General features: G+C 65.4%; 85 protein-coding genes, 1 tRNA gene, 1 other RNA gene and 3 pseudogenes (1 of these 90 only partly in view). 39 read left to right on the forward strand and 51 right to left on the reverse strand.

The window, feature by feature from the left end; all coding sequences use genetic code 11:
• Window positions 1–854: the 3' portion of an apolipoprotein N-acyltransferase gene (lnt, locus tag E3N86_RS14520; RefSeq protein WP_134512214.1), read on the forward strand. 691 nt of this gene lie to the left of the window's left edge; the window shows 854 of its 1,545 coding nt (coding positions 692–1,545); the start codon falls outside the window, past its left edge; the stop codon is at window positions 852–854.
• A 35-nt stretch (window positions 855–889) separates the two neighbouring features.
• Here the strand turns inward: lnt and E3N86_RS14525 are convergent, their stop codons facing one another.
• The 4 genes from E3N86_RS14525 to E3N86_RS14540 all read right to left on the reverse strand — a co-directional run bounded on the left by E3N86_RS14525 (window position 890) and on the right by E3N86_RS14540 (window position 3,546).
• Window positions 890–1,255 (reverse strand): RNA polymerase-binding protein RbpA, encoded by a 366-nt coding sequence (locus E3N86_RS14525; RefSeq protein ID WP_104102069.1) that lies wholly within the window; start codon window positions 1,253–1,255, stop codon window positions 890–892.
• Between the two features lie 90 nt (window positions 1,256–1,345).
• Window positions 1,346–2,089, reverse strand: a complete 744-nt coding sequence (locus E3N86_RS14530; RefSeq protein ID WP_134512215.1) for a glycerophosphodiester phosphodiesterase family protein — start codon at window positions 2,087–2,089, stop codon at window positions 1,346–1,348.
• A 6-nt stretch (window positions 2,090–2,095) separates the two neighbouring features.
• Window positions 2,096–3,055 carry an SPFH domain-containing protein gene (locus E3N86_RS14535; protein ID WP_369827983.1) on the reverse strand — a complete coding sequence of 320 codons (960 nt, stop codon included), beginning with the start codon at window positions 3,053–3,055 and terminating at the stop codon, window positions 2,096–2,098.
• 20 nt (window positions 3,056–3,075) lie between these two features.
• On the reverse strand, window positions 3,076–3,546 hold the full coding sequence (locus E3N86_RS14540; RefSeq protein WP_174843026.1) for an NfeD family protein: 471 nt from the start codon (window positions 3,544–3,546) through the stop codon (window positions 3,076–3,078).
• Between the two features lie 116 nt (window positions 3,547–3,662).
• On the opposite strand from E3N86_RS14540, the gene E3N86_RS14545 reads away from it, so the two are divergent.
• Window positions 3,663–4,454 carry an SDR family oxidoreductase gene (locus E3N86_RS14545; RefSeq protein WP_233191461.1) on the forward strand — a complete coding sequence of 264 codons (792 nt, stop codon included), beginning with the start codon at window positions 3,663–3,665 and terminating at the stop codon, window positions 4,452–4,454.
• Between the two features lie 71 nt (window positions 4,455–4,525).
• On the opposite strand, the gene E3N86_RS14550 is transcribed toward E3N86_RS14545, so the two are convergent.
• Entirely contained in the window at window positions 4,526–5,050 is a 525-nt protein-coding gene (locus tag E3N86_RS14550; protein WP_166785105.1) for an HdeD family acid-resistance protein, read from the reverse strand.
• Between the two features lie 450 nt (window positions 5,051–5,500).
• Here E3N86_RS14550 and E3N86_RS14555 point away from each other — a divergent pair, with 450 nt between their 5' ends.
• The 3 genes from E3N86_RS14555 to E3N86_RS14565 all read left to right on the forward strand — a co-directional run bounded on the left by E3N86_RS14555 (window position 5,501) and on the right by E3N86_RS14565 (window position 8,461).
• The gene (locus tag E3N86_RS14555) at window positions 5,501–6,613 is read left to right on the forward strand and encodes a site-specific integrase (protein WP_134512216.1); all 1,113 of its coding nucleotides are present in this window, start codon (window positions 5,501–5,503) and stop codon (window positions 6,611–6,613) included.
• Complete coding sequence (locus E3N86_RS14560) at window positions 6,610–6,954, forward strand: helix-turn-helix transcriptional regulator (RefSeq protein ID WP_134373780.1); 345 nt, start codon at window positions 6,610–6,612, stop codon at window positions 6,952–6,954. Before E3N86_RS14555 ends, E3N86_RS14560 begins: the two co-directional genes overlap by 4 nt.
• A gap of 79 nt (window positions 6,955–7,033) precedes the next feature.
• Window positions 7,034–8,461, forward strand: coding sequence for a site-specific recombinase (locus E3N86_RS14565; protein ID WP_241986172.1), 1,428 nt, complete (start codon window positions 7,034–7,036; stop codon window positions 8,459–8,461).
• Window positions 8,462–9,426: 965 nt separating this feature from the next.
• Here E3N86_RS14565 and E3N86_RS14570 read toward each other — a convergent pair.
• From E3N86_RS14570 to dhaK, 4 genes are read right to left on the reverse strand one after another with little or no spacing between them, the layout of a single operon-like run.
• Window positions 9,427–9,720: a hypothetical protein gene (locus E3N86_RS14570; RefSeq protein WP_166785106.1), complete on the reverse strand. Its 294-nt coding sequence runs from the start codon at window positions 9,718–9,720 to the stop codon at window positions 9,427–9,429.
• Window positions 9,721–9,772: 52 nt separating this feature from the next.
• Complete coding sequence (gene dhaM, locus E3N86_RS14575) at window positions 9,773–10,459, reverse strand: dihydroxyacetone kinase phosphoryl donor subunit DhaM (protein WP_134512218.1); 687 nt, start codon at window positions 10,457–10,459, stop codon at window positions 9,773–9,775.
• A 1-nt stretch (window position 10,460) separates the two neighbouring features.
• Window positions 10,461–11,099 (reverse strand): dihydroxyacetone kinase subunit DhaL, encoded by a 639-nt coding sequence (dhaL, locus tag E3N86_RS14580; protein ID WP_104102053.1) that lies wholly within the window; start codon window positions 11,097–11,099, stop codon window positions 10,461–10,463.
• 19 nt (window positions 11,100–11,118) lie between these two features.
• Window positions 11,119–12,120 carry a dihydroxyacetone kinase subunit DhaK gene (gene dhaK / locus E3N86_RS14585; RefSeq protein ID WP_134342893.1) on the reverse strand — a complete coding sequence of 334 codons (1,002 nt, stop codon included), beginning with the start codon at window positions 12,118–12,120 and terminating at the stop codon, window positions 11,119–11,121.
• A 224-nt stretch (window positions 12,121–12,344) separates the two neighbouring features.
• On the opposite strand from dhaK, the gene E3N86_RS14590 reads away from it, so the two are divergent.
• A complete protein-coding gene (locus E3N86_RS14590; protein WP_104102049.1) occupies window positions 12,345–13,109 on the forward strand; it encodes an MIP/aquaporin family protein in 765 nt (254 codons plus the stop codon).
• Window positions 13,110–13,232: 123 nt separating this feature from the next.
• Window positions 13,233–14,674: pseudogene (locus E3N86_RS17675) on the forward strand (FGGY family carbohydrate kinase); the annotation flags it as partial.
• A gap of 32 nt (window positions 14,675–14,706) precedes the next feature.
• Here E3N86_RS17675 and trpD read toward each other — a convergent pair.
• The gene (gene trpD / locus E3N86_RS14600) at window positions 14,707–15,759 is read right to left on the reverse strand and encodes an anthranilate phosphoribosyltransferase (protein ID WP_134373782.1); all 1,053 of its coding nucleotides are present in this window, start codon (window positions 15,757–15,759) and stop codon (window positions 14,707–14,709) included.
• A gap of 204 nt (window positions 15,760–15,963) precedes the next feature.
• Between trpD and E3N86_RS14605 the strand changes: the two genes are divergently transcribed.
• The 5 genes from E3N86_RS14605 to E3N86_RS14625 are packed head-to-tail and all read left to right on the forward strand — an operon-like array spanning window position 15,964 to window position 20,974.
• The gene (locus tag E3N86_RS14605) at window positions 15,964–16,533 is read left to right on the forward strand and encodes a heme-copper oxidase subunit III (RefSeq protein ID WP_338145475.1); all 570 of its coding nucleotides are present in this window, start codon (window positions 15,964–15,966) and stop codon (window positions 16,531–16,533) included.
• 22 nt (window positions 16,534–16,555) lie between these two features.
• On the forward strand, window positions 16,556–17,368 hold the full coding sequence (locus E3N86_RS14610) for a cytochrome c (RefSeq protein ID WP_134342895.1): 813 nt from the start codon (window positions 16,556–16,558) through the stop codon (window positions 17,366–17,368).
• Window positions 17,369–17,423: 55 nt separating this feature from the next.
• Complete coding sequence (locus E3N86_RS14615; RefSeq protein ID WP_134373786.1) at window positions 17,424–18,497, forward strand: ubiquinol-cytochrome c reductase iron-sulfur subunit; 1,074 nt, start codon at window positions 17,424–17,426, stop codon at window positions 18,495–18,497.
• Window positions 18,494–20,113 (forward strand): ubiquinol-cytochrome c reductase cytochrome b subunit, encoded by a 1,620-nt coding sequence (locus E3N86_RS14620; RefSeq protein WP_174720218.1) that lies wholly within the window; start codon window positions 18,494–18,496, stop codon window positions 20,111–20,113. The genes E3N86_RS14615 and E3N86_RS14620 overlap by 4 nt, the downstream gene beginning before the upstream one ends.
• A 30-nt stretch (window positions 20,114–20,143) precedes the next feature.
• Window positions 20,144–20,974 (forward strand): methyltransferase domain-containing protein, encoded by an 831-nt coding sequence (locus E3N86_RS14625; RefSeq protein ID WP_134373788.1) that lies wholly within the window; start codon window positions 20,144–20,146, stop codon window positions 20,972–20,974.
• A gap of 280 nt (window positions 20,975–21,254) precedes the next feature.
• On the opposite strand, the gene E3N86_RS14630 is transcribed toward E3N86_RS14625, so the two are convergent.
• The 5 genes from E3N86_RS14630 to E3N86_RS14650 all read right to left on the reverse strand — a co-directional run bounded on the left by E3N86_RS14630 (window position 21,255) and on the right by E3N86_RS14650 (window position 26,405).
• Window positions 21,255–21,677 carry a cytochrome c oxidase subunit 4 gene (locus E3N86_RS14630; RefSeq protein ID WP_104102028.1) on the reverse strand — a complete coding sequence of 141 codons (423 nt, stop codon included), beginning with the start codon at window positions 21,675–21,677 and terminating at the stop codon, window positions 21,255–21,257.
• A complete protein-coding gene (gene ctaD / locus E3N86_RS14635) occupies window positions 21,678–23,420 on the reverse strand; it encodes a cytochrome c oxidase subunit I (protein WP_134373790.1) in 1,743 nt (580 codons plus the stop codon).
• Between the two features lie 3 nt (window positions 23,421–23,423).
• Window positions 23,424–24,311 carry a cytochrome c oxidase subunit II gene (gene coxB, locus E3N86_RS14640; RefSeq protein ID WP_104171124.1) on the reverse strand — a complete coding sequence of 296 codons (888 nt, stop codon included), beginning with the start codon at window positions 24,309–24,311 and terminating at the stop codon, window positions 23,424–23,426.
• 178 nt (window positions 24,312–24,489) lie between these two features.
• Window positions 24,490–24,846 (reverse strand): iron-sulfur cluster assembly accessory protein, encoded by a 357-nt coding sequence (locus tag E3N86_RS14645; protein ID WP_104102019.1) that lies wholly within the window; start codon window positions 24,844–24,846, stop codon window positions 24,490–24,492.
• Window positions 24,847–24,983: 137 nt separating this feature from the next.
• On the reverse strand, window positions 24,984–26,405 hold the full coding sequence (locus tag E3N86_RS14650) for a dipeptidase (protein WP_134512219.1): 1,422 nt from the start codon (window positions 26,403–26,405) through the stop codon (window positions 24,984–24,986).
• Window positions 26,406–26,478: 73 nt separating this feature from the next.
• Between E3N86_RS14650 and E3N86_RS14655 the strand changes: the two genes are divergently transcribed.
• On the forward strand, window positions 26,479–27,039 hold the full coding sequence (locus E3N86_RS14655) for a DUF3043 domain-containing protein (protein ID WP_104102013.1): 561 nt from the start codon (window positions 26,479–26,481) through the stop codon (window positions 27,037–27,039).
• A gap of 20 nt (window positions 27,040–27,059) precedes the next feature.
• Here E3N86_RS14655 and E3N86_RS14660 read toward each other — a convergent pair whose 3' ends face one another.
• The gene (locus tag E3N86_RS14660; RefSeq protein WP_198412920.1) at window positions 27,060–28,205 is read right to left on the reverse strand and encodes an alkaline phosphatase family protein; all 1,146 of its coding nucleotides are present in this window, start codon (window positions 28,203–28,205) and stop codon (window positions 27,060–27,062) included.
• Between the two features lie 91 nt (window positions 28,206–28,296).
• On the opposite strand from E3N86_RS14660, the gene E3N86_RS14665 reads away from it, so the two are divergent.
• Window positions 28,297–30,780 carry a DNA topoisomerase (ATP-hydrolyzing) subunit A gene (locus E3N86_RS14665; RefSeq protein WP_134373794.1) on the forward strand — a complete coding sequence of 828 codons (2,484 nt, stop codon included), beginning with the start codon at window positions 28,297–28,299 and terminating at the stop codon, window positions 30,778–30,780.
• Between the two features lie 54 nt (window positions 30,781–30,834).
• Window positions 30,835–31,533, forward strand: coding sequence for an SDR family oxidoreductase (locus E3N86_RS14670; protein ID WP_134373796.1), 699 nt, complete (start codon window positions 30,835–30,837; stop codon window positions 31,531–31,533).
• Window positions 31,534–31,551: 18 nt separating this feature from the next.
• On the opposite strand, the gene E3N86_RS14675 is transcribed toward E3N86_RS14670, so the two are convergent.
• Window positions 31,552–33,633 (reverse strand): type IIA DNA topoisomerase subunit B, encoded by a 2,082-nt coding sequence (locus tag E3N86_RS14675; protein ID WP_134373798.1) that lies wholly within the window; start codon window positions 33,631–33,633, stop codon window positions 31,552–31,554.
• 172 nt (window positions 33,634–33,805) lie between these two features.
• Between E3N86_RS14675 and E3N86_RS14680 the strand changes: the two genes are divergently transcribed.
• Window positions 33,806–34,042: a hypothetical protein gene (locus E3N86_RS14680; protein ID WP_134373800.1), complete on the forward strand. Its 237-nt coding sequence runs from the start codon at window positions 33,806–33,808 to the stop codon at window positions 34,040–34,042.
• Window positions 34,043–34,097: 55 nt separating this feature from the next.
• Here E3N86_RS14680 and E3N86_RS14685 read toward each other — a convergent pair whose 3' ends face one another.
• The 5 genes from E3N86_RS14685 to E3N86_RS14705 all read right to left on the reverse strand — a co-directional run bounded on the left by E3N86_RS14685 (window position 34,098) and on the right by E3N86_RS14705 (window position 39,951).
• The gene (locus E3N86_RS14685) at window positions 34,098–34,826 is read right to left on the reverse strand and encodes a type 1 glutamine amidotransferase (protein ID WP_134512220.1); all 729 of its coding nucleotides are present in this window, start codon (window positions 34,824–34,826) and stop codon (window positions 34,098–34,100) included.
• Window positions 34,823–36,046: a MurT ligase domain-containing protein gene (locus E3N86_RS14690; protein ID WP_134373804.1), complete on the reverse strand. Its 1,224-nt coding sequence runs from the start codon at window positions 36,044–36,046 to the stop codon at window positions 34,823–34,825. The genes E3N86_RS14685 and E3N86_RS14690 overlap by 4 nt, the downstream gene beginning before the upstream one ends.
• A gap of 53 nt (window positions 36,047–36,099) precedes the next feature.
• A complete protein-coding gene (locus E3N86_RS14695; protein WP_134373806.1) occupies window positions 36,100–37,407 on the reverse strand; it encodes an RNA polymerase sigma factor in 1,308 nt (435 codons plus the stop codon).
• Between the two features lie 231 nt (window positions 37,408–37,638).
• A complete protein-coding gene (locus E3N86_RS14700; RefSeq protein WP_104101987.1) occupies window positions 37,639–38,973 on the reverse strand; it encodes a nitrate/nitrite transporter in 1,335 nt (444 codons plus the stop codon).
• 54 nt (window positions 38,974–39,027) lie between these two features.
• On the reverse strand, window positions 39,028–39,951 hold the full coding sequence (locus E3N86_RS14705; protein ID WP_134373808.1) for a proteasome assembly chaperone family protein: 924 nt from the start codon (window positions 39,949–39,951) through the stop codon (window positions 39,028–39,030).
• 96 nt (window positions 39,952–40,047) lie between these two features.
• On the opposite strand from E3N86_RS14705, the gene E3N86_RS14710 reads away from it, so the two are divergent.
• The 3 genes from E3N86_RS14710 (at window position 40,048) to E3N86_RS14720 (ending at window position 44,557) form a co-directional block, all read left to right on the forward strand.
• Window positions 40,048–41,535 carry a leucyl aminopeptidase gene (locus E3N86_RS14710; RefSeq protein ID WP_134373810.1) on the forward strand — a complete coding sequence of 496 codons (1,488 nt, stop codon included), beginning with the start codon at window positions 40,048–40,050 and terminating at the stop codon, window positions 41,533–41,535.
• 99 nt (window positions 41,536–41,634) lie between these two features.
• Window positions 41,635–43,005 (forward strand): dihydrolipoyl dehydrogenase, encoded by a 1,371-nt coding sequence (gene lpdA, locus E3N86_RS14715; protein WP_134373812.1) that lies wholly within the window; start codon window positions 41,635–41,637, stop codon window positions 43,003–43,005.
• 70 nt (window positions 43,006–43,075) lie between these two features.
• Window positions 43,076–44,557, forward strand: a complete 1,482-nt coding sequence (locus E3N86_RS14720) for a 2-oxo acid dehydrogenase subunit E2 (protein ID WP_134512221.1) — start codon at window positions 43,076–43,078, stop codon at window positions 44,555–44,557.
• A gap of 29 nt (window positions 44,558–44,586) precedes the next feature.
• On the opposite strand, the gene E3N86_RS14725 is transcribed toward E3N86_RS14720, so the two are convergent.
• Window positions 44,587–46,044, reverse strand: coding sequence for a protein kinase (locus tag E3N86_RS14725; RefSeq protein ID WP_166785108.1), 1,458 nt, complete (start codon window positions 46,042–46,044; stop codon window positions 44,587–44,589).
• 226 nt (window positions 46,045–46,270) lie between these two features.
• Here E3N86_RS14725 and lipB point away from each other — a divergent pair, with 226 nt between their 5' ends.
• Genes lipB through E3N86_RS14740 form a run of 3 tightly spaced genes read left to right on the forward strand, consistent with a single transcriptional unit; the run spans window position 46,271 to window position 48,651 of the window.
• Window positions 46,271–46,906 carry a lipoyl(octanoyl) transferase LipB gene (lipB, locus tag E3N86_RS14730; protein WP_134371948.1) on the forward strand — a complete coding sequence of 212 codons (636 nt, stop codon included), beginning with the start codon at window positions 46,271–46,273 and terminating at the stop codon, window positions 46,904–46,906.
• Window positions 46,903–47,892, forward strand: coding sequence for a lipoyl synthase (gene lipA / locus E3N86_RS14735; RefSeq protein ID WP_104101966.1), 990 nt, complete (start codon window positions 46,903–46,905; stop codon window positions 47,890–47,892). Before lipB ends, lipA begins: the two co-directional genes overlap by 4 nt.
• A gap of 48 nt (window positions 47,893–47,940) precedes the next feature.
• Window positions 47,941–48,651 (forward strand): DUF4191 domain-containing protein, encoded by a 711-nt coding sequence (locus E3N86_RS14740; RefSeq protein WP_104101963.1) that lies wholly within the window; start codon window positions 47,941–47,943, stop codon window positions 48,649–48,651.
• 22 nt (window positions 48,652–48,673) lie between these two features.
• Here the strand turns inward: E3N86_RS14740 and E3N86_RS14745 are convergent, their stop codons facing one another.
• Window positions 48,674–49,114, reverse strand: a complete 441-nt coding sequence (locus E3N86_RS14745) for an RDD family protein (RefSeq protein ID WP_134342906.1) — start codon at window positions 49,112–49,114, stop codon at window positions 48,674–48,676.
• Window positions 49,115–49,258: 144 nt separating this feature from the next.
• On the opposite strand from E3N86_RS14745, the gene glnA reads away from it, so the two are divergent.
• On the forward strand, window positions 49,259–50,683 hold the full coding sequence (glnA, locus tag E3N86_RS14750) for a type I glutamate--ammonia ligase (RefSeq protein WP_104101957.1): 1,425 nt from the start codon (window positions 49,259–49,261) through the stop codon (window positions 50,681–50,683).
• A gap of 81 nt (window positions 50,684–50,764) precedes the next feature.
• Here glnA and E3N86_RS14755 read toward each other — a convergent pair whose 3' ends face one another.
• Window positions 50,765–53,800: a bifunctional [glutamine synthetase] adenylyltransferase/[glutamine synthetase]-adenylyl-L-tyrosine phosphorylase gene (locus E3N86_RS14755; protein WP_134512223.1), complete on the reverse strand. Its 3,036-nt coding sequence runs from the start codon at window positions 53,798–53,800 to the stop codon at window positions 50,765–50,767.
• Between the two features lie 19 nt (window positions 53,801–53,819).
• Window positions 53,820–55,157 carry a glutamine synthetase family protein gene (locus E3N86_RS14760; RefSeq protein WP_104101951.1) on the reverse strand — a complete coding sequence of 446 codons (1,338 nt, stop codon included), beginning with the start codon at window positions 55,155–55,157 and terminating at the stop codon, window positions 53,820–53,822.
• 101 nt (window positions 55,158–55,258) lie between these two features.
• Here E3N86_RS14760 and panB point away from each other — a divergent pair, with 101 nt between their 5' ends.
• Window positions 55,259–56,131 carry a 3-methyl-2-oxobutanoate hydroxymethyltransferase gene (gene panB / locus E3N86_RS14765; protein WP_104171103.1) on the forward strand — a complete coding sequence of 291 codons (873 nt, stop codon included), beginning with the start codon at window positions 55,259–55,261 and terminating at the stop codon, window positions 56,129–56,131.
• Window positions 56,132–56,149: 18 nt separating this feature from the next.
• Here the strand turns inward: panB and E3N86_RS14770 are convergent, their stop codons facing one another.
• The gene (locus tag E3N86_RS14770; RefSeq protein ID WP_104101945.1) at window positions 56,150–56,338 is read right to left on the reverse strand and encodes an SPOR domain-containing protein; all 189 of its coding nucleotides are present in this window, start codon (window positions 56,336–56,338) and stop codon (window positions 56,150–56,152) included.
• 12 nt (window positions 56,339–56,350) lie between these two features.
• Here E3N86_RS14770 and map point away from each other — a divergent pair, with 12 nt between their 5' ends.
• A complete protein-coding gene (gene map, locus E3N86_RS14775) occupies window positions 56,351–57,217 on the forward strand; it encodes a type I methionyl aminopeptidase (protein ID WP_134342908.1) in 867 nt (288 codons plus the stop codon).
• 19 nt (window positions 57,218–57,236) lie between these two features.
• Window positions 57,237–58,001, forward strand: coding sequence for a polyphosphate--glucose phosphotransferase (ppgK, locus tag E3N86_RS14780; protein WP_134371940.1), 765 nt, complete (start codon window positions 57,237–57,239; stop codon window positions 57,999–58,001).
• A 51-nt stretch (window positions 58,002–58,052) separates the two neighbouring features.
• Here the strand turns inward: ppgK and rnpB are convergent.
• From rnpB to E3N86_RS14815, 7 genes are all read right to left on the reverse strand, one after another.
• An RNA gene (rnpB, locus tag E3N86_RS14785) (RNase P RNA component class A) lies at window positions 58,053–58,429 on the reverse strand.
• A 44-nt stretch (window positions 58,430–58,473) separates the two neighbouring features.
• The gene (locus E3N86_RS14790; protein ID WP_134371938.1) at window positions 58,474–59,211 is read right to left on the reverse strand and encodes a zinc ribbon domain-containing protein; all 738 of its coding nucleotides are present in this window, start codon (window positions 59,209–59,211) and stop codon (window positions 58,474–58,476) included.
• Between the two features lie 68 nt (window positions 59,212–59,279).
• Complete coding sequence (locus E3N86_RS14795) at window positions 59,280–60,101, reverse strand: Nif3-like dinuclear metal center hexameric protein (RefSeq protein ID WP_134342909.1); 822 nt, start codon at window positions 60,099–60,101, stop codon at window positions 59,280–59,282.
• A gap of 4 nt (window positions 60,102–60,105) precedes the next feature.
• Window positions 60,106–60,627, reverse strand: coding sequence for a DMT family transporter (locus E3N86_RS17680; RefSeq protein WP_134371936.1), 522 nt, complete (start codon window positions 60,625–60,627; stop codon window positions 60,106–60,108).
• Window positions 60,621–61,124, reverse strand: a complete 504-nt coding sequence (locus E3N86_RS14805) for a DUF427 domain-containing protein (protein WP_104101929.1) — start codon at window positions 61,122–61,124, stop codon at window positions 60,621–60,623. The genes E3N86_RS17680 and E3N86_RS14805 overlap by 7 nt, the downstream gene beginning before the upstream one ends.
• Window positions 61,121–61,804 carry a response regulator transcription factor gene (locus E3N86_RS14810; protein WP_134512224.1) on the reverse strand — a complete coding sequence of 228 codons (684 nt, stop codon included), beginning with the start codon at window positions 61,802–61,804 and terminating at the stop codon, window positions 61,121–61,123. The genes E3N86_RS14805 and E3N86_RS14810 overlap by 4 nt, the downstream gene beginning before the upstream one ends.
• A complete protein-coding gene (locus E3N86_RS14815) occupies window positions 61,801–63,036 on the reverse strand; it encodes a sensor histidine kinase (RefSeq protein WP_134342912.1) in 1,236 nt (411 codons plus the stop codon). Before E3N86_RS14815 ends, E3N86_RS14810 begins: the two co-directional genes overlap by 4 nt.
• Before the next feature lie 141 nt (window positions 63,037–63,177).
• Here E3N86_RS14815 and E3N86_RS14820 point away from each other — a divergent pair, with 141 nt between their 5' ends.
• The gene (locus E3N86_RS14820; RefSeq protein WP_134371932.1) at window positions 63,178–64,092 is read left to right on the forward strand and encodes a universal stress protein; all 915 of its coding nucleotides are present in this window, start codon (window positions 63,178–63,180) and stop codon (window positions 64,090–64,092) included.
• Window positions 64,089–64,799, forward strand: a complete 711-nt coding sequence (locus E3N86_RS14825; RefSeq protein ID WP_134371930.1) for a universal stress protein — start codon at window positions 64,089–64,091, stop codon at window positions 64,797–64,799. Before E3N86_RS14820 ends, E3N86_RS14825 begins: the two co-directional genes overlap by 4 nt.
• Window positions 64,800–64,842: 43 nt before the next feature.
• Here E3N86_RS14825 and E3N86_RS14830 read toward each other — a convergent pair whose 3' ends face one another.
• The 9 genes from E3N86_RS14830 to E3N86_RS14865 all read right to left on the reverse strand — a co-directional run bounded on the left by E3N86_RS14830 (window position 64,843) and on the right by E3N86_RS14865 (window position 69,491).
• Entirely contained in the window at window positions 64,843–65,721 is an 879-nt protein-coding gene (locus E3N86_RS14830) for a universal stress protein (RefSeq protein ID WP_134512225.1), read from the reverse strand.
• A 103-nt stretch (window positions 65,722–65,824) separates the two neighbouring features.
• Window positions 65,825–66,163, reverse strand: coding sequence for a hypothetical protein (locus E3N86_RS14835; RefSeq protein ID WP_134371926.1), 339 nt, complete (start codon window positions 66,161–66,163; stop codon window positions 65,825–65,827).
• 79 nt (window positions 66,164–66,242) lie between these two features.
• Window positions 66,243–66,419 carry an ANTAR domain-containing protein gene (locus E3N86_RS17545; RefSeq protein ID WP_370295539.1) on the reverse strand — a complete coding sequence of 59 codons (177 nt, stop codon included), beginning with the start codon at window positions 66,417–66,419 and terminating at the stop codon, window positions 66,243–66,245.
• Complete coding sequence (locus E3N86_RS17550) at window positions 66,420–66,680, reverse strand: GAF domain-containing protein (protein ID WP_241980543.1); 261 nt, start codon at window positions 66,678–66,680, stop codon at window positions 66,420–66,422.
• Window positions 66,681–67,088: 408 nt separating this feature from the next.
• Complete coding sequence (locus tag E3N86_RS14845) at window positions 67,089–67,403, reverse strand: hypothetical protein (RefSeq protein WP_134512226.1); 315 nt, start codon at window positions 67,401–67,403, stop codon at window positions 67,089–67,091.
• Window positions 67,404–67,616: 213 nt separating this feature from the next.
• A complete protein-coding gene (gene mtnN, locus E3N86_RS14850; protein WP_104101904.1) occupies window positions 67,617–68,342 on the reverse strand; it encodes a 5'-methylthioadenosine/S-adenosylhomocysteine nucleosidase in 726 nt (241 codons plus the stop codon).
• Window positions 68,339–68,791: an S-ribosylhomocysteine lyase gene (locus E3N86_RS14855; RefSeq protein WP_104171090.1), complete on the reverse strand. Its 453-nt coding sequence runs from the start codon at window positions 68,789–68,791 to the stop codon at window positions 68,339–68,341. Before E3N86_RS14855 ends, mtnN begins: the two co-directional genes overlap by 4 nt.
• Before the next feature lie 88 nt (window positions 68,792–68,879).
• Window positions 68,880–68,952 (reverse strand) — tRNA-Val (locus tag E3N86_RS14860).
• Window positions 68,953–69,023: 71 nt separating this feature from the next.
• Window positions 69,024–69,491, reverse strand: coding sequence for a peroxiredoxin (locus E3N86_RS14865; RefSeq protein WP_134371922.1), 468 nt, complete (start codon window positions 69,489–69,491; stop codon window positions 69,024–69,026).
• A gap of 256 nt (window positions 69,492–69,747) precedes the next feature.
• On the opposite strand from E3N86_RS14865, the gene aceE reads away from it, so the two are divergent.
• The 6 genes from aceE (at window position 69,748) to E3N86_RS14895 (ending at window position 77,376) form a co-directional block, all read left to right on the forward strand.
• Entirely contained in the window at window positions 69,748–72,474 is a 2,727-nt protein-coding gene (gene aceE, locus E3N86_RS14870) for a pyruvate dehydrogenase (acetyl-transferring), homodimeric type (protein WP_134512227.1), read from the forward strand.
• 8 nt (window positions 72,475–72,482) lie between these two features.
• Entirely contained in the window at window positions 72,483–73,688 is a 1,206-nt protein-coding gene (locus E3N86_RS14875) for a CdaR family transcriptional regulator (protein ID WP_134371918.1), read from the forward strand.
• A gap of 105 nt (window positions 73,689–73,793) precedes the next feature.
• Window positions 73,794–74,720, forward strand: coding sequence for an ACP S-malonyltransferase (locus E3N86_RS14880; protein ID WP_104101893.1), 927 nt, complete (start codon window positions 73,794–73,796; stop codon window positions 74,718–74,720).
• A gap of 12 nt (window positions 74,721–74,732) precedes the next feature.
• On the forward strand, window positions 74,733–75,737 hold the full coding sequence (locus tag E3N86_RS14885) for a beta-ketoacyl-ACP synthase III (protein ID WP_104101891.1): 1,005 nt from the start codon (window positions 74,733–74,735) through the stop codon (window positions 75,735–75,737).
• A 64-nt stretch (window positions 75,738–75,801) separates the two neighbouring features.
• The gene (locus tag E3N86_RS14890; protein ID WP_104171086.1) at window positions 75,802–76,050 is read left to right on the forward strand and encodes an acyl carrier protein; all 249 of its coding nucleotides are present in this window, start codon (window positions 75,802–75,804) and stop codon (window positions 76,048–76,050) included.
• Window positions 76,051–76,140: 90 nt separating this feature from the next.
• A complete protein-coding gene (locus E3N86_RS14895) occupies window positions 76,141–77,376 on the forward strand; it encodes a beta-ketoacyl synthase (RefSeq protein ID WP_104101886.1) in 1,236 nt (411 codons plus the stop codon).
• Window positions 77,377–77,469: 93 nt separating this feature from the next.
• On the opposite strand, the gene E3N86_RS14900 is transcribed toward E3N86_RS14895, so the two are convergent.
• On the reverse strand, window positions 77,470–77,991 hold the full coding sequence (locus tag E3N86_RS14900) for a DUF3145 domain-containing protein (RefSeq protein ID WP_104101883.1): 522 nt from the start codon (window positions 77,989–77,991) through the stop codon (window positions 77,470–77,472).
• A gap of 231 nt (window positions 77,992–78,222) precedes the next feature.
• On the opposite strand from E3N86_RS14900, the gene E3N86_RS14905 reads away from it, so the two are divergent.
• Window positions 78,223–78,807: a PadR family transcriptional regulator gene (locus E3N86_RS14905; protein ID WP_134371916.1), complete on the forward strand. Its 585-nt coding sequence runs from the start codon at window positions 78,223–78,225 to the stop codon at window positions 78,805–78,807.
• Window positions 78,808–78,858: 51 nt separating this feature from the next.
• On the opposite strand, the gene E3N86_RS14910 is transcribed toward E3N86_RS14905, so the two are convergent.
• Both E3N86_RS14910 and E3N86_RS14915 read right to left on the reverse strand, forming a co-directional pair.
• A complete protein-coding gene (locus E3N86_RS14910; RefSeq protein WP_241986174.1) occupies window positions 78,859–80,643 on the reverse strand; it encodes a bifunctional 3'-5' exonuclease/DNA polymerase in 1,785 nt (594 codons plus the stop codon).
• Between the two features lie 58 nt (window positions 80,644–80,701).
• Entirely contained in the window at window positions 80,702–81,391 is a 690-nt protein-coding gene (locus tag E3N86_RS14915) for a phosphoribosyltransferase (RefSeq protein WP_134371914.1), read from the reverse strand.
• Window positions 81,392–81,620: 229 nt separating this feature from the next.
• On the opposite strand from E3N86_RS14915, the gene E3N86_RS14920 reads away from it, so the two are divergent.
• Window positions 81,621–82,286, forward strand: a complete 666-nt coding sequence (locus tag E3N86_RS14920) for a hypothetical protein (protein ID WP_134512229.1) — start codon at window positions 81,621–81,623, stop codon at window positions 82,284–82,286.
• A 44-nt stretch (window positions 82,287–82,330) separates the two neighbouring features.
• Window positions 82,331–82,528, forward strand: a complete 198-nt coding sequence (locus E3N86_RS14925; RefSeq protein WP_134371910.1) for a hypothetical protein — start codon at window positions 82,331–82,333, stop codon at window positions 82,526–82,528.
• A gap of 359 nt (window positions 82,529–82,887) precedes the next feature.
• On the opposite strand, the gene E3N86_RS14930 is transcribed toward E3N86_RS14925, so the two are convergent.
• Window positions 82,888–83,775, reverse strand: coding sequence for a hypothetical protein (locus tag E3N86_RS14930; RefSeq protein ID WP_134371908.1), 888 nt, complete (start codon window positions 83,773–83,775; stop codon window positions 82,888–82,890).
• Window positions 83,776–84,619: 844 nt separating this feature from the next.
• A complete protein-coding gene (locus tag E3N86_RS14935) occupies window positions 84,620–85,021 on the reverse strand; it encodes a VOC family protein (RefSeq protein WP_134371906.1) in 402 nt (133 codons plus the stop codon).
• Between the two features lie 426 nt (window positions 85,022–85,447).
• Between E3N86_RS14935 and E3N86_RS14940 the strand changes: the two genes are divergently transcribed.
• A complete protein-coding gene (locus tag E3N86_RS14940) occupies window positions 85,448–85,831 on the forward strand; it encodes a nitroreductase family deazaflavin-dependent oxidoreductase (RefSeq protein ID WP_198412921.1) in 384 nt (127 codons plus the stop codon).
• A gap of 50 nt (window positions 85,832–85,881) precedes the next feature.
• Here E3N86_RS14940 and E3N86_RS14945 read toward each other — a convergent pair whose 3' ends face one another.
• Complete coding sequence (locus tag E3N86_RS14945) at window positions 85,882–86,076, reverse strand: three-helix bundle dimerization domain-containing protein (protein WP_134343049.1); 195 nt, start codon at window positions 86,074–86,076, stop codon at window positions 85,882–85,884.
• Between the two features lie 499 nt (window positions 86,077–86,575).
• On the opposite strand from E3N86_RS14945, the gene E3N86_RS14950 reads away from it, so the two are divergent.
• Window positions 86,576–87,004: a hypothetical protein gene (locus E3N86_RS14950; RefSeq protein WP_134371904.1), complete on the forward strand. Its 429-nt coding sequence runs from the start codon at window positions 86,576–86,578 to the stop codon at window positions 87,002–87,004.
• Window positions 87,005–87,251: 247 nt separating this feature from the next.
• On the opposite strand, the pseudogene E3N86_RS14955 reads toward E3N86_RS14950, so the two are convergent.
• Together E3N86_RS14955 and E3N86_RS14960 are read right to left on the reverse strand one after the other, a co-directional pair.
• A pseudogene (locus E3N86_RS14955) lies at window positions 87,252–87,569 on the reverse strand (hypothetical protein); the annotation flags it as partial.
• Between the two features lie 156 nt (window positions 87,570–87,725).
• Window positions 87,726–88,495: pseudogene (locus tag E3N86_RS14960) on the reverse strand (amino acid transporter); the annotation flags it as partial.

Genomic DNA, 88,495 nt, shown 5'->3' on the forward strand with positions numbered 1-88,495 from the left:
AGGGTGCATCGGATGCCGGTCTGTTCGCGCGCTACTCACCGGGGCAGATCCTGGCGGACCACACTTCGGCGACCTTGGCCGTCATCGACGAGGAGGTCGACTTCGTCGTGTGGCCGGAGAACGCCAGCGACATAGACCCACTTCGTTCAGCGGATGCCGCCAAGAACCTGGACTTCCTCAGCCACCGGATGGGCGTCCCGATCATCGCGGGAGCGATAACGCAGCGGAACAACAAGATCTACAACAGTTCTCTGCTGTGGCAGGAGGGGGAGGGCGCCGTCGACATCTACGACAAGGTGCATCCGGTGCCCTTCGCGGAGTACATGCCGGACCGTGCGTTCTGGCGGCCATTTGCTCCCGAGCTGATCGACCTGGTCGCGCGCGACTACGCCATCGGCACCCGGGACAACGTTTTCGACATCAACGGGATCGTGGCGGGGCTCGCCATCTGCTTCGATATCGCCGACGACCAGCTCGTTCAGGAAATGGTCGACGACAAAGCCGAGATCATCCTTGCCCAGACGAACAACGCCGACTTCGGCCGCACCGACGAGAGCGTGCAGCAGTTGGCCATCGCGCGACTCCGAGCCATCGAAGCCGGGCGCACAGTCGTGAATATCTCCACCGTGGGCACCAGCGCCATCATCACGCCGGATGGTGCCACGCTCGACAGTCTGCCGACCTGGCTGCCCGGAGCGATGGTGCAGTCAGTTCCCCTGAGCGACACGGTCACCCCGGCGATGGCTGCGGGACGGGTAATCGAGTGGCTGGTGTGCGGCCTCGGCCTTGCCGGGTTTGTACTGTGCTCTCGTAACACGCTGCGCGCCCGACGAAATCGGGCGCATAGCGTGTGATCCTGATCAGTTCAGGCGGCGCGAAAAAGGGCCGATCAGGCGCCGATCTTCTGCTGTCCGCGACGCTCCCGCAGGAACGTCAGCCGTTCCTCAAGGAGTTCCTCGAGCTCGGCGCGGGTGCGTCGCTCCAGGAGCATGTCCCAATGCGTACGCGGTACTTTCTCGTCGGAATGGTCCACTATCACCGGTTTGGAGTCAACCAACCGGGTTGCTGTCTGTGAACAGAAGCGACATTCCCATTCGTCAGGAGCTTCCGCCTCTGCCGAGAAGATCATGACCGTCTCCCGTGCGCACGTCGCACACAGATACGTGTGACTAACTCGTGGTGAAAAGGTTACGCCCTCTTCGCTCTGAAGGCTTTGTGCGCCTAACCTCATGCCACGCAAACTGCGATCCGCCATCGTGTGGTCTCCTCTCGCGATACAACTTCTAGGTATAAACCATCAAGCTGGACGTTATCTTTCCGTTATGTGACTTCTCGGAGCGAACTCTCAGGCTCGCGCCGCGATGATCGCCACGGCCAGGTCGCACCGGTCGGTGACGATCCCATCGACACCGAGGTCCAGGAGCCGGATCATGGACTCCGCATCGTTGATGGTCCAGACATGCACCTCCACCGCGGCCGCGTGCATGCCGCGAATGAAGCGGGGAGTGAGGATGCGAAGGAAACGAACCGACTCCGGCACCTGCACGGCGGCAAAGCTCCTCAGGGAGTGCCGAACCGGAGCGGCAAGGCCCAGTTCGGCGGCCAAAATGGCGCGCATCAAGACCGACGCGGATGCCGATGTGGCCACCCCGGGGAGCAGCGCAGCCGTGCGGCGACGGCGGTTCTCGGAGAAAGAGGTGATCAGCACCCGGTCGATGGCGCCGGCGTCCCGGACCGCCGCGGCCGTGGCCTCGACGGCGGCCAATGATTTGACGTCGATGTTGAACCGGGCCTCCGGGAAGACGTCAAGTCCCTCGCGAAGGGACGCGAAGGATTGCCCCTGACCGAGTCCGACCCGGCGCAGCTCACCCATGGTGAGCTGATCGAGGCGAATGCGGGTTCCGGCCACATCGTGTTCAGCGTCGTGGCTGAGCACGGCGATTCCGTCGTCCGTGGCGTGGACATCCGTCTCGATGTGGGTCGCGCCGACCGCGAGCGCGTGCCGGAACGCCAGCAGGGTGTTCTCCGGTGCATTAAGGGAGAGGCCGCGATGGGCGAAAACGCGCGGCCCGACCCCCTCGAGGTACATCGCCGCCTACGCCTCCGGGACGGCGGGGGACCGGCCGGCCGGCCCGGCCTGCGCGGTCTGCGCGGTCTGCGCGGGGGCGGCCGAGCCGCCGACGGCATGGCCGAACGCCGCCCCGATGCCGTTCATCGCGGCGGTGAGTTCGCTGGGCACGATCCACAACTTGTTCGCACTGCCCTCCGCGAGCTTGGGGAGGGTCAGAAGGTACTGATAGGCCAGGAGCTTCGGATCCGGGTCACCGTCGTGGATCGCCCTGAATACCGTGGTGATGGCCTCCGCCTCACCCTGGGCGCGCAGAACGGCTGCCTTCGCGTCACCCTCCGCCGACAGGATGGCGGCCTGCCGAGCTCCCTCGGCCGTCAGAATCGCCGACTGCTTCGTGCCCTCGGCGGTCAGGATGACCGCGCGGCGGTCACGCTCGGCGCGCATCTGCTTCTCCATCGAATCCTGGATGGACAGGGGCGGGTCGATCGCCTTCAGCTCCACCCGTCCGACTCGGATACCCCACTTGCCGGTCGCCTCGTCCAGCACGATCCGTAGTTGCCCGTTGATATTGTCGCGGCTGGTCAGCGCCTCTTCAAGGTTGAGGCCACCGACCACATTGCGCAGGGTCGTCGTCGTGAGCTGCTCGACCGCGCCCAGGTAATTCGCGATTTCGTAGGTGGCGGCACGTGCATCCGTGACCTGAAAATAGACCACGGTGTCAATGGACACCACGAGATTGTCCTCCGTGATCACCGGCTGCGGGGGGAAGGAAACGACCTGTTCGCGCATGTCCAGCAAGGGTCGCACCCGGTCGATGAAGGGAACCAGGATGTTCAGGCCCGGCTCGAGCGTCTTGTGATACTTGCCCAGACGCTCGACGACGCCGGCGTTGGCCTGCGGGATGATCTTGATGGCCCGGACTAGAACGACGACGACGAACACCCCGAGTACCAAGAGGAGGGCGGCAATGAAGATTTGCCCAATGAATTCACCGGTGGAGAGCACTATGTGATGTTCCTTTCCGAGGGATGAACGACGGCGGTGGAGCCTTCGATCGCGGTCACGCGAACAATCTCACCGGGTTCGGCGGATTGCGTGTCGGTGTCGGGGGAGAGGCGGGCTGACCAGGTTTCGCCGTTGGCCAGTTTGACCATTCCACCCGAGGGGCGAACGGTGGACAGTACTTGTGCGGTCATGCCGAGCAGTGCGGCGACATTGCTCGGTGTGTGATCGGCACCCTTCCTCATCAGCCGCAGGAGAACCGGGCGTATGAGCAGGATGAGGAGCACGGATACCACGGCGGCCGTGACGATCTGGAGCCACCACACGGCTCCCAGCAGGTTCGCCCCCAGGCCGGCCAGGCTTCCGACAGCAATCATCAGAAAGGTGAACTCGAGAGACAGCAGCTCGATGATCACACAGACGAGGATGAAGACGAGCCACACGATCCACAAGTAGTCGGTCAGGTCAGCCATCAATTTTGGAGCCTCTCACGTGACGTTTCCCTCTCGAAGCTATCACCTGCTCGTTGGCCGGAGTCGAGACTGGCCGAGGCTGAGTCCCGCCGCTCATGTTGGTAGGGTTGGGCGTTGTGACTACTGCACCCAAAAATCCCCTCGACGCCGGCTCTCTCATCGGCAAACGCGCCCTGGTCACGGGGTCGTCCCGTGGTGTCGGAGCGGCCACCGTCGGCCTCCTCGCCGAGGCGGGCGCCAGCGTCGCGATCAACTTCCGTAACAAGGAGGCACGGGCGATCAAGGTCGCCGATGCGATCCGCGCCGCAGGTGGCACGGCAATCACGGTCGGCGCAGATCTGACGGATGCTGCATCCGTCGAGTCCATGTTCGAAACCATCCGTGCGGAGTTCGGCGGCCTCGACATCCTCGTCATGAACGCCTCCGGTGGCATGGAAAGCGGCATGGCCGAGGATTACGCCATGCAGCTGAACCGGGACGCCCAGGTCAACCTGCTGCACGCGGCACGGCCCTTGCTCGCTCCGGGTGCCCGCGTGGTGTTCGTCACCAGCCACCAAGCCCACTTCGTCGAGACCACGACCACCATGGCCGAATACGAGCCGGTCGCCCGGAGCAAGCGCGCCGGTGAGGACGCACTGCGCGCCCTCATCCCCGAGTTCGCCGAGGCCGGCATCGGTTTCGTCGTTGTCTCCGGCGACATCATTGAGGGCACGGTCACCGCCGTCCTGCTCGAGCGAGCCAGCCCGGGCACCATGACCGCGCGTAAGGATGCCGCCGGCCGGCTGTACAACGTCAGCGAATTTGGCGCCGAGGTTGCGTTGGCGGCCGTCGAGGCCGTGCCGGAGAACAACACCAGGTACGTCGGGGACATCGCGGACTACGTCGGCGAAGCCGCCAGTCGAAACTGACGTCGCGGGCAGCACGTGCAGTGCGGCCTGGCGAATGCCGTGCGGCCGCGCCGAGCGGCCGCGCCGAGCGGCTACGCCGTATCGAGTGTCGCCGACCGGCCCCGGCCGAACATGAAGGCCTGCGCCATTTGGATGATCCCGGACAGAACGAGGAACACTCCGCCGATCGTGACCAGAATGGTGACCGACTCGACGGGGGAGAAGAGCACCACGACGCCGGTCACGACGGCGATGGCGCCGAAGACCGCACCGAACCACCTGCTGGAGTCCGGAGCCGTCTCGACCAATCCGGCCACACCTTCCACGATCCAGGAGATCCCGATGAGCATCCCGAGCACTGCCAGGGTGTCCGAAGGGTTTCTGATTGCCACGATACCGCCGACGATCAGCAGCACGCCGAGCAGGATGTTCACAACCCGGCTACTGCCGGACGCACCCTGTGTGAATAATCCTCGGCCTACGTGAACGATGCCGCTGATCAAAAAGTACAGGCCGAAGAGGATCTTGAGGGAGCCGACGGTGGCGTCCGGCCAGGACAGGATCAGGACGCCGACGACCAGGGCCAGCAGGCCGGTGCCAGCGATGGCCAGGCGCACACCGGTGATTTGTGACGTGCTGAGCGCTCTCTAATCCAACGACAGATCGAAGGCCGTAACGGTAGTGGGCATTTCAGCTGCCTCTCGGATTCTGGGAACGTGCCGTGTCGCACAAAGTAGTCGAGTCCGGCCAGCACGTCCAGACCTCTTCACTGGTTGACCGATAATGCACATTATGTCAGCGCGTAATGGACCTATTGCAGGAATTGCAGAATAGGACTCCCCTGGTATTTATCCGCCGGAGCGCTGGTCGCGTCAGGGACTTCTGCTGTTTCTCTGAGATGTGGGGCGCTATATCTGCACTGGTCAAGGTCTGAGCGCTCTGATTCAACGTGGGGAATTTCGCGGCACATATCCTCTCGGGATCCCCGTATTTCCGCGGTTTAACGTCGCGTGCTTTGCATGTTTTGCTTTTAAAGAGCATAATTTGCAGACAGGTTGAGGGGGCTTATGAGCGTTGCATTGGGCCGAGTAACCCATCTGCCTCTGCGCCCCGAGGCGACCAGCCCGGATGCGGTTTTCACCGAGATGGTCGACAGCTGGCGCCGCCAACAGCTCTCCCGCAATTTCCGGCACGAGACCATTTCTGGCCGCGAACGAACGATCCGTCGGTTCGCGGACTTCACCGGGCACTTCCCGTGGGAATGGACGTTCGCGGACGTCGAGGACTACTTCGCTTACACGCGCTCGGTATCAAACCTGTCCCAGGCCACCGTCCGGGCGTATCAAACCAACCTCAAACTGTTTTGCGACTTCCTCACCGATCCGGCCTACGACTGGAGCGAAGTCTGCGGACGTTCCTTTGGCCGGCCCGTCACTCAGATCATCACCGACTTCAACCGGGCCACCCACACGCAACAGAATGAACAGCGGGCAACGAAACGCCTGTTTTCGCGTCGTGAGCTGCAGGACTTCTTCGATCTCGCCGACGTCGAGGTCGAGCGTGTCATCAACTCGGGACGCAAGGGCGCCATCGCCGCCTACCGCGATGCCATCGCGTTCAAGACCGCCTACGCCTGGGGACTTCGCGCCAACGAGGTGACCCACCTGCAGCTGGTCGATTTCTCCCGCAACCCGCACTCGCCCCAGTTCGGCGACTTCGGTGTCCTCCACGTCCGTTACGGGAAGGTCCAGAAAGGGTATGCGCCCAAGCGCCGCTCCGTTCTCACCGTGTTCGAGTGGTCGCCTGAGGCCGTTCACCGGTGGATCCGCACCGGACTGCCTCACCTTGCCGCTCAACCGACCGACCTGTTCCCCACCAGCCAGGGCCTCGTCGTGCCGAAGTCGAATCTACGGCGACGCTTCCGCGCCTACGTCAACGAGCTGGGCTTCCCGGCCGGCCTGGACATGCATTCCCTTCGCCGGTCCTACGTCACCCACCTGTTCGAGTTCTATGGCTTCGAGCACACGTTCGTCCAACAACAAGTTGGCCACCTCCATGCGTCGACCACATCCATTTACACGGCAGTCTCCAGCGACTACCAAACCCGGGCGTTGAACCGCGTCCTCGAGCGCACGATCAACGCGACCACCAACAGCACCCCGTGGGAGGAAAAATCATGAAACGAGAAATCGAGTACCGCTGGCGCGCACGCGAGCTCATGGCGCGCCACGGCATGAAGAACAGCCGAGAACTCGTCGCCCCGCTCCGAGAACGCGGCATCACGCTCTCGGGGTCGCAGATCTATCGACTCGTCGCCCAGGATCCCGAGCGGATCTCCTTCAAAGTCCTGACCGCTCTCTGCGACATCTTCAACGTTGAGGCGAACGAGCTCGTCACCTTCACCGCAGCGAACGCCAAGAGCCAACGCCAAGAACGAACAATCGCCTCCGGCGAGAACATCGTCAACTTCGCCGACGCATACAAACCCGTCCGCGCCCGCATCCTCGACGATGACGACTGAGCACCGCACCCGCGGACGCCCCCGAACCCCAGGCACCCTGCACTGCGACCGCTGCGGTGGTCTGGTCGCGAAGATTCGAGTGCACTGGCCCGACGGCGCCATTTGCGGGATCTGCTTCACCACAGCCACACACACCCGCGGCCCTTGCGCTACCTGCGGCGACACACGCCTGCTCCCTGGCAAAGACGCGGACGGATCGAACACCTGCCGTGACTGCGCCGGCATCACCACACTCCTGCACTGCGACACCTGCGGCGATGAAGCCGAACGATTTCGTAACGGCAACTGCATCCGCTGCGTCCTCCGCGCCGACCTCACCGCAACCCTCCAACCCAACACTCCCCCGGACCTCCGGCTCAAACGCCTCGTCGCTGTCTTCGCCAATGCCGAGCGACCCGAGAGCATCTATACCTGGAAACGCGGCATCGGCGCCAGTGCCCTCCTCACCCGACTGGGCACCAGGGAACTGGCCATCAGCCACGAGGCCTTCGACGCCCTACCCGCATCCAACGCCGTCGAACACCTTCGCGAAACACTCACCCATCACGGCATGCTGCCGCCCCGGGACCGCCAACTGGCGGCGTTCGAACGCTGGCTCGAGAAGAGAATCGTGTCTCTTGCTGACCATCGCGAGATCCAAGGACCGATCGAACGCTTCGGCCGGTGGCATCACTTGAAACGACTCCGGGCGAAGTCGTTGCCCGGCACGAACATGAACTTCGCCGTCCGGTCAGCGAAGCAGGAAATCACCGAGTCAGGACGATTCCTCGCCTGGCTCCTATCCGAGCACGACACCACCTACACCGATATCCGTCAATCGCACCTCGACGACTACCTCGCCTCCGGACCATCCACTCGCCATGCCATCAACACCTTCATCGCCTCGCTCGTCACATCACACGAGATCGCGAAAGTCCGGGTCCCCCGTCGTGAAGCACAATCGACCCCGATCCTGACGCAGGCAGCCAGAATCGACCACATCCGCGCCTGCCTCACCACCGGAGAAATGCCCGCCGCAGACCGCGTCGCCGCACTTATCCTGCTGCTTTACGCACACCCGGTCGGAAAGATCGCAGCCCTGAAAACCAGCGCCCTCGAAGCGCGACCCGATGGCCTATACCTGCGTCTGGGATCGGTGCCAGCCCTACTGCCCGCACAAGTCGCGGCAACCTTCTGGGACTACGTCCACAACCGCCCCAACCAGCAAACTGTCAACACCGACAGCCCTTGGCTCTTTCCCGGCAACCTGCCTGGCCAACACACCCATCCAGAAAACATGCTGAACCGACTTCGCAGCTGGGGAATCGACCTCAACGGCGTCAGAAACACCGCCCTGCGAGACCTCGCCAGAGAGCTCAATCCCACCGCCTTGGCCATTTCCCTGGGATATAGCAGCGAGATAATCCACCAGCACGCCGCCGCCGCCGGAGCACCACACGCCGACTACATCAACCTCAAATCATCACAGCTCCGGCCCTCGCCCAGGCTCAGTTCCGTGAAGGATTAGGACCCTTTCGGATAAGTCCAGTTCCCGCTTTGGCCGAAACCCGCCATGCGCAACACGTTCGTTCTGCTCGTGGGCACCATCCGCGAGCGCCTACTGCAGTGCAGTTATCCACCCGATGAAACGGGCTGGGCTCGCGTAGTGGATGACGCCGTCGCGGTAGCGGTACGCGGAGTCGAACTCCGGTATCGGCCGGCTAACCGACCGCGGGCCGGTCTCGATATACCCATCAGCCAGAAGCTGAGCTCTCAGAACATCCCAAGCCGGCATATCCCGGGTCCAGTTCGCGTACCGAACGGTCAGGTCCGTCTGCGGTTTCGTCCACTCACATCGCAGACCGTCAGCTCCGACCAATGAGTCCAGTTCTTCGCGGGGGCCGTCAGCACGGAAAGTGAGTCCGTCCGTCGCCATTTTCGAATTCAGGTCAGCGGTGAAAGCGTTGTCGCATGTATCGGTTTCAGGGATCGGCGTCGGGGTTGGAGTTATGGTTACGGTCATCGTCGGCGCAGAAATTGGTCCACCAGCTTCCGGTACCGACCCAGAACAGCCGATCATCGCCACCGCCAAACAACCCGCCGCCAGAACCGCACTCGCCCCTCGAAACCCCCTGATACGCATAGCTACAACCTACTGGTTCTGGCCCGCCGCGATTTCCATAAGCCGTCGTTCCGTAACTGGCGCCACGACTCCCCTGTCAGTCAGCACGCCGCCGCCGCCGCTGGAGCACCCCACGCCGACTACATCAACCTCAAATCACCACAGCGCAGACCCCCCCAGGCTCAGCAACGGGAACCATTAGGACCCTTTCAGATAAGTCCAGTTCCCACTTAGACGATGCTTTCGCCTGATCAGGTGAGGCATAGGATCACTTCCGAAGCGTCCCGCATCGTGCCGGAATGTGTCCAGCGGTGGATTAGGACCCTTGTGCAGACATTTGGCGACGGTTAGCCGAACCGCCGCCGCCGGACTCATTCTGGGCGGTCGATTTCCTTGTCGGTGTTCTCCGGTTCGTGCGGGCGCAGGACCATCCCGAATTCGTTCACGGGCAGGAACGCGTCCCGGTCCCACGCGCCCGGATGCGGCACGGGGCACGTAAGGATAGTGTCATGGGCGCCGCGCTCGATCAAATGTGCACGCATGGTCTGCTCACAGACCGGGCATTCCTTCAGATCGGTCGGCACGTCCGTATCCGCGAATCGCGGATCCACTCGGTCGGAGTGGCGAGTAGGACTGCTCACCGGCAGTTCCCTGTCTTTGTCCATGTGCTCAGACTACGCCGAGTTTCAAAATCGACCAGATGCGTGTGCTTTGCGTCTATTCTTCTCCGAAGCCCGATTCCAGAAGGTCTCCCAGAGCGGCTACGGCTGCCGCTCCGGCCTCATCCGAGGAGGAGATCTTCGCGGTCATGCCGCGGATGAGTCCGAGTGACATCACGTCCAGCAGACTGGATGCATCCCTGCCGTTCACGGTGACTCGTGCCTCGAACGTATTGGCGAGCTTCACGAAGTCAGCAGCCGGTCGGGCATGCAGACCATCCTTGTTCACCAGGGTAACGGTTCGCGTGACCACCGGCGGCAGCGCTGGTTCCGCCCCAGCTGCGGAGACGGCCCCGGCTGCGGATTGCGCGGCCCGCACGACAGACTCGATGTCTCCCCCAATCTCGGCGGCGACGGCCGCAGCCACACCCCCCTCGACCAGAGGCGCATCCACGATTCGTACTCGGGCACGCGCCGCGTCTCCGAGGAAATCCAACGCGGTTTCGGCCGTCAGGATCGCGGAGCCCAGGTCGCAGAGGAGCACGACGCCGGCGCCGGCGTCAGCCTGTGCAATGCCGCTGACCACCTTCGTGAAGCTCGTGCCGATACCCCCGTCGTCTGTCCCACCGGCCGGGACCATCCTCGTTTGGGGTGCCATCTGGGTTGCCAGATCGAGGAGACCGTCGGCGATCTTCGAGCTGTGGGAGATGAAAACGAGGCCGACAAGCCCCTCTGTGGCGGTCATTTCAGGCGGTCGCTGCGGTGTCGGCAGCTGCTCGCAACAGCAGGGCCGAAGACTGCGCTCCCGGGTCGCGGTGACCGATGGCCCGTTCGCCGAGGTAGCTAGCCCGTCCCTTGCGCGCAACCCAGGGTTCCGTCGCCTCTGCCCCTGCCTCGGCGGCAGCTGCCGCCGCCATCAAAATCGCCAGGTCGTTCGCACCGTCGGCACGGGCTGCTTCGGCGGCGTCGACCGCCGGAGTCCAGGCATCGACCATGGTCTTGTCTCCGGGTTCCGCCTTGCCGCGCAGGACGATGCCGTCTCGCGCGGCCGCCAGGAATGCGACTAGAGCGGCCCCGTCAAGATCAGCCGAGCCGGTGATGGCCACGGCCGCCTTGAGGAACGCTGTTCCATACAGTGGACCCGCCGCACCGCCCACGGTTGAGATCAACGTGGTTGCGACGAGTTTGAAGACGTCCCCGGGGTTCGCCTCGGACGAAAGGTCATCGAGTTTCAACAGCACCGCCTGGAAACCGCGGTCCATGTTTTCGCCATGATCACCATCGCCGATTTCACGGTCCAGATCAATCAATTCCACACGGTGCTCATTCATTACCGCCGCGCTGGTCCTGATCCAGGCTTTCGCCCACGTGCCGTCTAGCTTCATTGGATCTCCTTCTACCGGCCTATCGTCCCCACCGTAGCGCTGCCGTCTGGACCGGCGCATCCCACAGGGCAGTCAGTTCGTCATCGAGTTTCAGCACGGTGATGGATGTTCCCTGCATCTCGAGAGACGTCGTAAAGTTCCCGACGAGTGTCCTGGATACTTCGATCCCCTGTTCGGCCAACACCTCGGCGGCCCGTCGAAACACGATGTACAGCTCGATTTGCGGTGTGCCGCCCATTCCGTTGACGAAGAGCAGCACCTCGTCCCCGGCTACGAACGGGATGTCCTCAAGGATAGGGCCGAGGAGCCGGTCGACGATGGCGTCGGCCGGCTCCAGCTTGATCCGCGCGCGCCCCGGCTCGCCGTGGATGCCGATCCCGATCTCGATCTCATCGTCGGCGAGCGTGAAGCTGCCTTCCCCGGCGTGGGGAACAACGCACGGCGTCAGCGCCACACCCATCGAACGCACACCGGAGATGACCCTCTCTGCGATCGCGGCGACGGTCTCCAGGGCGTCTCCGCGCTCAGCCGACGCTCCAGCGATCTTCTCGACCAGGACCGTCCCGGCCACGCCACGTCGCCCGGCCGTGTACAGCGAGTCCTTCACGGCGACGTCGTCGTTGACGATCACCGAGCGGACCTCGATTCCGTCCGCGGCGGCGAGGTCGGCGGCGGTCTCGAAATTCAAGACGTCCCCGGTGTAGTTCTTGACGATGTGGAGCACCCCCGCTCCCCCATCGACCGCCTTCGTCGCGGCGAGGATCGGGTCGGGTGTCGGTGAGGTGAAAACGGCCCCGGGTACGGCTGCGTCCAGCATCCCGAACCCGACGAACCCACCGTGAAGTGGCTCGTGTCCGCTTCCTCCTCCGCTGACCAGACCCACTTTCCCGGCAACGGGAGCTTCCGTGCGCACGATGTAGATCGGTTCCGTCGAAATCCGGACGATATCGGCGTGGGCCGCGCCGAACCCGGCCACGGCCTCAGCGACGACATTCTTAGGATCATTGACGAGTTTCTTCATGTCTCTTCCTTCGATCGAGGTGGTTGGACGGCCCGTCGACGGGCTGTTGTGGAGCGCTATGCACTTTAGGCTCAACCTACGCGCTGCCCTCGCTGCCGGTAAGGGGCGGTGAATTACGCGTCCACCGGCCCATTCCGCTGCGTTAATCGCCGCGCTATGGTAACGCCGATCGCTCACCGCTCTGGGTCGCTCCGGCATCTTCAGCCTCACCAAGAAAGGTCAACGTGGACAATATTGGAGTCGTATTCTTATCGGAAGTGCTGGGCACGGGGATACTCGTCCTCCTCGGAACCGGTGTGGTCGCCAACGTCGCGCTGGCCAAGAACAAGGGCCTCGGCGGCGGATTCCTCATGGTCACCATCGGGTGGGGTTTCGCGGTCTTCGCCGGTGTCATCGTCGCCTACAATTCTGGTGCACACCTTAACCCGGCAGTCACCCTCGGCCTGGTGACATCGGGTGCAACGGAGTTCGGTTCGGGCGTTCCCGTGAACTTCCTGTCTGTCCTCACCTACATCGCGGGTCAGCTCCTCGGCGCCTTCATCGGAGCCGTCTTTTGCTGGCTGGCCTACAAACAGCACTTCGACGCTGAGCCCAACTCCGCCAACAAACTCGGCGTCTTCTCGACCGGTCCGGCCATCCGCTCCTACGGATGGAACCTGACAACCGAGATCATCGGCACATTCGTGCTTGTCTTCGTCGTTCTGGCGTTCGGTGGCGGGCGCCAGGGCGAGAGTGGCGGACTGGCCGCGCTCGGCGCACTGCCCGTCGCGCTGCTAGTTATCGTCATCGGCACCTCGCTCGGTGGGCCGACCGGATACGCCATCAACCCGGCTCGTGACCTGGGGCCCCGCATCGCGCACTTCGTCCTGCCGATCAAGGGCAAGGGAACGTCTGATTGGGCCTATTCCTGGGTTCCTGTCGTGGGTCCGGTCATTGGCGGCATGCTCGCCGGATGGGCTTCCCTGTTCCTATTGCCCGTCCTCACGTAATCCTTCCCGCGGGCCGGTTCAGTCATTGAATCGGCCCGCGCTGTGTGGCTTCACGCAGCGGCGTGCGCCGCGTCAAGCACTGATTCTCGCAATCCAAGGAGGTATTCCAAGGCCGAGTACGTAATCGCAATCGACCAGGGAACCACGAGTTCCCGAGCGATCATCTTCGACAACGCAGGCTCGGTGATCGCGATCGGTCAGCACGAGCACGAGCACGAGCACGAGCAGATCTTCCCTCGGGCCGGCTGGGTCGAGCACGACCCGATGGAAATTTGGGACAACACCCGTGAAGTGATCGGCCAGGCTTTGTCCAAGTTGAACCTGACTCGGCATGACATCGAGGCTGTGGGAATCACCAACCAGCATGAGACCGCAGTGGTCTCGGACCGCCGCACCGGGCTGCCCGTCCACAACGCGATTGTCTGGTGAGATACCCGCACCCAGCCCATGGTGGACCGTCTCGTCGCCGACGGCGGAGTCGAACGGTTCAAGGCCCAGGTGGGGCTCCCTCTGGCGACGTACTTCTCCGGAACGAAGATCGTCTGGATTCTCGAGGAGGTGAATGACGCGCGCGCAAGGCCGAAGCCGGCGATCTGATGTTCGGCACGACGGACTCCTGGGTGCTGTGGAACCTGACCGGCGGTCTCGAAGGCGGCGTGCACGCCACGGACGTGACCAACGCCAGCCGCACCATGTTCATGGATCTCGAGATTCTGCAATGGGACGACGACATCCTCGCCGCCTTCGGGGAACCCAAGTCGATGCTGCCCGAGATTCGTTCGTCGTCCGAGGTCTATCATCGCGAGCGGCCACTGCCGGCCTTCGACCAAGGTGAGGCGAAGAATACCAACGGCACCGGTGCCTTCCTGATCTTCAACACAGGCACCGATATCATCCACTCCAAGAACGGTTTACTCACCACGCTCGGCTACAAGCTCGGCGACGCCGAACCCCACTATGCGCTGGACGGCTCCATCGCGGTCACCGGCTCCCTCGTGCAGTGGCTGCGAGACAATCTGGGAATGATCAGTACCCCCGAGGAAATCGAGACGCTTGCCAAAACGGTCGATGACAGTGGCGGCGCCTACTTCGTGCCCGCCTTCTCCGGACTCTTCGCGCCGAACTGGCGCTCGGACGCCCGTGGTGCCCTCGTCGGCCTGGCCCGATTCGTGGACAAGGGCCACATCGACCGCGCCGCCCTCGAAGCGACCGCGTTTCAGACCCGGAAGGTCCTGGACGCGGTTAACGCCGACTCGGGTGTTCCATTTACCGAGCTGAAGGTTGACGGGGGCATGATCGGCAACAACACGCTGATGCAGTTCCAGGCCGACATCATCGGCGTGCCAGCGGTGCGACCGGTCGTGGCCGAAACCACGGCTCTGGGCGCCGCGTACGCCGCCGGACTGGCGGTCGGGTTCTGGGGTGACCTTGACGAACTGCGGGCCAACTGGCGGGAGGACAGCCGGTGGACCCCGCAAATGGGCGAAGAAGAGCCGAACCGACAGATGCGCAACTGGAAAAAGGCCGTTACCAAGACGTTCGGCTGGGTTGACAAAGACGTCGTCAAGCTCGTCTCGTTTTGTCTGGGCCAGCCGGGTCACACCCGACTGGCCGCGACCCACTCAGCGAGCTTGGCCGTGGCCGCACCGGAGTCGACTGCCTCCGCGGCCACCACCATTTTAGTGCGAAAGCGCTCGATAATATTGACTTGAGACTGCGCGGGATCGTTTGCAAGGTCAAACGCGACCAGGCCGGCGGCCGCGTTCAGCAGGACGATGTCACGCACCGCACCGACCTCACCGGCCAGCACTGAATGAACGACGGCCGCATTGTGCTCAGCGTCCCCGCCAACGAGCTCATTGATCGAGGCCCGTCGGATTCCTAGGTCACGCGGATCGATGTCGTGCTCCGTCACCAGGCCCCGCGACACCTCCCAGACATGGCTGTGGCCGGTCGTGGTCAGCTCATCGAGACCGTCGTCACCGCGGAAGACCAGGGCCGTCGCCCCGCGTGTCTGGAATACACCCACGATGAGCGGAACTCGGTCCAGGTTTGCGACTCCCACTGCTGACGCCTCGGGACGGGCCGGATTGCACAACGGGCCGAGGTAGTTGAACACCGTGGGGATGCCGAGCTCCTTGCGCGCAAGCGCTGCGTGACGGAACCCCGGGTGGAAAGCGGCAGCGAAGGCGAAGGTGATCCCGGCCGTATCCAGAATGGCAGCAACCTTGTCGGCAGACAGTGACAGGTCAATGCCGAGGGCAGCAAGCACGTCCGACGAACCGGACGCCGAGCTTGAGGCCCGGTTGCCGTGTTTGATCACGGGAACGCCGACCCCGGCGCAGACGATGGAGGCCATCGTCGAGATGTTGACGGTGCCGAACCGATCCCCACCAGTGCCGACGATGTCCAGGGCCATCGGGTTCACCGCCAGCGGTACGGCATGGTCGAGGATCGCATCCCGAAAACCGACGATTTCGTCCACGGTTTCGCCCTTGGCGCGCAGGGCTACGAGGAAGCCGGCCAGCTGCGCCGGAGTTGCCTCCCCCAGCATGACCTGCTCCATGCTCCACGCGGCATCGGAGACGCTGAGGTCCTTCCCCGAAAGCAGAGCACTGAGGACGTTTGGCCAGGACTGAATTTCAAGCATGGATCAATTTTAGCGAGATCGACGATCCGTCCCGAATTCGCTTCCCGGGGCGCGTTTGTTCCAATCAGGTAGTCATTCCGGTAATTGAGCGACAGGTCCGCCCCGATGACAATAACCGATACGCAAATCGGCCATAATAGAAGAGTGACGAGTCCATCAATTACTTACGCGGTCAATGCGCCCGTTGTTAACCGGCCCAACAGCGTGGCTGTTGGCACTATCGTCTGGTTGGGCAGCGAAGTCATGTTCTTCGCCGGGCTCTTCGCCATCTACTTCACGCTGCGGTCGACGTCGCCTGACTTGTGGTTATTCGAGACGGAGAAGCACGGCTTCGGATTCGCCCTTGTGAACACACTGATCCTCGTGTCCTCTTCGGTGACCTGCCAGTTCGGAGTTTTTGCGGCAGAACGCCTGCAATCACGTTCGACCGGATGGAAACCGAGCCAGTGGGGCATGGTCGAGTGGTTCTTCCTCACCTACGCCCTCGGCGCCATATTCGTGTCCGGTCAGGTCTTCGAGTACGCGACTCTCGTTTCCGAGGGCGTCTCGCTTACCAGCAACGCGTACGGATCCGCGTTCTACCTCACCACCGGTTTCCACGGTATTCACGTGACTGCCGGCCTGATCGCGTTCCTGCTCGTCATCGGGCGCGCCTTCGCGGTCAAGAACTTCGGTCACAAGGAAGCAACGAGCGCCATCGTCGTGTCGTACTACTGGCACTTCGTCGACGTTGTCTGGATCGGGCTGTTCCTCGTCATTTACGTTCTTAAATAGAAAGTCGGAGTGGACACCACGTATGACCACGTTTAGCACACCGAAGCAGTCCGACGGTCGCAAAGCCGGCCGTCGCAGCCCGCTTGCCAGCGTCGCCCTCATCGCGATCGGACTCCTCTTCACCGGAGGCGCATACGCGGCTTTCAGCACGAGCACGGCCAGTGCGGAGACGAACGCTGCGTCGCAGCAAACCGTCGGCGAAGGGCAGAAACTCTTTGCGGCCAACTGCGCCACCTGTCACGGATTGGAAGCAGCGGGCACCAATGCTGGCCCCAGCCTGATCGGCGTCGGCGCTGCATCGGTCGACTTCCAGGTGGGCACCGGACGCATGCCGATGCAGTTGAACGGACCGCAGGCTGAGAAGAAGGCGGTCCAGTTCACAGACGAGCAGATCGTGTCGCTCGCCGCTTACGTGGCGTCCCTTGCGCCGGGTCCGGCACTTCCGGATCCGTCTCTCCTCGACGCCGAGGGCGATGCCGCCAAGGGCGCCGAGTTGTTCCGCATCAACTGCGCAATGTGCCACAACGTCGCCGGCGCCGGTGGTGCCCTCACTCAGGGCAAGTATGCGCCTGCCCTGGCCGGGGTTACGGAGAAGCACATCTACGAGGCCATGGTCACCGGCCCGCAGAACATGCCCGTGTTCAACGACATGAACATTTCCCCGGAGAGCAAGCGGGACATCATTACGTACCTCAAGTACCTGGACAACAACCCGTCCCCCGGTGGATTCGCTCTGGGTGCCCTCGGACCGGTCTCGGAAGGTCTTTTCCTCTGGATCTTCGGTCTTGGGTCGATCGTTGCCCTGACGGTGTGGATCACCGCCAAGTCGAACTGATCACCGACCAGGTCTGACACAAACTGTTTTATGAGAATTCCGATGAAGGAGAACAATGGCCAAGGACGATAACAGCGGGAAGGACTTGACCGCTGCTGACTCGTCGAGCGTCGGGCATGAGGGGGCTCCCGCAGGCACCGCCGTCGTCGTACGGGATGCCGTGGCCAATCCGGGTCTCCCCCCGCACCGACCGCGCGTCACCGACCTCAACCCCAGCGCGGAGCGTCGCGCCGAGCGAACCGTCTACACGCTCTTTTACCTGTCGATCGTGGGCAGTGTGTTCGCGATCGTGGCGTATATGGTCTTCCCGATCATCCCTGAGGAACCGGATTCGGTTCGTCTGAACAACCTCTTCATTGGTCTCGGCCTCACTCTCGCCCTGCTGGCAATCGGCATCGGCGCCGTGCACTGGGGCAAGGCGCTCATGTTCGACCACGAAGGCGTCGATGAGCGCCACCCGGTGCGGGGGTCGGACGAGACCCGCGAACGCGCGGTCGAGATCTTTCACGAGGCCAATGTTGAATCGGGCATCGGTCGCCGTTCGCTCATCCGAAACAGCCTCATCGGTGCCTTGATCGCCTTTCCGCTGCCGGCCGTCGTGCTGTTCCGCGGCTTGGGCCCGCAGGACACCAATCCGGCTGCAGCTCTCGAACACACCATGTGGAAGAAGGGCACCAGGCTCGCGATCGACCCCACGGGCACACCGATCAAGGCCTCCGACGTCACCCTCGGCTCGGCCTTCCACGTGATTCCCGAAGGATTGCAGGACCTCGGCCACGGCAAACTCGAAGAGAAGGCCAAGGCCGCAGTTCTTCTGATGAGGCTGAAGCCGGAAGACATCAATGAGACCGCCGACAAGAAGGACTGGTCGTACGACGGCATTGTCGCCTACTCAAAGATCTGCACGCACGTCGGATGCCCGGTCGCGCTTTATGAACAGCAGACCCACACGCTCCTGTGCCCCTGTCACCAGTCGCAGTTCGATGTGACGAACCAGTGCGAAGTCATCTTCGGACCGGCCAAGCGCCCGTTGCCGCAGCTGCCCATCACGGTAGACTCCGAGGGATATCTCATTGCACAAAGCGATTTCACTGAACCCGTCGGACCGAGTTTCTGGGAGCGGAATTGAGCACTACAACTACGACTACTGACTTGGTCGAAACAAAGAAGTCCGGTGGCCTCACCGGGGCCGCCGCGAACTACATCGACGAACGCACCAGCATTTCGACCGCGGTTAAGGAACTGGGTCGCAAGATCTTCCCCGACCACTGGTCTTTCCTGCTCGGTGAGGTTGCCCTCTACAGCTTCGTCATCATCCTGCTGTCCGGTTCGTTCCTCACGTTCTTCTTCAGCGCTTCGATGACGCCGGTGGAGTACGACGGTTCGTACATGCCACTCAAGGGTGTGGAGATGTCTGCCGCGATGGCATCCTCCCTGGACATCTCCTTTGATATTCGTGGCGGGCTCCTCATGCGCCAGGTCCACCACTGGGCAGCACTGCTCTTCGTGGCTGCAATCGGCTTGCACATGCTCCGCATCTACTTCACCGGTGCGTTCCGCAAGCCGCGCGAGCTCAACTGGGTCATCGGGTTTGTTCTGTTCATCCTGGCCATGGCCGAAGGATTCACCGGGTACTCCCTCCCCGACGACCTGCTCTCCGGAAACGGCTTGCGTATCATCGACGGAATGGTCAAGGGCATCCCGCTGGTCGGAACCTGGATTTCGTTCCTCCTCTTTGGCGGAGAGTTCCCGGGCGAGGCGATCGTTGGACGCTTGTACTCCCTCCACATTCTGCTGCTGCCGGCCATTATCGTGGCTTTGATCGCGATGCACCTGCTCTTCGTCGTCGTACACAAGCACACGCAGTACCCCGGTGCCGGACGCACCAACCAGAATGTAGTCGGCTACCCGGTTCTTCCCGTGTACGCGGCCAAGGCCGGTGGCTTCTTCTTCATCGTCTTCGGCATCGTGATGCTGATGGCGTCGCTGTTTACGATTAACCCCATCTGGAACTACGGTCCCTACGATCCCTCCCCCGTTTCGGCCGGAACACAGCCGGACTGGTACATCGGTTTCGCTGACGGCGCCCTGCGCCTGATCCCGCCGGGACTCGAGATGGTCTGGCTGGATCGCACCTGGTCCTTCAACATCCTGATCCCGTTGGTTTCGCTGGGCCTGTTCATCCTGGTCGTGCTTATCTACCCGTTCATCGAGGGGTGGGTCACCGGAGACAAGCGTGAGCACCACATCCTCGACCGTCCCCGGAACGCCCCGACACGCACCGCGATCGGTGCCGCCGGAGTCACGTTCTACGCGGCGCTGTGGGCCACGGCCTCCTCGGACATCATCGCAACGCACTTCAAGGTGACGATGGAAGGCGTAATCCACACCATGCAGTTCCTGGTGATTGTGGGGCCCTTCATCGCCTTCTTCGTGACGAAACGTATCTGCCTGGCTTTGCAGAAGAAGGACCGTGAGATCGTTCTGCACGGTTACGAGTCCGGGCGTATCGTGCGTCTACCCGGTGGCGAGTACATCGAGGTTCACCAGCCCGTTGATGAATACGAGCGCTGGAAGCTGGTCAGCTACAACGACTACAAGCCGCTCATGATCCGCCCGAACGCCAAGGGCAAAATCACGGTGGGCCAAAAGGCTCGTGCCGGACTGTCCCGCTGGTTCTTCGAGGACCGGATCGAACCGGTATCGACCACTGAACTCGTACGGACGCACGACCACCACCACTAGGCTCCGGCCGCGAACACAGAACGGGCATCGATGTCCCTCCAGACCCTGTCGGAGTGGCTTCGGTGCCCGAACTGTTTTCTTCCGCTTTCCCCCGCCGAGCCGCTGACGCTGCGCTGCGGGGCCGGTCACTCTTTCGACGTGAACAAGCGCGGATACGTGTCACTGGCAGGCGGTTCGCGCCGGCTGATCGGCGATAGCGTCGCGATGGTCGACGCGAGAGCACTTTTCCTCGAGACCGGCTGGTACGAGCCGCTGCGCAGCCGCCTTGCTGAGCGGGTGGCGGCTGAGAACCCCTCCCGGGTCATGGACATCGGCTGTGGAACCGGATACTACTTGCAGGGGGTTTTCGCGCTCTGTCCAGATGCGCGCGCCCTGGGAATAGACCTTTCCCCCGTGGCGGTCGGGCGCACAGTGAGCGGCCGGGACAACATCGACGGGCTCGTGGCGGATGTCTGGTCCCCGCTGCCGGTGCGGGACGGATCAGCAGATGTACTCCTTAACGTATTCGCTCCCCGGAACCCGTCTGAATTTCACCGGGTCCTGCGCGAAGACGGTCTGCTCGTCGTCGTCGTGCCGCACGCGTCCCACCTGCAGGAGCTCAGGGCGTCCGGTCTGGCGTTGGACGTGCCCGCGAACAAAGTCGAGCACCTGTCCGAGGCGCTGTCCCCCGCTTTCGAACTGGAAACACGGGACGAGTTGTCGTCTTCGCTGCGCCTCAACCCGGCCCAGGTATCCGCTCTGATCGGGATGGGTCCGTCAGCTCACCACACGGATTTCGACGCGCTGACGGTCCATCTCAGCGGCGTGCAGACCGTCACGGCGTCCTTCGAGTTACTCGGCTACCGTCGCATCACGATCTGAAGCCCGGCAGCCACGCGTAGCGTCCCACGACCTGAGCGAATTCGACGGAGATTCTGGCAGAATCGCACCCCGACGGGCCGGAAAGACGCGTATACCGGAGAATCTCCGTCGCATTCGTTCGAGGCCGTGCGGGCGGGAACTGTGGATCAGGCTGCGTGGACCTGGGAAATTGCCCGAACGTGTCACTCCGAAGCGATGTGCCGGGCATGAACACAGGCGGCGCCCAGAACCTGGGTTCTGGACGCCGCCGCTTGTGCCGGAAGCACGTATTCGGTTCGGATCAGCGAGCGAAATTGCCCCGATAGTACTCGTATACCCAGCCGACGAGGCAGATGACCCCGATGCCCAACGCGATGATCGAGATCCACACGCCGACAGCCAGCCCCATGAAGAGCAGAGCAGCACTGGCAGCCAAGAGGATGGGCCACCAGCTCCACGGGCTGTAGAAACCAACCTCAGGGTCGCCGTCGTCGATATTCGCGTCAAGACGATCTTCAGGAAGCTCGCCACCCTGAGCACTGTGCACCCGGCTCAGGTAGAACGCGACGAAGCTGAAGAAGATCGCGCACAGGCCGAGTGTGAACGTCCCCGCCCACTCGATCTTGTTCTGGTTAGGGTCAAGAAGACCCCAGACCACATAGGCCGTCGTGACCACCACGAAGAACCCGCTCAGAACCCAAAGGAGATTGACGTTGGCTCTCATTTACTTCGTCCTTTTCGACGCTACGTCGTACGTGGGGGCATCCGGGGCGTCCTTCGCCGGCCCGATTCCGACTGTCATGGGCGCCTCCGGGTGGTTCAGGTCAAACGCGGGGCGCTCGGACCGGATGCGCGGGATGGAGGTGAAGTTGTGGCGCGGCGGCGGGCAGGAGGTAGCCCACTCGAGCGAGCCGCCGTGGCCCCACGGGTCGTTCACGGTGACCTGCGGTGCCTTACGGGCGGTGATATAGACGTTCAGGAAGAACGGGATCATCGAGATCGCGAGAATGACCGAACCGACCGTGGACAACTGGTTCATCCAGGTGAAGCCGTCTTCGGGCAGGTACGACGCGTACCGACGCGGCATGCCGACGACGCCCAGCCAGTGCTGCACCAGGAAGGTGGTGTGGAAACCGATGAAGAGGAACCAGAAGTGCCACTTGCCGAGGCTCTCATTGAGCATCTTGCCGGTCCACTTCGGCCACCAGAAGTAGAACCCGCTGAACATCGCGAATACCACGGTTCCAAAGATGACGTAGTGGAAGTGCGCGACGACGAAATAGGTGTCCGAGACGTGGAAGTCGAGCGGCGGCGAGGCAAGGATGACGCCGGTGAGGCCACCGAAGGTGAAGGTGACCAGGAAGCCGAGGGCCCACAACATGGGCGTTTCGAAGGTCAGCGAGCCACGCCACATGGTGCCGATCCAGTTGAAGATCTTCACCCCGGTCGGAACGGCGATCAGCATGGTCATCAGGGAGAAGAACGGCAGCAGGACAGAGCCGGTGACGTACATGTGGTGCGCCCAGACCGCCACGGACAGCGCCGCGATGGAGATGGTCGCGTAGATGAGGGTCTTGTATCCAAAGATCGGCTTGCGGCTGAAGACCGGGAAGACTTCCGAAACGATGCCGAAGAACGGCAGTGCGATGATGTACACCTCAGGGTGACCGAAGAACCAGAACAGGTGCTGCCACAGGATGGCTCCACCGTTGGCCGGATCGTAGATGTGCGAGAGGAAAATGCGGTCGGACGCGGCGGCCAGAAGGGCTGCGGCGAGAACGGGGAAGGCCATCAGGATGAGGATCGACGTGACCATGGTGTTCCACGTGAAGATCGGCATCCGGAACATGGTCATTCCGGGGGCGCGCATCGTGATTACCGTGGTGATGAAGTTCACGGCGCCGAGAATGGTGCCGAAGCCGCTCAGCCCGAGCCCGACCATCCACAGGTTGCCACCGACGCCTGGGGAGAACGTCGTACTGGCCAGAGGCTGATAGGCGAACCAGCCGAAGGATGCGGCACCCTGCGGAGTGAGGAATCCACCGACGGCGACGAGACTGCCGAAGAAGAAGGCCCAGAAGGAAAAGGCGTTCAACCGGGGGAAGGCCACGTCGGGGGCGCCGATCTGCAGCGGCATGAGGGAGTTGGCGAACCCGAAGAACAGAGGCGTAGCGAACATCAGCAGCATGATCGTGCCGTGCATTGTGAAGAGCTGGTTGTACTGCTCCTTCGTCTGGACGACCTCGAGGCCGGGGGCGAAAAGCTGTGCGCGGATAACCAGCGCCATGACACCGGCAAGACAGAAGTAGACGAACGACGTGATCAGGTACATGTACCCGATGACTTTGTGGTCAGTGGAGGTGATCCACCGGACGATGACGTTGCCCTTGCGCTCGACACCGGTGGGCCGACGCGGGGCAGTGGGGGCTGCCGGCGCGGAAGGTGCCCTAGTGGTAGTAGTAGTCATGGACTAGTTGCCCTCCTGCTCGGTTGGTGCTGTCGTTCCTGGCAGATTTTGGTTGCGTGCGTAATCGAGGCCGAGCTGGCCGTCGTTGCCTGCAGCACGCAGGGAGTCGATGTACGACTCGTAGTCTGCCTCGGACACGACCTCGACCGTGAAGAGCATCAGCGAGTGATTCTCGCCGCACAGTTCGGCACACTTTCCGTCATAGGTGCCGATGCGCTCCGGGATGATCGACATGTAGTTGGTCTTGCCGGGGATCATGTCTTTTTTGTACAGGAAGTCAACGACCCAGAATGAGTGGATGACGTCGCGGGCGTCGAGCGCCAGTTCAACCTTCTGGCCGACCGGCAGGACGAGCGTGGGGATCTCGGACTGAACCAGCGAACCGGCGGGGCCGTCGACGTCGGGCTGGCCCTGGATGCCGGCACTGTAGACGTCTTCGTTGACGTAGTTGAAGTCCCAAGCCCACTGCTTGCCGATGACCTGGATTTTGACCTCCGGCTCATCGAAACGAGCCTCGATCTCTGCCTGGTCCCGCGCGGTGAAGGCGAAGAAGCCGACCACGAGAATAAGGGGAACGACCGTGTAGAAAATCTCTATCGGCATGTTGTAACGAAGCTGCACCGGAAGGCCGGTCTGACCCTTGCGGCGGCGGTAGACAACGACGGCCCAGATGATGAGCCCCCAGGTGATGAGCCCCACAATCATCAGAACGATCCACGACGTGGTCCACAGCCCGGAGATGCGCTCCGTCTGGTTGGTTACCGCCGGCTCACCCTCGATGAAGCCGGGGAGGTAGCCATGAAGCTGGGCTTGCGAGCAACCTGCGAGAACGAGGGCCAACGACGCTGCGATCGGAATTGCAGCCCATCGGAGACGATGGTTTTTGCGCACCAGTAACCTTTCGGTGAGACTCGACGACACTTAACTGGAAGTGCTTCTATAGACTTCCAGCCTACTGCGGGTGGCACGTTCCGTTGTGCAAGAACCGGCCTCCGAGATAACGAATTCGCCGCCAGTCATAGTATTTGCGGAGATACGAGCCCGACGCGCTTTGTCTGGCGCCGGTGGGTCAGCTGAAGGAATCTCCACATGCGCAGCTTCCGCCGGCGTTCGGATTGTCGATCGTGAACCCCTGCTTTTGAATGGTGTCCTCGAAGTCGATGGATGCCCCGTCCAGGTAGGGGACACTCATTTTGTCAACGACGATCTCTACCCCATCGAAGTCGACGAGAGCGTCACCGTCGAGTAGCCTCTCGTCGAAGTAGAGCTGGTAGATGAGGCCGGAGCAGCCGCCGGGTTGAACGGCAACGCGCAGGCGAAGGTCCTCGCGGCCTTCCTGGGCGAGCAGGGTGCGTACCTTGTCAGCGGCGGTGGCGCTCAGGCCAACGCCATGGGCGGCTGTGCTGGCGACGACTGTGTCGGTCATGGTGCTCCTCAGTGTTCGAGTCGTTTTCACACGGTTTTTCGCGGCGGCTGGATGTCCGGTGGTGGCCACGAAGATTGTACCGACCACAACCGGGAATACACCCTCTGCATTCCCGGATTTCTGCGCTCTCGGTCGGGTCAGCTCCCGGTGCGCTGATTCAGACGGCCGAGTAGGAAGGCCTCACTGAGGATGGCCCGCTTAAACACTCCGAGATGCAGAGATTCGTTGGGGCTGTGCGCCCTGGAATCCGGGTCCTCGACCCCGGTGACCAAGATCTGAGCATCCGGAAACACCCGCACCAGGTCGGCGATGAAGGGGATGGACCCGCCGACGCCGATGTCCACCGGGCTTTCGCCCCAGGCTTCGGCCATGGCGCTCCGCGTCTCAGCGACGGCCCAGCCGTCCGTGTCGACCAGGAAGGCCTCCCCCGTGTCGACGTCATCGATGTCGATTCGGGCGCCGAATGGAGCCTTGGCGTGCAGATGCGCCTCGAGCGCACGGAACGCTTCGTCCGCCGACTGACCGGGAGCGATCCGGGTGCTTAAGCGAACGGTGACGGCCGGGGTGAGCGTGTTCGACGCGTTGGCCACGGACGGCGCGTCGATCCCGGTGATTGTGATGGCCGGCTGGGACCAGATCCGGCTGAGCACCGAGCCGTGACCGATCGGGCCGACGCCGTCGGTGAGCCCGGTTTCCAGGCGGAGCTGCTCCACCGAGTAGTCCGGAGTCGGAACATCGATGCTCGTCAGCCCGCGGACCGCGACGGCGCCGTCGTCGGCGTACAGGCTGTCGAGCAGACGAACGACGGCCATCATTGCGTCGGGAACCGCTCCCCCGAACATGCCCGAGTGCGACGCGTGGTCAAGGGTGCGTACGGTCAGTCGGAACGTGACATTGCCGCGCAGCGCCGTGGTCAGTGCGGGGGTGTTGATGTCCCAGTTGTTCGAATCTGCGACGACGATGGCGTCCGCGCGCAGGGACTCCCGGTTCTCCTCCAGGAAGGTGGTGAAGGACCGGCTGCCGAACTCTTCCTCGCCTTCGATGAAGAGCGCCAGGCCGAGGTCGAAATCGGGTCCTTCTGCTTCCACGAGAGCTCGGATCGACGCGATGTGGGCCATGACTCCCGCCTTGTCGTCCGCCGCACCGCGTCCGTAGAGGCGGTCGCCACGCACGGTCGGTTCGAACGGGTTGGAGTCCCAGTCCGCATCCTGGCCGGGGGGTTGCACATCGTGGTGCGCATAGAGCAGAACCGTCGGGCGCCCGTTGCGTGCCGCGCGCGTGGCCAAAACGGCCGGATGGCCGAGTTCGGCACCGCCCGGGATCCCGGCTCGCTTGATCTCGACCGATTCGAACACCCCGAGGTCGCGGACCAGGACCGCGACGGCATCCGCGCTGGTGGCCACCTGAAGTGCGTCGAAGGCATCCCAGGAGACGGAGGGAATCCGCACCAGGGAGCACAGGTCGGCAATGGTCGTGGGAAGGCCGCGTTCGACTGCCGCACGAAGAGCCGGGGCGGCCGGTGAGATTGCCGGGGGCGCTGTTTCTTGAATATCACTCATCAGGTAATCTTAAGGCAACCAATTGCAAGGAACTGATGTGGCTAAGCCTGTGAACCCAGACGCACAACCATCCATGGAGACCCCGGACGAGACCAGGTCTCGCCTCGCGGCCACCCACCCTGTCGGCAAAGGGCAGGCGACGCCCAGCCGCAAGCAGCAAGAGGCTCTGAATCGGCGCCCGCTTGTTCCAGATGACCGCAAGCTCGCGGCCAAGCAGGCCAGAGGCAAGGCCGCCGAGGCTCGCGAGCGTGCCCGGGTGGGTATGGCTGCCGGAGATGAGAAGTTCCTCCCCGTGCGCGACCGCGGTGTGCAGAAGCGCTTCGTGCGCGACTTTGTCGACGCCCGCTTCAACGTGGGCGAATTCATGATTCCGGTGATGTTTCTGGTCATCCTGCTCAGCGTATTCCCCGACGCGGCCGTGCAGACGTACGGAATCCTGGGCCTGTGGGCCTTCGTCATCGTCGCCGTTGTCGACTCCGTCATCCTGGGCTTTATCGTCACGCGCAAGCTCAATGCCAAGTTCGGCGCTGAGAAAGCCGAGCGTGTGCGCTGGTACGCAGCGATGCGTGCACTGCAACTGCGTGTGCTTCGCCTGCCGAAACCACAGGTCAAGCGCGGCCGCTACCCCGCCTGACGCCGGAACTTCTCACGCGCTCAGGCGGAGAAGGTCCCCGACCTGATCAAGGGCACGCGGAGTTCCTCGTCCGTCAGCGATCCGTGCTGACCGACCATCGAACGTGCGGACTGATTCGGCTCGCGGGAGTCGTAGTAGGCGATGAGCTTGCGTGCGGCCACGATCACGTCGCCGATGCGAGGCAGGACCTCGGGTGCAACACCGCCGAACAGCCCGGACTCGACTGCTTCCGCGCGGCTGAAGACCCAGGCGCGGTGGCCTTCAATACCGCGCCACGTATCGGCGAGGGCCGCGCCTGAGTCGGAACCGAGTTCGGGTTCGAGGTAGAGGTGCAGGCACCGGGGATCCCCGCCGATGTGGCGGACGCCGCCGATGAGTTCGGGGACCGTGTCGAAGAGCACGTGTCTGGTCATCGGGACGTCGATGATTCCGTGGTCGGCCGTGACCAGGAGACCCTCATCGGCTTTCAGTGCGGCTGCGAAGCGGGCGGCCGCGCCGTCGAGGTTCTCCAGCGCGGCCAACCACCGTTCGGACTCCCAGCCGTGCGCGTGTGCGGCCACATCCAGCTCGGGGACGTAGACGTAGACGAGGGCGCGCGGCTCGGTGTCCAGAAGGTGTCGCGCGGCGGCAAACCTGTCGGACACGCTCTCCGCGGGTACGTAGTGCGCGCCGCGAAGCGCCGCCTGGGTGAAGCCGGATGTGGTGTACCGGCGGGGTCCGATGGCGAAACCGGGGATGCCGGCATCCGCGGCCCGTTCGAAGACGGTGCGCGCACGCTGCCAGGTCTCCGGTCGCATGTCGTCGTCCCAGCCGGTCAGCTGGTTCACCACACGGTCCCGGTCGGCGTCTCGGACCCGGTAGCCGACGAGTCCGTGCTGCCCGGGTGCGACACCCGTGGTAAGGGTCGTGATGCCTGCAGCCGTGGTGGATGGGAAGACGCCGTCGACCACGCTGGACTTGGTCAGCAGCGAGTTCAGGAATCGGGCGTGCCCGGGACGGGCTCGGAGGGAACTGACGCCGAGGCCGTCCGCCAGAAGGACGACCGCCTTGTTCGTCTGGCCGAGGTCCAGAATGTTGGAAAGGCCCTCGATCGATGACAGGGAACTTGTGAGAACGTCGGCAAGGCGCAGGGTGCCGAATTGGCGGGCCGGTAGCATGGGGGGCATCGTGCCAAGTCTGACATAGACAGGGCCGGATCGATCCAGCGCCTACCCGACAGCGCGCGTCCCTCAACGCACGCCTCAGCAGAATTCACGAATGAGCCGTTCAGACAGCACCACGCCCGCCACGTTCACCGAGCGCATCGAAGACGTCGATGTCTCCACCGAGATGCAGGGCTCGTTCCTCGAATACGCCTACTCGGTCATCTACTCCCGGGCGCTCCCGGACGCCCGGGACGGGCTCAAGCCAGTGCAACGGCGCATCCTGTATCAGATGAGCGAGATGGGGCTCCGCCCCGATCGCGGCCACGTCAAGTCGGCGCGGGTCGTCGGCGAGGTCATGGGAAAGCTTCACCCGCATGGCGACACCGCGATCTATGACGCTCTCGTGCGCATGGCGCAGGCGTTCACGCTCCGGGTCCCTTTGATCGACGGCCACGGCAACTTTGGCTCGCTCGATGACGGGCCGGCCGCCCCGCGGTACACCGAGGCCAGGCTGGCCGCGCCGGCCCTGGCCATGACGGAAAACCTCGACGAAGACGTCGTCGACTTCGTACCCAACTACGACAACCAGCTCACCCAGCCGGACGTTCTCCCGGCCGCCTACCCCAACCTGCTCGTCAACGGCGCGAGCGGTATCGCCGTCGGCATGGCCACCAACATGGCTCCGCACAACCTGATCGAGGTCGTCGGCGCGGCGCGGCATCTGCTCGCCCACCCAGACGCGACCCTCGAGGACCTGATGGAGTTCGTCCCGGGGCCTGACCTGCCCACCGGCGGCACGATCGTCGGGCTGACGGGAATCATGGATGCCTACGCCACCGGGCGCGGCAGTTTCAAGACCCGGGCGCGGGTATCCGTCGAAGCCATCACCGCCCGCAAGGCCGGTCTCGTGGTCACCGAACTTCCCTACCTGGTCGGGCCCGAGCGGGTCATCGAGAAGATCAAGGACGGGGTCAATTCCAAGAAGCTCAGTGGCATCTCCGATGTCACCGATCTGACGGACCGCACCAAGGGACTCCGTCTCGTCATCGGGATCAAGACCGGTTTCAGCCCGGAGGCCGTGCTCGAGCAGTTGTACCGGGTGACCCCGCTCGAGGACTCCTTCAACATCAATGCGGTGGCCCTCGTCGACGGCGGCCCGCAGACACTGGGTCTGCGGGAACTCCTGCTCGTCTACATCGGACACCGAATCGAGGTCGTGACCCGGCGCTCGGCCTACCGACTGGCCCGACGAACGGAGCGTCTGCATCTCGTCGAAGGCCTACTGGTGGCAATCCTGGACATCGACGAGGTGATCCAGGTCATCCGCGCCAGCGACGACAGCGAGCAGGCGCGCGCCAAGCTGATCGACGTTTTCGACCTGAGCCAGATTCAAGCCGAGTACATTCTCGAGCTCCGCCTGCGGCGCCTGACCCGCTTCTCACGCATCGAACTCGAAACCGAGCGGGATCAGCTGCTGGCGGAGATCGCGGCGCTGAAGAAGCTTCTCGGCAGCAGGGCCTCCATCCGCACCCTGGTGTCCGACGAACTGGCCTCGGTGGCCGAGCGTTTCGGCACGCCGCGGCGAACCCTGTTGACCGAGGCCAAGGCGAGTGTCGCCGGCGCCAACAGCGCCGCCGCCAAGCGGAAGGCCGCCATCCTCGAGGTGACGGACACCCCGACCCGGGTCTACCTCAGCGTGACGGGCAAGATCGCCCGGGTGGAGATTCCGGCCGGCACCACTGTCCAGCCGGAGCGGATCACGCCGGCTCAGAGGCGCAGCAAGCATGATGCCGTCCTGTCCGTTCTGGACACGACCAGTCGCACCGAGATCGGAGCGGTCACCAACCTGGGACGGCTCATCCGCTTCTCCCCCGTCGACCTCCCCTTGCTGCCGCCGACCTCGGTCCAGCTCGGGGCCGGCGTACGCGTGCGCGACTACCTGGCCCTGCCCAACACGGCGGAGAAGATCGTCGCGCTCGTCGCGCTTGATTCCAAGCATTCGATCGTTCTCGGGACCAGACAGGGCATCGTGAAGCGCGTCACCCCCGGCGACTGGGCAAACAAACCCGATTTCGAGATCATCGCGCTGAAGCCCAAGGACATGGTGGTCGGCGCGGCGCAGGGTGCGGAAGACGACGAACTCGTCTTCATCGCCTCCGACTCACAGCTGTTGCGTTTTCCTGCCGGGTCGGTGCGCCCGCAGGGGCGCACCGCCGGCGGTATGGCGGGCATCAAACTGGCCGCGGACGCGCACGTGGTGTATTTCACCAGCGTGGAAGCGCACGGCGCTGCGGCGCTCGTGGTTGCGACCGTCGCGACCGGCAGCCACACCCTGCCCGGAACAGACCCGGGCAGCGCCAAAGTGTCCGACTTCTCCGAGTACCCGGCGAAAGGCCGGGGAACGGGTGGGGTGCGCTCCCAGCGGTTCCTGAAAGGCGAGGACACCGTCTCCGTCGCGTGGGTGGGGCCTCTGCCGGCCCGGGCGGTCGCGTCGGACGGCACACCCCGCATGCTTCCTGAATCAGGGTCGCGACGTGATGCGTCCGGGGCCATGCTCGACTCCGTGATCGGCGCCATCGGCGCCCGGATCGGCTGACGCCCGAGCGCGATCTCCAGCCATGTGCGGAGGGTGGTGCGTTATGGTGGCCAGATGACACACCTCGACGATTCCGTCATTCTCGTCCTCGGCGCCTCGGGGGGTCTGGGAAGTGAAATTGCCCGACTTCTGGCTGCCGGCGGCGCCCGACTCGTCCTGAGCGGGCGCAACCAGGCGAAACTTGAAGCGCTCTCGATTCCCGGAACCCCGCTCGCCGCCGACCTCACCGATCCGGACGCAATCACGACTCTCGTCGCCGACGCGATCAGCGTGAACGGACGGCTCGACGGCATCGTCAACGCGTCGGGGGTCGTTGCCTTCGGACCGGCGATCGAGGTGAGTGATGAGACGCTCGCCGAGCTGTTCGCCGTGAACACGCTGGCACCGATCCGCCTGCTCCGTGCGGCTCGGGCCGCGCTGAGCGAATCCGCAGAGCAGGGGCGAGAGCCCTTTATCGTCACCCTCAGCGGCGTCGTCAGCGAGAGCCCCACTGCCAACCTCGCCGCATACTCGGCGTCCAAGGCCGCCCTCGCTGCCTTCGGACAGGCCGCCGGCCGGGAACTGCGGCGTAGCGGTATCCGCATTCTGGACGCGCGGCCCGGTCACACCGAGACCGAACTCTCCACTCACCCGATCTCCGGAATCGCCCCCCGCCTGCCGGCCGGCTACCCTCCGGTCGTCGTCGCCCAGCGCGTCGTCGACGCCATCATCAACGGCGAACGCGACCTGGCAAGCACATCGTTCCACTCGTAGCCCCCCCGGTCAGGGGCGTCACACGTCGATACGGTCGCGACTCAGTTTGTCCGAGCTCTCAATGATGAATTCCTTGCGCGGCGCGACGTCGTTGCCCATCAGGAGCTCGAAGACGTTTCCAGCCATCTCCGCGTCGGCGACCCGCACGCGGCGCAGCGTGCGATGCGCCCGCTCCATCGTCGTCGTCGCGAGCTGGTCGGCATCCATTTCGCCGAGGCCCTTGTAGCGCTGGATCGGATCCTGGTAGCGCTTGCCGCTTTTCTTGAGTCCGGCGAGCACGGCCTGAAGCTCCACCTCCGAATATGTGTAGATGGTCTCGTTCGGCTTCGTGCCCGGGTTCATCACCACGACCCGGTGGAGCGGCGGTACGGCCGCGAAAACGCGTCCCTCCGTGATCATCGGGCGCATGTAGCGGAAGAACAGGGTGAGCAGCAGCGTGCGGATGTGTGCGCCGTCGACATCCGCGTCGCTCATGATGATGACCTTGCCGTAGCGCGCGGCTGACAGGTCGAAACTTCGTCCGGACCCGGCGCCGATCACCTGGATGATCGACGCGCACTCGACGTTCGACAGCATGTCGGCAACGGATGCCTTTTGCACGTTCAGGATCTTGCCGCGAATGGGGAGGAGTGCCTGGTGCTCGCTGTCCCGGGCGAGCTTGGCCGTGCCCAGGGCGGAATCTCCTTCGACGATGAAGAGCTCGCTCGTCGAGACATCATTGCTGCGGCAGTCGACCAGTTTCGCGGGCAGGGACGAACTCTCCAGCGCGTTCTTCCGGCGCTGGGTTTCCTTGTGGGCGCGAGCCGAGATTCGCGATTTCATCTCGGCCACGATCTTGTCCAGCACCACCGCGGCCTGCGTTTTGTCGTCGCGCTTCGTGGACACGAAACGCTCGTTCATGGCTTGGGCGACGACGTTGGCCACGATGGCGCGAACCGCGGGGGTGCCGAGCACCTCCTTGGTCTGCCCCTCGAATTGAGGCTCGGGAAGCCGCACGGTGAGCACGGCTGTGAGGCCGGCCATCACGTCGTCCTTCTCCAGCTTGTCCGACCCCATTTTGAGCCGTCGAGCGTTCAGCTCGACCTGCGCACGCAAGAACTTGAGCAGGCCCGCGTCGAACCCGGCCTGGTGCGTTCCGCCCTTCGGGGTGGCGATGATGTTCACGAAGCTGCGGACGACCGTATCGTAACCTGTCCCCCAACGGAGGGCGATGTCCACGGCACAGTCCCGGACCAGCTCGGTGGGCACCATGGCACCCGTCGGGGTCAGCACCGGGACAGTCTCCCGGAAGGTCCCGTTTCCGGTCAGTCGCCAAGTGTCGGTGATCGGGCTGTCGGTGGCGAGGTGATCGACGAACTCCGAGATCCCGCCCTCGAACATGAAGGACTCGAGCACGTGCACGTCTGTGCGCTCGTCTACGATCTCGATCCCCAGGCCCGGGACGAGAAAGGCCGTCTGACGCGCTCGCTCGAGCAATTCCTCGGTCTGAAACGACGCACCCTTCGTGAAGATCTGACGGTCGGCCCAGTAGCGCACCCGCGTCCCGGTCACACCGCGCTTGACCTTGCCGATGACGCGTAGTTCGCTCTGCTTCTCAAAGGGCGTGAACGGCGCGTCGGGGCTCTTCTTCCCCGAGTCCGCGAAAATCCCGGGTTCGCCGCGGTGGAACGACATGGCCCAGGTCTTGCCGTCACGGTCGACCTCGACATCGAGGCGCTCGGACAGGGCATTGACGACGGATGCGCCCACGCCGTGGAGGCCACCGGACGCGGCATACGATCCGCTGCCGAATTTGCCGCCGGCATGCAGTTTGGTGAAGACGACCTCGACGCCGGTCAGTCCCGTCTTCGGCTCGATGTCAACCGGAACGCCCCGAGCCGTGTCGCGCACCTCCACGCTCTCGTCAGCATGGAGCACGATGTCGATGCTGGTGCCGAAGCCGCCCAGTGCCTCGTCGACCGAATTGTCGATGATCTCCCAGAGACAGTGCATGAGGCCGCGCGAGTCGGTGGACCCGATGTACATGCCCGGGCGTTTGCGAACCGCTTCCAGCCCTTCGAGGACTGACAGGTGGCGGGCAGAATAATCAGAAGAACTCACAACGGTCAAGAATACCGAACCAACGCCCTCCCCCGGTCATCAACACCCGATTGAAGTGCGCTACGCGGTGAGCGAAATAACGGGCAACCGACTCGATAACCGTGCCAGACCGTGTTTCCATTAGGTACAGGTTAAATTGGTATCAGTTGGTATCAGTCTGGAGGAGGAAACCATGTCCCAGATCGCAGCCGAAAATGGTGCCATCAACCACGAGAAGGCTCCCCACCAGCTCACCGCGGCAGACCGCTGTGACGCATGTGGAGCCCAGGCCTACATTCGTGTGGTCGTGAACAACAGCGAACTGCTGTTCTGCGCGCACCATGGCCGTAAGCACCAGGAGAAGCTCGCCGCCATCGCGGAAAGCTGGCACGACGAGTCGAGCCGCCTCCTCGAGGACCAGCGCTCTTAGCGGTATCGGTCGGCCTCAGGCAGCTCTAGCTGTCCTGCGACCGGCCGATGGGCCTCTACTCCATGGGGAGTCCGAGCCGCACCGCAATCTGATTGCGTGCGGCTTGTGCCATGTCGTCGGCAGCCAGCGAATGGTCACCGGGCAAATACTCGTGACCGATACGCGCCAGGGCCGTACACAGCAGATGGTCGGCCAGTCCGGGGTTTTTGGCGAGAACGGGACCGTGAAGATGGGTCCCGACGACGCTACCCATGACCAGTCCCTCCGTACCCGCGCCATTGCCCGTTCCGGAGAGCACCTGGCCGAGCGGCGCCGCCTCGCCACCGACATAGCCGCGCTGATGATTCTCGAAACCGATCAGACGTCCGTACCGGGAGGCGACCACGATGTCATCCGTGGCCCGTGCCAGCATCGGAACAGCGCGACCGGCCACGATGCCCAGCCCCTCGACGACGGATCCGTCGTCGAGTTCGATGCCCCAGCTCAGAAGTTCCCAGCCGATTCCGACCAGGAGGATGGGGACACCCGCGGTGGCCCAAGTGCGCAGCTCCGTGGTCATCGTCGCGAGGATGTCCCTGGCGCGCACCATGTCGGAGTCGGAGCCCGATCCGACGACGACGGCATCGACTTGGTCCGGCAGATCGGCCGCGGAGCGCACCTCCACGACCGTGGCGTCGGCACCGGCCCATCGGGCCCGCTGGGCGAGAACGCGGGCGTTGGCGGCATCGCCGTTGGTGCCCAGGAGTTCGGGAAGCAGCGACACGATCGAGAGCGGACGGGTCATTCCTGCTTCTCCTTGTTGGTGACGAGCCCCAGGTGCGTCCTGGTGCGTCGCATGGAGTCTGCGGAAAAGATGATCGTCTTCAAACCCGTCAGCGGTTCGGGCAGGGCCAGGAAATCGTCCAGGGCCAGGCCCAGGTTCGGCTCGATGCGGTCGACGACGACGTCGTCGTATACCAGCTGAAGGGCAATATCGTGCGCCTTCGAACCGGATGCAATACGGACCCGGCCCAGACCCGAGGTGTTGACGGGCCAAAAGTAGGACGGGTCGCGCACGTCTGACCCGATTGCGATGAGGATCTGCTCGGTCTTCGGCTCGAGGCTGTCGACGTTCAGCTGAAAACTGGCCGGGTTCTGCACCAGTACGAATTCCACCTGCTGGCCTCGAACCGTGACGATCTCACCACGGCCAAAGACCGGTGGGATGGCCGAGATGGCGTTGATGGCCAGCACCGGATCGAAGCGGTCGCCGAGCGCGGCCTGCGCCGTGCACAGCGCGGTCAGGGCGTCGACGGCATAGTGCGTTCCGCGGGCGGGCAACCCGAGCGGGTAATCCACACCCGCAATGCTCACGGTGGCGCGGCGGCCCTGCACTGAGGTGAGGAGCATCCCCTCCCCCGCGTCCAGCCTGGTGGCGGTGGTCGCACTGTAGCCCAAGCCCCGCGGATTGTCGGCGAGAACGTCGGCGGAGACGCCGTAGCGCGCGACTGCCGAGGAAACGGGTAGGCGTGCGGCGAGGTCGGTCAAATACTGGTCGTCCGCGTTGACCACGACGGTTCCGGTGGCTCTGGCGGCGATCTTGGCGAGCATGGCCACGACCATGTCCGAGTCATGAAATCGGTCGATCTGGTCGACCATGACGTTCGTCAGCGCAACGACGCGCGGCGTCAACGTACCAGAGATCAGGGCTCCGTGGCCCTCATCCATCTCCAACACGGCGATGTCGCCCGTGATATGACCGCTCAGGCTGGCCTGCTCGAGCAGCGCGGAGGTCAGACCCTGGCTGATGTTGGCCGTGGACTGGTTGGTGAAGACAACGGTGCCGTGAGCGCGGAGCGCTGCGACCAGCATCTTGGTCGTCGTTGATTTGCCGCTCGACCCGGTGACGATGACCAGGCCGCCCGGAAAGCTGTTCAGGCTGCGCGGCAGGAATCCGGGTGCGATCCTGTTGACCACGAGACCGGGGATCGCGGATCCGCCGCCCGGCTTCCGCCACCGGGCCAATTTCCGTACGATGCGTCCCAGAAGAATCGCCGGTGCGTAGCGCAAAACGAGCTCTACTCGAGGTAGTCGCGTAGGGACTGCGACCGTGAGGGGTGACGCAGTTTGGCCATGGTCTTCGACTCGATCTGACGGATGCGCTCACGCGTCACGCCGAACGTGTCGCCGATCTGGTCGAGGGTCTTCGGCATGCCGTCCCCGAGGCCGAAGCGCATGCGGATGACGCCGGCTTCTCGTTCGGAGAGCGAGTCGAGCAGGCTCTCCAGCTGCTTCTGCAACATCGTGAACCCGACGGCGTCCGCAGGCACAACGGCTTCCGTGTCCTCGATCAGGTCGCCGAACTCGCTGTCGCCGTCCTCACCGAGCGGAGTGTGCAGGGAGATGGGTTCGCGGCCGTACTTCTGGACTTCGACGACCTTCTCCGGGGTCATATCCAGTTCGCGGCTCAGCTCTTCCGGGGTGGGCTCCCGGCCGAGGTCCTGAAGCATCTGGCGCTGGACGCGGGCGAGTTTGTTGATGACCTCGACCATGTGCACTGGAATACGGATCGTGCGGGCCTGGTCGGCCATCGCACGCGTGATCGCCTGACGGATCCACCAGGTTGCGTAGGTGGAGAACTTGAAGCCCTTGGTGTAGTCGAATTTTTCGACGGCACGGATGAGGCCCAGGTTGCCCTCCTGGATCAGGTCGAGGAATTGCATGCCGCGGCCCGTGTAGCGCTTGGCGAGCGAGACGACCAGGCGAAGGTTTGCCCCCAGGAGGTGGCTTTTGGCGCGGGCGCCGTCTTTGGCGACCCACATGAGCTCGCGTCCGAGGGCGCTCTTCTTCTCGGCGTCGCTCATCTGGGACATCTTGTCTTCGGCGAAGAGCCCGGCTTCGATTCGCATCGCGAGCTCGACCTCTTCGGCGGCGTTCAGCAGGGCGACCTTGCCGATCTGCTTCAGGTAGTCCTTGACAGGGTCGGCCGTCGCGCCCGTGATTGCACTGGAGTAAACCGGCACCTCGTCGTCGTCGTCGACCAGTGACAGTACCAGGGCGCCGCTCGGGAGCGCCTCGGCGGATGCTGCGCGCTTCTTTTTGGCCTCGTCGGAGTCGTCGTCGGCATCCGCGTCATCGCCGCGTGCGGCCTCATCGTGTTCGTCAGATACCGGCTTGGCCTTCGCCTTCGTGCTGGCGGCGCGCTTGCGCGGCGCGGGCTTCTCTTCACCGCTTACTGCGGCCGCTGCCGCAGTAGCGGCCTTGGCCAGAGCGGCTTTGGTCGGCTTCTTCGCGGCGGCCTTGGCTGCCGGCGCAACTGCGTCTGAAACCTCAGTGGTGCTCACGGTGAGTTCTTCGGTCTGCTCGATTTTTTTGCGGGTTGCCATTCGAACACCTCTCATGCCGTGGCGCGGGAGCCTGCGGCGCTGCCAAGCGGGTCCCGACCGGGTGGGTCTAGCGGGAGAGGAGCCTGGGCAGTTTGGATTTTGGGCAGTACTAGGACCCATGTCAAGTCCCGGGCTATTCACACCGACACTGCTGTCGTTGCTCCCAGGACCAGAACGGGCCCTATTGACAATTATTGCATGCTTTGTGTAGGAGACGAGCCAGGCGCGCAGCTATTCAGGCTGCTGCCTCCGGCGCCATGCCCGCGCCACGGCGACCCAGAGCGGCGCGACTTCCACTCCCTCGTCGCGGGACAGCTGGCTGCGGGTGCGGGCCCGGGCGTGCAGCAGGAAAATCACGCCGAGTCCCACAACCAGGAACTGCACAGAAAACGCAACCCGAAAGGAGTCGAGCGAATACAGATCGCTCACCTCCCCCCTGGCGGTGCGCCAACCGTCCTGCAGGTCAAGCAGTAGCCCGATGAGGTAGACCATCACGAAACTGGCGGTGAAGCCGCCCACGTTCACGACGCCGTTCGCCGAGCCGTGGCTGCGCTGGGGGTTGAAGGTGCGCGCGAAATCGAAGCCGATCAGTGAGCCGGGTCCCCCGATGCCAAGTGCGACGAGCAGCACCAGCATCAACCAGAACGGCGGCTGCTCCGGCCACAGCAGCACCGCGGCCCAGGCCGCGCCCATCAGCGCGACGACGCCGAGCACGATGGTGCTGCGGCGCAGCGGAAAGCGCGCCGTCAGGATCCCCAGGATCGGCCCGCACACCATGCCGGCACCCACCAGGACCATCAGCATCGCCGCGGCGAGGGATGGGTCGTAGCCAAGTCCGTACACCATGAAAGGGAATCCCCAGAGCAGGGTGAAGACGGTTCCGGAGGACTGTGTGACGTAGTGCGACCAGAAGCCGAGCTGGGTTCCAGGCCGCTTGAAACTGTGTGTGAGCTGCAGTAGCGCGCCACGCCAGCTGGTGGTCCGGTTCTGCATGGATGCGCGCTCCGGCTGGTCCGTCACCACGACGATGACCACGATCAGGGCCAACACGGCAACCGAGGCGGCGGAGAGGAACGTCGGCGTCCACCCCCAGGTGTGCAGCACCCACGCCAGCGGTAGGGCGGACAGCACCTGGCCGAGCTGACCGATGTTGCCCAGCCACTGCGAGAGCTGTGGAACGATGCGTCCGGAGAACCACGAGGCGATGAGACGAATCATCGAGATGAAGATGGCGGCGTCGCCGGCACCGACGAGGATGCGCCCGAGCACGGCAATCGGGATGTCGGGGGCGAAGGCGAGCGTGGTCTGGCCGACCACCATCAGCCCTGTCCCGGAGGCCACCAGCACGCGAGGCCCGTACCGATCGATCAGGACGCCCACCGGAATCTGTGCCGCCGCATAGACGGCGAGTTGCACGACGGCGAGGCTCGACAGCAGCGCGGCAGACCCGCCGAACCGTTCGGTGGCGGCGACACCGGCGATCCCGAGGGAAGAGCGCTGCAGGACGGCGGAGAGGTACGCGAACGATCCGACGTAAAAGATCAACCAGGATCGGCGCGAGTTCATTGCCCCAAACTTACCCGCGCCGAAGCATCCGGATTCACGGCGACGCGCGGCGGATCAGGCCGGCGAACCGTCGTCTCTGCTGCGCCGGGTGGCGAGGAAGTTCTCCAGTTCGGCGGCGATCTCATCGGCGCTGGGCAATTCGCCGGCCTCGTCTGTCAGTGGGGAGCGCAGCGTGCTGCCCTCCATATAGGCGTCGTAGCGCTCTTCGAGCGTGCCGACGAGCTTGCCCAGCTCGGGGTTGTCCCGCACTTGCTCGTCGATGCGGGCGACGAACTCGCGGTTCTTCTCTCGCACCCGATCGGTGGGGAAGATCAGCCCGGTGGAGGCACTCGTGCTGTCCAGGGCTGCGAGGGCGGCGAGGGGAAATTCCGTGTCGGCCAGATAGTGCGGGATCAGTAGTACGAACCCGACGACGGAGGCGCCAGCCTCCTGCAGCCGGTATTCCACCAGGTGCAGCGCGTTCGCCGGAACCTGGGTGTTCGGACGCCAGACCGACATGCTCTCGACCAGATCGGACCGGTTACCGCTGACGGTCACGCCGATCGGACGGGTGTGCGGGACCGGCATCGGAATCGCGTGCACCCAGGTTGTGGAGGCCACCTTGAAGCGGCGCTCAAGCTGCAGCACCGCGGCGGTGAACTGTTCCCAGCGGAAATCCGGCTCGAAGCCGGTCAGAAGCAGGAACGGCTGGCCGATCTCGTCCCGGGCCTGGTACACCCTCAGGGCGGGAGGCTGATAGTCGGTGAGGTGGTCCTGGTCGAACTGGATGATCGGCCGCCGCGCCCGGTAGTCGAGCAGCACGTCGGCGTCGAAGGTCGCGACGACGGTGTGGTCAAGGGTTTCCAGAAGGTATTCCGTGAATTGCGAGACGGCACCACCGGCATCCGCGAAGCCCGTCAGACCCGCCACAAGGTGGAGCCCCTCCGGGACGTTTTGCGCGTCCGCAGTCAGCTCGTAAATGTCACCAGGATCCCGCATGACATTAACTGTAAGCGCCAAATTCCGGGCGGTGCGGGAATCGACGACCCCGCCGTGATGCCGAGAGCGAACACACCCGGAGCGTACGATCGGGGGATGAACGCACCCCGTCTGACCATATCCGCAGCACCCGCCCTCGAATCGGAGGTGGACGTTCTCATTGTCGGGGCGCTCCAGTCCGGCGACTCCGCCGCCCTGTTCGCTGACGCCGCCTTCGCCGGCCTCGCGGACCAACTCGCCCCCTTGGGTATCACGGGTGGTCGCGATCAGGTGGTGCGACTGCCTGCGTCGATCGGCAACGCCCGCAGCATCGCCGTTGTCGGAATCGGCAAGGAGGTCACGGTCGATGCGCTGCGCCATGCTGCCGGGTCGGCCGTTCGCCAGCTGACCGGCGTGACCTCGGTTGCCTTCGCCTTCCCCATGACCACGGATGCCCAAGCGGAGGCCGTCCTTGAGGGTGCCGCGCTCGGTGCGTATTATTACACCGCGTACCGGCAGAACTCGCTCGCCGCGACCAAGATCCCGGCGCAGGAGATCACGGTGCACACCGCCGCGGAGGCGGCCGGAGCCTCCGCCCGCGTCGGAGTCATCGCCGAGGCCGTCAACCTGGTCAAGGACCTGGTCAACATGCCGCCCTCCGACCTCTACCCGGAGGCACTCGCGCGCCTGTCCATGGACGCCGCCGCGGGCCTTCCCGTCGCCGTGCGCGTCTGGGACGAGGCGGAGCTGGCCGCGGATGGTTTCGGCGGGATCGCGGGCGTCGGCCAGGGTTCCAGCCGGCCGCCGCGCCTGGTCAAGGTCAGCTACACGCCGGAGGGCGCGACGCAGCACATTGCCCTGGTCGGCAAGGGCATCACCTTCGACACCGGCGGACTCTCACTGAAGCCGCCGGCATCCATGGTCGGCATGAAATACGACATGACCGGCGCGGCGACCGTGCTGGCCGTGACCCTGGCGGCCGCCCGCCTGGGGCTCAACGTGCGCATCACCGCCTGGCTCTGCATCGCGGAGAACATGCCGTCCGGCTCGGCCATCCGACCCAACGACGTGTTGCGGATCCGCGGAGGCCGCACGGTCGAGGTGCTGAACACGGATGCGGAGGGTCGCCTGGTTCTTGCGGACGGTCTCGTCGCGGCTGGCGAGGAGTGCCCGGATGCGATCGTGGACGTGGCGACGCTGACCGGCGCCGCCCTCGTCGCACTCGGCACCCGCTACTACGCCGCCATGGGTGAGGATGCCCTGGTCGCCCGGGTGCTCACCGCCGGCAAATCGGTGGGTGAGCTGGTGTGGCCGATGCCGCTTCCCGAGGAACTGCGCCCTCTACTCAACTCGGATGTCGCCGACATCGCCAACGCGAAGATCGGCAGCACCCACGGCGGCATGCTGCTCGCCGGAGTATTCCTGCAGGAGTTCATCGGAACCCGCGGCAACGGGGACGGCACCGAGACGATCCCGTGGGCCCACCTGGACATCGCCGGGCCGGCCCACAACACCGGCAGCGGGTGGGGATTCACGAATGCCGGGCCGACCGGAATCTCGGTTCGGACTCTGCTCCGACTGGCCGAGGACTTTTCGCGCCCGTAGTACAGTCGAGTGGGCGAGAAATCTCGCCCACTCTCGCCTGCCCGGATGCGTATCCTCGCTGCGGGCAGACCGGGTTGTGATGTATGAGGGAGTATCTGGGTGTCGGAACAGAATTTTGACCTTGTCGTTCTCGGCGGCGGAAGCGGTGGCTACGCGGCCGCATTGCGTGCCGTTCAGCTGGGGCTCACCGTTGGCCTGATCGAAAAGGGCAAACTCGGCGGAACCTGTCTGCACCTCGGTTGCATCCCGACCAAGGCACTCCTGCACTCGGCCGAGGTGGCCGATTTCAGCCGCGACGCCGCAAAGTACGGTGTCAAAACGCAGTTCGAGGGCATCGACATGCCCGCCGTGAACGCGTTCCGCAAGAGTATTGTGGCGTCGAAGTTCAAGGGGCTGCAGGGTCTGATCAAGTCGCGCGGCATCACAGTGATCGAAGGTGAAGGTCGACTGATTTCGCCGAACACCGTGCAGGTCGGTGCCGACACCATCGTGGGTAAGAACATCGTCCTCGCGACAGGCTCCTACTCCCGCTCCCTGCCGGGGCTCGCCATCGGCGGTCGAGTCATGACCAGCGAGCACGCCCTCGAGCTCGAGTTCGTCCCGAAGAAGGTCGCCGTGCTCGGCGGCGGCGTCATCGGCGCCGAATTTGCGAGCGTCTGGAAGTCCTTCGGTGCCGACGTCACCATCATCGAGGCACTTCCCCACCTGGTTCCCAACGAGGAAGAGTCCATCTCCAAGCAGCTGGAGCGCGCCTTCCGAAAGCGTGGCATCGAATACTCGCTCGGCATCCGGTTCCAGAGCGTCACCCAGCACGAGAACGGCGTCGTCATCACCCTGGAGGACGGCACCGTCATCGAGGCGGAGATTCTGCTCGTCGCCGTCGGGCGTGGCCCGTCGACCGCCCGACTCGGCTTCGAGGAGGTCGGCGTCACCATGGACCGCGGCTTCGTCCTGACCGACGAGCGCCTCGCGACCAACATCCCCGGCGTCTTCGCCGTGGGCGACATCGTCCCCGGCCTGCAGCTCGCGCACCGCGGATTCCAGCAAGGCATCTTCGTCGCCGAGGAGATCGCCGGTCTCAACCCGATCGTCGTCGACGACCTCAACATCCCCAAGGTCACCTATAGCGACCCGGAGATCGCCTCCGTTGGCTACTCGGAGGCCAAGGCTGCCGAAAAGTTCGGCGCCGACCAGATCTCCACCGTCGAGTACAACCTGGGTGGAAACGGCAAGAGCTCCATCCTCGGCACGAGTGGCTCCATCAAGCTCGTCCGGGTCAAAGACGGCCCCATCCTCGGTGTCCACATGATCGGCGCCCGCGTCGGCGAGCTGATCGGTGAGGGACAGTTGGTGGTGAACTGGGAGGCCTACCCGGAAGACATCGCCCCGTTCCTGCACGCGCACCCCACCCAGAACGAGGCACTCGGCGAGGCCTTCCTGGCGCTGGCCGGCAAGCCGCTTCACGCGTAGCCGTCGAACCTCTGCATTCAGACACTCAGTACTCTAATTACAGACAATTCGTTTTGAAGGAGACAATCGCATGAGCGAATCCGTTAACCTCCCGGCACTCGGTGAGAGTGTCACAGAGGGTACGGTCACCCGCTGGCTGAAGAACGTGGGAGACCGCGTCGAAGTCGACGAGCCGCTGCTGGAAGTATCGACCGACAAGGTGGACACGGAAATCCCGTCCCCCATTGCCGGCGTGATCGAGGCCATCCTGGTTCAGGAAGATGAGACCGTCGAGGTCGGAACTCCGCTGGTCACGATCGGTGACGGTTCCGGTGCCTCCGCTCCCGTCGCGGAAGCGCCTGCGCCGGTGGACGCTCCCGAGCCCGTCGCGGAAGCGCCGGCACCGGTGGCCGCCCCCGCACCCGTGGCGGCACCCGCACCCGTTGCAGCACCCGTGGCGGCACCCGCACCCGTTGCGGCACCCGCACCGGTCGCGGCACCCGCACCGGTCGCCGCTCCCGAACCCGTCGCTGCACCCGCACCGGTGTTCGCGCCCACACCGGTCGCGGCACCCGTTGCTGCTGCGGCTCCTGTCGCTGCCCCCGTCGCCGCCCCAGCACCTGCCGCTGCCCCCGTGGTCGCGCCGGAGCCGGCCGTCTCCCGCGGATCGCACGCGGGAACATCCGGCTACGTCACCCCCATCGTCCGCAAACTCGCGAACGAGGCCGGCGTCGATCTGTCTCGCGTGGTCGGAACCGGTGTCGGTGGACGCATCCGCAAGGAGGACATCGCGCTCGCCCAGGCCAGCGCTCCCGTCGGGACGGCTGCAGCAACAGCTCCGGCCGTGGAGGTTTCCGCCCTGCGCGGGACCACCCAGCCCATGTCGCGTCTGCGCAAGGTCGTCGCCGAACGCGCCGTCATCTCGATGCAGTCATCGGCTCAGCTGACCACGGTGGTCGAGGTCGACGTGACCCGGGTCGCGATTCTTCGCGACCAGGTCAAGGCCGATTTTCACGCCAAGACGGGTAACAAGCTGTCCTTTCTGCCGTTCTTCGCTCTCGCTGCAGCCGAGGCACTTCAGGCCAACCCAATCATCAACGCCACCATTAACGGCGACACGATCGTGTACCCGAGCCAGGAGAACATCAGCATTGCGGTCGATACCGAACGCGGCCTGCTGACCCCGGTCGTGCGCAACGCGGGCGAACTCGATCTGGCCGGATTCGCCGCTCAGATCGCCGATCTCGCTCAGCGCACCCGCGACAACAAGCTCAAGCCCGACGAACTGTCTGGTGGAACGTTCACGCTGACCAACACCGGTTCGCGCGGTGCGCTCTTCGACACCCCGGTCGTCTTCCTGCCGCAGAGCGCCATCCTCGGCACCGGGGTTGTCTACAAGAAGCCCATCGTCGTCAGCCAGGGTGGCCTCGACGCGATCGCGATCCGCTCGACCGTGTTCCTGGCTCTGTCCTATGATCACCGCATCATTGACGGCGCGGATGCTTCACGCTTCCTCGTCACCATGAAGCAGCGTCTCGAGGCAGGTGCCTTCGAAGCAAACCTCGGCATCTAGTCGATGTCGTCCGTGAGACCGGACCTTGACTAGTAGTCGAAAATATCCCTGATTCGCCAGCCGGCCTCGCCCTTGACCACAAGGACCGAGGCCGGCTGTCGTTCTGCATCCGGGGCCTGAAGCGACACGAGCGCGACATCCCCCATTCGCTCCACCAGAACCGCCGCCCACGACGACCAATCCTCGAATTCAGCGACCTCGCCGCCCTGTTGCATCATGCGCAGGGTGTAGCTGTCGGCCGCCAGAGCCGCCGATTGCGCCTGGTGCACGGCATCGAGGCAGACCACCGAAACCTCCGCAAGGCACCGGCTGCGGACCCGCAGCAGGGCCGGAAGCGCGACCACCGGGTCGTCACCGGTCACCACGGCTTCCTCTCGGGGAGACCCGTCGCCGCCTACTTCGTCGCCGTCAGCGGTGGTCGACTCGGCCGGCTTTGAGGAGCCCTCCGGCCGCGCTCCGTCGGTGTGTGCGGATCCACCCGCGGCCAGCGCCATCACCGCCAGTCCCGTACTCAACAGGGCCACGAGGGCCACGAGGAGCAGCGGCCCACGGCGGAGGCGGAACCGCCGGCCCAGCAGCGACTTCAGCCCACCGGCCGGGTGACCTTCCCACAGCCGGCCAACCGCCGTGCGAGCACGCGAGACCCGGCTGCCGAGCATCCGTTTGGCCCGGGGATCCTCTGCGGCAAGGCGGACCTTCTCCGTGGGAGCACGTCCGACGAAATCGTCAATCAGAGGTCTCCGGAGCCAGTCGACGGCCGGTTGCGGCCCGCTGACGGCCTCGGGGCTCCGACCCAGCCTCACCGGCCTGGCCTCGGCCCAGGCGAACAGGAGATGCTCGACCTCGCCCCAGGTGCGGGCCGCCGAGCCAGCGGCCGGCACCGCACACCACCGTTCCAGGTCGCGGAGGACCGTCGGGACCGGCACGACGGGATCGACGTGGTCGAGCACCGTCCGGATGACCTGCGCGAGCCGGCCGTGCACCAGGGCGAGCGCCTCGGACCGCCCGCGACCGGCCTCGGGCAGCGCCCGGAGCTCTCCCAGCCCGGTCAGAACCGGGCGCCCGCTGGAGTCGAAGAGAATGCTCGCGAGGCTGACGGCCGGATGGATCAGGCCGATGGCCTGCAGCTCCGCCAATGCGGCCGCGATCGGCGCCAGGATCGTGACCGCCTCCCCGGGAAGCAAGTGGCTGCGGCCCTCCAGAAAGCCGCTCAGCGACCCGCCCGTGAGCTGTTCCAGTACGAGGCAGGTGCGGCCATCGGCCAGGGTGCCGACATCGACGAGCGTGGTTAGCCGTCCGACCGTCAGGGTGGTCAGGGCTTGGACCTCCCGTTCGATCGAGAGGTCATCCATTCCCGGATGGAAGACCTTGAGCACGACGGACGTCGTGGAGCCACCCTGCTCCCACCCCCGCGCCTCATCCCCGGTCGAGGTCGACGGGGACGGCGCCACGCCCACATACAGGTCGGCCCGGTCGGTTGACGCCAAGCGCCGCAGAGCGCGGTAGCCTGCGACCAATGTGGGGCCGCCGCCGGGTACCGAGCCGGTCGAGTGCGGCGGGGACGCGGGCCCCGGATTGCGGACGCGTCGACCGCGAGTTCTCATACCGGACATGCTGGCCTCGCCGCTCCCCTCCCGGCCGACCCAGACTCGGTTCGGGGACAACCGGGCCGCCAACCCCGTGGGGAGGAGCGCCGGGGTTTAGGATGAGTGCATGCTCGACTTTGTCGTCGCGGGGCTAAGCGCCAACTCCGTGCCGTATGTTGAGGGCCTTGAGCTCCAACGCGCAGTCCACCGTTCCGTCGTCTCCGGGGAGAGGCCGGACACCGTCATCTTTCTCGAACATCCGAGTGTGTATACCGCCGGGAAGCGCACAGCTCCTGAGGAGCGTCCCCGAAACGGAACCCCCGTCATCGACGCGGACCGCGGTGGGAAGATCACCTGGCACGGCCCCGGGCAGCTGGTCGGGTATCCGGTTATTCGCCTCCGGGAGCCCGTCGACGTCGTCGGCTACGTGCGCCTCCTCGAGGGGATCCTCATCGACGCCCTCCTGGGCTTCGACATCGTCGGCTGCCGAATCTCGGGCCGTTCAGGAGTCTGGGTCGGCCCGGAGGGCCGGGAAGACAAAATCGCCGCCATCGGAATCCGCGTCGCGGAAGGAGTGACCATGCACGGCTTCGCCCTCAACTGCAACAACTCGCTCGAACCCTACGACCACATCATCGCCTGCGGGATCAAGGACGCCGGCGTCACCACCATCTCGAGAATGGTCGGCCACGACGTGAAACCGGCCGACCTCATCGCCCCCATCACGGCCCAGTTCGAGACCGTCTGGGCGGTGTCCGCGTGAGCGCGGCGCCCGAGGGACGCAAGATGCTCCGCCTTGAGATCCGCAATATGGAAACGCCGATCGAACGTAAGCCCGCCTGGATCAAGACGGTGGCGAAGATGGGACCGGAGTACCGCAAGCTCCAAAACCTGGTGAAGGGCGAAAACCTGCACACCGTGTGCCAGGAGGCCGGCTGCCCTAACATCTTCGAATGCTGGGAAGACCGCGAGGCGACCTTCCTGATCGGCGGGTCACAGTGCACGAGGCGGTGCGACTTCTGCCAGATCGATACCGGCAAACCTGCCGAGTACGACACGGATGAGCCGCGCCGCGTCGCGGAATCCGTCGTCAAGATGAATCTGCGCTACGCCACGGTGACGGGCGTCGCCCGCGACGACCTGCCCGACGAGGGCTCCTGGCTCTACGCGGAGACCATCCGGCAGATCCATCAGCAGAGTCCCGGAACCGGCGTCGAGATTCTGGTCCCGGACTTCTCCGGCAACCCGGACCACCTCGGCGAGGTCTTCTCCGCCCAGCCCGAGGTCTTCGGCCACAATGTGGAGACCGTCCCGAGAATCTTCAAGCGAATCCGGCCGGCATTCCGCTACGAACGGTCCCTGGACGTCCTCACCCAGGGCCGCGATGCGGGACTTATCACGAAATCGAATCTGATCCTGGGCATGGGCGAGGAGCGCGCGGAGGTCAGCCAGGCCCTCCAGGACCTGCATGACGCCGGGACCGACATCATCACGATCACCCAGTATCTGCGGCCGAGCGCGCGTCATCTGCCCGTGGCCCGCTGGGTGAAGCCGGAGGAGTTCGTCGAACTCAAGGAGGAAGCCGAGGCCATCGGTTTCCTTGGTGTGCTCTCCGGCCCGCTTGTGCGCTCGTCCTATCGGGCCGGCCGGCTCTGGGCCCAGTCCATGCTGGCGACCGGTCGCGAGGTTCCGCCGCAACTGCGCCACCTGGCGGACGCATCCCTCGGGTTCGCGCAGGCGGTCTCCTGATCAAAAATCGGTCATGAGACATTCGGGTGACTGGGTAGTCTTGGAACCATGGCACGCAGCAAGGACAAGACTCCCCGCCCCCCCAAGAAGCCCGGCCGCATGAAGCAAATGTGGCAGGTGTTCCAGATGACACGTCGCTACGACAAGAAGATCGTGTTGTTCATGGTTCTCGGCTTTGTGGTGCCCGTCGCGGTCGCGCTGGGACTTGCCCTTATTCTGTCCCCCGGAAGCATCCTGAATATCGTCTTGTGGACGATTTCGGGTGTGCTCACCGGAATCCTCGCCATGCTCATCATCCTGGGCCAGCGGGCCGAGAAAGCCGCATACACGCAGATCGAGGGCCAGCCCGGCGCCGTCGGCGCGGTGCTGCGCGGTTCGCTGAAGCGCGGTTGGGTGGGAAGTGAGATGCCCGTCGCCGTCAACGGCAAGACTCAGGATGCCGTGTACCGGGCTGTCGGCCGCGGCGGCGTGGTGCTGATCAGTGAAGGGCCGCGCACCCGAACGGCCCGCATGCTCGAGGAAGAGCGCCGGATGGTGACCAGGCTCGGCGGCAGCATCGCCGTCACCATCATCAGCGTCGGCCCCGACGCCGATGCCGTGCCGCTGCACAAACTGGCCCGGCGCCTCACCCGGATCAAGCCCACCCTGACCAAGGCCGAGGTGCTCGCCGTGAACAACCGGTTGAATTCCATGACCAAGAAACTGCCGATCCCCAAGGGCGTCGACCCGATGAAGGCGCGTCCGCAGCGCGGAAACTAGGCTCTTCCCCTCGCGGCTCAGGCTAGGAGCGGATGAGCACCGTTCCCGCGACCTTGTCGTGGAAACCGCGCTGGTCCGAGTCCCAGACCAGAGCGGGGGCCGCCAGCCCGAGCAGCAGGGACCGCACGACGGGGCGCCACAACCCGACCCAACCCGGCTGGAGCGGAACGACCCGGAGCCCGACCAGACGGTGGCCGATGCTGCCGCCAATGGTCGGGATAAACACGATCTGGAGCCCCACGAAAATGGCGGTCACAGCGAAGCCGTTGACCACGCCGCTCGTGCTGAAGAACAGTGCCGCCGCCCCGTAGGCCAGGGCCCAGTCCAACGCGAGGGCGCCGATCCTGCGGCCGACGCGCCCCACGGAACGGGTTCCCTCGTTCGGCAGGCCGAGGCGTTCCCCCGGCCAACGGCTCGGTGGAAGTTGTCCAAAAGTGGTCGAATTCGAGGCTGCGGCAGACACGGGCTGAGTCTACCGAGCGGGCCCCGCTGTAACATGTGTGAAACATAAGCGTCACTGCCGGGTAATGGCATCCCAGTAGCCTCAAAAGAGCCGCAGCGCGCGACTTACACGTTCTATGCCCACGTCGTTTGGAGAAAAAACCGCATGTTCCGCGATTCGTCAGAAGTGCTCAAGTTCATCAAAGACACGGACGTCAAGTTCCTTGACATCCGTTTCACCGATTTGCCGGGTGTTCAGCAGCACTTCAACATCCCCGCGTCGACCGTCGATGAGGAGTTCTTCACGGTCGGGCAGATGTTCGACGGTTCGTCGATCCGCGGTTTCGCGTCGATCCACGAATCCGACATGCAGCTGATCCCGGACGTGACCACGGCCTACATCGACGCGTTCCGCACCGAGCGCACCCTCATCATGCTTTTCGACATCTACAACCCGCGCAACGGCGAGATCTATTCGAAGGACCCGCGTCAGGTTGCCAAGAAGGCCGAGAAGTACCTGGCTTCGACCGGGATCGCGGACACCGCATTCTTCGCTCCGGAGGCCGAGTTCTACATCTTCGACGATGTTCGCTACGAAGTGAACCAGCACTCCAGCTTCTACTCCGTGGACTCCAGCGAGGGTGCCTGGAACTCGGGCAAGGAAGAGGTTGGCGGGAACCTCGCCAACAAGACGCCTTTCAAGGGCGGCTACTTCCCCGTCAGCCCGGTCGACCAGCACGCCGACCTGCGCGACGACATCTGCCTCAAGCTGATTGACGCCGGACTCATCCTGGAACGCAGCCACCACGAGGTCGGCACCGGCGGCCAGGGCGAGATCAACTACCGCTTCGACACCATGGTGCACGCAGCCGACGATCTGCTCAAGTTCAAGTACATCGTCAAGAACACCTCGGCCGAGTGGGGAAAGACGGCCACCTTCATGCCGAAGCCTCTGTTCGGCGACAACGGCTCCGGCATGCACACGCACCAGTCACTGTGGGCCGACGGCAAGCCCCTTTTCTACGACGAGTCCGGCTACGGCGGACTGTCCGACGTCGCCCGCTGGTACATCGGTGGTCTGCTCAAGCACGCACCGGCCGTACTCGCCTTCACAAACCCGAGCGTCAACTCCTACCACCGTCTGGTGCCGGGGTTCGAAGCTCCCGTCAACCTCGTCTACTCGGCGGGCAACCGCTCGGCGTCCATCCGGATCCCGATCACGGGCACAAACCCGAAGGCGAAGCGCATCGAGTTCCGCGCTCCCGATGCCTCGGGCAACCCGTACCTCGCCTTCGCCGCCCAGCTGATGGCCGGACTGGACGGCATCAAGAACCGGATCGAACCGCACGAGCCGGTCGACAAGGACCTCTACGAGCTTCCGCCCGAAGAGGCCAAGAACATCCCGCAGGTTCCCGCATCGCTCGGCGAGGCCCTCGTAGCCCTCGAGAACGACCACGACTTCCTGCTTGCCGGTAACGTCTTCACGCCCGAACTGATCGAAACCTGGATCGACTACAAGCGTGAGATGGAAATCAAGCCGCTCGCGCAGCGTCCGCACCCGTTCGAGTTCGAGCTCTACTACGGCGTCTAGACCGTAGCCCCGGCAACCGGCTGGGTATAGGCAGGAGGACCTCATCCCCTCGGGGATGCGGTCCTCCTGCCTGTACCGGACCTACCCGCCGAAGGGGCCGGCGCGCTCCACCGGCCCGTAGAACAGGCGCTCGAACACCGCGCGGGCGCGGCGGGTCACCGAGAGGTATTCCTCCTCGAGCTGGTTGGCAGAGCCCGGCGGGTATTCCATCACCCGGGCGACGCCCTCGAGCTGCACGCGGTCGGTCGGGAGGACATCCGCGGTCTTGTTGGTCCAGAGGGTGATCGCGGACCGGCAGCGGGACGCGAAGAGCCACGCGGCGGTGAGAGTTTCGGCATCCGTCTCGTTGACCAGGCCCGCGGCGACGGCCGCGCGAAGGGCGCCGAGCGTCGACGAGGTGCGCAGCTCGGCGATGTCGGCCGCATGCTTCAGCTGAAGCAGCTGCACGAACCACTCCACGTCGCTCAACGACCCTCGGCCGAGCTTGAGGTGCCGGTTGGGATCGGCGCCCTGCGGCAGCCGTTCGTTTTCGACTCTGGCCTTGATCCGCTTGACCTCACGGATCGCCTGTTCGCTGATCGATGACGGATACCGCACCTCGTCGGCGACGGCCTCGAAGTCGGCCAGGAGCCGGGCGTCGCCGGCGACTCCTCTCCCCCGCAACAGCGCCTGTGCCTCCCAGGTGAGCGACCAACGCCGATAGTAGGCCTCGTAGGACTCGAGGGACCTGGCAACGGAACCGTTCTTCCCCTCAGGGCGCAGCCCGATGTCCAGGTCCAGAGGCAAGCGGTTGTCATCGGTGAGCCGCGACAATTCCTTGACGATGAACTTCGCCCGGTCGTGGGCTGCCTCGCCGGTGAGGGTGCCCGGGCGAAAGACGTACATCACGTCGGCATCCGAGCCGAACCCCAGTTCCGAGCCGCCGAACCGGCCCATGCCGATCACGGCGAATTCGATCCCGTCGGCGTCCTGACCGTCTTCGGCCCCGTCGAGCGTGGTGCCACGGATGGCGGCGAGCACCCCCTCGATGATGGTGGCGGTGACGTGGGTGAGCCCCGTCGCCAGCTCGTCGATGCTGACCTGGCCCAGGATCGCCGAGAACGCCAGCCGCAGCATTTCGCGGCGCCGGGCCGTGCGCAGGATCGAGGCGGCCGCATCCGGGCTCTCGTGCCGTGCCAGCACGGCGCGGGCCTCCTCACGGAGGGTGGCCGCGCTGCGGGGCCGCAGGTCGTCCTCGTCTTCCAGCCAGGCCACGGATTCGGGAATCGTCTCCAGGAGCTCGCCGACGAAACGGGATGAGGACAGCACCCGGGTGAGTCGCTCGGCGGCCCCGGATGAGTCGCGGAGCATGCGCAGGAACCAGTAGGTCGTACCGAGACTGTCGCTCAGGCGCCGGAACGCGAGCAGCCCGTAGTCGGGGTCGGCTCCCTCGGAGAACCATTGCAGCAGCACAGGCAGTAGATTGCGCTGAATCGTCGCCCGTCGGGACACCCCGCCGGTGAGGGCCGCAATGTGACCGAGGGCGCCCTTGGTATTGCGGAATCCGATGGCGGCCAGCCGGGCCTCGGCCTGGGCGCTGGTGAGGCCCAGCCCGTCCGCGGGAAGCGCGGCCACCGCCGACAGGAGAGGGCGGTAGAACAGGCGCTCATGCAGGCCGCGCACCCGGTGCTTGGTGTTCAGCCACCGGACGCTCAGCTGGGCGGCGTTCGGGGCGAGCCCGGTCGCCCGGGCGAGGACGCGCAGGCTCGACTCGTCGCGCGGGACAAGGTGGGTGCGCCGGAGCTTCTCCAGCTGCAGGCGGTGCTCCATCAGCCTCAGGATGCGGTACTCCTGAGCGAACTCGGCCGCTTCAGCGCGCCCGACATATCCGCTCTCGGCCAGCGCGGTCAGCGCTGGCAGGGTGCCGGCCTGCCGAACCGCCGGATCCGCCTGACCGTGCACGAGCTGCAGAAGCTGCACGGTGAACTCGATGTCGCGGAGGCCGCCGGGGCCGAGCTTCAGCTGCACGGCGACTTCGTCCTCCGGAATGTTCTTGGTGACGCGCTCGCGCATCCGCTGCACGGACTCGACGAAATTCTCCCGGCTGGCACTGGTCCACACCTTCGGGGACACCGCCGCCACATACCGGCCACCGAGCTCGAGGTCGCCCGCCAGCGGTCTGGCCTTCAGCAGCGCCTGGAACTCCCAGCTCTTCGCCCAACGGTCGTAGTAGGCCAGGTGAGACTCGAGGGATCGCACCAGGGCGCCGGACTTGCCCTCGGGACGGAGGTTCGGGTCCACTTCCCAGAGCTCGGGTTCGACGGCGGGCTGATTCAGGCCCCGCATCAGCAGGATCGCGAGCCGGGTGGCGATATCGACCGCGCGCGGCGCTTCCAGGCCGGCGGCCGGGTCACCCTCGGCGACGAAGATCACGTCGACATCACTGACGTAGTTCAGTTCGCCGGCGCCGGCCTTGCCCATGCCGATCACCGCGAGCCGGGTGGCGCGCACCTCTTCCTCCGGGAATACGCCTCGCCCCGCGACCAAACCGGTGGACATGCTCCGCGCGACGGCCAAGGAGGCCTCCAGCGCGGCGGCCGCCAGGTCGGCGAGCGTGCGGGCGACGGCGTCCAGGCCCGCGACCGGGTCGGCCTGCTCGAGGTCGTAGGCGGCCAGCTGCGCCAGGCGGCGCCGGTAGCGCACCCGCAGGGCGACCCAGCCCTCATCGTCGACGAGGCTGGCGAACCCGTCCCGGGTACCGACCGCATCCAGCAGGTCCTCGATCAGTTCCGGCAGGTCGGGAAGGGTCGTGAGCGGCTGGGCGAGAACCGTCAATTCCTCCGGATGACGCAGGAAGAACTCGGTCAGTCCGCTCGACGCGCCGACGACCCGCAGCAGCCGCTGGGTCTGCTCCGGGTGCAGCAACAACGCCCGCACCTCGTGCGGTGCCTGGCGCAGCAGCGAAACGAGGGCCGCGAGGGCGGCATCCGGGTTGGCAGTCTTGCCGAGCAGCGGCAGCAGTGCGGCCGATTCGGGTCCGCCCAGGTCACCGACCTCATCCAGCCGAAAACGCACCTCTCGTAGCTCGACGAAGCCTACCCGGGCGAGCTCGGTCAGGGTCAGCTGTTCCCGTGCCATCGGGTCTCGTCTCCCGCTGTTAGAGCATCTCGAGGTTCTTGTCGAGCTCGAAGGGAGTGACCTGCGAGCGGTACTCCTTCCACTCCTGGCGCTTGTTGAGCAGCACATAGTTGAACACGTGCTCGCCCAGCGTCTCGGCGACCAACTCGGACTCCTCCATGTACTGGATCGCGTGGTCCAGGCTCGCTGGAAGCTGCCGGTAGCCCAGGGCGCGCCGCTCGGTGTCGCTCAGGCCCCACACATTGTCCTCGGCCTCGGGGGGAAGCTCGTAGCCCTCTTCGATTCCCTTGAGCCCGGCGGCCAGCATGAGGGAGTACGCGAGGTACGGATTCGCTGCCGAGTCGATGGCCCGGTACTCGACGCGGGCGCTCTGCCCCTTATTAGGCTTGTAGAGTGGCACCCGGATCAGGGCGGACCGGTTGTTGTGACCCCAGCACACAAAGCTGGGGGCTTCGTCTCCACCCCACAGGCGCTTGTAGGAGTTCACGAACTGGTTCGTGACGGCGGTGATCTCCGGGGCATGCTTGAGCAGCCCGGCGATGAACTGGCGGCCGGTCTTGGAGAGCTGGTATTGCGCGCCCGCCTCGAAGAACGCGTTGGTGTCGCCCTCGAACAATGACAGGTGCGTGTGCATTCCTGACCCGGGGTGCTCCGACATCGGCTTCGGCATGAACGTCGCGTAGACGCCCTGCTCGATGGCCACTTCCTTGATGACCGTGCGGAAGGTCATGATGTTATCCGCCGTGGTCAGCGCATCCGCGTAGCGCAGGTCGATCTCGTTCTGACCGGGACCTGCCTCGTGGTGGCTGAATTCCACAGAAATGCCAAGGTCTTCGAGCATCCGCACCGACCGGCGGCGGAAGTCGTGGGCTGTGCCGCCGGGAACGTTGTCGAAGTAGCCGGCGTGGTCCACCGGCACGGGGCCGTTCTTGCCATACTTGGACGACTTGAGCAGGTAGAACTCAATTTCGGGGTGGGTGTAGAACGTGAAACCGCGGTCGGCTGCCTTGGCCAGCGTGCGCTTGAGCACATTTCGCGGATCGGCGACGGCCGGCTGACCGTCCGGCGTCATGATGTCGCAGAACATGCGGGCGGTCGGGTCGATCTCACCGCGCCAGGGCAGGATCTGGAACGTGGTCGGGTCCGGGTGCGCGAGCACATCCGCCTCGAACGACCGGGTGAGACCCTCGATCGCCGAACCGTCGAAACCGAGACCCTCGGCGAATGCGCCCTCGACCTCTGCGGGTGCGATGGCCACCGATTTGAGGGTGCCGACGACATCCGTGAACCAGAGTCGGATGAACTTGATTCCCCGCTCCTCGATGGTCCGAAGAACGAAGTCGCGCTGCTTGTCCATTCACGCCCTTTCTTGTCGCTCCCTAGGCTACTGTCTGGCGCCGGCTCTCGGGCGAAACCGGCCGCCGATCGGCCTGAACGCGCCTTGACTACACTTGAGGCATGCCAGAGTCGACCGTTCCGGATGAACCCCAGCCCGTCAGCGAGCTGAATCCCTTCGTTTCCGTGCAGTCCGGACCCAAACGGGTGCGCACGCGCCATTTTCACAACGCCAAGCAGCAGGGCATCCCGATAACGGGGCTCACCAGCTACGACATGCTCACGGCCCAGATCTTCGACCAGGCCGGCATCGACTTCCTGCTCGTGGGCGATTCGGCCGGTAACAACGTGTTCGGCTACGAGACCACCCTTCCGGTGACGGTCGACGAACTCATCCCGCTCACCCGGGCCGTCGCGCGCGCCGTGACCCGCGCACTCGTCGTCGCGGACATGCCCTTCGGTTCGTACGAGACCGGCCAGAGCGAGGCCCTGCACACCGCCGTGCGTTTCATGAAGGAAGCGCAGGCCCACGCGGTCAAGCTTGAGGGCGGGGTTCGCAGCCACAAGCAGATCAAGCGCATCGTGTCATCGGGGATCCCCGTGATGGGGCATGTCGGCTTCACCCCTCAGAGCGAGCACGGGCTGGGCGGACACATGATCCAGGGCCGCGGCGAGGCCGCGGATCAGCTGATCGAAGACGCCCTCGCGGTGCAGGACGCCGGCGCCTTCGCGGTCGTGCTCGAGATGGTCCCGGCGACGGTCGCGGCACTGGTCACCGCACGGCTCGACATCCCCACGATCGGGGTGGGTGCTGGGCCCGACGTAGACGGCCAGCTGTTGGTATGGACGGATTTCGCCGGCATGACCGAGGGTCGGGTGCCCCGATTCGTTCGGCAGTACGCCAACCTGCGCGGCGTGCTGACGGATGCTGTGCACCGGTTCAAGGACGACGTCGACTCCGGCGCGTACCCCGGGCCGGAACACAGCTACGAGTAAAACTCGCCGCTCGCGGGACTAGCGATCGTTTTCGGCCTCTTCCGCGGCCCATTTGGCGCTGTTCGCGCGCAGCTTCTCCAGCGCGTGGACGGCCTCCTCCCGGGTGGCGAACGGCCCGACGCGGTCCGCGGAGGGGGACTGCATCCCCTGTTCGACCGCGCCCGTGCGCATGTTGTACCAGAACTGATGATCGGTGCCTTCGGACATAAGCTTGATCCTATGCCTAAGGATTCTGTTGGTCACCTCCTCCCGGGCGCGGTTTCTCCGCTCCGCTCCGTTCCCCGCCACATCGTGCGCCCGGAGTACGTCGGCAAGGGAATGCCCTCGCCCTACACAGGATCGAATCTGTACTCCTCCGAGCGCATCGAGCTGATCCGGGAATCAGGCCGGATTGCGGCCGGGGCCATCGAAGCGGTCGCACAGGCCATCCGCCCCGGCGTGACGACAGAGGAACTCGACCGGATCGGCCACGAGTTCATGATCGAGCGTGACGCCTACCCGTCGACGCTCGGCTATCGGGGGTTCCCCAAATCACTGTGCAGTTCCGTGAACGAGGTCATCTGCCACGGCATCCCGGACGACACCGTTCTTGAGAACGGCGACATCGTCAACATAGACATCACCGCCTACAAAAACGGTGTGCACGGCGACACGAACGCCACCTTCATTGTCGGCGAGGCACGGGACGAGGTCAGGCTTCTCGTCGAACGCACCCGGGAGGCTCTCGCCCGCGGTATCAGGGCCGTCGCTCCCGGACGCCAGGTGAACGTGATCGGCCGCGCCATCGAGTCCTACGCCAAGAGGTTCGGCTATGGGGTCGTTCGGGACTTCACCGGACACGGCGTCGGCGAGGCCTTCCACTCCGGCCTGATCATCCCGCACTACGACTCCGCTCCCGTCTACGACACCGTGATGGAGGTCGGCATGGTCTTCACGATCGAACCGATGCTCACCCTGGGCGGGACCGACTGGGACATGTGGGCGGATGACTGGACCGTGACGACCCGGGACAAGAGCATCACCGCCCAGTTCGAGCACACCCTCGTGGTGACCGACCGCGGCGCCGAGATCCTCACCCTCTCCTGACAACCGGTAGGTTTTGACTATGAGTTCAACCATGGCCATCGGCATTGACATTGGCGGCACCGGGATCAAGGGAGCGGTGGTCGATCTGTCCACCGGCAAGCTCCTGTCCGATCGTGTGAAGCTTCCCACGCCTAAAGGCGGCCGACCAGCCGACATCATCGAAACGACCAGGACCCTCCTGACAACCGTTTCCGCCGAGGAGGGTGCCGGCGCGCTGCCGGTGGGCATCTGCTTCCCCGCCGTCGTCAAGAACGGCCACACCATGTCGGCCGCCAACGTCTCGGACAAGTGGATCGGCCTCTCCGCCGAGAATCTCTTCCAGAAGGGTCTCGGCCAGCCCATTCACTTCGTGAACGACGCGGATTCCGCCGGCTACGCGGAGGCGCAGTTCGGCGCGGCGAAGGGGGTGAAGGGAGTGGTCATCATGACGACCCTCGGCACCGGAATCGGAACCGCACTGCTCAACGACGGTTTGCTGGTGCCGAACACCGAACTCGGCCATCTGCAGATCGAGGGCGTCGACTACGAAACCAAGGCCGCGTACTCCGCCAAGGAGCGGGAGAACCTGAGCTGGGAAAAATGGGCCGGTCGGCTGCAGAAGTACTACTCGACCTTGGAAGCACTGTTCTCGCCGGACCTCTTCATCGTCGGCGGCGGCGTGTCCAAGCACCACCAGGACTTCCTGCCCCTTCTGCGACTGAAGACAGCCGTCATCCCGGCCGTGCATCGCAACAACGCGGGAATCCTCGGGGCCGCCGCACTCGCCGTCAAGCATCAGGACTGACCTGCCCGGGGCGGCAGAGCACCCGGGCGCAGAACCCGGCGGCCGGAAGGTGGAATGGGCCGGCTATTACGCCGGGTTCTGTCCCGATGCCGTAGCACCCTGGACGGCCATCTATCTCGGGACTACGTTGCCGCAGCCCTCTAGCGGTCTACCCGGAAACTCGGCGAGCCGCCTTGGCGTTTCCTGTCTGACCTTGCTCCGGACGAGGTTTACCTAGCCGACCAGGTCACCCTGGCCTCTGGTGGTCTCTTACACCACCGTTTCACCCTTACCACCGGCCGAAACCGGAGGCGGTCTACTTTCTGTGGCACTGTCTCGCGGGTTACCCCGGGTGGGCGTTACCCACCATCCTGCTCTGCGGAGCCCGGACGTTCCTCGGCATCCGCTGACCCGAAGGTAGCGGATGACGCGACCGTCTTGCCGACCCATTCCACAGTCCAGAATACAGGCCGCCGGCGGGGCCCGGCTCCACCTAGATCCCGGACTCCTCCGTGCGAACCAGGATCGCCCCGCAGTCCGGGCAGAACAGGACCTCGTCGGCCGGCGAGGAACGCACGGCATCGAGGTCGCTGCCGGTGAGCGTCATCGTGCAGCCGCTGCAGGTGCGCGCCCGCAACAGGGCAGCGGCGTTGCCCCGCCCCGTCACGAAGCGCTTCTCGTACAGCGTGGCGAGGTCCTCGGCGACGCTGCCGGCGACGGCGGCCCGGTCCCGGCGGAGTTCGCCGAGCTGCCGGTTCAGATCGGCGAGGCTTTCGTTGCGCGCCTGCTCGGCGTCGTGGATCCGGAGCGCGATCGCGTCCCGCTCCGCCTCCACCGCGGAGACGGTCGCATCGCTCTCCTCGAGCCGTTCCATCACCGCGATCTCGATCTCCTCGAGCGCCAGGAGGCGCTTGCGCAGCGCCGCAAGCTCCGTCTCCAAAGCCTGCACGTCTTTCACCGAGGAAGTGTGCTGAACCCGGTCGGTGTCCCGCGCGATGCGCTTCTCGACCACTTCGACGTCGGATTCGATCCGCGCCAGCTCGGTGCGCACGTCATCACGTTCGCCGGCGCGGGTGCCGAAGGCCATCCGGGTGGTGTCGAACAGCGTGGTGAGTTCCCGGATCTCGGCGTGCTGGGGCAGGGCCTTCGTCTGATGCTCGACCTGCTGCAGCCGGATGTCGAGAGCCTGAAGCCGGAGAAGCTCTTTCTGTTCTACTGGGGATGCCTTCACGATGTCCTGACCTTTGCGAATAGAAATATGAACGAGCGTTGGGGGTGGATCCGAACTTCATCGGCAGGCTACTGCACGATCGCGAAGTCCCAGGGATCCGTGCGCAGGGAACTGCTGGTGATGCGCACACCGGGCAGAAGAGCCCGCAGCTGTTCGGCGGCCGGCTCGATCCAGAGCCATTCACTGGCCCAGTGCGACACGTCGATCAGGGCAGGGGTGCCCCCCGACAGCCCGGACTGCTCACGGGCCTCCGACGCCGGGTGGTGACGGAGGTCGGAGGTGATATAGACGTCGGACGCCTGCACGGCGGGATGAGGGAGAAGGGAATCGCCTGCACCACCGCAGAGCGAGACGGTTTTGACGACACTGCCGTACTCCCCCGAGACCCGGACGCCGGTGGCGGTCGCCGGCAGGAGCTGGGCGAGCCGGTGGGCCAGTTGGCCCAGGGTGGTCGGGTGCGCGAGCCGGCCGACCCGGCCGATTCCCGTTCCCGCCGCGGCGCCCGCCGTGATGGGGGTTGCGTCAATGAGGCCGAGTCGGGTGGCGAGGATGTCCGAGACGCCGTCTACGACGACATCCGCGTTGGTGTGGGCCGCAAGGAGAGCGCAATTCGCTCGGATCAGACGACCGATCAGGGCGCCCTTGTAACGGTCTTCGGCGACCGACGTGACGCCGCGCAGCAGGAGCGGATGGTGCACCAGGAGCAGGTCTGCGTCATGTCCGACCGCCTCGTCCACGGTCGCGGAGACGGCGTCCACGGCCAGGTGGATCGATTCGACGGGCTGGCCGGGGTTGCCGCAGACCAGACCCGGGGCGTCCCAGACTTCGGCACCGGACAACGGCCACAGTTCATGGATGATCCGACTGACATCGGCGAGTGAGACGGGCACCTCGTCAGCCTACCGGTGACGAGGCGGTGCGCCCTCCTGACGACGGTTGACCGGAATTCCGAGGAACTGCAAGCGCGGTCACCGCCACCAGAACCAGCCCGAGCCCGGCCCAGCCGGACGGTGGCAACCGCTCGCCGACGATCAGGACCGCCAGCAGCGTAGCCACGAGAGGTTCGACCAGAGTGAGGCTGGTCGCCGTGCTGCCGCAGACCGTGCGCGGGCCGCGGCCGAAGAGCAGATAGGCGACGAACATGGGCCCGATCGCGCGAGCAGCCCGAGCAGAACGCCCAGAGGAGCGGACCCGGCGGCCTGGTCCGACTGCCGGCCGGTGATCAGCAGAATCGTGCCGAGCAGAGCCACCAGTGTGCACAGTGTCCAGAGCCGTGTGACTGCCCTTGGTCGCCAGCGGGCTGGCGCTGACGGGCAGGAAGTGCGCGGCCGTGCCCGTCGTTCCCCAGAGCAGCGCAGCCAGAAAGATGGGGGCCACGCCGAGCCGGCTCGTGACGGTTCGCGGCGGCGTCACCATCCGAGAGTGCCGGGAGCCCCCTTGAACGGTCCGACGACCCGGGAGGTGATCCAGCCGCCGTAGAAGTCGCCCGGCTGAGGCAGCACCGCTTCCCCGTTCACGGTGACGAGGTCCATCCGTCCGGGGTACAGCGCGACGCGGTTCGCCAGATCCTCGAAGCCCCGCGTCGGCGACGGGTAGTACCACCCGGCCGCCTCCTCCACACGCCCCGGGGTGACCACGCTCAGGTACGACGCCTCGCCCTTGTACTCGCAGTACGATCGGCCGGTCACCGGTTCGAGGCTCCCCGCCCGGAACGCGGAGCGCGGCAGGTAGTAGACCGGCGGATGGCTGGTCTCGAGCACCCGGACGGCATCGTCGGTGTCGACCAGGACCAGGCCACCGAGGGTGACGACGACCCGGTCGGCACTCGTCTCCACGCGAGGCGGTCGCGGGTAATCCCAGACCGATTCCTGGCCGGGTCCGGGCACAACCCGGTTAGTGCGAAACGGCTTCATCCGGCCAGCGTACCGGGAGCGGCCGGGTGAATTCGAACATTGGACGAACCCTCCTGGCGCTGCAACTCCACCCCGAAGACGGCGGCCTGGGTGCGGCGCTCCATGCCGAGTTTGCTGAGCACCCCCGACACATAGTTCTTCACCGTCTTCTCCGCCAGGTCAAGGTGCTCGCCGATCTGGCGGTTGGTGAGGCCCCGGGAGATCAGATCGAGGACTTGCCGTTCCCGCGTCGTCAGCGCGCGGGCGGCAGGGTCGCCTCGGTCCAGCCCCAACGAGGTTGCCACCCGGCCGGCCAGCCGCGGGGTGAGCAGCGACTCCCCCCCTGCCACACGCCGGATTCCCTGCACCAGGCGATCACCGCGGATGTCCTTCAAGACATAGCCGGACGCCCCAGCCAGGACGGCGGCGCGGCTGGCCATGTCGTCGTCGAACGCCGTGAGCATCAGGCACCGGATGCCGGGATCCCTCCCCCGGATGTCCCGGCAGGCGTCGATGCCGCTTCCGTCGGGCAGCCTCACGTCAAGGACCACGACGTCCGGCCGGGTGGCGGCGACCCTCGCCACGGCCTGCCGCCTCGTTGCCGCCTCCCCCACCACTTCCAGGTCAGCTTCGGCGTTGATCAGGGCAGCCAGGCCGATACGGACGACGTCGTGGTCGTCGACCACGAACACGCGCGTCATCGGGAAGTCTCTGCGGAAGCGTCGCTCACGCGCGCCGTCCAACGCAGTTCGGCACCGCGCGGCGCCCGGTCGCGCAGCGACACCATCCCCTGCCAGCGTTCGGCTCTGACCGCCAGATTAGCGACGCCGCTGCGCCGACTTGCGCCGGTCAGACCGACGCCGGTGTCGCCGATCTCGACCGTGAGGATGTGCGCTGCGACCGAGACGCGCACTTCAGCCTCCCGGGTTCCGGAGTGCCGGACCACGTTGGTCAGCCCCTCGCGCACGACCGCCACGACATCATCAGCCAGCGAGGTGGAAACGAGCAGATCGATCGCCCCGGAGAACACCACCCGCGGCGGGTGCGCAAAGAGAGGTCCGACCTCGTCGAGCAGGTCGACGATGCTGCGGCGAAGCCCGTGCCGGTCGGGGTCCGCCTGCGTCGACAACCCGAAGATCGCGGTGCGGAGGTCGGCGATGACCGCGTCGAGCGCTCCCACCTGGTCGGCCAGCCGCCGCCCGAACACCGGGTCGGCGGTCATCCCGCCGAGGGCGCGCACGGCGAGCCCGACAGCGAAGACCCGCTGAATGACCCGGTCGTGCAGCTCACGTGCGATCCGGTCGCGATCGGTGAGCACCGCCAGACGCGCCCGGTCCGTGCTGCTCCGCTCGAGGTGGCGGCCCGCATATGCCAGTCGGGCGAAATCGACGGCCGAATCGAGGTCCACGGCAGTAAACGGGGGCGCCCCGCTGGGCCGGGAGGCCGTGAGCACCACTGCGGGCGGGCCGGTTTCCCCGGCTTTGCCCAGCGGGACCACCAGGGTCGACCCGAGTATCAGGAGCGACTCGGGGCCCGCAGCCTCGCGCTCTTCCCGGCCGACGAGGACCGGCCGGCCGGTGGCCATCGCCCGGCCGCAGAGGCTCCCCGCCACGGGGAAGGCCAGGCCGTCCAACGGTCGAGTGGCGCTGCCATGAGCCGCGTGGACGACAAAACCGTCCCCCACGCCCGAATCAACACCAGGCGGCCCGATGACGCAGACTAGGTCCGCATCCGCAGCCGACGCGAAGATGTCTGCCAGCAACATCAGCGGGTCACCCGTTCGCTCACCCCGCAAACCCTCGATGAAATCGGCGGATGCGGCCACCCACCGCGACCGGCGCGGGAGGGGCAGGTGCGCCGGCAGGTCGATCACTGTCTCCGAGCGAGCCTCGGGACGTTCGTTCAGGGTGACCGGGATAGTTTCGTGGGGCATGACCGAGGACCGCCTCTCGTCTGGTAGCGGGGATACTACCCGCACGGGACCTTCGGCCCTGTCCCGGTCCGGCAGGCACTGCGATCATAACGTGGGGCGGTCTGTTCGGTGCGATTCCACCCCAGAGCAGGAGTCACACCCATGGTTGAAAAAGTGATCGTCGCCATTGACGGTGGGGCCGCGAGCAAGGCGGCCCTGGAGTGGGCCCTCGACCGGGTCGTGACGCTCGAACGGATGCAGGGCACGCCCGTGCAACTCGAACTCACCACGGTGGTGGAGCTGGGCTGGTACCCCGCTGAGGGATCGGACTATTCCAGTCAGCCTGCCTACGAGCGCCCGCTCGCGGAAGCCCTTCGACGGGTCGAACAGGTGGCACCCTCCTGCCGGAAGACGAGCTACATCCGCCATGGCGTCCCGGTCGATGAGCTGGCGCGGGCATCGGCGACCGCCGACCTTCTGGTCATCGGCACGAACAAGACCGGTGTTCTCGCCGGGACGGTCTTCGGCACCCTTCCCCTTCGCCTCGCGGCCCACGCCCGATGCCCCGTCGTCGTCGTCCCCGTCAACTGGCAGGCACGTGGCGGCCACATCGTCGTGGGCATGGAGAACGACGTCACGGCCCTGGTCGCCGTTGACTTCGCGGCCCGCGAAGCCGAGCGTTACAAACTCCCTCTCGATATCGTCCACGCCTGGACCATTCCCGCGACCGTGGCCGTCGAATACGGTGCCGTCCTGCCCTACGAGGAGATACGGGACGCCCACGCGCGCATCCAGTCGGGGGCAACGAGGAGGGTTCGCGACGCGCATCCGGCGCTGCATATCGCCGAGGTTCTGAAACAGGGCACCGCGGCATCCGTGCTCGTGAATGCCTCCCAAACGGCGTCCCTCGTCGTCGTCGGCACACACGGCCGGGGTGCCGTCGGCAGCCTCTTTCTCGGTTCGGTCAGCCACGACGTGCTGATGAACCTGCCGTGCCCGGTCGCTGTGGTCCCCCGCCCGGCCGGTGAACACGCCGAGTCCCGACCGGACTCCACGGAAGGTGTGAAGAAGCGGTGAACACCTCCTACATCGGATTCGACGGGTCGCCCGTGGTCCTGGTGCACGTCGTCGACGATGAGTGGGGGCTGCTGGGTCCCGACGACGCAAGGGAGGCCGAGCGCCGGGCGAGCAGTCTGCTCACGCAGGAGATCACCGCGGCGAAGACGCATCCCGGGCTGGACATCGGCGCGCTCGTCCTGCGCGGGTCTCCCGCCTGGACGCTCGCCGCGGTGCCGACATCCGACGATGTTTTGGTCGTCGGAACCCACAAGACCGGTTCCCTGAGCGGACGCGTGCTCGGCTCGCGCAGCGTTCAGATCGCCGCGGCGGCCGGCTGCACCGTCGCCGCGGTGCCGGAATCGACCTCAGACAGCCGAAGCGGAGTCGTCGTGGATGTCGACCGTTTCGAGGGATCCACCTCGGCCGTCATTCCCGGCGCCCAGGAGGCGCGCCGCCTTGGCCACGAACTCATCCTCGTGCATGCGCCCTCGACTTTGCGTGCGGAGCCCGGAGCTCGCGACTGCCGCGACCCCCGGCGCGTTCGTGAATCCCCGGCTGGTGCACCGGCCGCCGGCCGAGGCTCTGCTCGATGTCGGCAGCGAGGCTGCCATACCGTGCTCAGAGTTTCACATCCGAGGCCCGTGACCCAGTCGGTGATCGATTCAGTCACCCACGACGTCCTGATGAACATCAACGTGCCTGTGCTGATCGCCCGGTCCGACTGACACCCTCCGATTCGCACGCTCCGATGCGAGCGCTGTGGACAACTTAGACGGGTTCGCTGATCGGTCCGGTCTCGGTGCCGGCGACCCTGATCACAGCGACTGGGCAGGGCATGGTCAAAACGATCACATGACTGACCGAACCCAGCCAGAAGCGAGCGAACCCGTGGCGACCGTGGCTGCCCACAACGAGAAGCCGCGCACCGGTCGCCGCCGACACAAGTGCGTCCACCGGCAACCCGAGGTCGAGCCGCAGGTCGAGCACCAGGTCCGGATAGCGTTCGGCCAGTCCCACCACCGCTATGGAGAGGACCAGGCGGTCCGCCTCATCGGGCACCATCGGCCAGTCGATCATGGCGCGCTCTTCGGTCCAAGGGGCCGGCGCACTCCAGCAGTACAGCGCCGTCAACCGCTCGCCCAGGCGGTCCGCCTGATCCGCGGCGAATGTCACAGCGGCGAGGGATGCCTCGGAACCGTCCACCCCGACGACGACGCCGGTGCCGCGCTGTTCCTCCCGCTCGGGCACGGCGACGACGGAACCGGCGGCGTAAGCCGCGATCTGCGCGGCTTGGGTGCTGAAGACATAGTCCCGAAACCGGCCCAGGGCATGCGAGCCCACGACGAGGAGTTGCGCGCCGACGGCCCAGTCGGTGAGGGCCCCGGTGGGCGAGCCCTCGAGGACCGTCGTGCGAAAAGTCAGGTCAGGAGCGACACTGCGGGCCTCCTCACCCTCACGGGCGAGCAGCAGTTCGGCCTGCTCGCGGGCCGAGTGCAGAAACCCGGCTGGGGTCGTGCCGAAGGTCGCGTCGACGACGTGCACCAACTCGATCTCCAGGCTCCGGGGACGCGCATAGTCGAGCGCCCACCGGAGCGCAGCCCGAGCCGGCGGCCGACCGCTGACGCCCACTACAACACGGTTGTCCACGACGACCTCCTCCGCTCCCCGTCACAGCGGGCAGAACGGGGTCTACGATGTCGCGCGCCGGTCCGACAGAACAGGGCCGAAAGTCCCGGCGTCGGTCAGGACGTCAGTAGTCGAACTCGTCGAACTGTGGCGAATCCAGCCCGTCGCCCGTCCACGAGGCTCGGCCCGAGGCCATGCCGACCAGGGCCTTATGGCGGAGAGTGTCCACCGTCTCCGGCTCCAACAGCTCTGACCGTGCGGAACCGGCAGTAACGCAGACCAATTGGCCGGATCCGCCGATCAGGATCTGGATGCGACCCAGCAGGCCCGTCTCTTTGACGATCGGGATGTCGACGACATCGACCTGGGGACGGAGACTCAACGCCTCGGCATAGTGCATGACGGCATCCGCAAGGTCATCGCCCGTGATGACCGATCCGCCGGGGTGAAATAGACGCTTCATGGTAGACCCCTGATTGTTCACGAAATGGACATGTGCAGCCAAGGTCTGGGGCATATTCTGATACTAGACCGTGCGGGGTTTACAGGTCGAGGGTTCGGTTCACAACCTGTTCGGCAACCTCGACCAGCCACTGGCCGTTGTCGCGGGCATATTGACGCAGGATCGCGAAGGCCTCTTCCATGTCGACGGTGTGGGTGAAAGCGACGACGCCCTCGGCCTGCTCGATCAGAACGCGGCTACTGAGCGCGCGTTGCAGCTACGCCCGAGCCACGCCGCTCTCCCTGATGGCGCGTTCCTGAAGAATGCCGATGGTGGCGGTGTCGGCCAGCGCCTGGACCGTGCGCAGGTCCTCCGCTCCCAGACCGCCGAGGCGATCCCAGAAGACATTGAGCGATCCGATGGTCGTCGCTCGCAGCCGCAGGGGGACCGAATGCATCGACTTGAAGCCAAGTTCGAGCGCTCCCGCCCGGAACCGTGGCCATGCCGGGGCGAGGACATCGAGGTCGGGAATGGCCACGGGTAGCCGGTCGTGTAGCACTCGACGCACGGCCCATTGCCGGCCCGCAGCTGCAGTATCTCAATCAGGCGACTTCGTTCGTCGGTTGAGGCCACGACCTCGAGATCGTTGTCGTTGTCGTTGTCGTTGTAAGCGGAGAGGATGATCCCGACCGCGGACGCCCCGAAGAGTGTGGCGCAGGTCTCTACGAGTGTGTGCAGCAGGTCGACGACGTCGTACCCGACGACAAGCGGGTCGGCCAGCATGACGAAGGTCTCAACCAACTGACCTTCACGTGTTCTGGTCACCATAATTCCATCCCAGCACCCGTCTAATTCTGAAGTAAAAATCAACCCTTCGCGCCACAACATCGTCCGCTACCTCGCGGACCGTGCGCGCGTGGGAGTGCGGGGGCGGCGGGAGTACAGGTCAACCGCTCCGATGTCCGACGTTCGGACGTTCCGACGTTCCGACGACCATCGGGAACGCGAACACGCCTTCGACGTCGCTCGCGCACACGGTTTCGGTGCCGAACGGTGCGCCGAGGGTGGAGATCGCCACGCCGGTGACGGGCAGCACCCGCAGGAACGGCGAACACAGGTGCGTGCTGTTCAGGTGCGTGCTGTTCAGGTGCGCGTTGCGCAACTCCTCGACGGCGAGGCGGAACGATTGACGGTCAGACCGGGACATGACGACGTTCACCCCCCCCAGGGCATCCGTTACTCGGATCGAAATTACTCGCATCGAAGTCGCTCGCGCGTGAGTGTGAACGGTGCCTTCACGACCACTCGGCTCCGCGGGAAAGCAACGATTATTCCGCGGCGGGCAGCGACTTTCTCAGTCACGCCGTTTCCAGCGTATCGCGCGGAACCCGGCTCCGTAGAGCTATTGAAGAACCTGCGTCCGACCTTTGCACGCACCGAGGATCGGTCACGGCCGGATGGGGCGTAGGCCGAGTCAGTCGGCGAACCTGCGCAGCATCTCCAGCACGACCGCGGCCGAGCGGTCGGCCGCGTCGTCGATGTGGGTGAGGTGATCGTCAACCGGTCCGCACAGGTCGGAGATGCCGCGGACCGCCACGAACGGTACGCCATGAGCGAAGCAGGTTTGAGCAGCGCCCACGGATTCCATGTCGGTGGCGAGAACCCCGGGGAACAGCACGCGGAGGCTCTCTGCGCGCTCCACGCTCACGAAGGCGTCGTTGGAGACCAGCAGCCCGCGGCGCACGACCAGCGCCGATCCGTCGGGCATCCGGGCAGCCGACTCGGCGCCGCGCAGCGCCTCAGTCGCGCCCTCGTAGCGAGCCGGCATGCCGGGCACCTGGCCGAGCGCGTACCCGAAGACGCGTGCGTCAGCGTCGCTGTTGAGGTATTCGCTCCCGATGACCACCTCGCCCACCCGCACCTGGGCGCCCACCCCGCCGGCCGAACCCGCGCTGATCACCAGCGGCGACGCCTCGGGGTCCTCGGCGCGCACAAAGAGCAGTGCGGATGTCGTCCCACCGGCCGCGTTGACCAGCCCGATGCCGCTCTGCACGAGCAGCACTTCACGCCCGGCCAAGGTGAGGCGGTGCCGGCGGGCCCTGCCGATGGCGACCGGCGGCGCGGAAGCGGTGGCCGCCGCCAGGAACGGAGCAGCCTCCTCCTCCATCGCGACCAGAATGATCGCGTCGACGGTCGTCATGCGGTGACGGTGGCCCAGGCGCCGCGGGCGGCCAGGAAGACCTTCACGGCGTCCTGGGCGGCTGCCAACGAGTGGTTGGCTCCCCAACCGCACTGAACCTCGTTGGCGGCGGGCACCTCGGTGGCGCCGAGGATGTCGGTCATGGTGGCCTCGATCAACTCGAGGACCTCGGCGTACTCCGGCTGCCCCTGCAGAATGAGGTAGAAACCGGTTTGACAGCCCATCGGAGAGAAGTCGATGACTCGGGTGGAATGGTTGCGGGAGTGCTCGGCGAAGAGGTGCTCGATCGAGTGCACTGCCGGCATCTCCAGGTGAAGGACGTTGGGCTGGGTGAAGCGCACGTCGTACTTCACGATGGTGTCCCCCTGCGGCAGCATCTTGGTATCGGCCAGGCGCACGTAGGGTGCGACAACCGTGCGGTGATCGAGGTTGAACGATTCGACGTTCATGCGTGGCTGATTCACGTGTTCTCCCTGGAAGCTGTCGTGGCACTCGGCTGGGGCTCGTTCGCAACGGACGTGATCAGGGGTTTATGTGTGGGCCCTACCGGGCTCGAACCGATGACATCCACGGTGTAAACGTGGCGCTCTACCAACTGAGCTAAAGGCCCCTGACGCAACGGCCGGTGAAGGCCGTGTTTCATCATACAGATTCTGCGCGCCGGGTGGACCGCGGCCGGGTTCAAGTCGGCTGGAGTTCGCCGATCGCAGCCCGGTAGGCCTCCAACGACCGGGGCTCGCCCGGCGCGGTGATGAAGCTGGCCCGGATGATCCCCTCAGGGTCGATCAAGAACGTGGCCCGGTTCGCAAAGCCCTTTTGCTCGAGGAACACCCCGTATTCCTTAGCGACCGCACCGTGCGGCCAGAAGTCGGCCAGGAGGTCGAAGGTGTACCGTTCCTGTTCCCCCCAGGCACGCAGGGCGTGACGGGAATCGACCGAGATGCCGAGCAGTTCCACCTCGTTGGCGACGAACAACGACAGGTTGTCCCGCAGCTCGCACAACTCGCCACTGCAGATTCCCGAGAACGCGAGGGGGAAGAAGACCAGGGCGACCGACTTCTTCCCGCGGAACTCGCTGAGCTGCACCCGCTCGCCGAACTGGTTGAAGAGCTCGAAATCAGGAGCCTGGGTGTCATTTTCCAACGCCATGGAGCGCTTCCTTTCGTGCGCCCACGGGAACGATGCAAGGCGACGCCACAGCCTAGCCCCGCCTTCTGCCGGAACCAAGATGAGCGTCCCAAGGGACCCTCGATTCCCGGCCCGAACGGCGCTCACCGACCGCGCACAAACCGAAGGCAAAATCTGTAGGCTTGCGTGGTGCCATCGGTCGTGATCCGACCGTCATCCGGCACCGCTAACTTGGCAGGTTCGCTTCGATGGTCTGCCCAACAGAGAGAGGTCGAGTGTGACTGTCAACGACCAGGACCCGTATTCGGTCAACAGCACGGATGCGGACCCGGAGGAAACCGCCGAATGGTCGGAATCGCTGGACGCGCTCGTATCGGCCCACGGTCACCAGCGTGGTCGGGAGATCATGCTGACGCTCCTGAAACGCTCCAAGGAACTGCACCTCGGCGTGCCCATGGTGCCGACCACGGACTACATCAATACCATCGCGGCCGGCAATGAACCCGACTTCCCTGGCGACGAAGACATCGAGCGCCGCTACCGCGCCTGGATACGCTGGAACGCCGCCGTTCTCGTGCACCGTGCTCAGCGCCCCGGCATCTCCGTCGGCGGCCACATCTCGACCTATGCATCCTCCGCTGCCCTCTACGAGGTCGGCTTCAACCACTTCTTCCGCGGCCAGGACCACCCGGGCGGCGGAGACCAGATCTTCATCCAGGGCCATGCCTCCCCCGGAACCTACGCGCGGGCCTTCCTCGAGGGCCGCCTGAGCACCGACCAACTCGACGGATTCCGCCAGGAGAAGTCCCACGGCCCCAACGGGCTGTCCTCCTACCCGCACCCGCGACTGATGCCGGAATTTTGGCAGTTCCCGACGGTCTCCATGGGACTCGGCCCGATCAACGCCATCTACCAGGCGCAAACCAACCGGTACCTCACCAACCGCGGGATCAAGGACGCCAGCGACCAGCAGGTCTGGGCGTTTCTCGGCGACGGCGAGATGGACGAGGTCGAGAGCCGCGGGCAGCTGCAGGTTGCCGCCAACGAGGGTCTCGACAACCTCAATTTCATCGTCAACTGCAACCTCCAGCGCCTCGACGGCCCGGTACGCGGCAACGGCAAGATCATCCAGGAACTGGAAAGCTTCTTCCGCGGCGCCGGCTGGAACGTCATCAAGGTCGTCTGGGGTCGCGAGTGGGACGAGCTGCTCTCCCGCGACACCGATGGCGCCCTGCGCGACCTGATGAACGCCACCCCCGACGGCGACTACCAGACTTACAAGGCCGAGAGCGGTGCGTACGTGCGTGAGCACTTCTTCGGCCGCGACCCCCGCGCGCTCAAGCTCGTCGAGGGTTACACCGACGACGACATCTGGAACCTCAAGCGCGGTGGCCACGACTACCGCAAGGTCTACGCGGCATTCAAGGCCGCATCCGAGCACAAGGGCCAGCCGACCGTTATCCTGGCCAAGACGGTCAAGGGTTACGCCCTCGGCCCGAGCTTCGAGGGCCGCAACGCGACCCACCAGATGAAGAAGTTCACCCTCGACAACCTCAAGACGTTCCGCGACAGCACCCACATGCCGATCACGGATGCCCAGCTCGAGGAGAACCCCTACCTCCCGCCGTACTTCAAGCCGGACGAGGACGATGAGGCGATCCAGTACCTGCATGAGCGCCGCCGCGCGCTCGGCGGGTACGTGCCGGAGCGTCGCAGCAAGTACACGCAGATTACCCTGCCGGGCGACGCGACCTACGCCCCCACCAAGAAGGGTTCCGGCACGCAGGAGATCGCGACCACGATGGCCTTCGTACGGCTGCTCAAGGAACTGCTGCGCGCCAAGGACTTCGGACACCGCATCGTGCCGATCATCCCGGACGAGGCTCGCACCTTCGGCATCGACGCGTTCTTCCCGAACGCCAAGATCTACAACCCCAGCGGCCAGCAGTACACCTCGGTCGACCACGCGCAGCTTTTGGCGTATAAGGAGAGCCCGCAGGGCCAGATCCTGCACGTGGGGATCAACGAAGCCGGCGCGATGGCTGCTTTCACCAACGTGGGCACGTCGTACGCAACGCAGGGTGAGCCGCTCATCCCGATCTACGTCTTCTACTCGATGTTCGGCTTCCAGCGCACGGGCGACGCCATGTGGGCCGCGGGCGATCAGATGACCCGCGGGTTCATGATCGGCGCAACCGCCGGACGCACCACCCTCACCGGCGAAGGCCTGCAGCACGCCGACGGCCACTCGCCGTTGCTGGCCTCGACGAACCCCGCCGTGGTCTCGTACGACCCGGCCTACGGCTACGAGATCGGGCACATCGTGCGGTCGGGACTCGAGCGGATGTACGGAGGAACGCACGCCGACCCCAACGTCATGTACTACATCACGGTCTACAACGAGCCGCAGGTGCAGCCGCGCGAGCCCGACGACGTGGACGTGGACGGCATCGTGCGCGGCATCCACCGCGTCAGCGTGTCCGATGTGTCCGGTCCGAAGGCGCAGCTGTTGGCCTCCGGCGTCTCCGTGCCCTGGGCGCTCGAGGCCCAAGCCCTTTTGGCCGAGGACTGGGGAGTGTCCGCCGACGTCTGGTCGGTCACCTCCTGGGCCGAACTGCGTCGCGATGGCATCGCGGTCGAGGAACACAACTTCCTCTACCCGGACGACGCGCCGCAGATCCCCTATGTGACGGAGAAGCTGACCGGCACCGCCGGACCGTTCATCGCCGTCACCGACTTCATGCATGCGGTGCCCGATCAGATCCGGCAGTTCGTGCCCGGCGACTTCGCGACCCTCGGCGCCGACGGGTTCGGTTTCTCCGACACCCGCCCGGCGGCCCGCCGCTACTTCAAGATCGACGGACCGTCGATGGTGGTGCGCGCACTCGAACTTCTCGCTCGCCGAGGCGAGGTCGACCGCAGCGTCGTCGGCCAGGCGATCGCGAAGTACCGGTTGCACGACGTAACGGCGGGAACTACCGGTTCCGCCGGGGGCGAGAGCTAACAGCCCCCGTGGCACCCACACCGAAGACGAAGGAACAGACGCTCACCTGGCTGCGAACGATATCCGGGGAGCTTTCCACGGCGACGCTGAAGCGTCTCGAGGACACGCTGCCCTGGTACGGCGATATGCCGCCCGGGCGGCGTTCCGCCGTGGGCCTGGTCGCCCAGGCCGGGATCACGTCGTTCATCTCGTGGTTTGACGACCCGCGGTCCACCCCCTGGATCGCGGCCGACGTCTTCGGTGCCGCTCCGCGAGAACTGCTGCGCTCAATCAGCCTGCAGCAGACCCTGCAGCTCATCCGCGTCACCGTCGAGGTGGTGGAGGAGCGGGTCAAAGACGGCGGGGAAATCCTGCGGGAGGCCATCCTGCTGTACTCCCGCGAGATCGCCTTCGGCGCGGCGGATGTCTATGCCCGGGCAGCCGAGGCACGCGGCCTCTGGGATGTCCGCCTCGAGGCCCTGGTCGTCGACTCGATCCTGAGCGGCGAGTACGACGACGAACTGCCCAGCCGGATCGCGGCCCTCGGCTGGCACGGGCACGGCGAGGTCTGCGTGCTCGTGGGCACGACACCCAAGATGCTCGACGTCGACCAGCTGCGTCGCTCGGCCCGCCACATGGCCGCCGACGTTCTGATCGGGGTGCAGGGCAACCGGCTCGTCCTGGTCATCGGCCGGGCCCACCCGTCGCCGACCGAGACGGATGACGCGATCGGCACGGCCTCCGCCCTCAGCTTCATGGAGATCGCGGTGCAGCTCGAGCCGAGCTTCGGCGCCGGCCACCTGGTGCTCGGCCACGAGGTGCCGAATCTGGTCGACGCGTCCAAGAGCGCTAAGGCCGCCTTGGCCGGCTTCGCCGTGGCGCGCTCCTGGCGCAACGCCCCACGCCCTGTACAGGCGGACGATCTGCTCCCCGAGCGGGCGCTGGCCGGCGATCCGCTTGCCCGCGCCACGCTGATCCACCGGATCTACCGCCCGCTGCAGGCGCATTCGACCGAGCTGCTCACCACACTCTGGTGCTACCTGGACAACGGTCGCTCCCTGGAAGCCACCGCCCGGGAACTGTTCGTACACCCGAACACCGTGCGCTACCGCCTGAAGCGGGTGTCAGAGGTCATCGGCTACGACGCCACGGGCGCCCGTGAGGCCCTCATCCTGCAGGCCGCCCTGATCATCGGGTCGATCAGCGACCACGACGGCTCAACACGCCGGCGTTAATCGCGGCGTCAGAGGTGCCGAACTAACGAGATTCGACAAACACTCCGCGAATAGTTGGTGGATCTCCGACATGCCCGCAACAAACGAGGTTGGGAGACTGGATCAATGATTGTTGTCGTCTGCCCCGGTCAGGGCTCACAAACCCCCGGCTTCCTCGAGCCCTGGCTTCGGAACCCCACTTTCGCCGCCGGCCTGGACGAGATCTCCGCGGCCTGCGGAATTGATCTGATGCGCCACGGCACCGTGAGCGACGCCGACACCATTCGGGACACCCGAATCGCCCAGCCGCTGATCGTGGCCGCCGGACTCCTCACGTTGAACGCACTCCTCGCCGACGGCCGGCGGGAGCGCATCACCGGTATCGCCGGTCACTCGGTGGGCGAGATCACCGCCGCAGCCGGCGCCGGCATCCTCAGCGCGGTGGACGCCGTGCGTTTCGTGCGCGAGCGCGGCACCGCCATGGCCGAGGCCGCGGCGCTGGAGCCCTCCGGCATGAGCGCCGTGCTGGGCGGCGATGAGACCGAACTCCTGGCCCGCCTCGACGAACTCGACCTCGCCCCGGCCAACTTCAACGGTGGCGGACAGATCGTCGTCGCCGGCTCCCTCGCGGCTCTGGCCGCTCTCGGCAAGAACCCCAATCCGCGCACCCGGGTGATTCCGCTGCAGGTGGCTGGTGCATTCCACACGCGGTATATGCACCCGGCGGTGAAGCACCTCACCCGTGTCTCCGCGCTGCTCGCGCCCGCCGATCCCACGCTTTCGATCTGGACGAACCGGGACGGCAGCGCGGTGTCCAACGGTGTCCGGTTCGTGGAGTTGCTGGTTGATCAGGTGTCCTCGCCGGTACGGTGGGATATGTGCATGCGTTCGTTCGCGGATGCCGGCGTGACCGGAATCATTGAGGTCGCACCGGCCGGGGCTCTTGTCGGCCTCGCCAAACGTGCCCTCAAGGGCGTGCCCAGCGTAGCGATCAGGACGCCGGACGACCTGCCCGCTGCGTTCGACCTGATCGACCAGCAGAACCTAGTCTGACCGAAAGAGAATATGTCCAAGCCAACACTCCAGCAATCGCACGGTCCCCGGTACACCCGGATTCTCTCGATCGGCGCCGCCCGCGGGGACCTAGTCGTGCCCAACGACGACCTGGTCGGTCCGATCGATTCGTCTGATGAATGGATCCAACAGCGCACCGGCATCATCACCCGCACAAGAGCGAGCCAGGACATCCAGGCCGTCGACCTCGCGACGGATGCCGCCCGCGAAGCCATAGAGAGGTCCGGCATCCAGCCACACCTGATCGACGCCGTCATTGTGGCCACGATCAGCAACGGCCGGCAGACACCGTCCATTGCCGCCGTGGTCGCCGATCGGGTCGGCGCCAACCCCGCCGCCGCCTACGACGTCAACGCCGCCTGCGCCGGATACACCTACGCCGTGGCGCAAGCCGATTCCCTGATCCGCACGGGCACCGCCCACTACGCGCTCGTCATCGGCGCCGAGAAGCTATCCGACCTCGTCGACCCCACGGACCGCAGCATCTCGTTCCTCCTCGGCGACGGCGCCGGCGCCGTCGTCATCGGCCCGAGCGACTTCCCGGGGATCGCACCCACCGTGTGGGGATCCGACGGGTCCAAGGCCGATGCCATCACCATGAATCACACCCTGCAGGAATACCGACGCGGAGAATCCGAATGGCCCACCCTGCGCCAGGAAGGCCAAACGGTTTTCCGCTGGGCCGTCTGGAACATGGCGAAGGTGGCTAAGGAGGCTCTCCAGGTCGCGGGAATCGAGAGCGACCAGCTCGCCGCTTTCATCCCGCACCAGGCCAATATGCGCATCATCGACGAGTTCGCCAAGCAACTGAAGCTTCCCGACTCGGTCGTCATCGCCCGCGATGTCGCCACCACCGGGAACACCTCGTCGGCGTCGATCCCGCTGGCCACCCACCGTCTCCTGGAAGAGCACCCCGAGCTCAGCGGTGGCCTCGCCCTCCAGATCGGCTTTGGAGCAGGACTGGTGTTCGGCGCGCAGGTCGTCGTGCTTCCCTAGATTTCACTCAACTCCCCTCTAAACTGAATCTCGGTCATACGAGACACCCCCAAGGAGAAATAACATGGCATTGTCCACCGAAGAAGTTCTTGCCGGCCTGGCCGAACTCATCAACGACGAGACTGGCATCGCGACCGACACAGTTGAGATGGGGAAGTCATTCACCGATGATCTGGACATCGATTCCATCTCGATGATGACCATCGTCGTCAACGCGGAAGAAAAGTTCGACGTCAAGATCCCCGACGAAGAGGTCAAGAACCTCAAGTCCGTCGGCAACGCTGTCGACTTCATCGTCAAGGCTCAGGTCTAGTCCACAAATGAACAGGCCGGTCGGCATCTGCCGACCGGCCTGATCTGTGGGTGATGCCCACGTTTGCACGCCTCACGGAGAGTTAACGTTATGACCAAAAAAATCGTTATCACCGGCATCGGTGCGACCTCCCCTCTCGGCGGCACGGCCGCCGACAGCTGGTCGGCCCTGCTCGCCGGTGAATCGGGGACGAGCACGCTAGACCACGAATGGGTGGCCCGGACTCAGCTCCCCGTGACCTTCGCCGCCCAGGCCAGGGTTCCATCCGTCGACGTTCTGGCCCGCCACGAGACGAAGCGTCTCGACCCCTCCAGCCAGTTCGCGTTGATTGCCGGGCGTGAAGCCTGGGCGGATGCCGGCTCCCCCGAAGCAGACCCCGAACGGCTGGCCGTCGACTGGGCGACCGGAATCGGTGGAGTCTGGACCCTTCTCGACGCGTGGGACACCCTCCGCGAACGCGGTCCGCGCCGCGTGCTGCCGATGACCGTGCCCATGCTCATGCCGAACGGCCCGGGAGCGGCCATCGGAATGGACCTTCACGCCCGGGCCGGAATCACCACAGTTGTGTCCGCGTGCGCCTCGAGCACCGAGTCTCTCGTGAACGCCTACAACCGCCTACAGGCCGGGCTCGCCGACATCGTCATCGCCGGTGGCTCCGAGGCCGCAATTCACCCGCTTCCGATCGCATCCTTCGCTGCCATGCAGGCCTTGTCCAAGCGCAACGACGACCCGGCCACGGCGTCGCGCCCCTACGACATCACCCGGGACGGCTTCGTTCTCGGTGAGGGTGCCGCGGCGCTCGTCGTCGAGACGGAAGAACACGCCAAGGCCCGCGGCGCGCGCATCTACGCCGAGCTCCTTGGTGGTGCCGTGACCAGTGACGCGTACCACATCACCGCTCCAGACCCCGATGGCACGGCTGCGGCCCGCGCGATGATCACCGCGATCAGGAATGCCGACGCGAGCCTGGCGGATGTCTCGCACATCAACGCGCACGCGACCAGCACTCCGGTCGGGGACATCGCCGAGTACAACGCACTGCGCCGCGTGTTCGGCGACCTGCTCGACGGAATCCCGGTGTCGGCGACCAAGGCTTCCACCGGTCACCTCCTCGGTGGTGCCGGGGCGATTGAGGCCCTGTTCACGGTTCTCGCTCTGGCCAAGCGCATGGCCCCGCCGACCATCAACCTGCTGAACCAGGATCCAAGCATCCCGCTCGACGTGGTGACCATGCCGCGCACGTTGCCTTCCGGCGATCTGCTGGCCATCAGCAACTCGTTCGGTTTCGGCGGTCACAACGCCGTCGTGGCGTTCCGGTCGGTCTAGCTCCACCCGGCGGAAAACCTGCCTGCACCGGGATGGCCCCGACCGGCACCGGTCGAGGCCATCCCGTGTTCGGGAGCGACCTTGCGCTGCACGTCAGCCCACCTGGTGCAACCACACGACCGAGTTGAAATCGCCGGCGTGCCGGAACGGTTCGAGCTCGTCGTCCCAGGCCTGCCCGAGCGTAATGCGGAGCTGCCGGTGGAGCTCCAGCGCGTTTGCCCCGGCCAGGTCCATGGCGTGGCGCAGCCGGTCCTCCGGGATAACGACGTTACCGGCCGTGTCGGTCTGGGCGAAGAAGATGCCCAGGTCGGGGGTGTGCAGCCAGCGCGCCCCATCGGCGCCGAAACCGGCGTCCTCGGTGACCTCAAAGCGAAGGTGGTCCCACCCGCGGAGCGCCGACGCGAGCCGCGCCCCCGTGCCGCAGGCGCCCTCCCACTGGTACTCGGCCCGCTGCGCTCCGCGGAGCACGGGCTGCTCAGACCAGTCGAAACTGACGGGCACGCCCAGGGCGCGACCCACCGCCCACTCCACATGGGGACTCAGAGCGCGAGGCGAGGAATGCACGTAAATGTAGCCGCGCGCAGTCGCTTCCTGCCGAGCGTGTGTAGCCACCATCGTTTCTCCCGTTCTGTGAGATGCGTCTTCCCCAACGACCTCTGAACGAAACAATGCGGCGTGCTGTGAACTTATCGAGAACTTGAACCTATGACCAACGGTCGACGCACCGCGCAGGCGCTGCATCCGTAAATTATGCCTCAGCGACCCCTGCGATCACAAGACTCGAGCCGGGACCGGATCTCCGTTCGCTATACTCAGTATGGTCATACCTTGGCCACCGGAGGTCCCATGTCTGTTCGCAGCTGCCTGCTGGCGATCCTCACGATCGGTCCGGCCTATGGCTTCCAGCTTCATGGCGAGCTGGAGTCTCGAACGGCCGGTCGGCGGGCGGTCAACGTCGGGCAGATCTACGGCACTCTTGAGCGGCTGGTTAAACAGGCGGCCGTTGAATCGGCCGGCAGCACCGCAGACGGCCTACCGCTGTACCGAATCACCGCGCTCGGCCAGGCCGAGGCGCTCCACTGGCTGGCCGATACCGAGAGCGCTCCCGGCAACGAGTGGAGCGACCTGGTCGACCGGGTCCTGATCGCCATCTCCCTCCCTGATCCTCAGGTGCTTGGCATCGATGCGCGCGGCATCGTTGCCCGGTACCGCCGGCGGTGGCAGTCAACTACCGAGACTGCGACCATGGACGCCGCGGCCACGGGCGCGGAGCGCTTGGCGGGCGCCGCCCGGGCCGCGCTGTCCGCCGCTGCGCTGGACTGGCTTCGGGACGTCGACGCGCTGCTCGAGGACGGCCACGCCGCGGGTTTTCGGCACGGTCTGAACGATGTGCGGCCGAAGCGCGGACGACGACCGGCATCCGTCGCCTGACTTGGGCGACACGCACCGTCGGAGCTGCCGTCGCCTCTGCGGTGGTTGCACCTACTTCGCCTGCGCGTAGCTGTCGACCGTCGCAACGGTGAGCAGGAAATCGACCGGGAAATCGCCGAACAAGTGCCGGCCGGCGGTATCCGCCGCGCGCCGGATGATCTCCTCGACGGTATCTGCCAGCGCGGCGGGCGTGTGCACCATGACCTCGTCGTGCAGGAAGAAAACCAGGTGCGGGGCCCGGTCGAATTCCGACCCGGAGGCACCCTGGGCCCACTGGGAACCCTGGGCACCCTGGGGCAGCATTCGCAGTTCCCGGCGCACCTCCGCCATCCAGCACAGCGCCCATTCCGCGGCGCTGCCCTGAACGATGAAATTGCGGGTGAAGCGGCCCCAGTCTCGCGCCTGACTACGGGCCCGGCGCTCGTCGGCATCCGTCGCCCCGGGGTCGTAGGCCTTGGCCTGGGTGGCCAGCCAGCGTTCCCCGGGCCGCGGGGAGGAACGCCCAAGCCGTGTCGTCACGCTCTCGCCGCGTTCCCCGGCGCGTGCGGCCGTTTCGGTGAGGGCCAGTGCCCTCGGAAAGGCCTTCGCGAGCCGGGGCAGGAGGCGCCCGCTCTCCCCGCTGGTGGCGCCGTACATGGCCCCGAGCATGGCCACCTTGGCGTGGTCGCGGGTCTCCACGACGCCCCCGGCGACGATCCCGGCGTACAGGTCCGTCCCTCGGCCGGCCTGGGCCATGGCCGTGTCGGCCGATAGGGCGGCGAGGATACGCGGCTCGAGCTGCGCGGCGTCCGCGACCACGAGCTTCCAGCCCGCATCGGCGACGACTGCGCCGCGCACCTGTTTAGGCAGCTGCAGGGCTCCCCCGCCCCGAGTGGCCCAGCGGCCCGTCACCACCCCGCCGGGGATGTACTCGGGATGGAACCGGCCGTCGACGATCCAGGTGTCCATCCAATACCAGCCGTTCGCGCTGAGCAGCCGGGCCAGCTTCTTGTATTCGAGCAGCGGATCGATCACAGGGTGGGTGAGCTCCTTGAGCTCCCAGGCGCGGGTGGACGTCACCTTCAGGCCGACCTTCTGCAGTGCCCGCATCAGATCGGGCTGGGAGTCGGGGTTGAGACCGGGTTCGCCAACAGCGTCACGGACGCGCCGAGCGAGGTTTTCGAGGCGTTCGGGCCGGATGCCCGGGGCGACGCGGGGGCCGAGTTCGCGGGTCAGCAGAGCGTCGTGCACGTCGGTGCGCCACGGCAGGCCGGCGAACTGCATCTCGGCGGCGATCAGCGCCCCGGCCGATTCCGCGGCGAGCAGCAGGCGGAGGCGGCCGGGCTCCGCAGAGGCGCGGACCGCGTCGAGCTGGCGCCGGTATTCCGCCTGCGTACCGAACCCGGCGGCCGCGCTGCCGGCGTCGCGGCCGGTCACGCCGTCGGCGGCGGTCTCGGTGTCGCTGCCGGCGGCGCTGTCACCGTCGCTGTCGAACAGGTCGAAGAGTGTCACCCCGGATGCGGACGCGGCCGGTTCGAAGGCCACCGCCCGATCCCAGCGGCTCGGCTCCGCCCGGGCCAGCGCGCTTGCCTGGGTCAGCGACGACTGGCGCAGGATCGCGTGGCACAGGCGCAAGTCGTGGGCGCGGTGCACCCTGATTCCGGCCGCCAGGAGCAGCGGGTAGATGCGGGCCGTGTCCTCCCACACCCAACGGGGCCGGTCTCGCTCCTGACCGAGCACATAGCCGGGGAATTCGTGTGAAGGCAAACGGAGTGCTGGCCCCGCGACGTTGCCCTCGGCGTCGAGTGACAGCACGAGGATCTCCCCGTTTCCCGTTCGACTCGCCAGAAGGTGCACCTGCCCATTCTGCCGGTTCGGGACCGTACCGGCGGGAAAAGCATCCGTCATATGACCGTCAGTTCGTCCGGCCGTCTGTCGGTGGAGTGGCGTCGGCCTCAGCCCACGCCTCCTGCAGCAGGGCGACGGTCTCGTTGTCTGAGAGTTGGTGGAAGTCGGTGTAGAAGGGCCCGATTGCCCACAACTCCTGCGGGGCGTGCAGCACGACGATGACATCCGCATACTGCCGCATCTCCCCGAGCAGCTCGGCGGGTGCGACCGGGACCGCGAGCACCGTGAGTGCGGCGCCCTGCCCTTTCAGGGCCGCGAGGGCTGCCTTGGCCGTGGCTCCCGTCGCGAGGCCGTCGTCCACGACGACGGCGACACGGCCCCGCGGACTGATCTGCGAGCGGTCATTGAGGTAGAGGGTGCGACGTCGTGCGATTTCGGCCAGCTCGCGACGGCGGGCCCGGGCCAAACCCATCGAGTCGCCCCCGGTGGCGGCGAGCACGTCCTCATTGACGATCGCCTGCGGACTAGCACCGTCGACGACCGCCCCCATCGCGACCTCCGGATAGCCCGGGGCCCCGATCTTGCGCACCAGGATGAGGTCCAGCGGGGCATGCAGGCGCCGAGCGACCTCGATCGCCACAGGCACACCGCCCCGCGGGAGGGCGTAGACCACCGGGTCGTGCGCCTCAAGCTCGGTCAGTCGTTCGATCAGTGGTTCGGCCAGCAGTCGGCCGGCCTCGCTCCGATTCGTGAACATGAGGCTCCTACCCGGCGAATACCTCCTGCGGGTCCGCCTCGTCCGATTCTGCCGCCGACCCTCGGCTTTGTCGAGGGCCGCCCGGGGCTCAGGCGCGGCGACCCGATTCGAGCTGACGGGCACACATGCCACTTCGGTGGTCCCGGGCACTGGACGCGTCCGGGGACCGAGGGCAGACTCGGTTCAACCTGAACAATCACGGCACCATCGAACGGAACCTGGATCAGCTGTGTATCGACGACTCACCACCCTGATTGCCGCGACCGTGCTGACGGCCGGGATCGCTCTCCTGCTGACGCTCGGCACCGTGATGCCGAGTGCGACGCGCGTCTCCGCCGACGAGTGCCCGGGCGAAACCGTGCCGATCGTCGATGTCGACGGGGAGTCACGGTGTGTGGCCCTGACCGAGGGTGAAACCACCCCCGGACCGACACCGACTCCGCCGCCCCCTCCCACTCTCACTCCGACCAAGTTCCCCTCGCCAGCACCTGAGGAACCCGCCACCACTCCCCCGGCAGAGCCGGCCCCCTCGGCCGGGCCACAGTCCACGCCGGCTGTCGTTCCACCGTCGGCGACGGCGGGGGCACCGTCGGAAGCCCCACCTGCCAAGAACGTGGATCCAGCCCCGACCTCTGCTCCCGCTCCAGGCGAGCGCGCAGGAACGACCAACGAGCCGGAGAACACCAGCACGCCGACTCCGGCGATGATGCCCACGGAGCCGCCCGTGAACGCCGACATCACCGGCGTGATCGTGCCCGGCAACGGGCCCCGGCTGCTCTGGGGCGTCGCCGTCGGGGCATCCGCATCGGGGTTGCTGGCCGCGCTCGTCGCCTTCTACCTGGTGTCGGTGCGACCGTTCTTCATCGCACGCAGACGGCCGGGAGCAGTCGGCTGACTCGCACAGGTTTCTTTGGCGCCGACCGGGTCAGCCTGATGTCGATGACGAACGCCTACCGCGGCCGGGGCACCGTGCGGTACGCCGGCCTGGCCCTGAGCCTGTTGGGCGAGATGATCGACGCGATCGCCAAACAGCCATGGCGCATCGTCGCGCGCGCCTTCCGCCGCGCCGTCGACGGGAGGCCGAGCTGGCCGCCGACGTGCGATGGTCGGATCAGTGTGACCTGCTGGTCGACCTGACCGCCAAACTCGACCGGCTCCCCCGGTATTTCTCCGTGCACCCCGGCAGGGTCATCCTCGCCGATGCGTCACTGCTGGATGGCACCCCGGTGCAGGGGTCCGGCATGGGGAGGTGATGCCCGACTGTCTCCGTCACCCGGGAGAATCTGTGGGACCTGCGTGAGGTCGCTCGCCAGAGTCAGCGGCGTGCGGGGGCCCCGGCTCGCGCACCGCGCACGACGATCGATGCAGGGGCCCGCCTCAACGCACACTGAGCCTTCCACCCGTTCGACTGTGGAGCAGCCAGGAGCATGACCCTCCACCTCGACCTGCGGCTCACCCCCAAATCCGTTGCCCCGGTCGGGTCAGGTCAGGTGCGGTCAATACCAGTTGTTGGTCACGGAATGCGCCCAGGCTCCGCACGGAGTGCCGTACCCGGCCTTGATGTAGCCGAGACCCCAGGAGATCTGCGTCGTCGCGTTCGTGGCCCAGTCGGATCCCGCCGTGGCCATCTTGCTCCCGGGCAGGGCCTGAGGGATTCCGGTGGCGCCGCTGGGGTTGTTGGCCGTGTACGACCAGCCGGATTCCTTGTTCCAGAGCTGTACGAGGCAGGAGAACGCGGACTCGCCCCAGCCGTACTTGGAGGCTGCCATCGCCCGGGCCGTCGCCTTCGCCTCGGCGGGCGTGGTGCCGCCGGCGTCGGGCTGGGACTCAGCAGCTGGAGCGGAATCGCGCGACGCATCCGCGGCCGCGGCCCGGGCGTCCGCCTGAGCCTGAGCCTGAACGGCAGCCTCGGCCTGGGCGCGAGCGGCCTCGGCGGCGGCCGCTGCTGCGGCCTCGGCGGCGGCTCGGTCTACCTCGGCCACAGCCGAACGGGCCGTGTCGGCCGCCTCCTGAGTCTGTTCGGTGAGCTCGATGACGGTGTCCGTCTCCAACGACTTGTAGTCCCCGAGCGCGGCGACGGATGACGCCAGTGGGGTCGGATCCACCTTGTTCGCCATGGCCGTGATCACCGTTCCGGCGTCACTGAGGGTGCTCTCCGCCCGGTCATGGGCGGTTTTTGTGGCTATGGCGGAGTAGACACTGAGCTGCTCGTGATGCAAACCGGTGCTTTCGGAGAGCTCCGTCGTCGCGGCGATGCCGGCAGAATTTACCGCGGATGCCTGTGACACCGCACCGATTCCCATGATCAGGCCGAGGAGACCGAGAGCTGCTCCGGTGCCGACAGCGACGGATCTGGTGCGCGAACGTCTACGTTTGGCGTTCATTTCTCGCCGGGCGGTCAGAGGTGAACGGGGTGAAGCAGAGCGCATGACTTCCAAATGCGATGCGGCCGGGCTACACGATCCTCGGCGCACCTTGATCGGTGGACTCACGGCCAGATGAAGCCGCATGGGCGAAACCTCCAGCTTGCACTCACTTTCTGGACAGATGCTCAGTTATAGCTGGCAAAGTCATCCGTACTTGGCCGCCACCGATGCCGGTGCACGTCGACAGGCTCGAGTCAGGACAACTCGTTGTCCGCGTAACGGGGTGATACAGGTGAACTTCGGCAGATTTGTTTTGAGGGAACTTTAGGTGTGGAGTTCGCAGCCCTAAGCTCTCAGCCTGCCGTCAGGCACCCCTCGGCTTCGCGACTTCACAGCCTCGCTCAGGCTTTGGGTGCCTCTCGCCGTGGTCGTCGGTACTTCGCTGACCCGGCGTGATGCGCTGCCAGACCTGTCGCGGCATATCCAGGCCAGAGATTGTGACGGATGCCACGCTCGAGGCGAAATACGGGGTGCACCCGATGCAATAAGTTGCCCGGCTTCGACGCCCATATGCGGGTGGGCACTCGCGGACAGCCGGTGCGTTGATCACGACTTACTGTTGGCCACCGTTGGTGATCAGGTCTCTGACGGCGAGCATGTCCGGTCGGGACCGGTCGGGCCGCCGCGGACGGGCCGGGCACGGCATCCGCTTCGAGGCACTCCAAGAGGGCGACAGGGGGCAAGCTCGGTGGAGATCAGCAGCGATCGAGAACACTTGTCGGAGGGGTTCAACAGGGAGGGACATCCAGATCGATCCCCACGAGGACCTTGTCGCTCTCCACGATCGAGCGTTGTGGGCCGCTCATTGCCCGAGTTCGTATCCGATGAGCCAGTGCAGTCCATGACGGTCGATGACTTGGCCATCCGAAGCACCCCAAGGCTTTGGGGCAAGGTAGTCAACGATCTGGCCGCCCATCGCGAGTTTGTCAAACCACTCGTGGAGAATTTCCGGTTCGGCGGCGCCCAGCAATGAGAGCTTGACGCCATCAAGCCGAACACTTTTTTCACCTGCGGCTGCATCGGATCCCATCAATACAACTACGCCCTCGAGCACTCCGTGAGCTATGTTGTGGGGCGGGCCGTCGCTGCGACCGAAATCCTCGTAGGTATGCAGGGTGAGCTCTCCACTGAAAACATCCGCGTAGAAGCGGAGCGCTTCGCGCGCTGTACCGGGGAAAGTGACATAGATCTGCGGCGCCGTCATATGCAAAGCATACAGATCGACCTACCACCGATCGCGAGAACGCTGTGAGGGTTCGTTGTCTGATCGAGCTGGTGATCGTCGATTCGCTGAAGTAGGACATCCCTTGGCCGCGGTCGCGCCCTGGCATTGGTGCACGTCATCAAGATCGGCGACGGTGTACCGTCCTCTACGGTTTCGGTATCGGCTATTCACTGGCAATGGTCGCGCCATGATGCGATGGTACTGTCAGCTCGCCCGAGCGACACAGCCGCAACGATGGTGTCAGTCGGAAAACGAGAGAGGCACACCACTCAGGCCAAAATTCGTGCACAACACCCACTTCAAGATCAGCGGCGACCCGACATGATCCGTGGAGACTCGTTACGGCGCATGTACGCCGGCGGGCGCCCGAACCGGTGGGCGCGTTTCCTGAACCGAATAAGCGCGATGGTGTTCTCGCTCGGTATCGTTGGCCACGGCACGGTAAGCCTCGAGACCGTCAATCCGAAGTCGCACACCCTGCTCACCCTGCCGCTCGTGGTGGCCCGCTACGAAGGTTGTGAGTACGTGGTTTCGATGCTGGGCCAGGGCTCGCGGTGGGTGCGCAATGTGCGGGCCGCGAATGGGAGCGCCGTCATCCACGCGGGGCGCAGGCGACCGGTGCTACTTGAAGAGGTTCGCGCGGATGCCCGCGCACCGATTACCAAGTCATACCTGGCGCAAGCACCCGGCGCCCGACCGCACATTCCGGTCGATCAGTCGGAGCCAATCTCGGCATTCGAAACCATAGCAGCCGACTTCCCGGTGTTCATGATCCGGGATGTCCAGTAAGGCGCAACGGGCACCACTGGTGGTCGCGCACTATCCCGCTGAACCGTGGCTCACTGTTTGCGTAAGCGTTCCTTGACCCCGTGTTCGACGAGAACGGGAACAAAGTCACGTATCGGGCGGCCGGAGAAGTTCTGATGCTCCTCGCGGACAGCTCTTTCAACGCTCGACCGTGGCACATTTGGGAATCTTTTCGTGAGTCGATCCACCACTTTTTCGACGGCCTGCAATTCATCGTTGAGGTTCACAGTCTCCAGTGTCTCACCGTCGGGAGCTGCCTATCAAGGCGTTGCTGTCACCGAAAGTTGCGCACTCTGCCCATCGCTTTCGTCAGCGACCAGCACGGAACGGGAATTACGCATCTCCCGGTCGAGGGTGCACGATGAAGTCATGGGATCTTCACAAGATGCACATTGAGTGCGGGCCTTGCGTCCATCGCGATCGAGCCCGGACGAGCGAATACCGGGCCGAGACTTGGTGGGGTCCGACGGTTGCCGCTGCCGCCCCGGCCTTCGTTGGCAGCGTGGTTGGGCGCTCAGTTGACGGGATAGACGACAGCCTGATCTCGCCAACCCGATCACCACGGCCTTCCTCGTTTTTCTTCTCCTGACGTGCCCGCCGATTCTGATCACACTCTTCATGCAAGATCATCGCCGTGCTCGCACTCCTCGGCATCATCCCAGCAATGGTCAACATCTCGGGTACTTGGCGTCGTTTGAGTTATTCCCGGGCGGGAGCTATGACGAGATGGACCTGAAGACGTCGATGCGCCACAAGCCGGTCGCGCGGGTCACCCTGGCGAAGCACGCATCCGTGGCCACCGAGGACTACTCATCCCTGTTCCGGTCCGACACGAACCGCGCTCCCTACACCCAGGCACCCCTCAGCACGTCGCAAACGAAAGCTCTGATAACCCTCGACCGACAGCTCCGCGTGGGTCCTGGCCGCATCCTTGCTCAAGCGGTTGTCGATCTCCTCGTGCCGATGCCACTCTCGTGGGTGCTCCTTGCGACCCTCGATGCGCACCGCCTCATCAAGCGGGCGGTCTTCGAGCCATTCCCAGACCCTCAGCAGTCAATGATCCTCGACGGTTCCCGATCCCTGTCACCGCTGCGGAACAAGTTGAGAGGTTGCGATCGGCTCCCTGGCTGTCCCCGTGGCCTCGACCCCGGATGACAGCACGGGTCCGCCGCATACCGCGGTATGCGGCGGACCCCCGACTTGCCGGTGCTGTCCCGCAGGTGGTTCTACTGTACGTCCGTCGGTTCTGGTTGCCCCGGTACTTCATCCGAAAGGCGAGTGCCGTCCGGGTTGAGACGGATCGCTCGTGGTCGCGCCGCGCGCATCCGGGGCGTCGGACGGGTCCGCGGTCAGATTCTCGTGCGCGACGGCTCCGGAGCCGGGTTCGTCATGCCGGTCAGGTTCAGGCGGCGGCAGCATAGGCGCTCTCGATCACCGATCCCCAGTACGGCACGAGCATGGTGTTCGCGACGTTGTTGTAGCCGAAACTATTGACCGAGTTCTGATAGCCGGCCGAACCGCTGCCGATGAACCGCGGGCCGCCGGATGATCCACCGGTCATGTCGCAGGGGATGCCCTGCGATTCGAACTGGGCGTATGGGGCGTCCGTGGCGGTGCCGGAGCAGGACTGCAGGGTGTTGCCGGTGAACGGTGCCGCCGCCGGGTATCCGAAGGCCGAGTAGGTGAGCCCTCTGCCGTCATTGAAGGCCACGCCCGATGCGCGGCGACAAAATCGACACCAGGCAGGTGGGCACCGGCACCGTCCACAACGACGCATCCGATACGCTCTGGCTCGACGGGGAGACGAACCGCCCTGCGTGAGTCACGATTTCCTGACCGTGCAGATTTCTCTGAACCGTCGCCGTACGGGGCGCCGTCAGCCGCCGCCGACGTGGATTCCGGGTCGGCGTGCCGGATCAGCTTCGCTCTGGCGAAGGATTTCGCGCACGACGGGTGCGGTATCGCCCTGGCCGAGGAGGAGGTAGCGCAGGAGATGCCCGAGGGGGTTGCCCTCTGACCATTCAAAGTAGGCGTGAGGTCGCACTCCGGATGCGTCGCGCAATGCCAAGAGGATGGCGGCGATGGCGTTCGGAGCCGCGGGGCTCTGGGCTCGCAGCACCCGAAGCCCGTTGACTTCTTCACCGCGAACATGGAGCGTCTCGCTGAAACTAGACGGATCCACCACCTCGATCTCCAGGAACAGTACGTCGGCACGACCCGGCACGGGATTCATCCCCCGCTGCTCCGTCTCCTTTCCGGCATAATCGGTCTGTTTGCCCGGTTTGGGCTTTGTCGCAATCAGGTTCAACGCGCCATCGAAGACGAGCGAGTCGGTGATGAAGCGCCGCGCTTGTTCGTCCAGTTCGACCGTTTCCACCCGCAGTTCGGTGGTGCGTGAAACCCGGGAGACGAGTGACACGACGATGATGCCCAGAATGAAGAACGCCGAAATGGCTATGCCGTCGGGCTTTTCCAGGATGTTCTCGCCGAGGGCATAGAGGAGGATCAGGGTCAGGATGGTGAATGCGATACTGGCTCGGCGCTGGTGGCGTCGGATCGCCGAGATCGTGACGGCGATGGCGCCGGACACCATCATGGCCAGGATGCCGGTGGCGTAGGCGCCGGCCTGCGCGTTGACGTCGGCGT

This window comes from Cryobacterium sp. Hz7, assembly GCF_004402815.1.
GTDB classification, from domain to species: domain Bacteria; phylum Actinomycetota; class Actinomycetes; order Actinomycetales; family Microbacteriaceae; genus Cryobacterium; species Cryobacterium sandaracinum.

Excerpts from the sequence above, each read along its gene's own strand:
- E3N86_RS14525 (WP_104102069.1), bottom strand. The coding sequence starts at position 1,255 with ATGGCGGATCGCAGTTTGCGTGGCATGAGGTTAGGCGCACAAAGCCTT.
- E3N86_RS14530 (WP_134512215.1), bottom strand. The coding sequence starts at position 2,089 with ATGTACCTCGAGGGGGTCGGGCCGCGCGTTTTCGCCCATCGCGGCCTC.
- E3N86_RS14540 (WP_174843026.1), bottom strand. The coding sequence starts at position 3,546 with ATGGCTGACCTGACCGACTACTTGTGGATCGTGTGGCTCGTCTTCATC.
- E3N86_RS14555 (WP_134512216.1), top strand. The coding sequence starts at position 5,501 with ATGAGCGTTGCATTGGGCCGAGTAACCCATCTGCCTCTGCGCCCCGAG.
- E3N86_RS14560 (WP_134373780.1), top strand. The coding sequence starts at position 6,610 with ATGAAACGAGAAATCGAGTACCGCTGGCGCGCACGCGAGCTCATGGCG.
- E3N86_RS14570 (WP_166785106.1), bottom strand. The coding sequence starts at position 9,720 with ATGGACAAAGACAGGGAACTGCCGGTGAGCAGTCCTACTCGCCACTCC.
- dhaM (WP_134512218.1), bottom strand. The coding sequence starts at position 10,459 with ATGACCGCCACAGAGGGGCTTGTCGGCCTCGTTTTCATCTCCCACAGC.
- dhaL (WP_104102053.1), bottom strand. The coding sequence starts at position 11,099 with ATGAAGCTAGACGGCACGTGGGCGAAAGCCTGGATCAGGACCAGCGCG.
- dhaK (WP_134342893.1), bottom strand. The coding sequence starts at position 12,120 with ATGAAGAAACTCGTCAATGATCCTAAGAATGTCGTCGCTGAGGCCGTG.
- trpD (WP_134373782.1), bottom strand. The coding sequence starts at position 15,759 with ATGCTTGAAATTCAGTCCTGGCCAAACGTCCTCAGTGCTCTGCTTTCG.
- E3N86_RS14610 (WP_134342895.1), top strand. The coding sequence starts at position 16,556 with ATGACCACGTTTAGCACACCGAAGCAGTCCGACGGTCGCAAAGCCGGC.
- E3N86_RS14615 (WP_134373786.1), top strand. The coding sequence starts at position 17,424 with ATGGCCAAGGACGATAACAGCGGGAAGGACTTGACCGCTGCTGACTCG.
- E3N86_RS14625 (WP_134373788.1), top strand. The coding sequence starts at position 20,144 with ATGTCCCTCCAGACCCTGTCGGAGTGGCTTCGGTGCCCGAACTGTTTT.
- E3N86_RS14630 (WP_104102028.1), bottom strand. The coding sequence starts at position 21,677 with ATGAGAGCCAACGTCAATCTCCTTTGGGTTCTGAGCGGGTTCTTCGTG.
- ctaD (WP_134373790.1), bottom strand. The coding sequence starts at position 23,420 with ATGACTACTACTACCACTAGGGCACCTTCCGCGCCGGCAGCCCCCACT.
- E3N86_RS14645 (WP_104102019.1), bottom strand. The coding sequence starts at position 24,846 with ATGACCGACACAGTCGTCGCCAGCACAGCCGCCCATGGCGTTGGCCTG.
- E3N86_RS14650 (WP_134512219.1), bottom strand. The coding sequence starts at position 26,405 with ATGAGTGATATTCAAGAAACAGCGCCCCCGGCAATCTCACCGGCCGCC.
- E3N86_RS14655 (WP_104102013.1), top strand. The coding sequence starts at position 26,479 with ATGGAGACCCCGGACGAGACCAGGTCTCGCCTCGCGGCCACCCACCCT.
- E3N86_RS14660 (WP_198412920.1), bottom strand. The coding sequence starts at position 28,205 with ATGCCCCCCATGCTACCGGCCCGCCAATTCGGCACCCTGCGCCTTGCC.
- E3N86_RS14665 (WP_134373794.1), top strand. The coding sequence starts at position 28,297 with ATGAGCCGTTCAGACAGCACCACGCCCGCCACGTTCACCGAGCGCATC.
- E3N86_RS14670 (WP_134373796.1), top strand. The coding sequence starts at position 30,835 with ATGACACACCTCGACGATTCCGTCATTCTCGTCCTCGGCGCCTCGGGG.
- E3N86_RS14680 (WP_134373800.1), top strand. The coding sequence starts at position 33,806 with ATGTCCCAGATCGCAGCCGAAAATGGTGCCATCAACCACGAGAAGGCT.
- E3N86_RS14685 (WP_134512220.1), bottom strand. The coding sequence starts at position 34,826 with ATGACCCGTCCGCTCTCGATCGTGTCGCTGCTTCCCGAACTCCTGGGC.
- E3N86_RS14695 (WP_134373806.1), bottom strand. The coding sequence starts at position 37,407 with ATGGCAACCCGCAAAAAAATCGAGCAGACCGAAGAACTCACCGTGAGC.
- E3N86_RS14700 (WP_104101987.1), bottom strand. The coding sequence starts at position 38,973 with ATGAACTCGCGCCGATCCTGGTTGATCTTTTACGTCGGATCGTTCGCG.
- E3N86_RS14705 (WP_134373808.1), bottom strand. The coding sequence starts at position 39,951 with ATGCGGGATCCTGGTGACATTTACGAGCTGACTGCGGACGCGCAAAAC.
- E3N86_RS14710 (WP_134373810.1), top strand. The coding sequence starts at position 40,048 with ATGAACGCACCCCGTCTGACCATATCCGCAGCACCCGCCCTCGAATCG.
- E3N86_RS14720 (WP_134512221.1), top strand. The coding sequence starts at position 43,076 with ATGAGCGAATCCGTTAACCTCCCGGCACTCGGTGAGAGTGTCACAGAG.
- lipB (WP_134371948.1), top strand. The coding sequence starts at position 46,271 with ATGCTCGACTTTGTCGTCGCGGGGCTAAGCGCCAACTCCGTGCCGTAT.
- E3N86_RS14740 (WP_104101963.1), top strand. The coding sequence starts at position 47,941 with ATGGCACGCAGCAAGGACAAGACTCCCCGCCCCCCCAAGAAGCCCGGC.
- glnA (WP_104101957.1), top strand. The coding sequence starts at position 49,259 with ATGTTCCGCGATTCGTCAGAAGTGCTCAAGTTCATCAAAGACACGGAC.
- E3N86_RS14755 (WP_134512223.1), bottom strand. The coding sequence starts at position 53,800 with ATGGCACGGGAACAGCTGACCCTGACCGAGCTCGCCCGGGTAGGCTTC.
- E3N86_RS14760 (WP_104101951.1), bottom strand. The coding sequence starts at position 55,157 with ATGGACAAGCAGCGCGACTTCGTTCTTCGGACCATCGAGGAGCGGGGA.
- panB (WP_104171103.1), top strand. The coding sequence starts at position 55,259 with ATGCCAGAGTCGACCGTTCCGGATGAACCCCAGCCCGTCAGCGAGCTG.
- E3N86_RS14770 (WP_104101945.1), bottom strand. The coding sequence starts at position 56,338 with ATGTCCGAAGGCACCGATCATCAGTTCTGGTACAACATGCGCACGGGC.
- map (WP_134342908.1), top strand. The coding sequence starts at position 56,351 with ATGCCTAAGGATTCTGTTGGTCACCTCCTCCCGGGCGCGGTTTCTCCG.
- ppgK (WP_134371940.1), top strand. The coding sequence starts at position 57,237 with ATGAGTTCAACCATGGCCATCGGCATTGACATTGGCGGCACCGGGATC.
- E3N86_RS17680 (WP_134371936.1), bottom strand. The coding sequence starts at position 60,627 with ATGGTGACGCCGCCGCGAACCGTCACGAGCCGGCTCGGCGTGGCCCCC.
- E3N86_RS14805 (WP_104101929.1), bottom strand. The coding sequence starts at position 61,124 with ATGAAGCCGTTTCGCACTAACCGGGTTGTGCCCGGACCCGGCCAGGAA.
- E3N86_RS14810 (WP_134512224.1), bottom strand. The coding sequence starts at position 61,804 with ATGACGCGCGTGTTCGTGGTCGACGACCACGACGTCGTCCGTATCGGC.
- E3N86_RS14815 (WP_134342912.1), bottom strand. The coding sequence starts at position 63,036 with ATGCCCCACGAAACTATCCCGGTCACCCTGAACGAACGTCCCGAGGCT.
- E3N86_RS14820 (WP_134371932.1), top strand. The coding sequence starts at position 63,178 with ATGGTTGAAAAAGTGATCGTCGCCATTGACGGTGGGGCCGCGAGCAAG.
- E3N86_RS14835 (WP_134371926.1), bottom strand. The coding sequence starts at position 66,163 with ATGAAGCGTCTATTTCACCCCGGCGGATCGGTCATCACGGGCGATGAC.
- E3N86_RS14845 (WP_134512226.1), bottom strand. The coding sequence starts at position 67,403 with ATGCGAGTAATTTCGATCCGAGTAACGGATGCCCTGGGGGGGGTGAAC.
- mtnN (WP_104101904.1), bottom strand. The coding sequence starts at position 68,342 with ATGACGACCGTCGACGCGATCATTCTGGTCGCGATGGAGGAGGAGGCT.
- E3N86_RS14855 (WP_104171090.1), bottom strand. The coding sequence starts at position 68,791 with ATGAACGTCGAATCGTTCAACCTCGATCACCGCACGGTTGTCGCACCC.
- E3N86_RS14865 (WP_134371922.1), bottom strand. The coding sequence starts at position 69,491 with ATGGCGTTGGAAAATGACACCCAGGCTCCTGATTTCGAGCTCTTCAAC.
- E3N86_RS14880 (WP_104101893.1), top strand. The coding sequence starts at position 73,794 with ATGATTGTTGTCGTCTGCCCCGGTCAGGGCTCACAAACCCCCGGCTTC.
- E3N86_RS14885 (WP_104101891.1), top strand. The coding sequence starts at position 74,733 with ATGTCCAAGCCAACACTCCAGCAATCGCACGGTCCCCGGTACACCCGG.
- E3N86_RS14890 (WP_104171086.1), top strand. The coding sequence starts at position 75,802 with ATGGCATTGTCCACCGAAGAAGTTCTTGCCGGCCTGGCCGAACTCATC.
- E3N86_RS14895 (WP_104101886.1), top strand. The coding sequence starts at position 76,141 with ATGACCAAAAAAATCGTTATCACCGGCATCGGTGCGACCTCCCCTCTC.
- E3N86_RS14900 (WP_104101883.1), bottom strand. The coding sequence starts at position 77,991 with ATGGTGGCTACACACGCTCGGCAGGAAGCGACTGCGCGCGGCTACATT.
- E3N86_RS14905 (WP_134371916.1), top strand. The coding sequence starts at position 78,223 with ATGTCTGTTCGCAGCTGCCTGCTGGCGATCCTCACGATCGGTCCGGCC.
- E3N86_RS14915 (WP_134371914.1), bottom strand. The coding sequence starts at position 81,391 with ATGTTCACGAATCGGAGCGAGGCCGGCCGACTGCTGGCCGAACCACTG.
- E3N86_RS14925 (WP_134371910.1), top strand. The coding sequence starts at position 82,331 with ATGACGAACGCCTACCGCGGCCGGGGCACCGTGCGGTACGCCGGCCTG.
- E3N86_RS14930 (WP_134371908.1), bottom strand. The coding sequence starts at position 83,775 with ATGAACGCCAAACGTAGACGTTCGCGCACCAGATCCGTCGCTGTCGGC.
- E3N86_RS14935 (WP_134371906.1), bottom strand. The coding sequence starts at position 85,021 with ATGACGGCGCCGCAGATCTATGTCACTTTCCCCGGTACAGCGCGCGAA.
- E3N86_RS14940 (WP_198412921.1), top strand. The coding sequence starts at position 85,448 with ATGGTGTTCTCGCTCGGTATCGTTGGCCACGGCACGGTAAGCCTCGAG.
- E3N86_RS14950 (WP_134371904.1), top strand. The coding sequence starts at position 86,576 with ATGGACCTGAAGACGTCGATGCGCCACAAGCCGGTCGCGCGGGTCACC.